General features: G+C 68.7%; 99 protein-coding genes and 1 pseudogene (2 of these 100 only partly in view). 52 read left to right on the top strand and 48 right to left on the bottom strand.

What is annotated here, in order from left to right; genetic code table 11:
* Both OV287_RS51710 and OV287_RS51705 read left to right on the top strand, forming a co-directional pair.
* A protein-coding gene (locus tag OV287_RS51710) for a protein kinase domain-containing protein (RefSeq protein WP_267541500.1) crosses the window boundary here: on the top strand, positions 1 to 1,749 show its end. The gene continues 2,346 nt to the left of window position 1, outside the view; the window shows 1,749 of its 4,095 coding nt (coding positions 2,347-4,095); its start codon lies off the left edge, out of view; it ends in the stop codon at positions 1,747 to 1,749.
* Positions 1,750 to 1,806: 57 nt separating this feature from the next.
* Positions 1,807 to 2,352 (top strand): WbuC family cupin fold metalloprotein, encoded by a 546-nt coding sequence (locus tag OV287_RS51705; protein ID WP_267541499.1) that lies wholly within the window; start codon positions 1,807 to 1,809, stop codon positions 2,350 to 2,352.
* A 695-nt stretch (positions 2,353 to 3,047) separates the two neighbouring features.
* Here the strand turns inward: OV287_RS51705 and OV287_RS51700 are convergent.
* From OV287_RS51700 to OV287_RS51680, 5 genes and pseudogenes are all read right to left on the bottom strand, one after another.
* Positions 3,048 to 3,517 (bottom strand): annotated as a pseudogene (locus tag OV287_RS51700) (NUDIX hydrolase).
* Between the two features lie 342 nt (positions 3,518 to 3,859).
* Positions 3,860 to 5,074 carry a cytochrome P450 gene (locus OV287_RS51695; RefSeq protein ID WP_267541498.1) on the bottom strand — a complete coding sequence of 405 codons (1,215 nt, stop codon included), beginning with the start codon at positions 5,072 to 5,074 and terminating at the stop codon, positions 3,860 to 3,862.
* Positions 5,071 to 6,600, bottom strand: coding sequence for a Dyp-type peroxidase (locus tag OV287_RS51690; protein ID WP_267541497.1), 1,530 nt, complete (start codon positions 6,598 to 6,600; stop codon positions 5,071 to 5,073). Before OV287_RS51690 ends, OV287_RS51695 begins: the two co-directional genes overlap by 4 nt.
* Positions 6,582 to 7,868 (bottom strand): hypothetical protein, encoded by a 1,287-nt coding sequence (locus OV287_RS51685; protein ID WP_267541496.1) that lies wholly within the window; start codon positions 7,866 to 7,868, stop codon positions 6,582 to 6,584. Before OV287_RS51685 ends, OV287_RS51690 begins: the two co-directional genes overlap by 19 nt.
* A 26-nt stretch (positions 7,869 to 7,894) precedes the next feature.
* Positions 7,895 to 8,776: a patatin-like phospholipase family protein gene (locus OV287_RS51680; RefSeq protein ID WP_267541495.1), complete on the bottom strand. Its 882-nt coding sequence runs from the start codon at positions 8,774 to 8,776 to the stop codon at positions 7,895 to 7,897.
* Positions 8,777 to 9,133: 357 nt separating this feature from the next.
* Here OV287_RS51680 and OV287_RS51675 point away from each other — a divergent pair, with 357 nt between their 5' ends.
* The 6 genes from OV287_RS51675 to OV287_RS51650 all read left to right on the top strand — a co-directional run bounded on the left by OV287_RS51675 (position 9,134) and on the right by OV287_RS51650 (position 17,694).
* Positions 9,134 to 13,180, top strand: coding sequence for a protein kinase domain-containing protein (locus OV287_RS51675; protein ID WP_267541494.1), 4,047 nt, complete (start codon positions 9,134 to 9,136; stop codon positions 13,178 to 13,180).
* A gap of 48 nt (positions 13,181 to 13,228) precedes the next feature.
* Positions 13,229 to 13,867 carry an RNA polymerase sigma factor gene (locus tag OV287_RS51670; protein WP_267541493.1) on the top strand — a complete coding sequence of 213 codons (639 nt, stop codon included), beginning with the start codon at positions 13,229 to 13,231 and terminating at the stop codon, positions 13,865 to 13,867.
* Complete coding sequence (locus tag OV287_RS51665; RefSeq protein ID WP_308809806.1) at positions 13,867 to 14,106, top strand: acyl-CoA dehydrogenase family protein; 240 nt, start codon at positions 13,867 to 13,869, stop codon at positions 14,104 to 14,106. The genes OV287_RS51670 and OV287_RS51665 overlap by 1 nt, the downstream gene beginning before the upstream one ends.
* An 86-nt stretch (positions 14,107 to 14,192) precedes the next feature.
* Entirely contained in the window at positions 14,193 to 14,621 is a 429-nt protein-coding gene (locus tag OV287_RS51660; RefSeq protein ID WP_267541492.1) for a hypothetical protein, read from the top strand.
* Between the two features lie 155 nt (positions 14,622 to 14,776).
* Positions 14,777 to 17,275 carry a PAS domain S-box protein gene (locus tag OV287_RS51655; protein ID WP_267541491.1) on the top strand — a complete coding sequence of 833 codons (2,499 nt, stop codon included), beginning with the start codon at positions 14,777 to 14,779 and terminating at the stop codon, positions 17,273 to 17,275.
* A gap of 23 nt (positions 17,276 to 17,298) precedes the next feature.
* Entirely contained in the window at positions 17,299 to 17,694 is a 396-nt protein-coding gene (locus tag OV287_RS51650) for a response regulator (RefSeq protein WP_267541490.1), read from the top strand.
* 157 nt (positions 17,695 to 17,851) lie between these two features.
* Here the strand turns inward: OV287_RS51650 and OV287_RS51645 are convergent, their stop codons facing one another.
* The 3 genes from OV287_RS51645 to OV287_RS51635 form a co-directional block, all read right to left on the bottom strand.
* A complete protein-coding gene (locus tag OV287_RS51645) occupies positions 17,852 to 18,034 on the bottom strand; it encodes a hypothetical protein (protein WP_267541489.1) in 183 nt (60 codons plus the stop codon).
* 90 nt (positions 18,035 to 18,124) lie between these two features.
* Positions 18,125 to 18,331, bottom strand: a complete 207-nt coding sequence (locus OV287_RS51640; protein WP_267541488.1) for a cold-shock protein — start codon at positions 18,329 to 18,331, stop codon at positions 18,125 to 18,127.
* A 278-nt stretch (positions 18,332 to 18,609) separates the two neighbouring features.
* Positions 18,610 to 19,047 (bottom strand): ribosomal maturation YjgA family protein, encoded by a 438-nt coding sequence (locus tag OV287_RS51635; protein WP_267541487.1) that lies wholly within the window; start codon positions 19,045 to 19,047, stop codon positions 18,610 to 18,612.
* Between the two features lie 111 nt (positions 19,048 to 19,158).
* Here OV287_RS51635 and OV287_RS51630 point away from each other — a divergent pair, with 111 nt between their 5' ends.
* From OV287_RS51630 to OV287_RS51620, 3 genes are read left to right on the top strand one after another with little or no spacing between them, the layout of a single operon-like run.
* Positions 19,159 to 20,433: an ABC transporter substrate-binding protein gene (locus tag OV287_RS51630; RefSeq protein WP_267541486.1), complete on the top strand. Its 1,275-nt coding sequence runs from the start codon at positions 19,159 to 19,161 to the stop codon at positions 20,431 to 20,433.
* Between the two features lie 29 nt (positions 20,434 to 20,462).
* On the top strand, positions 20,463 to 21,338 hold the full coding sequence (locus OV287_RS51625; protein ID WP_308809852.1) for a carbohydrate ABC transporter permease: 876 nt from the start codon (positions 20,463 to 20,465) through the stop codon (positions 21,336 to 21,338).
* Positions 21,335 to 22,138: a carbohydrate ABC transporter permease gene (locus OV287_RS51620; protein WP_267541484.1), complete on the top strand. Its 804-nt coding sequence runs from the start codon at positions 21,335 to 21,337 to the stop codon at positions 22,136 to 22,138. Before OV287_RS51625 ends, OV287_RS51620 begins: the two co-directional genes overlap by 4 nt.
* Before the next feature lie 21 nt (positions 22,139 to 22,159).
* Here OV287_RS51620 and OV287_RS51615 read toward each other — a convergent pair whose 3' ends face one another.
* On the bottom strand, positions 22,160 to 23,047 hold the full coding sequence (locus tag OV287_RS51615) for a tetratricopeptide repeat protein (protein ID WP_267541483.1): 888 nt from the start codon (positions 23,045 to 23,047) through the stop codon (positions 22,160 to 22,162).
* 380 nt (positions 23,048 to 23,427) lie between these two features.
* Here OV287_RS51615 and OV287_RS51610 point away from each other — a divergent pair, with 380 nt between their 5' ends.
* Both OV287_RS51610 and OV287_RS51605 read left to right on the top strand, forming a co-directional pair.
* A complete protein-coding gene (locus tag OV287_RS51610; RefSeq protein ID WP_267541482.1) occupies positions 23,428 to 24,117 on the top strand; it encodes a proline and serine-rich protein 1 family protein in 690 nt (229 codons plus the stop codon).
* Between the two features lie 87 nt (positions 24,118 to 24,204).
* Positions 24,205 to 25,362 (top strand): dienelactone hydrolase family protein, encoded by a 1,158-nt coding sequence (locus tag OV287_RS51605; protein ID WP_267541481.1) that lies wholly within the window; start codon positions 24,205 to 24,207, stop codon positions 25,360 to 25,362.
* 111 nt (positions 25,363 to 25,473) lie between these two features.
* On the opposite strand, the gene OV287_RS51600 is transcribed toward OV287_RS51605, so the two are convergent.
* The 3 genes from OV287_RS51600 to OV287_RS51590 form a co-directional block, all read right to left on the bottom strand.
* Entirely contained in the window at positions 25,474 to 25,806 is a 333-nt protein-coding gene (locus OV287_RS51600) for a tellurite resistance TerB family protein (RefSeq protein ID WP_267541480.1), read from the bottom strand.
* Between the two features lie 100 nt (positions 25,807 to 25,906).
* Entirely contained in the window at positions 25,907 to 26,578 is a 672-nt protein-coding gene (locus tag OV287_RS51595) for a hypothetical protein (RefSeq protein WP_267541479.1), read from the bottom strand.
* Between the two features lie 128 nt (positions 26,579 to 26,706).
* A complete protein-coding gene (locus tag OV287_RS51590) occupies positions 26,707 to 27,474 on the bottom strand; it encodes an endonuclease I family protein (protein WP_267541478.1) in 768 nt (255 codons plus the stop codon).
* Between the two features lie 109 nt (positions 27,475 to 27,583).
* Between OV287_RS51590 and OV287_RS51585 the strand changes: the two genes are divergently transcribed.
* The gene (locus OV287_RS51585) at positions 27,584 to 28,942 is read left to right on the top strand and encodes a sigma 54-interacting transcriptional regulator (protein ID WP_267541477.1); all 1,359 of its coding nucleotides are present in this window, start codon (positions 27,584 to 27,586) and stop codon (positions 28,940 to 28,942) included.
* Between the two features lie 17 nt (positions 28,943 to 28,959).
* Here OV287_RS51585 and OV287_RS51580 read toward each other — a convergent pair whose 3' ends face one another.
* The 5 genes from OV287_RS51580 to OV287_RS51560 form a co-directional block, all read right to left on the bottom strand.
* Positions 28,960 to 29,250: a hypothetical protein gene (locus OV287_RS51580; RefSeq protein WP_267541476.1), complete on the bottom strand. Its 291-nt coding sequence runs from the start codon at positions 29,248 to 29,250 to the stop codon at positions 28,960 to 28,962.
* A 149-nt stretch (positions 29,251 to 29,399) separates the two neighbouring features.
* Complete coding sequence (locus tag OV287_RS51575; RefSeq protein WP_267541475.1) at positions 29,400 to 30,842, bottom strand: serine/threonine-protein kinase; 1,443 nt, start codon at positions 30,840 to 30,842, stop codon at positions 29,400 to 29,402.
* Between the two features lie 15 nt (positions 30,843 to 30,857).
* Positions 30,858 to 32,351: a CBM20 domain-containing protein gene (locus OV287_RS51570; RefSeq protein ID WP_267541474.1), complete on the bottom strand. Its 1,494-nt coding sequence runs from the start codon at positions 32,349 to 32,351 to the stop codon at positions 30,858 to 30,860.
* Between the two features lie 94 nt (positions 32,352 to 32,445).
* Entirely contained in the window at positions 32,446 to 36,279 is a 3,834-nt protein-coding gene (locus tag OV287_RS51565; RefSeq protein WP_267541473.1) for a serine/threonine-protein kinase, read from the bottom strand.
* 138 nt (positions 36,280 to 36,417) lie between these two features.
* Positions 36,418 to 37,383 carry a type VI immunity family protein gene (locus OV287_RS51560; protein WP_267541472.1) on the bottom strand — a complete coding sequence of 322 codons (966 nt, stop codon included), beginning with the start codon at positions 37,381 to 37,383 and terminating at the stop codon, positions 36,418 to 36,420.
* A 135-nt stretch (positions 37,384 to 37,518) separates the two neighbouring features.
* Between OV287_RS51560 and OV287_RS51555 the strand changes: the two genes are divergently transcribed.
* A complete protein-coding gene (locus OV287_RS51555) occupies positions 37,519 to 38,532 on the top strand; it encodes an ABC transporter ATP-binding protein (protein ID WP_267541471.1) in 1,014 nt (337 codons plus the stop codon).
* Positions 38,533 to 38,535: 3 nt separating this feature from the next.
* Here the strand turns inward: OV287_RS51555 and OV287_RS51550 are convergent, their stop codons facing one another.
* From OV287_RS51550 to OV287_RS51530, 5 genes are all read right to left on the bottom strand, one after another.
* Complete coding sequence (locus OV287_RS51550; RefSeq protein ID WP_267541470.1) at positions 38,536 to 38,670, bottom strand: hypothetical protein; 135 nt, start codon at positions 38,668 to 38,670, stop codon at positions 38,536 to 38,538.
* A gap of 75 nt (positions 38,671 to 38,745) precedes the next feature.
* Complete coding sequence (locus tag OV287_RS51545) at positions 38,746 to 41,031, bottom strand: TonB-dependent receptor (RefSeq protein WP_267541469.1); 2,286 nt, start codon at positions 41,029 to 41,031, stop codon at positions 38,746 to 38,748.
* 187 nt (positions 41,032 to 41,218) lie between these two features.
* A complete protein-coding gene (locus tag OV287_RS51540; protein ID WP_267541468.1) occupies positions 41,219 to 42,541 on the bottom strand; it encodes a PepSY-associated TM helix domain-containing protein in 1,323 nt (440 codons plus the stop codon).
* A gap of 35 nt (positions 42,542 to 42,576) precedes the next feature.
* Positions 42,577 to 43,431, bottom strand: a complete 855-nt coding sequence (locus OV287_RS51535) for an energy transducer TonB (protein WP_267541467.1) — start codon at positions 43,429 to 43,431, stop codon at positions 42,577 to 42,579.
* A 148-nt stretch (positions 43,432 to 43,579) separates the two neighbouring features.
* Complete coding sequence (locus OV287_RS51530; protein ID WP_267541466.1) at positions 43,580 to 44,260, bottom strand: Fe2+-dependent dioxygenase; 681 nt, start codon at positions 44,258 to 44,260, stop codon at positions 43,580 to 43,582.
* 55 nt (positions 44,261 to 44,315) lie between these two features.
* Here OV287_RS51530 and OV287_RS51525 point away from each other — a divergent pair, with 55 nt between their 5' ends.
* Complete coding sequence (locus OV287_RS51525; protein ID WP_267541465.1) at positions 44,316 to 45,086, top strand: hypothetical protein; 771 nt, start codon at positions 44,316 to 44,318, stop codon at positions 45,084 to 45,086.
* A 96-nt stretch (positions 45,087 to 45,182) separates the two neighbouring features.
* Complete coding sequence (gene agmC, locus OV287_RS51520; RefSeq protein WP_267541464.1) at positions 45,183 to 46,958, top strand: adventurous gliding motility protein AgmC; 1,776 nt, start codon at positions 45,183 to 45,185, stop codon at positions 46,956 to 46,958.
* Positions 46,959 to 46,981: 23 nt separating this feature from the next.
* Here agmC and OV287_RS51515 read toward each other — a convergent pair whose 3' ends face one another.
* Both OV287_RS51515 and OV287_RS51510 read right to left on the bottom strand, forming a co-directional pair.
* Positions 46,982 to 47,761, bottom strand: coding sequence for a hypothetical protein (locus OV287_RS51515; protein ID WP_267541463.1), 780 nt, complete (start codon positions 47,759 to 47,761; stop codon positions 46,982 to 46,984).
* Entirely contained in the window at positions 47,758 to 48,366 is a 609-nt protein-coding gene (locus OV287_RS51510; RefSeq protein WP_267541462.1) for a hypothetical protein, read from the bottom strand. Before OV287_RS51510 ends, OV287_RS51515 begins: the two co-directional genes overlap by 4 nt.
* 219 nt (positions 48,367 to 48,585) lie before the next feature.
* On the opposite strand from OV287_RS51510, the gene OV287_RS51505 reads away from it, so the two are divergent.
* Genes OV287_RS51505 through OV287_RS51490 form a run of 4 tightly spaced genes read left to right on the top strand, consistent with a single transcriptional unit; the run spans position 48,586 to position 52,315 of the window.
* Positions 48,586 to 49,326 carry a hypothetical protein gene (locus tag OV287_RS51505; RefSeq protein ID WP_267541461.1) on the top strand — a complete coding sequence of 247 codons (741 nt, stop codon included), beginning with the start codon at positions 48,586 to 48,588 and terminating at the stop codon, positions 49,324 to 49,326.
* Entirely contained in the window at positions 49,221 to 49,919 is a 699-nt protein-coding gene (locus tag OV287_RS51500) for a toxin-antitoxin system YwqK family antitoxin (protein WP_267542584.1), read from the top strand. Before OV287_RS51505 ends, OV287_RS51500 begins: the two co-directional genes overlap by 106 nt.
* Positions 49,900 to 51,126: a S1 family peptidase gene (locus OV287_RS51495; RefSeq protein WP_267541460.1), complete on the top strand. Its 1,227-nt coding sequence runs from the start codon at positions 49,900 to 49,902 to the stop codon at positions 51,124 to 51,126. Before OV287_RS51500 ends, OV287_RS51495 begins: the two co-directional genes overlap by 20 nt.
* A gap of 10 nt (positions 51,127 to 51,136) precedes the next feature.
* The gene (locus OV287_RS51490; protein ID WP_267541459.1) at positions 51,137 to 52,315 is read left to right on the top strand and encodes a hypothetical protein; all 1,179 of its coding nucleotides are present in this window, start codon (positions 51,137 to 51,139) and stop codon (positions 52,313 to 52,315) included.
* Positions 52,316 to 52,349: 34 nt separating this feature from the next.
* Here the strand turns inward: OV287_RS51490 and OV287_RS51485 are convergent, their stop codons facing one another.
* Positions 52,350 to 52,985, bottom strand: coding sequence for a phytanoyl-CoA dioxygenase family protein (locus OV287_RS51485; protein WP_267541458.1), 636 nt, complete (start codon positions 52,983 to 52,985; stop codon positions 52,350 to 52,352).
* A 74-nt stretch (positions 52,986 to 53,059) separates the two neighbouring features.
* Here OV287_RS51485 and OV287_RS51480 point away from each other — a divergent pair, with 74 nt between their 5' ends.
* A complete protein-coding gene (locus OV287_RS51480) occupies positions 53,060 to 54,202 on the top strand; it encodes a hypothetical protein (protein WP_267541457.1) in 1,143 nt (380 codons plus the stop codon).
* A 14-nt stretch (positions 54,203 to 54,216) separates the two neighbouring features.
* On the top strand, positions 54,217 to 56,394 hold the full coding sequence (locus OV287_RS51475) for a carboxypeptidase-like regulatory domain-containing protein (protein ID WP_267541456.1): 2,178 nt from the start codon (positions 54,217 to 54,219) through the stop codon (positions 56,392 to 56,394).
* 20 nt (positions 56,395 to 56,414) lie between these two features.
* Here the strand turns inward: OV287_RS51475 and OV287_RS51470 are convergent, their stop codons facing one another.
* Positions 56,415 to 57,992 carry an ATP-binding protein gene (locus OV287_RS51470; RefSeq protein ID WP_267541455.1) on the bottom strand — a complete coding sequence of 526 codons (1,578 nt, stop codon included), beginning with the start codon at positions 57,990 to 57,992 and terminating at the stop codon, positions 56,415 to 56,417.
* 139 nt (positions 57,993 to 58,131) lie between these two features.
* On the opposite strand from OV287_RS51470, the gene OV287_RS51465 reads away from it, so the two are divergent.
* Positions 58,132 to 59,418 carry a type I restriction enzyme HsdR N-terminal domain-containing protein gene (locus OV287_RS51465; RefSeq protein ID WP_267541454.1) on the top strand — a complete coding sequence of 429 codons (1,287 nt, stop codon included), beginning with the start codon at positions 58,132 to 58,134 and terminating at the stop codon, positions 59,416 to 59,418.
* Positions 59,419 to 59,476: 58 nt separating this feature from the next.
* Here OV287_RS51465 and OV287_RS51460 read toward each other — a convergent pair whose 3' ends face one another.
* Both OV287_RS51460 and OV287_RS51455 read right to left on the bottom strand, forming a co-directional pair.
* Positions 59,477 to 61,663 (bottom strand): sensor histidine kinase, encoded by a 2,187-nt coding sequence (locus OV287_RS51460; RefSeq protein ID WP_267541453.1) that lies wholly within the window; start codon positions 61,661 to 61,663, stop codon positions 59,477 to 59,479.
* Between the two features lie 183 nt (positions 61,664 to 61,846).
* Positions 61,847 to 62,044, bottom strand: a complete 198-nt coding sequence (locus OV287_RS51455; protein ID WP_267541452.1) for a hypothetical protein — start codon at positions 62,042 to 62,044, stop codon at positions 61,847 to 61,849.
* A 200-nt stretch (positions 62,045 to 62,244) separates the two neighbouring features.
* Here OV287_RS51455 and OV287_RS51450 point away from each other — a divergent pair, with 200 nt between their 5' ends.
* The 4 genes from OV287_RS51450 (at position 62,245) to OV287_RS51435 (ending at position 67,383) form a co-directional block, all read left to right on the top strand.
* A complete protein-coding gene (locus OV287_RS51450; protein ID WP_267541451.1) occupies positions 62,245 to 62,583 on the top strand; it encodes a DUF2171 domain-containing protein in 339 nt (112 codons plus the stop codon).
* A 166-nt stretch (positions 62,584 to 62,749) separates the two neighbouring features.
* Positions 62,750 to 64,489, top strand: a complete 1,740-nt coding sequence (locus tag OV287_RS51445; protein WP_267541450.1) for a Kelch repeat-containing protein — start codon at positions 62,750 to 62,752, stop codon at positions 64,487 to 64,489.
* Positions 64,490 to 64,595: 106 nt separating this feature from the next.
* Complete coding sequence (locus OV287_RS51440) at positions 64,596 to 65,954, top strand: sensor histidine kinase (protein ID WP_267541449.1); 1,359 nt, start codon at positions 64,596 to 64,598, stop codon at positions 65,952 to 65,954.
* Positions 65,955 to 65,991: 37 nt separating this feature from the next.
* A complete protein-coding gene (locus tag OV287_RS51435; protein WP_267541448.1) occupies positions 65,992 to 67,383 on the top strand; it encodes a M24 family metallopeptidase in 1,392 nt (463 codons plus the stop codon).
* A gap of 15 nt (positions 67,384 to 67,398) precedes the next feature.
* Here OV287_RS51435 and OV287_RS51430 read toward each other — a convergent pair whose 3' ends face one another.
* The gene (locus OV287_RS51430; protein WP_267541447.1) at positions 67,399 to 68,445 is read right to left on the bottom strand and encodes a hypothetical protein; all 1,047 of its coding nucleotides are present in this window, start codon (positions 68,443 to 68,445) and stop codon (positions 67,399 to 67,401) included.
* Between the two features lie 199 nt (positions 68,446 to 68,644).
* Here OV287_RS51430 and OV287_RS51425 point away from each other — a divergent pair, with 199 nt between their 5' ends.
* From OV287_RS51425 to OV287_RS51410, 4 genes are all read left to right on the top strand, one after another.
* On the top strand, positions 68,645 to 70,003 hold the full coding sequence (locus tag OV287_RS51425) for an NAD(P)/FAD-dependent oxidoreductase (RefSeq protein WP_267541446.1): 1,359 nt from the start codon (positions 68,645 to 68,647) through the stop codon (positions 70,001 to 70,003).
* 185 nt (positions 70,004 to 70,188) lie between these two features.
* Positions 70,189 to 70,863: an energy-coupling factor ABC transporter ATP-binding protein gene (locus tag OV287_RS51420; RefSeq protein ID WP_267541445.1), complete on the top strand. Its 675-nt coding sequence runs from the start codon at positions 70,189 to 70,191 to the stop codon at positions 70,861 to 70,863.
* Positions 70,860 to 71,471, top strand: coding sequence for an energy-coupling factor transporter transmembrane component T family protein (locus OV287_RS51415; RefSeq protein WP_267541444.1), 612 nt, complete (start codon positions 70,860 to 70,862; stop codon positions 71,469 to 71,471). The genes OV287_RS51420 and OV287_RS51415 overlap by 4 nt, the downstream gene beginning before the upstream one ends.
* On the top strand, positions 71,468 to 72,052 hold the full coding sequence (locus OV287_RS51410) for a biotin transporter BioY (protein WP_267541443.1): 585 nt from the start codon (positions 71,468 to 71,470) through the stop codon (positions 72,050 to 72,052). The genes OV287_RS51415 and OV287_RS51410 overlap by 4 nt, the downstream gene beginning before the upstream one ends.
* Before the next feature lie 61 nt (positions 72,053 to 72,113).
* Here the strand turns inward: OV287_RS51410 and OV287_RS51405 are convergent, their stop codons facing one another.
* Positions 72,114 to 73,946 (bottom strand): S8 family serine peptidase, encoded by a 1,833-nt coding sequence (locus tag OV287_RS51405; RefSeq protein ID WP_267541442.1) that lies wholly within the window; start codon positions 73,944 to 73,946, stop codon positions 72,114 to 72,116.
* 214 nt (positions 73,947 to 74,160) lie between these two features.
* Between OV287_RS51405 and OV287_RS51400 the strand changes: the two genes are divergently transcribed.
* Positions 74,161 to 74,724 carry an SgcJ/EcaC family oxidoreductase gene (locus OV287_RS51400; RefSeq protein ID WP_267541441.1) on the top strand — a complete coding sequence of 188 codons (564 nt, stop codon included), beginning with the start codon at positions 74,161 to 74,163 and terminating at the stop codon, positions 74,722 to 74,724.
* Between the two features lie 96 nt (positions 74,725 to 74,820).
* On the opposite strand, the gene OV287_RS51395 is transcribed toward OV287_RS51400, so the two are convergent.
* The 3 genes from OV287_RS51395 to OV287_RS51385 all read right to left on the bottom strand — a co-directional run bounded on the left by OV287_RS51395 (position 74,821) and on the right by OV287_RS51385 (position 77,803).
* A complete protein-coding gene (locus OV287_RS51395) occupies positions 74,821 to 75,990 on the bottom strand; it encodes a cytochrome-c peroxidase (protein ID WP_267541440.1) in 1,170 nt (389 codons plus the stop codon).
* 120 nt (positions 75,991 to 76,110) lie between these two features.
* On the bottom strand, positions 76,111 to 76,845 hold the full coding sequence (locus tag OV287_RS51390; protein WP_267541439.1) for a BON domain-containing protein: 735 nt from the start codon (positions 76,843 to 76,845) through the stop codon (positions 76,111 to 76,113).
* Between the two features lie 46 nt (positions 76,846 to 76,891).
* Positions 76,892 to 77,803 (bottom strand): flagellar motor protein MotB, encoded by a 912-nt coding sequence (locus OV287_RS51385; protein WP_267541438.1) that lies wholly within the window; start codon positions 77,801 to 77,803, stop codon positions 76,892 to 76,894.
* A 236-nt stretch (positions 77,804 to 78,039) separates the two neighbouring features.
* Here OV287_RS51385 and OV287_RS51380 point away from each other — a divergent pair, with 236 nt between their 5' ends.
* The 5 genes from OV287_RS51380 (at position 78,040) to OV287_RS51360 (ending at position 83,550) form a co-directional block, all read left to right on the top strand.
* Complete coding sequence (locus OV287_RS51380; RefSeq protein ID WP_267541437.1) at positions 78,040 to 79,566, top strand: GspE/PulE family protein; 1,527 nt, start codon at positions 78,040 to 78,042, stop codon at positions 79,564 to 79,566.
* Between the two features lie 27 nt (positions 79,567 to 79,593).
* Positions 79,594 to 80,217: a PEGA domain-containing protein gene (locus OV287_RS51375; protein ID WP_267541436.1), complete on the top strand. Its 624-nt coding sequence runs from the start codon at positions 79,594 to 79,596 to the stop codon at positions 80,215 to 80,217.
* A 137-nt stretch (positions 80,218 to 80,354) separates the two neighbouring features.
* Positions 80,355 to 81,440, top strand: a complete 1,086-nt coding sequence (locus OV287_RS51370; protein WP_267541435.1) for a chemotaxis protein CheB — start codon at positions 80,355 to 80,357, stop codon at positions 81,438 to 81,440.
* 117 nt (positions 81,441 to 81,557) lie between these two features.
* Complete coding sequence (locus OV287_RS51365; protein WP_267541434.1) at positions 81,558 to 82,739, top strand: hypothetical protein; 1,182 nt, start codon at positions 81,558 to 81,560, stop codon at positions 82,737 to 82,739.
* Positions 82,732 to 83,550 carry an SEC-C domain-containing protein gene (locus OV287_RS51360; protein ID WP_267541433.1) on the top strand — a complete coding sequence of 273 codons (819 nt, stop codon included), beginning with the start codon at positions 82,732 to 82,734 and terminating at the stop codon, positions 83,548 to 83,550. The genes OV287_RS51365 and OV287_RS51360 overlap by 8 nt, the downstream gene beginning before the upstream one ends.
* A gap of 53 nt (positions 83,551 to 83,603) precedes the next feature.
* On the opposite strand, the gene OV287_RS51355 is transcribed toward OV287_RS51360, so the two are convergent.
* On the bottom strand, positions 83,604 to 84,062 hold the full coding sequence (locus tag OV287_RS51355) for a hypothetical protein (RefSeq protein WP_267541432.1): 459 nt from the start codon (positions 84,060 to 84,062) through the stop codon (positions 83,604 to 83,606).
* Between the two features lie 317 nt (positions 84,063 to 84,379).
* Between OV287_RS51355 and OV287_RS51350 the strand changes: the two genes are divergently transcribed.
* Positions 84,380 to 84,730: a hypothetical protein gene (locus OV287_RS51350; protein WP_267541431.1), complete on the top strand. Its 351-nt coding sequence runs from the start codon at positions 84,380 to 84,382 to the stop codon at positions 84,728 to 84,730.
* A 78-nt stretch (positions 84,731 to 84,808) separates the two neighbouring features.
* On the opposite strand, the gene OV287_RS51345 is transcribed toward OV287_RS51350, so the two are convergent.
* On the bottom strand, positions 84,809 to 85,465 hold the full coding sequence (locus OV287_RS51345; protein ID WP_267541430.1) for an outer membrane beta-barrel protein: 657 nt from the start codon (positions 85,463 to 85,465) through the stop codon (positions 84,809 to 84,811).
* A 130-nt stretch (positions 85,466 to 85,595) separates the two neighbouring features.
* On the opposite strand from OV287_RS51345, the gene OV287_RS51340 reads away from it, so the two are divergent.
* From OV287_RS51340 to OV287_RS51330, 3 genes are all read left to right on the top strand, one after another.
* Positions 85,596 to 86,561 (top strand): L,D-transpeptidase family protein, encoded by a 966-nt coding sequence (locus OV287_RS51340; protein WP_267541429.1) that lies wholly within the window; start codon positions 85,596 to 85,598, stop codon positions 86,559 to 86,561.
* A 69-nt stretch (positions 86,562 to 86,630) separates the two neighbouring features.
* Positions 86,631 to 86,822, top strand: a complete 192-nt coding sequence (locus OV287_RS51335; RefSeq protein ID WP_267541428.1) for a hypothetical protein — start codon at positions 86,631 to 86,633, stop codon at positions 86,820 to 86,822.
* A gap of 219 nt (positions 86,823 to 87,041) precedes the next feature.
* Positions 87,042 to 87,812, top strand: coding sequence for an SIR2 family NAD-dependent protein deacylase (locus OV287_RS51330; RefSeq protein ID WP_267541427.1), 771 nt, complete (start codon positions 87,042 to 87,044; stop codon positions 87,810 to 87,812).
* Positions 87,813 to 87,827: 15 nt separating this feature from the next.
* Here the strand turns inward: OV287_RS51330 and OV287_RS51325 are convergent, their stop codons facing one another.
* Positions 87,828 to 88,490, bottom strand: coding sequence for a potassium channel family protein (locus OV287_RS51325; RefSeq protein ID WP_267541426.1), 663 nt, complete (start codon positions 88,488 to 88,490; stop codon positions 87,828 to 87,830).
* A 9-nt stretch (positions 88,491 to 88,499) separates the two neighbouring features.
* Positions 88,500 to 90,269, bottom strand: a complete 1,770-nt coding sequence (locus OV287_RS51320; RefSeq protein WP_267541425.1) for a TrkH family potassium uptake protein — start codon at positions 90,267 to 90,269, stop codon at positions 88,500 to 88,502.
* A 221-nt stretch (positions 90,270 to 90,490) separates the two neighbouring features.
* On the opposite strand from OV287_RS51320, the gene OV287_RS51315 reads away from it, so the two are divergent.
* Positions 90,491 to 94,108, top strand: coding sequence for a two-component regulator propeller domain-containing protein (locus OV287_RS51315; RefSeq protein ID WP_267541424.1), 3,618 nt, complete (start codon positions 90,491 to 90,493; stop codon positions 94,106 to 94,108).
* A 10-nt stretch (positions 94,109 to 94,118) separates the two neighbouring features.
* On the opposite strand, the gene OV287_RS51310 is transcribed toward OV287_RS51315, so the two are convergent.
* The 3 genes from OV287_RS51310 to OV287_RS51300 form a co-directional block, all read right to left on the bottom strand.
* Positions 94,119 to 95,090: a PDR/VanB family oxidoreductase gene (locus OV287_RS51310; RefSeq protein ID WP_267541423.1), complete on the bottom strand. Its 972-nt coding sequence runs from the start codon at positions 95,088 to 95,090 to the stop codon at positions 94,119 to 94,121.
* Between the two features lie 161 nt (positions 95,091 to 95,251).
* Entirely contained in the window at positions 95,252 to 95,842 is a 591-nt protein-coding gene (locus tag OV287_RS51305; RefSeq protein ID WP_267541422.1) for a hypothetical protein, read from the bottom strand.
* 137 nt (positions 95,843 to 95,979) lie between these two features.
* A complete protein-coding gene (locus tag OV287_RS51300) occupies positions 95,980 to 97,731 on the bottom strand; it encodes a CocE/NonD family hydrolase (protein ID WP_267541421.1) in 1,752 nt (583 codons plus the stop codon).
* A 68-nt stretch (positions 97,732 to 97,799) separates the two neighbouring features.
* Here OV287_RS51300 and OV287_RS51295 point away from each other — a divergent pair, with 68 nt between their 5' ends.
* Positions 97,800 to 100,073, top strand: a complete 2,274-nt coding sequence (locus OV287_RS51295; protein ID WP_267541420.1) for a cell wall anchor protein — start codon at positions 97,800 to 97,802, stop codon at positions 100,071 to 100,073.
* Between the two features lie 190 nt (positions 100,074 to 100,263).
* Here the strand turns inward: OV287_RS51295 and OV287_RS51290 are convergent, their stop codons facing one another.
* The 4 genes from OV287_RS51290 to OV287_RS51275 all read right to left on the bottom strand — a co-directional run bounded on the left by OV287_RS51290 (position 100,264) and on the right by OV287_RS51275 (position 103,054).
* Entirely contained in the window at positions 100,264 to 100,734 is a 471-nt protein-coding gene (locus OV287_RS51290) for an SMI1/KNR4 family protein (RefSeq protein ID WP_267541419.1), read from the bottom strand.
* Between the two features lie 2 nt (positions 100,735 to 100,736).
* Positions 100,737 to 101,243 (bottom strand): hypothetical protein, encoded by a 507-nt coding sequence (locus OV287_RS51285; protein WP_267541418.1) that lies wholly within the window; start codon positions 101,241 to 101,243, stop codon positions 100,737 to 100,739.
* 371 nt (positions 101,244 to 101,614) lie between these two features.
* A complete protein-coding gene (locus OV287_RS51280) occupies positions 101,615 to 102,415 on the bottom strand; it encodes a hypothetical protein (RefSeq protein WP_267541417.1) in 801 nt (266 codons plus the stop codon).
* Positions 102,416 to 102,502: 87 nt separating this feature from the next.
* Positions 102,503 to 103,054, bottom strand: coding sequence for a hypothetical protein (locus OV287_RS51275; RefSeq protein ID WP_267541416.1), 552 nt, complete (start codon positions 103,052 to 103,054; stop codon positions 102,503 to 102,505).
* Between the two features lie 190 nt (positions 103,055 to 103,244).
* Between OV287_RS51275 and OV287_RS51270 the strand changes: the two genes are divergently transcribed.
* The gene (locus tag OV287_RS51270) at positions 103,245 to 103,367 is read left to right on the top strand and encodes a hypothetical protein (RefSeq protein WP_267541415.1); all 123 of its coding nucleotides are present in this window, start codon (positions 103,245 to 103,247) and stop codon (positions 103,365 to 103,367) included.
* 114 nt (positions 103,368 to 103,481) lie between these two features.
* Here the strand turns inward: OV287_RS51270 and OV287_RS51265 are convergent, their stop codons facing one another.
* A complete protein-coding gene (locus OV287_RS51265; RefSeq protein WP_267541414.1) occupies positions 103,482 to 104,795 on the bottom strand; it encodes a Vgb family protein in 1,314 nt (437 codons plus the stop codon).
* Between the two features lie 314 nt (positions 104,796 to 105,109).
* Here OV287_RS51265 and efp point away from each other — a divergent pair, with 314 nt between their 5' ends.
* From efp to OV287_RS51235, 6 genes are all read left to right on the top strand, one after another.
* Entirely contained in the window at positions 105,110 to 105,691 is a 582-nt protein-coding gene (gene efp / locus OV287_RS51260; RefSeq protein WP_267541413.1) for an elongation factor P, read from the top strand.
* Between the two features lie 321 nt (positions 105,692 to 106,012).
* Positions 106,013 to 106,279, top strand: coding sequence for a hypothetical protein (locus OV287_RS51255; protein ID WP_267541412.1), 267 nt, complete (start codon positions 106,013 to 106,015; stop codon positions 106,277 to 106,279).
* Entirely contained in the window at positions 106,269 to 107,186 is a 918-nt protein-coding gene (locus OV287_RS51250; protein ID WP_267541411.1) for an MbnB/TglH/ChrH family RiPP precursor modification enzyme, read from the top strand. The genes OV287_RS51255 and OV287_RS51250 overlap by 11 nt, the downstream gene beginning before the upstream one ends.
* Entirely contained in the window at positions 107,177 to 107,797 is a 621-nt protein-coding gene (locus OV287_RS51245) for a hypothetical protein (RefSeq protein WP_267541410.1), read from the top strand. The genes OV287_RS51250 and OV287_RS51245 overlap by 10 nt, the downstream gene beginning before the upstream one ends.
* A gap of 201 nt (positions 107,798 to 107,998) precedes the next feature.
* Positions 107,999 to 108,697, top strand: a complete 699-nt coding sequence (locus OV287_RS51240) for a glutathione S-transferase N-terminal domain-containing protein (RefSeq protein WP_267541409.1) — start codon at positions 107,999 to 108,001, stop codon at positions 108,695 to 108,697.
* A 254-nt stretch (positions 108,698 to 108,951) separates the two neighbouring features.
* Entirely contained in the window at positions 108,952 to 109,101 is a 150-nt protein-coding gene (locus OV287_RS51235) for a hypothetical protein (RefSeq protein WP_267541408.1), read from the top strand.
* A 315-nt stretch (positions 109,102 to 109,416) separates the two neighbouring features.
* Here OV287_RS51235 and OV287_RS51230 read toward each other — a convergent pair whose 3' ends face one another.
* Positions 109,417 to 110,058 carry a hypothetical protein gene (locus OV287_RS51230; RefSeq protein ID WP_267541407.1) on the bottom strand — a complete coding sequence of 214 codons (642 nt, stop codon included), beginning with the start codon at positions 110,056 to 110,058 and terminating at the stop codon, positions 109,417 to 109,419.
* 528 nt (positions 110,059 to 110,586) lie between these two features.
* Here OV287_RS51230 and OV287_RS51225 point away from each other — a divergent pair.
* Positions 110,587 to 111,120: a carboxymuconolactone decarboxylase family protein gene (locus OV287_RS51225; RefSeq protein WP_267541406.1), complete on the top strand. Its 534-nt coding sequence runs from the start codon at positions 110,587 to 110,589 to the stop codon at positions 111,118 to 111,120.
* A 160-nt stretch (positions 111,121 to 111,280) separates the two neighbouring features.
* On the opposite strand, the gene OV287_RS51220 is transcribed toward OV287_RS51225, so the two are convergent.
* Together OV287_RS51220 and OV287_RS51215 are read right to left on the bottom strand one after the other, a co-directional pair.
* Positions 111,281 to 112,078, bottom strand: a complete 798-nt coding sequence (locus OV287_RS51220; RefSeq protein WP_267534913.1) for an IS5 family transposase — start codon at positions 112,076 to 112,078, stop codon at positions 111,281 to 111,283.
* Positions 112,079 to 112,244: 166 nt separating this feature from the next.
* Positions 112,245 to 113,167, bottom strand: partial view of an alpha/beta hydrolase family protein gene (locus tag OV287_RS51215; protein ID WP_267541405.1) — the 3' portion only. The gene runs 70 nt beyond the window's last position; the window shows 923 of its 993 coding nt (coding positions 71-993); its start codon lies off the right edge, out of view; its stop codon occupies positions 112,245 to 112,247.

Here is a 113,167-nt window from a genome sequence, read left to right as displayed (position 1 = left end):
GCGGCCTTCACCGAGCAGTTGGTGAAGGAAGTGACGCGGGGCCAGGAGCTGCCGGAGGAGGTGGTGGCTCAGCTGGTGGCCCGGACGGATGGCATTCCCCTCTTCGTGGAGGAGATGACTCGCGTGATGCTGGAGGGCGGGGTGGGGGCCTCCATTCCCGTCACCCTGCAGGAGCTGCTGTTGGCCCGGCTGGACTCGCTGCCACGTCGGCAGAAGCAGCTCGCGCAGTTGTGCGCGGTGGTGGGGCGGAGCTTCTCGACTGCTCTGCTCGCCACCCTGACGGGACTTGGTGGCACCGTGCTGCGCAGGGACCTGGGTGGGCTGATGGCCGCGGGGCTGCTCCAGCCGCGAGACGATGAGGCCGAGCCCGGCTACCAGTTCCGCCACGCCCTCATCCAGGAGGCCGCCTACCAGTCGCTGCCCCGCAGCGCGCGGCGGCAGTACCACCAGCGTATCGCCCAGTCGCTGGTGGCTCACTTCCCCGAGGAGGTGGAGACGCGGCCCGAGCTGCTGGCCCACCACTACACGGAGGCCGGAGAGGTGAAGCCGGCCATCCATTACTGGAGGCTGGCCGGCATGCGCGCGAGCCTGCGCTCGGCCAACGAGGAGGCGGTGAGTCACCTCACCCAGGCGCTGAAGCTGCTGCGCAATCTCCCGGATGCCTCGGTGCTCACGAAGGACGAGCTGCAACTCCTCCTGGCCCTGGGAGTACCGCTGGTACAGGTGCAGGGCTACCGCTCGCCCGAGGTGGAGCGCACGTACACGCGGGCGCAGGCGCTCATCCGCGAGGTGGGGGAGGAGCTGCCACGCCTGGAGCTGAGCTTCTGGGGCTCCTTCGCCTACTACTTCGCACGCGGCAAGTCGCGCGACTCCCACGAGGTGGCCGAGCTGCTGGTGGACCTGGGCGAGCGCCAGCACAAGCCGGAGCTGCTCTCCATGGGGCACCGGATGATGGCCACGGACCTGTTCACCTGGGGGCAGCTGCGCAACTCGCTGCGGCACCTGGAGCAGGCGCTGGCGTTCCCGGAGTTGGAGCTCGCGCAGCATCGGGCGCTCGCCATCCGGCAGCTCGTCAACCCGCGCGTGGCCGCGCTGGCCTATGCGACGCTGCCGCTCTCGGTGGTTGGAGAGGAGGGGAAGGCCGAGCGCTTCACCCGCGAGGCCCTGGAGCTGGCCGGCCGCATCGGTCATCCGCACACGACGGTGCTCGCGTTGACCTACTGCGCCATTGCCAGCCAGTTGAGGTGGGATGCGCGGACGACGTTGGGGCTGGCCGAGCAGTGCATTCCGCTCGCGCGCGAGCACCGCTTCCTGCTGTGGTACCTGTGGCCCTCGGCGATGCGCGGGTGGGCCCTGTCCGAGCTGGGGCGCCCGCAGGAGGGCCTGGTGCAGATGCGCCAGGTGCTGGAGCAATGGCAGCGCTCGGGCATCATCGCGGGCATGCACCACAACCTGGGGTTGCTGGCGCACATCCACTTGCGGCTGGGACAGGCCCAGGAGGGACTGGCGGCGGTGGACGAGGCCCTGACGTGGCCGTCTGTGACGGAGGAGTACTCTTACTTGCCCGAGCTGCACCGCGTCCGGGGCGAGCTGCTGCGGTTGGCCGGCCGGGAGGACGAGGCGCGCGCGGAGTTCCTCGAGGCCATCCGCTTCGCCCGCGAGCACGAGATGCTCGCCTATGAGAAGCGGGCCCAGGCAAGCCTGCTCCGCCTGGGGCCTTCAGAGGAAGCTCACCTGCAGCACCCGTGAGGGGGGGCTGTGCCCGGGGCTGGCCGACGGCGCGCGCCTGTGCTCCGCTCGGGAGCCATGAGCTCTTCCTACCGACGTGCCCTGGACGCTCCCGAGGGGGAGCTGGTGGTCCTCTCGCGCTCCCTGGTGGAGGAGGTGGTGGAGGCCTCCCGGACGAGTCCCCGCCGGCGCATCATCCAACCCTTCCACAAGAGCGACGCGGACCTGCTGCACCGGATGCTCAACGTCATCCAGCCGGACAGCTACGTGCGGCCACACCGGCACCTGGAGCCGCCGAAAGCGGAGGCGTGGGTGTTGCTGCGCGGCGCGCTGGCGTTCTTCACCTTCGAGGAGGACGGACGCGTGCGCGACTGTCTGTCATTGGAGGCGGGGGGCGAGAATTTCGGGGTGGATCTGGCGCCGGGCATCTTCCACGGGCTGGTCGCCCTGGCTCCGGACACTGTCATCTTCGAGGTGAAGAACGGGCCGTATGCCCCGGCCAATGACAAGGCTTTCGCGGCCTGGGCGCCCGCCGAGGGCACGCCGGAGGCCGCGGGCTACCTCGCGTCCCTGCGTGAGGAGTTCCGGCGGAGGCATCCAGAGTGCGCGGGACGGCATCCATAGACGATGCCGTCGAACTTCTGGCCAGGAGCGTCAACTCCTGGCCGTGGCTACCTCAGCCTGATCGCTAGGTGGGCGCCACGCACGTCGTATACCTGTCCTCCCAATCACAGTAGCAGACACCATTGATAGTAAATTGTTGCTGGCCATTACTGCACCAAGTGCTAGTGCACTTGTCTAGCGTTTGGCAGACGACGTAACTATCACTTTTGCGTGTGCAGCAGCCACTGCCGTTGCAAGGGTTGCTACCGCAGGAGAGGGCGGACTCCTTCTTGCCCAGCTCGGAGTTGTCGAGCTCCGGCTCCAACTCGGTTCCACCACAGCCTACCGCGAACGCCAGGCCCGCCGCGAACACCAGGGACTTCAGACCACGCATCATTAGTACCCCTCCGTTTTGTTTCAGGGAAACGTCCGAACACACTGCCCGAGCAGCCGACGGCGGCGCGGGCGATGTCCGAGATGCAACAGTTACACCAGTTGCCCGGATACGTAATCCCCTGGAAACATTGACTCCCGCCTTCGGGAGCCTCGGGCTGGGTGACGTTTTTCGTCAGTGGAGTGACGAATCACGACAAGCTGGTTCAAGCCCGGGTCGAACTCCACCACCAGCCGGTCCGGAAAGGGGCCCTCGAACTTCATCCGTCCCTCGCTGCCGTGTGCTCGTCGCAGGTTGCGTAGGCGCTGCGCTCGAATGAAGTTCAGACTTCCTCGTCGGGCAGGAGCGTGAGGAGCAACTCGTCATCTGGGCCGAGCGGCGCCAGCCGGGCGGCGGTGGCGCAGCTAGGAGTGTTGTCCTGGCCTGCCTGGCACGCTCCTTATGGGTTTCTGGGGTGAAGGCAATCCACGCGCCGAGTGCATGGGCGACATCGAAGCGGTTTGCGTCGTCCAGCACAGCCGGCCAGCCGTTTGGGAGACACGCCCACAGTTCTCGCACGAGTTGTCCGCGCACAAGGCGTGTGACCTGATGGTTCCGCTCTGCTTCGGCCACCAGTCCTTTGAACACCTGCACTCCTGCGACGTCATCCGGACCAAGCTCCTTGGCCAGAGCCACCAGTGAGGCACTGGGGCGCGCCTCGGCGAAGGCCGTGAGTGAATCGTAACCGTGCTCGCGGACACGCTCATACAGGCGGGCCTTCCAGTTCCCCTGCCACGAACGCCCGTCGGTCATCGACCTCTTCCGGGAGTGAAGTTCATAGGAATAGGGTAGCTCCTCATGGCCTTTGCGACGAGCTTCAGTCTTGTGGCGTGTCTACGAAGTTTTTGGACATAGTTGTGCATTGGGGAGAGGCGGCTTCCGGGCGTGAGTTCGCGCAACTGGTCCGATGGTCGGACCAGTTCGAGCCATGTGCGACCGGAAGGTCCCTCGCATCCGAGTTTGTGGCTAGGGGGCGGAGTTCTCTAGGAAGCATTCCAGACGACTCTGGACAGCCTCAACAGCGCGGACGCGCGTGGGTCGACAGCTCCACGGCGTGGTTCATCAGCACCGTGCCCGAGATTGTTTCATCTCTTGTCAGCCTGGTTCGAACTCCACCACCAGTCGGTTCGGGAAGGGGCCCTCGAACTTCATCCGTCCTTCTCCTCCGTTCGCGCGCCGCAGGTTGCGCAGGCGCAGCAGGCACCCGAGCACCTCGGGCAGGACGAGGTGGTTGATGCGCTCCCCGTAGCAGGTGTGCAATCCCCGGCCGAAGTGCATGTAGCCCTGGGGCGGCCGGTCCACCCGGAACTCGTCCGGCTCCTGCAGCACCTCCGGGTCGAACATCGCCGAGAGCGTCGAGGCGATGACGAGCGTGCCCTTGGGAATCCTCATCTCCCGGTCCGTGCCTCGCGCGAGCACGTAATCCTCGTGGCACGTGCGCATGAGGAGCGGATTGTGCGGGTCGAAGCGCAGCGCCTCGAAGGCGTGGGCCGCGACGCGTGCCATGTCGCCCGCTCGGGCCGCGCTCTGGGCCTCTCCCAGTGCCTCGGGCCGCTCCAGGAGCTCGTTGATGAGCTGCGCCAGCGCCTTGGAGGTGGTGTCCACCGCGCCGACGATGATGCCTCCCACGTTGCGCCGTACGGCATCGTCGTCCAGGCGCGTGGCCTCGTTCTCCTGCATCCGCAACAGCCGGGTGAGGAAGTCGTCACGTCCCTCGGTGGCCAGCCCGGCCTTTCGCTGGGCGATGAGCCCCTCCATGTATGTCTTCAGCTCCGCGCTGGCTGTTCGCGCCCTCGCGGTGACGTCCGCGTCATTGCCCAGGTTGAGGAAGATGTCCCAGAAGATGATGCGCATCCACCGCGCCATCGTCTCCGGGTTCGGACCCGACACCCCGAAGAAGCGGTCCACCACCCCCAGGGCAACGGGACGCGTGAGTCCGTTCACCACGTCGAGTCGTCCAGTGGGACGCGCCACGGCGATGAGCTGCTCGGCGTGCTCGCGTGCCATGGCCCTGATCTGCTCCAGGTCCTCCCGGCGCACTGCCTGCCGGGAGATGGAGGACTCGCGCTGATACTGCGGCGTGTTCTCCATTCCCAGGAAGAAGGGCCCCGTGGTGCGCTCCATGCGCTCGGCGTAGATCTCCGTGACGCTGAAGACGGCGTCTGTCTTCAGCACTTCGTTCACGTCCTCGGCCCGAGTCACCAGGACCCGCTTGCCCAGATTCAGGTTGGGGTGGTGTTTGCGCAGAAACCCGAACACCGCCCTCTGCACGTCGGCACCCGTGAGCCATCGGACGAGTCGAGCGCTCATGGCGTGCGCTCCATGCTCAGGTACCGTAGGGCCTTGATGCCAGGCAGGAAGAAGTAGTCCCCTCCCCGCGTGTGTACGAAGCGGGGGAGCCCCGTCAGGCGCTGGCGCACCGGGAAGCCGGGCACGACGGCGGTGTAGTCCTTTGGCTCGTCCCCCGGGTATTCGGGGTCGTAGTTGTCGCCAGCGATGGGATCCTTGCTGTCATACAAATCACTGAACTTGGGGTTGTTCATCCACGTCTGCTGGATGAACTCGAATTGGCGCCCGATGTTGGTGTTGAGCGCCACGAACATGAGCCCCTGCTCTTCGGCTCCGTCGGCGAACTTGTCGTGATAGGGCCGGCCGCGGCGGATGATGAGGTGGCGGGAGCCCAGCTTGATGGACTCCTGGGGATCATCGACGAGCGTGTCCCGGGGATTGCTGCGGCGCACGTGCGAGCTGAGGGGACACTTCACCCCGTACGGGTCGTCCCTGAACTCGAAGTGGTTGTTGCGCGCGGAGTCCGCGCCCAGCGTCGGGTCGTCCTTCATGGGGCACAGCTCCACGGGCGCACCGCTCCTCCAACGTCCCACCAGCTTCGCGGCCAGCAGCTCCTTGTTCGCCTCGTTCTCCTCCGCGCTCTTGTCTGGGTCCCGGCTGTTCTCCTCGACGAACTTCCAGAAGCCCGCCACGTCCTGGCGCAGCTTGCGAATGACCAGGTAGGTGCCGTTGCGTCCCAGGTCCTTGGGCCTCGGCTCGCCGGACACCCTCTGCGACCGGGGCACGTCGGGCAGGAGGTTGCCGGGGTCCTGGCTCCGGGGCACCCGAGGTGAGAAGGGGTACTGACCGTAGGCGTTGTGATAGCCGAGGATGAACTCGCCCGCGTTGATCGGCAGGCCGAGGGCATCCGACCCACGCGTGGTGGGCACGCCCTTGATGTACGGGAACGAGATGCCGTCCCGGAAGCCGAAGGGCTCCGTGTCTCCCTGGCGCATGTCGGCGTCCTGGATGAACACCTCCTCCAGGGCCTCCTGGTAGCAATCGCGGTGCGAGGCGTGAAACACGTCCAGGTCCGCGTCGTCCTTGCCGAAGAGCACCAGCACCACGTGGGCCATCGTCGCGTCGCCGCCCACCTGCCACTTCTCCGGTGCGCTCCCGCCCGTGTCGCCCAGGATGCGCGCACGGCGCTCATCCCTCATTCCCTCGCGGAACTCCTGCAGGAAGGTCGTCATCACCTCGGGGGAAAGCCCGAGCGCCTTCAGCCCGGAGTACGTGAAGGCCACCTGGAGCGCGTGCTCTCCCTTGACGTCCTTGAGCCCGGGATGCTGCTTCCCGCTCGCGGTGGAGACCTCCTTGCGCTCCAGCAGCGTGCGCAGCCACGCCCTCGCCCTCGCCTGTTTGCCATCCTTCATCCGGAGGAAGACATACCGCGAGTACTTCAGGTGCCCGTGTCCGAAGAAGACGAGCCCCTGGATGTCGTCGAACTCGAGCGCCTCTCCTGGAACCGCCGCCGTGTTGGCTTCGGATGTCACAATTTGAGTAGCCATTGCTCCGCCTCCCGAGACTGGAGTTGGGTTTTCAGCTTCGCGCACACCCCCACGTTCTGGAGGATGTTGCGGACGCTCTCGTCGGCGTGGGCGCTGTACCAGACCTGGGTGAATACCTGGTGGTCGCGCGTCCACTGCTTGAAGTCTTCCTCGTTGGTCGCTCCCTTGAAGAAGAGCATCCGCGTCTTCGGATAGCCACGCGTGTTGCTCCACACGCCGGTGAGCCCCACAGCCGCCTGGTCGATGAAGTCACCCAGGTAGCGCTCCCAGCTCCCGTCATAGTTGCTGAAGAAGAGCAGGCGCTTGCCCCCATCGATGATGACCCAGCGCGCGAAGTGGATGGTGGGGATGCCGCCCAGGTCGCCGCGGTTGTAGTAGTGGCGCGCCAGGAAGTTGATGCCACCCAGCACCGTGCGCAGCGTGAGCTGGCGGAACCACCCCGGGCGGATCTCCACCAGGTGGGTGAGCTGGTTCTGGACCTTGTAGTCCTCCTGCCCCTCCACGCGTGGGTCCACCATGTCCTGGGTCTTCGGCTCGGCCTTGTCCCGGGACTCCTTCCACAGCAGCGCCAAGACCGTCGGTACGAGCACGGGCAGCAGGAGCACTCCCGCGGGAATGCCCACCGCCAGCTGGACAGGGCGCGACTCCATGAGGCTCTGGACGAAGCGGTCCAGGCGGGAGAGAGGGCGCTCGGGGTCGCGCTCCAGCTTCAGCCTGGGCACGGTGGCCAGGTATTTTTGAATCTCCTGGCAGAGTTGCTCCGGCTTCAGGCCGCGCAGGTCGGCCGCGCGCCCGGGGTCGTCGAGGAAGTCCTGGATGGTCCGCCGCACCTGGGTGTTGTCGAGGACGTCCTGGACGGTGTGGTTCGGGTAGGCCCGGTAGAAAGCGGCGCTGGGGAGCTGGTAGAGCCGCAGGAAGCGCTTGAAGGACTCGACGCTGCTGGCCACGTTCGCGGGACAGCCCGCGCAGTAGCTGTAGATGCGCGCCAGCGCCGGTCCGCCCACCCGGATGAGCTCCTCCAGGTGCGCGTCCAGGGGGCCGTCATAGTTGCTCTCGAAGGCGAGCTGCGGCTGGTAGTACTGCTTCCCCTCGTGGTCCTCGGGGAGGATGACCCAGCGCAGGAAGTGCACCGTGGTGAGCTGGGAGAAGGAGATGTGGCGCTCGGTCTTGTTGGTGATGTCCTCGCCGATCTCACTCAGCAGGGCATCCAGATCCTTCACCTTGTCGGGCTGGATGGGGGTGACGACTGTCAGGGCATTGCTGGACATGGACGCACTCCTTGGGAGCTGGAGCCTTACGCTGCGGAATGTGATGCCGTGTAGCGCTCCAGGAAGGTTCGCGTGGCCTGCTGGCCCTGCTGCATGAGGGCCAGCTTCTGCTCTCGGGTGATTCCGAACTCCGTCGGCTTCAGGCCCATGTCGTTGATGCGGACGCTCCGCGCCAGGTTGGCGGGGCTGTTCATCAAGTCGATCTCCTGGGAGGCGAGCAGCGAGGCGAAGAAGGCTCCGGCGAAGTCGTGCACGTTGTGGATGGGGTCCGGCTCCGGCTGGTCGAAGGTGTCCATGAAGAAGCCGAGCGTTCGGGAGTTGTAGCCCTCCGGGCCGTCGAACAGGTCGATGGGGTAGTTCCACATCACCCCGCCGTCGACGTAGACCTCGCCCTGGAACTCGCGGCTGGCGAAGAAGAAGGGAATGGACATGGAGATGCGGACCGCATCCGCGACGGCCATGTCCTGGCTGCGCTCGTCAGGGAAGACACGCACGTTGCGCGCCGACAGGCTGGTGCCCACCACGTACAGGGGCTTGAAGCCGCGCTGGCGCAGCTGGGCGAAGGTGATGCGTCCATCCCCCGTCTTGGTGGCGATGACCTTCTCAATGCTCGCGAGGAAGTAGTCCCCCGGGTTCCAGCCGTAGCGGTTGAACATCCGGGGCGGCCCGGTGACCCAGTTGCCATCGCGGATGGCGGCGAAGTCCAGGTCGAGCATCGCCTGGCGGACCTCGGCCGGGCTGTAGCCCACACTCACCAGGGTGGCGGCGATGGAGCCCGAAGACGTTCCCGCCACCTGCTCCACTTGTCGGAAGGCGCCGTACGCCTCCAACGCGAGCAGCGCGCCGGCGTAGGCGCAATTGCGGACGCCGGCCCCCTCGAAGACCAGATTCTTGAAAGGAAATGTCACGCCCACAGTCCCCCATGCCTCAGCAGATTCCAGCGGGTAGAGGGCCTGCGCGGGCTCTGTGACGTTCCGGAGCCCGGTGGGGAGCACGAAGGGTCCTCTGCCTGGATGCCCAGGGGGCGGAGAGGGGAGCCATGCACCTTGTCGCATCACGAACGGGACCGGTGCCTCTCCTCCTCGACAGGAGCTTCGAATGAACGATTCGCGAGGACAGTGTCTGTCTTTCCGGGAGGGCGGGTTGCCAGCCCTGGACAGAGCACCTGCCCTCCTGGCCCGTTGCGTTGCCCGGTGACCATGGGACCCGTAACTTCATCCAGCAAGGCCTTGCAGCGCGAAGGCCCGTCGACCGGGGAGCAGAGGATGCGTGAGAAGACCGGTCACACTCCCAGGGACGGACACTCGCCTCCGGCGAGTAGTGCCAGGTCCGATGACCAGGACTTCGGCGATTCATTCCTGAAGGAGGTGGCACAGGAGCCGCTCCCGTTCCGCAAGCCGGCTCCCGGGGAGCGGCTGGGCGGCTCGGATGGTCACCGCTTCGACATCATCTCCGAGCTGGGCGGCGGGGCCATGGGCCTGGTGTTCCGTGCCCGCGACGAGGAGCTGCAGCGCGAGGTGGCCCTCAAGTTCATCCTCCCCGGCGAGGGGCGGGGTGGGCAGTGGCTCATCAACATGCTGCACCAGGAGGCTCGCGCCATCGCGCAGCTCGACCACGAGAACATCGTCCGCATCTTCGACGTGGCCGAGTGGGTAGGCGCGCCCTGGGAGCCGCGTATTCCCTTCCTCGTCATGGAGTGTCTGGAGGGAGAGTCGCTCGGCGCGCTGCTCCAGCGCGAGCAGCGGTTGGGCGTGCGGCGCGCGGTGGAGATCATGTTCGCGGTGGCCTCGGGGCTGGCGCACGCGCACAGCCGCCACATCGTCCACCGCGACCTCAAGCCCAGCAATGTCTTCCTCACCCGGCAGGGCACGGTGAAGCTGCTGGACTTCGGCCTCGCCTGGCTGACGTCGTCCTCCAGCAGCTCGCCCTTGCCCTACCTGCCCACCGCGGGCACGCCACCCTATATGTCCCCGGAGCAGTGGCGCGGCGGCGCGCAGGATGAGCGCACGGACATCTGGTCCGCTGGCGTCATGCTCTACGAGATGCTCACCGGGGAGCTGCCCTACCCGAGCGCCACGCTCGAGGAGCTGCGTGCCCAGGTGGTGTCTCCGGACCCCGTGCCTCGCATCCGCGCCCGCCATTCGGAGGTGCCCGAGGAGGTGGATGCGCTGGTCGCCGCCGCCCTGGCGAAGGAGCCCCAGGAGCGTCTGCCCGCGGCCGCCGAGCTGCGCGACGGGCTGCGCCGGCTGGAGGAGCGGCTGGGGCCCTGGCGCGAGGAGCCTCGCACGGTGGCGCCCCAGCGCCGACAGGTGACGCTGGTGTCCTGCCGGCTCGTGGGCCTGAGGGGGCTTGCCGGGGAGCTGGACCCGGAGGACTTCAGCGAGCTGGAGGCCAGCTTCCAGAAGCGCTGCTCGGAGGTCATCCAGCGGCACGGTGGCTCCATCACCACCTGCGTAGGAGACGAGGTACTCGCCTGCTTCGGCTACCCGGTGGCCCGAGAGGAGGACTCGGAGCGGGCGGTGCGAGCGGGGATGTACCTGGTCGGCGCGCTGCCCGGTGAGTTGCGCGAGCGCTTCTCCTCGCTCGCGCTGGGCTCGCTGGCGGTGCAGGTGGGCATCCACACCGAGACGGTGGTGTTCGACGACATCCTTCCGGAGCTGCGGGGGCGTACGCCCACCATCCAGGGAGAGGCCCCTCGCATCGCCTCGTGGTTGGCGCGCCAGGCCGGGTCCGGCACGGTGCTGCTCAGCCACGCCACGCACACCCTGGTGCACCCAGTCTTCGACTCCGAGGTGCTCGGCACACGCACCTTCGAGGGGCTGTCCGGCGCGCGGCAGGTGGAGGCCTGGCGCGTGACGCGCGAGCGCAAGACGGTGTTCCGCTTCGATCGGGCGCTGGCCGCCGGTGCGCTCTCCCCCTTGGTGGGCCGCCAGGGAGAGCTGCGCCAGCTCCTCGACGCCTGGACGCGGGCCCGGGAAGGCCAGGGCTCCTTCGTGCTCGTCACGGGAGAGGCCGGAATCGGCAAGTCGCGCCTCATCCAGGAGGTGCGCCTCCAGGTGACGCCCTCCACCAGCATCCGCCTGCGCTGCCAGTGCTGGAGCCAGTTCGCCAACAGCGCCTTCCACCCCATCATCGAGATGTTGCAGCACCTCTTCCGCCTGGAGGCAGAGGGCTCGCCGGGGGAGAACCTGGCCCGGCTGGAGGAGCACCTGGGGGCGTTGGGCCTGGAGCCGGAGCACATGGCCCTCATCGCCGCGTTCCTCTCGCTGCCGGTGAAGGAGAACCTGCCCATCCTCCAGCTCTCGCCGGACCGACAGAAGGAGCGCACCTTCGAGGCCCTGACGGAGCTGCTGTTGCGCATGGCCCGGGTGCGCCCGGTGCTCGCGGTGATGGAGGACCTGCACTGGGCGGACCCCTCCACGTTGGAGCTGCTCGGCTACATGCTGAGCCGGGTGGAGCGGGCGCGCGTCCTGCTCCTGCTGAGCGCTCGCCCGCGCTTCCAGCATGTCTGGCCCACCACGGGTCCGCTGCTCCGGGTGGGCCTGGAGCGGCTGCCGGCGCAGCTCACCGCCACCCTGGTGCAGGAGTCGGCCGGGGGACGCGAGCTGCCGCGCGAGACGGTGCAGCAGCTCGTGGCGAAGACGGACGGCATTCCTCTCTTCGTGGAGGAGATGACGCGCATGGTGGCCGGAGGTGGCTCCCTGCCCACCATCCCCGTCACCCTGCATGAGCTGCTGCTGGCGCGCCTGGACATGCTGCCAGCGGGGCAGAAGGCGCTGGCCCAGCTGTGCTCGGTGGTGGGGCGCACCTTCTCGCATGCGCTGATGGCCACGCTGACGCGGCGCGGCTCCTCCGCGTTGCGCAAGGACCTGGAGTCGTTGGTGTCCTCGGGCCTCCTCCAGCGCGACTCGGAGGAGGACGGGCTTGGCTACCAGTTCCGCCATGCCCTCATCCAGGACGCGGCCTACCAGTCGCTGCTGCGCAGCACCCGGCGCCAGCACCACCGGCGAATCGCCCAGGCACTGCTGGAGCAATTCCCCGAGGTGGTGGAGACGCAGCCCGAAGTGCTGGCCCACCACTACACCGAGGCGGGCGAGTACGAGCCCGCCATCCACCACTGGATGCGGGCTGGCATCCGCGCCAGCCTGCACTCGGCCAACCAGGAAGCAGTGAGTCACCTCCAGTACGCGCTGAAGCTGCTGCGCTCCATGCCCGACGCCGCCCAGCGGATTCAGCAGGAGCTCCAGCTTCTCATCGCCCTGGGCATTCCCCTGTCGCAGGTGCAGGGCTACCGCTCGCCCGAGGTGAAGCAGACGTACGTCCGGGCCCGCGAGCTCTTCCATCAGGTGGGCGATGAGCTGCCGGACCTGGAGCTGCCGTATTGGGGCCCCTTCGCCTACTACTTCGCCCGTGCCGAGTACCGCCTCTCCCACGAGCTGGCCGAGCAGCTGGTGGACCTGGGCTCACGCAAGCACAACCAGGAGCTGCTCTCCCTGGGTTACCGGATGATGGCCGCTGACTTCTTCGCCTGGGGTCAGCAGCACGCGGCGCGCGAGTACGTGGAGCGGGCCCTGGCATGCTCCGACTTCTCCCCGGAGCAGCACCGGGTGCTGGCGGAGAAGCACTGGGTGGACCCCACGGCGGTGGCGCTCATCCACGCCTCCCTCATCCACGCGGTGCTCGGCCAGCCGGAGAGAGCACGTGAGTACCGGCGCGAGGCCCTGGCGCTGGCCGGACGCATCGGTCACCCGAACACCCAGGCCTATACGCTGCTCTACGCCGCCGTGTCCCGACAGGTGCGCGGTGACGCACGCGGCACGCTCGTGCTGGCCGAGGAGTGCCATGCCCTCGCTCGCGAGCACTGGTTGCGGTTGTTCATCGAGTGGTCCGGCCTGTTGCGGGGCTGGGCCCTGGCCCGGCTGGGACAGCCCCAGCAGGGGCTGGAGCAGATGCGCGAGTTTCTCGGGCGCTGGCGGATGACGGGCCTGCGCGCGGGCATGCCCCACAATCTCGGATTGTTGGCGGAAGTGCACCTGCGCTTGTCCGAGCCTCGCGAGGCGCTGCTCGCGGTGCAGGAGGGCATGCGCTGGGTGGAGGCGGTGGGCGAGCGCTCCTACGAGGCAGAGCTTCACCGCATCGGGGCCGAGGCGCAGCGGGTCTTGGGCAACGAGGAGGAGGCCCACGCGCGCCTGCTCGAGGCAGTGCGCATCGCGCGAGTACAGGGAGCCGGCGAGTTCGAGCGGCATGCCGTGCTGGCCCTGGAACGGCCAGACGAGCCGTGGCCGGAGGTGGAGATTTCGGGGCCGGTGTGAGGATGGCGGGGAGTGATGGACAACGAGAGGCAGCGAGGGAGAGCCACCATGCAGTTGGAAGAGCGCGAGAAGCTGGAGCAGGAGATCCGGGCGTTGAGCAAGCAGGGCGACCTGGCTGGGGCCGTGGAGCGGGCGCTGGAAGGGTATGGGCAGGAGATCATGCGGCTGATGGCGTCGGTGCTGCATGACTATGAACGGAGCCGAGATGCTTTCAGCCTCTTTAGCGAGAACCTCCTGAGAGGGCTTTCGGGCTTCCGTTGGGAGAGCTCCTTCCGGACGTGGGCCTATCGGTTGGCTCGCAACGCGTGCTACCAGGTGATGCACGCGCCGGCCGGAAGGGAACAGCCGATGACCACGTCCCGGCTACCGGACGAGGCCATCAAGATGCGCTCGGAGACACGGCCCTGGCAGCGCACCTCGGTGAAGGAGCGTTTCCGCGCCCTGCGCGAGAGCTTGGATCCCCAGGAGCGCATGTTGCTGTTGCTGCGGGTGGATCAGCGGCTGTCTTGGGATGAGGTGGCGCGGGTGATGTCGGAAGGAGAGGAGGAGCTGACGGACGCGGCGCTCAAGCGCAAGGCGGCGGCGTTGCGCCAGCAGTTCCAGCGCATCAAGTCCCACCTGCGCTCGTTGGCCGAGGAAGAGGGGCTCATCTCCCCGGATGCAGATGACTCTCCCACGCACGCATAGTGCAGCTCCCTCCGGGTGGCTCCCGCTGGGTTGATTTCGGAGTCAATCCCGGGAGAGCATCCGCGTCCCAGCGCGGGCACAGCAAGGTCGTCGACGAGTGTCTGCAGTTCTTCGGCGGCTACGGCTACATGCTGGAGTACCCCATCAGCCGCGCCTTCATGGACGCCCGCGTGCAGCGCATCTACGCCGGCACCAACGAAATCATGAACGTCATCATCGCGAAGCAGCTGGGGTTGTAGGCCCGCGCTCGCGAACGTTGAGCAGCGCACATCCGTGGTGGAACGCGCGCTTCGTCCGTGGCCCGGCCCGAGCTATCAGGCCGGACATGGCTGAGCAGCGCGAATGGAAGGTCGGAGACAGCACGCTTCGTTTCGAGCCCCCTGACCTCGTCCTGGTCCACACCCGGGGCCAGGCCACCCTGGAAGACGCTGTCAGCATGGTGGACATCTACCGGGAGCTGGGCCAGCAGCGGCCCTTCTTCCTCGTGGCGGACCTGAGCGAGGCCACCACCCTGGATGTCGAGGGCGGGCACCATCTCAGTCTGCACGTGCGGCCGGAGTGGATCCTCGGCACCTTCTACATCGGCGCGCGGTTGCTCCACCGGGCCCTGACCAAGGGGATTGCCCTCGCGGCGCACCTGTCCGGACGGGCGGATGCGAGCGTGCTGAACAAGGTCCACTTCGTGGCCTCGGAGGCCGAGGCGCGCGAGCTCATCGCCCGGATGCGTGCGAAGCGGCTCGGGAAGGTGGCCTGAGCGGGGCTGGGAGGGCTTGCGACCGCCCGCTCCCGTGCGGTGTGAACCAGATGGCAGGCGCTGGCCTCCGAGGGTGATGGCCGGTGGGCAGTGGGGGGCACACGTGTTCCCCAAGAGAATGTCCTTCCCACGCGCCGTGGTCGGTCCCTGCCACCATGAAGCTGCCCTTCAAGTCTCTCGTGTCCATCCTCCTGCTCCTCGGGGTTGTCTTTACCGGGGGGCTGGTGGCCTTCTATTCGATGACCCGCCAGCGGCTGGAGGCCGAGGCCCTATTGCGGCAGATGCTCCGGGCCAAGGAGGTCGCCTACCTGCTCAAGCCCGGCATCGTCTACACCGGGCATGTCGCTGAATCGACAGCCGCCGTCGTGGCGCCCGTGAGGGACTCGGCCGAGCTGGAGCGATTCCTTCAGGCGCTGCTCTCCTCGGCTCCCTCGGAGGCCATCCATGGGCTGGGGGTCTGGTTCGAGCCCTCGGCCCATCCTGGGGAGAGGCCTGCCCTGGCGCTCTATGCCCAACGTGTCGAGCCCGGTCAGGCTTCCGTCGTCGTCACCGACGCCCGGGAATCCCAGCCCGGGGAGATTCGCGAGCAGCGCTGGTATCAACAGGCGATGGAAGGCCAGGGCGCGCCCGTATTCCCAGAGCCCCACCACGTGCGGGACTCCATCTACCGCGTCCATGCGCGAGCCCTTCGCGAGGCCTCCGGGACGCTGGTGGGGGTGATCGCCGTGGACATCTTCATCCCCGAGCTGCACGGCATCCTCCAGCAGGCGAATGCTCCGGGTGGGGAGGAGCTCCTCTATGTCACCACGCCCAGGGGGCGGATCTTCGCTTACCCCGGCAAGGTGCCCCTACTGGAGTGGGCTCGGTCGCAGGGATTGACGGTGGCGTCTCTGGGGGAGCTCACGCTCGGGGATGCACTCCAGTACGAGGCCAGGCAGATGCCCGGGCCCCGGCGCACCACCAAGGTGGAGGTTGGCGAGTCGGGGTGGACTGTCCACGTCTCCAGCGCGGAGTCTTCCCTGTTCTCCAGTATCCGTCGCTTCCGGCTGGCCATCCTCCTGCTCGGTGTAGCGGTCTGGACCGTGCTGCTGGCTGTGCCATTCCTGGTGCATCGCACCCTGCGCGTGCGTCAGCTGTCCTTCGCGCTCGAGGAGCGCCGTCGGCTCCACGGGGTGCTGGAGCGCAGCGAGCGCAGGCTGCGCGAGGTGCTGGAGACCTCGCTCGACGCGGTCGTTGCCGTGGACTGCTACCAGCGCATCACCGAGTGGAATGTGCAGGCAGAGCGCCTCTTGGGCTGGACGAAGGAAGAGGCGGTGGGCCGTCCAGCCTTCGAGGTGCTGCTCGGCCCGGAGCTGCAGCAGTTGTTGGCGCGGTGGGAGGTGGTGGCCCCCCGCCAGCGCAGCTGCGCGACGGTGCAGCGGCGCGACGGGGAGCTGCTCCCGGTGGAGCTCTCCACCACCATCGTCCAGAGCGGGGGCATGCTCGTGCGCTACCTCTTCCTGGCCGACATCACCGAGCGCCAGCGCTCCGAGGAGGAGCGGACCCGGTTGCTCTCGCAGCTGCAGCAGCGGAGCGCGGAGTTGCAGGCCACCATCGACAACATGGTGGACAGCGTGGTGGTGAGCGACACCTCGGGCCGCATCACCTTCGTGAACAAGGCCGGGCGCCAGTTCTTCGGGGAGGTGGGGTCCGCGGGCCTCCAGCTCTCCAACAGTTACCTCGAGCTGTTTGGTGTGCGGCTGGGGGCGGACCGGGTGCCTCGGGTGGAGGAGATGCCCCTGCAGCGAGCGTTGCGCGGCAACGTCGTGGTGGATGCGGACCTGAGCTTCCCCTCGCCCGAGCGGCGCCGCACCCTACACCTGCGCGCCAATGCCGCGCCCATCCGCGATGAGCATGGCCGCATCACTGGCGCCGTGTCCGTGGCCCGCGACGTCACCGACATGATTGAGCTGGACCACCTCAAGGACGAGTTCGTCCGCGTGGCCGCGCACGAGCTGAAGACGCCCGTGGCCATCATGAAGTCCTACGCCCAGCTCGCGCTCAAGTCCGAGCCCAAGCCGACCACGTACCGCAAGATGCTCGATGCCATCAACCGTGGCGCCGACCGCATCGACCGCATCGTGCGCGAGCTGCTGGATGTCTCGCAGCTGCACCTGGGCCGGCTCGAACTGACAGAGGAGCCGTTGGACCTGCGCGAGCTGGCCGAAGAGACGGTGGCGAACATGGCCGCCCAGAGCACCCAGCACCACCTCTGGGTAAAGCCGGGGGAGCCCATCATCATCCGTGGAGACCGGACGCGGCTGCGGCAAGTGCTCGTGGTGCTGCTGGACAACGCTGTGCGCTACTCCCCGTCCGGCGGGCGCGTGGAGGTTCGGCTGGAGCGGCATGCGCACGAGGTGGAGGTGGGCGTGAGCGACGAGGGCATCGGCATCCCCGTCGAGCGCCAGGCCCGCCTCTTCGAGCGCTTCTACCGGGCCCACTCGGGCACCTCGCATGACCGAGGAGGCATGGGCGTGGGCCTCTACATCTCACGGGAGATCATCTTCCACCACGGCGGCTCCATGCGGGTGTCGAGCGAGGAGGGCAAGGGAAGCACCTTCTGCTTCTCCGTCCCCTACGCACCCCAGCGGGAGCGGGAGGACCTTCATTCCTAGTTTGCGGAGAGGAGGTGATCGGGATGACCGGTGCACACATCCTCGTCGTGGACGATGACCCGGACATGCAGGACGTGATGGCCCTGGCGCTGGAGTCCGGGAGCTACCAGGTGTGCAGGGCCTCGAATGGTCAGGAGGCCCTGGAGCGGGTGGCGGAGCGTGCGCCGGACCTCATCCTGCTCGACATGCGGATGCCGGTCATGGACGGCTGGGCCTTCGCGGCGGAGCTGCGCCGACGCTACGGCGACCGGACGCCCATCGTGGTGTGCACCGCCGCCGAGGACGTGCAGCGGCGCGCACGAGAGATCGACGCGGTGGGGTGTCTGAGCAAGCCCTTCGAGCTGGACGAGCTGCTCCGCCTTGTCGAGTCCGTCCTGCCTCGACGCTGGGAGCGCGCGGGACAGGGCCAGTGCCCGTGAGGGCGGGCAGGCGGGCGAGCGCTCCCGTGCCGGGGTGGTGGGAAGCCAGGCTCGACTCCCAACGGGGCCCTGAAAGCACGAAGGGCCCGGAGTCCGCGTGGGAATCCGAGCCCTGGCCGCCCGACGGGCGTCTGGCTGCCTTCACGTTCGGCCTGCCTCACATCTCGAGCGGCGGCTGGGGGCCGGGGACGATGCCGGCGATATCCGGATCCTCCTCGCCCGGCTGCCGGGGCGGACGCGTCTCCTTCTCACGCTGGCGCTCGGCCTTCTTGCTCTCCTTGTCCCGCTGTTTCTGCTGGCGGGCCATCTCCTTCTGTCGCTTCGTGGACCTTCCCTGCATGGATGCTCCTGGGAAAGAGTAAAAAAGAAGCCCAGCCTCTCGGGAGGCCGGGCCTCGTAGACTTAAAGGTAAGTAGCCGCGTCCGCGCGATCAGCCGATCGGACGAACGTTCTCGGCCTGCAGGCCCTTGGGGCCCTTCTTGACCTCGAACTCCACCTTCTGGCCCTCGGCCAGGGTCCGGAATCCATCAGTCATGATCGCGGTGTGGTGGCAGAACACGTCCGGGCCCCCGTTGTCCTGGGTGATGAAGCCAAAGCCCTTCGCGTCGTTGAACCACTTCACGGTGCCACTTGCCATTGCTCTGATTCCTTCTCCTACACAGCCCGGCGTCCATCGCAGAACTGTGCGCTCACTGGAGCGCATGCCGGGCGTACACCCGGTTGCTCGTGAAGTCGAGCCGGTAACCTCACCGGGATTCGTTTTCACGACGTCAAGCGCACGGCGGCGATCCACCAGATAACACTCTGCGGCGGCTTCGCTGTTCCTAGAAGGTGCCCCCCAGAAACTTTCTCGTGGGACGGAAGACGGGCGTTCAGGGGGTGGATGGACTCGTCCCAGCCGGGGAATACGGGTCTTCAGGAGTGAAGGCCGTGCGTCTCCACGGAGGAAGGCGGGGCCTGGCGGCGGGAGCACAACAGGTCCGTGCCTGCGGCAAGTCCCGTGCCTACCGCGTAGCAGACGAGATCGGACAGGAGGAAGCCCCGGCCCAGGACGAGGGCGGCCAGGCGGTGGGCCCGGAGCGCATCCAGCCAGGGAGTGTGGATGAGCTGGCTGAGCTCGACGAGCACGGAGATGCCCAGGGCCGCTGCCGCGGCGAGTCGCACGGGGAGGCGGGGGAGGGCGAAGACGAGGCACAGGTAGACCATGACGGTCCACAGCGTGTCGCCCGCGTAGTCGGTGACGAGGTGCGGCAGATGCACTCTTGCCGCCGCGGAGCGCGAGCCCAGGCCCAGCGCGACGACGAGCACCATCAGGGGCAGCAGCCACGCGCGAGAGCGAGGTCCGGGGCGCATTGCTGGCAGTCTACGCCACCGGCGCGTATCCGGGGACGGGGTGACACTTTGAGAGCGTACGGTACGAACGTGCTTGCCCTGTGAGTAGGGAGATGGGGTCATCGGACCCCTATGCGCCGTCCGCTCATCCTCGTGCTCGTGCTGGGGCTCGTTCTCGCGGCCCTTCCGGGTTGCCGCCGCAAGAAGGTGGAGTCCGTCGGGGGGAAGATACCGCTCGTCTTCAAGTACCAGCCACTGGGGGACCCAACGGCCTTTCGCGAGCTGCTCGCGGACTTCGAGCGGAAGAACCCGGATGTGGCCCTGACCACGGAGGCGCTGCCGAACTCCTCGGACGTGGCGCACCAGTTCTTCCTCACCTCGCTGGAGGGCGGGGCGGACGACTTCGACGTGCTGGTGGTGGACGTTGTCTGGGTGCCCGAGTTCGCGCGCGCCGGGTGGATCGCCGACATCTCCGTGGACTTCCCGCCCGAGACGTTGCGCAAGGACTTCCTGTCCGGCCCGGTCGAGGCGGTGGTGGTGGACGGCAAGACGTACGCGGTGCCCTGGTACGTGGACGTGGGGGTGCTCTTCTACCGCAAGGACCTGGTGCCCCGGGCGCCGCGCACCTACGCGGAGTTGCAGCAGTTCGCACGCGAAGCGAAGGAGAAGAACCCGCTGCTGCAGGGCTACGTGTGGCAGGGCCGGCAGTACGAGGGGCTCAACTGCAACGTCTTCGAGGCCATCTGGGGCCACGGGGGCCAGGTGCTGGACGCGCAGGGGCGGCTGACGCTGGACTCGGAGCAGGCGCGGGCGGGGCTTGCTTACCTGCGGGGACTCATCTCGAGCGGCATCTCCCCACCGGGCGTCACCTCCGCCGCCGAGGAGGAGGCGCGGCGCGTCTTCCAGTCCGGCCAGGCGGTCTTCATGCGCAACTGGCCGTATGCGTGGGAGGAGGCGCAGAAGCCGGACTCGCCCATTCGGGGCAAGGTGGGCATCACCACGCTGCCCACGGTGAGCGGTGAGCCCGGCTGGGGAACGCTGGGCGGGTGGCAGCTCGCGGTGAACGCGAACGTGTCCGAGGCGCGCAAGGGCGCGGCCCGGCGTCTCATCAAGCATCTCACCTCCGAGGAGGCCAACGTGATGATGGCGCTCGAGTACGGTCGCAACCCGCCGAGGCCGAAGGTGTACAAGGACCCGAGGTTGGTGGAGCAGGTGCCCTTCATCGCGAGCCTGCTGACCATGGTGGAGAACGCCCGGCCGAGGCCGGTGACGCCGTACTACAACCTGCTCTCGGACGTGCTGCAGAGCGAGTTCTCCGCGGCCGTCGCGGGCATCCGCTCGCCGGAGAAAGCGCTGAAGCAAGCGCAGCAGCAGGTGGACATCCTCACCGGGCAGGTCGAGCGATGAAGGCCTCGGAAGGCTCGATGAATGGCACGGTGAAGGCCACGGGCTCGCTGGGACGCGAGCGGCGGCAGGCGTACCTGTTGGTGGCCCCGGCGGTGGCGGTGCTGGTGGGGGTGGCGCTGTATCCCATCCTGGCCGCCATCTGGCTGAGCCTGCACCGGCTCATCCTCGTCTTCGGGGAGCGGCGGTGGCTGGGGCTGGAGAACTACGCCTTCATGCTGGGAGACGCGCGTTTCTGGAGCGCGCTGTGGAATACGGCGTACTTCACGCTGGTGGCGGTGTCGGTGGAGCTGCTGCTGGCGGTGCCGCTGGCCCTGCTGCTCAACACCGCCTTCCCGGGACGGGGCGTGCTCCGCGCCTCGGTGCTGGTGCCCTGGGCCATTCCCACCGTGGTGAGCGCGAAGCTGTGGGCGTGGCTCTTCAACCCGGACTACGGGCTCATCAACCGGCTGCTGCCGGGGCCAGACATCAACTGGCTGGGCGTACCGGGGTACGCGCTGCACGCGGCCATCCTGGTGGACGTGTGGAAGACGACGCCCTTCATGGCGCTGCTGGTGCTCGCGGGCGTGCAGGGCATCTCCGAGGACATCTACAAGGCGGCGCGCGTGGACGGTGCATCGCGCTGGCGCTCGTTCGTGTCGATTACGCTGCCGCTGCTCAAGCCCGCCATCCTGCTGGCCCTGCTGTTCCGCACGCTGGACGCCTTCCGCGTCTTCGACGCCATCTTCGTCCTGACGGAGGGCGGCCCCGCCAACACCACGGAGACGCTGAGCATCTACGCCTACAAGACGCTCATGCGCGCGGGTAACTTCGGGTATGGCTCGATGCTGTCGGTGATGACCTTCCTGTGCGTGGTGGGGTTGAGCCTCATCTACATCCGGTTGCTCGGGCGGGAGGGGCAGCGATGAAGCGGCCTGGACTGTGGTTGGCGACGGTGGCCTTCCTTACCTTCTTCCTCGGGCCGTTCTTCTGGCAGGTGCTGACGTCGCTGTGGCCGGACGGACAGCTCACCCAACCGCTGCCCAGCTCGCTCACCTTCAACAACTACGCGAGCGTGCTGTGGGGCCGTCCCTTCCTCCAGGTGATGTTGAACTCGCTGCTGGCGGCCTCGCTCACCACGGTCTTCTGCATGGCGGTGGGCGCGTCGGCGGCGTTCGCGCTGGCGAAGCTGGAGTTCCGCGGGCGCAACCTGCTGCTGGCCGCGGCGCTCGCCGTGTCCATGTTCCCGCCCATCGCCACGGTGAGCCCGCTCTACCTCATCCTGCGCGCGGTGGGCCTGCGCAACACGCTGGTGGGCCTAGTGCCGCCCTACGCCACCTTCGCGCTGCCACTCACGCTCTGGATTCTCACGTCCTTCTTCCGGCAACTCCCCGATGAGCTGTACCGGGCCGCGCGGGTGGACGGGTGCACACCGCTCGGCGCCTTCTGGCGGGTGCTGCTGCCCCTGGCCGCTCCAGGTCTGGCCACCACCGCCATCCTCGTCTTCATCTTCGCGTGGAACGAGTTCCTCTACGCGCTCACCTTCCTGTCCTCGCCGGAGAAGCGCACGGTGCCCGTGGCCATCAGTCTCTTCGCCAGCGAGCACAAGGAGCCATGGGGGGAGATCGCCGCAGCGTCCGTCATCGCCACGCTGCCCCTGGTGGTCATGACGGTCCTCTTCCAGCGGCGAATCGTCAGCGGGCTCACCGCGGGCGCAGTGAAGGAGTAGCTCGCCCCTCGGCTGCCTCCCTCACGCGCCGCATGCTGGGGACTCCTCACCCCGGAGGAAGGCAGCGAGCTCGGGCCACTCCCGGGCGAGGTACTCGTACCCCGAGGCCCGCGCGGGCCTCCGCGGCATGACGCACCCTGGCTTGAGCGGCACCTGTTGCCCTCCCAGACGGCTGCGCGCGAAGGCGTGGATGACCGCCACCGCCCCCTCGTCCATTCTGGGCACGTCCTCCCGTGCGGTGCGCTGGATGCGCTTCACCGCCTCCAGGTGCTTCCCCTCGCGGCAGAGCATCACGGCCTGTGCCAGGAGCGCATGGTCCGTCTTGTCGAACATGGGGCGCTGGATACGCTCCACCCACTTGCTGGCGTCGTCCTGTTCTCCGTAGAGCGCCAGGATGGTCGCCATCAGAGCCGGGGCCTGCGTGTTGCGGATGGTGGCCGTCCCCTTTCCCCAGGCATAGGTGGTCGCCTCGCACAAGGAGAGGGCGCGCTCGTAGTCTCCCTTGCGGAGCCACGCGAGGGTAAGTCCGTGCAGGCTCCTGGCCCGCTGGTCGTCGCTGCCGCCGTACCTCGCCACCTGCAGGGCGCGGATGGCCTCTTCGGGCCTGTCTGTCAGGAGCAGCTCCCAGCCCCGCCGCGCCAGTTGCTTCACCTGCCAGTGCCTCCATTGGTCGAGGGCCATGCCCACGCAGAAGAGCCCCGCGAGTGCGATGGAGCCGGGGACGCGGGTCACTCCGAGGTCCATCTCCGGCCAGGCGGAGACCGGTTGTGCGGCGAGCAGCGCAGCGAGGCCTCCGAATCCGGTGAACATCATCACGGCCGACAGGAGCCTCATCCCTCCAAGCCAGGTCTTGAGGGTGAGGTCATTCGAGAACGGAGCACGAGGGACAGGTGTGGTGAGCGTCGTCATGCCCGGCCCCCTGTGCAAGGCCAGGCCCGGGCAGGCCCCGAGTCACTTCCGGTACTTGAGCGCTCCTCTCGTCCATGCGCGGGATGCCCCGTCCGGACGGGACGACGGCGGGACGCTCCTGGCTCGCGGACGCCCGAGTCCTACGGAGGGCCCTCCGGGCGCGCGCGGTGCGAACTGGTCCGACCATCGGACCAGTTGAGCGAGCTCGCGCCCGACACCCGCTCCCCTGACAGGCTCGTTGCTGGACCAACGAGCAACCCATGAGTGCGGTCGCGGGTGGGGCCTGGTTGGGGAGGGGGCGGATCCGTTTGAATGCGGACGCCTGCGGCCCGTCTGAGTGGGCAGATGCAGCAAGGATACACACCAGAAGGATGACTCCCATGAAGGCCCTCTTCGCCGCCCTGACGCTCCTGACCGCCGTTGCCGCTTCCGCCCAGACAGCCCCGACCATCGCCCCGCCTCCGGGCCAGGCCACTGGCATCGCCCCTCCCGCCTCGTCCACCGAGTTCCGGGGCGGCGATGACAACGAGTTCCGCCGCGGCCGCCGCGGCACGATGGTGGTGGTCGAGCGCGAGGACATGGAGCGGCGCCTCGCCGACCTGGAGAAGTTGCTGGGAGAGGCCTTCAACAGGCGCGGCAACGTCAGCAAGTCCAAGCTCCGCGAGGCCTACGATGAGCTGAACGACCTCCGCGAGCTGGTCTCCGAGGCCCCCGAGATGCGTGGTGGCCACGGCCATGGCGGCAACCACAACCCCACGCCCATCCCGCCCCCGGCCCCGGCCTATCAGCCCATCGCCGATGGCAAGCTGCAGAAGCTCATGAGCTCCATGTCCCGCGAGCCCTTCGCCGAGGACAAGATGCACGTCCTGGAGGAGGTCGTCGGCAGCCACTACTTCCTCGTCGGCCAGGTGCAGCAGGTGCTCAACCAGTTCCAGTTCTCCCAGGATCGGCTCAATGCGGTGCGGATGCTGTGGTCCCGGGTGCTCGACCGGCAGAACAGCTTCGAGCTCTACAACTCCTTCCAGTTCTCCCAGGACAAGGCTGAGCTGAAGCGCATCCTCGCCAACTGACGTCAGGTGGCAGGGTCCTCCCAGGGGCCAGGCTCGCGGGGCACGACAGCCCCAGCGGGTCTGGCCCTTTGTGTTTGAATGGCCCCGATGCGCCCACGCACCCGCAGAGCGACGCTCCTGGCCCTCCTCGGAGGGCTGCTGCTCGTGGCGCTGTTCGCCGTCCCGCATTACCTGCGCGGCCTGTCCCTGGTGGCCCGCGCCGCTGGCATGCACGACGGTCTGGCCGGGCGCCTCTCTCGCTGGGACACCGGCCCCGTCACCGAGGAGGAGGTGCGGATTCCCACCCGCCATGGCCCCATGCGGGCCCGCCTCTTCCGGCCCGAGCGCCCCCGCGGCCGCACGGTGCTCCTCACCACCGGCGTGCACGGTGATGGCATCGACGAGCCCCGGTTGGTGAAGCTCGCGAGGGACCTCTCCGCCGGGGGACTCACCGTTCTCACTCCCGAGCTGCCCGACCTGCTGCGCTATCAGATCACCCCGCGTGAGCCGGACATGCTCGAGGACGCCGCTCTCTGGGCCTCCGCTCAGCCGGAGCTCGCGCCCGATGGGCGGGTGGGTCTCATGGGCATCAGCTTCTCCGGCGGGCTCTCCCTCGTCGCCGCTGGACGGCCTTCGCTCGCCGGCAAGGTCGCCTTTACGTTCTCCCTTGGAGGACATGGCGACCTTTCGCGTGTGCTCGCCTTCCTTTGTACGGGCATCGAGCCCGGTGGCCAGCACCGCAAGCCCCATGACTATGGTGTGGCGGTCATCCTGCTCAACGTGGCCGCGCAGGTGGTTCCCCCCGAGCAGGTGGAGACGCTGCGCGCGGGCATCCTCACCTTCCTGCGTGCCTCGCACCTCGCTTTGAGGGACTTGCGCAAGGCCGAGGAGACCTTCGCCGAGGCTCGGCGGATGCAGTCGGAGATGCCCGAGCCCGCCGCCACCCTCATGAAGTACGTGAACGAGCGGGATGTTGCCGCGCTCGGGCCGCTGCTGCTGCCGCACGCGAAGGTCTTCGCCAGTGATCCGTCGCTCTCGCCCGAGCTCTCACCGGCCCCGTCCTCGCCTGTTTTCTTGCTGCATGGCACGGATGACTCCGTCATCCCCGCCATCGAGTCCGTGCTCCTCGCGCGCTGGCTGGAGCCCCGGACCCAGGTGCGGCTGTTGCTCTCTCCCCTCATCTCGCATGCCGAGTTCGATCGAAAGAAGGAGCTGGACGATGTCTGGTGGCTCGTCTCCTTCTGGGCGCAGTTGCTCGATGAGTAGCGAGGGCCCGTGGAGGTCCCCTCTCCCTTTGGGAGAGGGTTAGGGTGAGGGTGTACACGCTGCGGACTACCCTCACCCCCCGCCCTCTCCCAGAGGGAGAGGGAGCATGCGTTACGAACTCAGGCCCAGTAGCTCGCGAATCTGCGCGAGCATTTCCTCCTCGGAGAAGTGCACCTCGGAGTCACTCGCGATGAGCGTGCGCACCGTTGCGAGCACCTCGTCCGCTCGCTGGCGCAGCAGTCCCAGGTTCGGTGCCGGCAGGGGCTCGCCCGTCTCCAGGCACCGCTCCAGTCGCTGTAGCTCCGGCAGCGGGACCTTCCACCGCTGTGCCGCGCCGATCAGCGCTTGCGCCTCGCTCGACTTGAGCTCGTCGTCACTCCAGGCCACGTGCAGCAACAGCTTGAGCAGCTCGATGTAGAAGCGGTCGTCGGTCGGTGTCGTCATCCGGGTGTCGTCTCCACCCCGAGCGTCGCCCGTTCCCGCATCCTCGTCCACGGACAAGACGCTCGGCCCGATGCTGGGCGAGCAGGGGAGCGGCGTCCCTCTATGCGCCCTGCCAGGTGAAGCGGAAGGGCGTGCCGCACTCGCCCCTCCGGCATCGGAAGAGGTAGCCCCGGCCGTTGTCCCCGAAGGCCAACCCGAAGGGCATCGCCGCGAGCTGCGCCACGAAGCGCATGGGCTCGCCGCAGCACTCCGGCGTGGCATCCCCGTTCACCCAGCCGGCCACTCCGCCCACCTTGCTTTCCGGTGCCTCCTCCAGCGCCCGGTCCAGCGCGGCGAGCTGCTCGTCCGTGGCCTCGTTCACGTCCACCGAGAGCGCCTCGGTGTCCTCTTCGGCCAGGGCGAGGCCCAGGTTCCACTCCGCGTAGGGCACACCCGTGGGCCGCGTCCCCTCCAGCGAGGCCGCGCCCGACTCCACCGCCACCACCGCGTTGGCCCCCGCGTGCGGGTCCCATCGCTCACAGGCAGTGTCCGGGTTTTCGCACTGGAAGACGTACACCGCGGCGTACGGCGCCAGGTCCAACCTCCCGGGCACGTGCGGAAGCTGGAAGAGGAAGCGCATGGGCTCGCCGCATGCGGCACATACCGGCCAGCGCAGCACGCCTACGGGCTCCGGCACGCCGCCCACCTTCGCGAGCGGCACACCCGAGCCTGTTTCCGAGCGCCCGGACGAGATACCGGGCACCAGTGCCCACAGCGGGGAGAGGTCGGCCATCACCTGCGCAGCCTAATCCTTTCAGGGCAGTACCCATGGGGAAGAACGCTTCCCTCTCCCCTCGGGAGAGGGGAAATGGTCGCAGTGGTTTAGCAGGGGCGTACCTTCGCGGACCTGCCTCGAGGGGATTAGAAGTCCGAGATGCGCTGCGCCAGCGAGGCGTCGTCCACGAAGGGGTTGCGGTTGCCCTGGTACTTCTCGATGGCGCTGTTGCGCGTCAGCTCCGCCGCGTCCACCTTGTCCTGCACGTTCCACTTCTTCAGCACCGCCTCCTCGGCCGCCGGAATCTGCTTGCCGTACGTCGTGGAGAAGTAGAAGAGCGCCCGCGCCACGTTGCCCTTGTGCTCGGGCGGCGGCTCGAACACCGTGCGCCCCTCGGCGTCCGTGCCCAGCTTCGCCCCGCTCGGGCTGCTCCACTTCACCTTCTGCACCTCGCCGAACGGATAGCTGCTGCGCTGGCTGTTGGCCTTGCTGTCCGTGGGGAAGAGGTGGTGCAAGTCACTCTTCGCCGCCCCCGTCGCGCCCTTCGACTGCGGCCAGGTGTGCTCCGTGTTCATGTCGGAGCTGTTGGGAATCTTGTTCGTCTTCAGCTCGCGGCCCGTGTACACGCACTTCACCTTGCCCTCGTGGTTGTCCAGGGCGGTGAAGATGATCTTGCGGGCCTGGTTGTAGCCGAGGTCCTTGTGCTTCGCCGTCGCGTCATGCAGCGCCTGGATGAGCGCCTTGTCCGACAGCCCCTCGAAGCGCGGCGGCTGGCCCGAGGGCTCGAAGACGTCCCTCCCTCCCACCGGGCGCGGCGTCGGGCTCGCGGCACGGCGGGCCTCGGCGGGGGCTGCCGGGGTGGTCTGGGTGGCCGGCAGGGGGCGGACGGTGGCGGCGTTCGAGCGGACGAGCATGGGTCGGTCCCAGCAAAAGGGCCTACATCGGCCCAGGTACGCTCCTATTGTCGTCAATGTACGCCAGGAGTTGCGTGCGGGGGGGGGATGGGCTGCTAACCTCGGGCGCATGCCCTCCTTTGATCGCCCTGAGACCCCCCCTGGAGCCGAGGACGTGAGCGTGACCCGGCCCTACGCGCACGTCACGGGGGCCTCGGAAGTGACGGCCGTCCGGCGCTTCCTCCTCACCGTGGTGGAGGGTCCCGGAATGGGGACCGTCTGGGACTCCGTGTCCGATGCGTGCTCCATTGGCTCGCACCCCAGCAACGACTTCAACCTCGACGACCCCACGGTGTCGCGCTTCCACTGTGAAATCCGCGTGGGCCCCAAGGGCGCGCGGGTGAAGGACCTCGACAGCACCAACGGCGTCATCCTCGACGGGGTGCAGGTGGCCGAGGGGTACCTGCGCGGCGGCAGTCTGTTGCGCCTGGGCCGCGCGGTGGTGCGCTTCGATTACAGCTCCGACAGCAACCGGCTGCCCGTGTCCGAGCGCACGCGCTTCGGCTCGCTGGTGGGCACCTCGGTGCCGATGCGCATGTGCTTCGCCCTGCTGGAGCGCGCGGCCGCCCGAGACGTGACGGTGCTGCTGGAGGGCGAGACGGGCACCGGCAAGAGTCAGGCGGCCCAGGCCATCCACCAGGAGAGCGCCCGCCGCGACAAGCCCTTCCTCACCGTGGATTGCGGCGCCATCCCCGCGGAACTGCTGGAGAGCGAGCTGTTCGGCCACGAGAAGGGTGCCTTCACCGGTGCGGCCGCCCGGCGCATCGGCGCCTTCGAGGAGGCCCACGGTGGCACTGTCTTCCTCGATGAGATTGGCGAGCTGCCCGCGGAGCTCCAGCCCAAGCTGCTGCGCGTGCTGGAGGCGCGGGAGTTCCGCCGCGTGGGCACCAACGCCTATGTGCCGGTGGACGTGCGCATCATCGCCGCCACCAACCGGGACCTGCGCGCCGAGGTGAACGCGGGCCGGTTCCGCTCGGACCTCTTCTTCCGGCTGGCCGTGCTGCGCATCCCCCTGCCGCCGGTGCGCCAGCGGCCCGAGGATTTGCAGTTCCTCGTGGAGCAGATTCTGGAGTCACTGGGCGCGGATCCGGAGCGAACGAAGGCGCTGCGTGCGCCCGGCTTCATCTCGCGGCTGGAGCAGGCCGCGTGGCCGGGCAACGTGCGCGAGCTGCGCAACTATCTGGAGCGGTGCCTCGTGTTCGAGGACACCCTGGCGCTGTCGGACATGGCGCCGCCGGGCAGCCGCTTCGAGGTGGACCCCAAGGTGCCCTACGCCGAGGCGAGGCGGCTCGCCCTGGACGACTTCGAGCGGCGCTACCTGCGCGCACTGCTGGAGCTGCACCAGGGCAAGGTGTCCCAGGCCGCCAGCGGCGCGGACATGGACCGCGTGTACCTCTACCGCCTGCTGCGGCGGCACGGCATCAAGTGAGCCCCCGCCCGAGCCGCTCAGTCCGGCGGCTCCAGGTAGTGGCCGTCGACGTCCGTGATGGTGTCCAGCGCGTGCCCCGCGCACTCCTTCTCGCGCGCCCGGGCGAGGTCTCCCCAGGTGGGGGCGGCCTCCGTCCCCCGTGCTTCTCCCCCGGCCTGCGACCTTAGGACCTCGAGCGAGCTCGCCTCGTCGGGGGTCGGTCCTATCAGGGCCTTGCGGGCGCTCGTCTCTCTCGTCGAGCCAACCAGCGCCCCCGTGGCGTCCCAACCTGCCTCCAGGTCGTCCCATTCGTTGTCCGGGTCCGTCATGGCCGTGCTCCTCTCCGCCTGCTCAACCCTTGTAGGCTGCGCACGTCCGGAAGGGCTCACAGGACGCCGATGGCGGCTGGCCACGGGCACGGAGGGAGGGGCAGCGCTGGCCCGCTTCCTTGCTCTGCTGAAGGGCTCGACTGGGGGACTCAGGCTTCGTTTCGGGTGACGTGGCGCAGGCCCTCGCGGCCTGGGAGCACTTCCACTTGGAAGGTGTCCTCCAGCCCCTCCAGCGCCGTCTCCGTCACCACCACTCCCCGGCCTGGGTGGTCTCCCGTCCAGGCCGATAGCCGCAGCAGCCGGCCCCCCCCCAGGGCCGGTCTGCCGCTCGCGTCCGGGCGCAGCGTTGCCGTGTCTACGTGCAGCGTGGGCGACAGCGACACTCTCGCCGTCCCCTCTCCCCGGGCGGGCTCCTCCGCCAGCGCGAGTGCCAGTTCCAGCACCCGCCGCCTTGCCTCCCGCTCGGCGTCTGCCTCGTCCGGCAGCGCCGTCACCCCCAGCAGGAAGCTGCTCCCTTCCACCATCACCCTGAGCCCCACCGCGTCCGCCCGCTCGCGGACGTGCTCCATCAGCGCGTCCACCGCGTCCAGCGTGGCGTCGTCCACCAACACCCCCATCCTCGCCTCCACGTACAACCCCAGCGCCCGTACCTGCGTCGCGCGGCCTTGCTTCTCCCCCCGCACCGCGCGCCGCAAGTCCTCCAGTACCGCGTCCACATCCGGGTACCGGTCCTCCCTCTTCTTCTCCAGGCAGCGTCCCACCACCGCGTCCAGCGCCGCGGGCACCGGGGCCCGCTCACTCGCCCTCGGCACTGGTGCGTGCAGGTGCTGCTCCTCCAGCTCTATCTGCGTCGTCCCCTGGAAGGGCGGCTGGCCCGTGACGAGCTGGTACAGCAGCACCCCCAGCCCGTACAGGTCCGTCCGTGCGTCTGGAGTCTCCCCCCGAATCTGCTCCGGTGCCATGGACAGCGGCGTGCCCAGCACCATCCCCGTGCTCGTCATCATCGCCGAGCCCGGCTCCTCCGGCGCCAGCAGCTTCGCCACCCCGAAGTCCACCAGCTTCACCCTCGGCCCCGCCTCCCCGGCCAGCACCACCACGTTCTGCGCCTTCAAATCCCGGTGCACCACTCCCGCCCCGTGCGCCGCCCTCAGCGCCGAGCCCACCTGCTCCAGCAACTCCAGCGCCTCCCGCGCGGAGAAGGGTCCTCGCGCCGCCAGCTCCGCCGCCAGGTCCCTGCCCTCCAGCCACTCCATGGCGATGAAGGGCCGGCCGTCCGCCAGCGTCCCGTGCTCCAGCACGTCGACAATGTGCCGGTGCCGCAGCCGCTTCAGCGTCTCCGCCTCCTGCTGGAAACGGCGCAGCGCACTGCGCGCGGCGGCGAACTGCGGGTGCATCACCTTCAGGGCCGCCGGCGTTCCGCTCCGGGCGTCCTTCGCACGGTAGAGCGTCGAGACACTCCCCCGGTACCGCGTGCCCTCGACGACGTAGCCGCCCACCTGCGCCCCGGGCGACAGCTCCTCGCCATACAGCGACCAGGCCCGGGTCTCGGAATTCCGGGGCCCGCCGGGGGCATCGTTCTGACGGTCCGTCATGCCTCGGGCGCTCCCCTACTTCTTGGAGGTGCTGCTGCCACGCCAGACGCAGGAATCGGCCGGGGCTCCCGGCATCAGCCCACACGGCTCGTTCAGGAACACGGTGATGGGCTCATTCCACAGCGTTCCGCTCGGATCGTAGCACTCCTCGAAGTCTCCATCCCCCCACACCACCGCCCCGTCATCCTTCTTGCACTTCGAGGCCAGGGGGTTCGAGTAGTTGAAGCAGTCGCCCACCGGCTTGGCCGCGCAGTTGGCCCCAGAGCCCGGCAGTGCACAGACGCGGTGCGAGGCATACGCCGCCTCGTTGGTCCACTCCGGCGCCTGGCAGGAGAACATCTTCTTGTACACCGAGCCCTGGATGATCTGGTCTTTGCCCACGAGGTGGCCGGTGTCATCGACGAACACCTTCGTCGCCAGCGCCGTGGAGTCGAAGATGTTGCCGTAGTAGGCGCCCTCGCGAACCCGGTACACCGCCTTCTCCGAGAGCCGGTAGCTGGTGGCTGCGGACGTGCTCGTCTCCACCGCCACGTTGACAGCCCCCGTCAGCGAGCTGTCGTAGGGCGCGCTCATCACGTTGAAGAAGCCCGAGCCGCAGGTAAACGTCACCGCGGCATTCGTGGTGGCGCACGTCCCCTGGCTCTGGCCGAGGTTGCGATCGCTGCCCTGATCACAGCCGATGATGCCGTCACATACGCGCAGCATCATGCGCGCGCCGCTCGACGAGCCCAGCGCCGAGCCCGTGGTGCACTGGTCCGGCGCCTTGCCTCCCGTCCCCAGCCGCACCGTCTGCCCCGGCGTGCACCGGCCGATGAAGTCCGCCGTCCAGCCGCAGTCTCGGCTCACCCCAAGCTGCGTCGAGGTACAGGTCTCGTAGCTCGGCACCCGGGCGTTCCCGAGGTCCGGGTCGTACTCCACCGGTCGCGTCTCGGTCTCCAGCGAGAAGAGCGTGGGCTGCAGTGGATCCTCCCCTCGCATGGACAGCTCTACCCGGCGGCCCAGGGCGTTGTTTCGCGCCAGCAGACATGACGACACCCGCCGCTTGCACACGTCGGTGGGCGCGCCGAGCTCCCACTGGGGGCACAGGCCCGCCTTGCCCTCCCAGGTGCGCACCGTCGACGTGAGCGGATCCTTCCAGGCGACGGTATTGCCCGCGGGCAGCGCGCAGCTCACCAGGTAGGACATGAAGCGCTGCGCGTCCACGTCCCGAAGCTGGAGCCGGAGGTAGGTGTTGCCCGTGACGGGGTGGAACAGCGGCGCCAGTCCCCCGGCGGCCACCAGGTCGTTCGCCCAGGGGTTGGTGGAGATGGCGTTGAGCACCAGCGCCTGAGTGGTGAGCGAGTTGGCCACCCGCAGCCCCCCCTCCACCGTGCCGGTCGACGTGTCGAGCCCCTCATCCGACGTGTCGGGCTGGCAACCCGGGGCACCGAGCAGCAGCACCCCTAGTGCGAGGGCGTGGAACCGGAAGTGCTGGAAACCACAGGTGTTCGTGAGGCGCTGGGATTTCATGCTCGTCCTCGTGTGCATGGTGCGGGCCAGGGAGAGGGTGGATCATCCATCGTCGGAGGTTGGAAGGTGGCCGGAGACCCTGTTGCTTCCGGGGCTACGGGCTCCGGGCCTCCGGTGTGGACTCCCAGGCAACGCGCAGCCCCTCCAGGCGCGAGCGCCAGAGAGGAGAGGCCGCCGCGGTGCTCTCGGCCTGGGCGAGCCACTCGCGGGCCTCGTCGCGACACCCGGCCCGGAGCGCGGAGAGGGTGGCCTGGTAGAGCACCTCCGTCAGCTCATCGCCCGAGGTGTTCGGCTGGGACTCCTCGGCGAGCACCTTCCAGGCCCCGGCGTCCCGGGTGCTGGACTCCGCCTCGCGCACCCGCAGCTCCACCAGCCGCCACAGGGCCAGGGTGTTGGGCGGGGTGTGCTCGGGCCGGCAGTGGGTGGAGAGCCAGTCCAGCAGCCGGCGTGCCTCCGGTATGTCCTCGAGGGCCGCGCACACCCGCGCCAGCAGCACCGCGTCCACCGCCACCGGGTGCTCGCCGAAGAAGCGCACTCCCAACTCATGCGCGCGCCGCGCCAGCCCCAGCGCTTCCCGCGAGCGCCCCATCCAGTGCAGGCACTCGGCGAGCTGGCCCACCGACCAGCGCTCCACCTGCGCGTGGCCCAGCTCTCGCGCTACGGCGATGGCCTCGCGCAAGTCGCGCTCGTTGCCCTCCAGGTCTCCGCGCAGGCGCCAGAGGAAGGTGCGGTTGATGAGGGTGGCGGCCAGGTGCAGCGCGTCCCCCTCCTTGCGGCATAGGGCCAGTCCCTCGTCGAAGGCGCGCGCCGAGGCGTCCACCTCCCCGGCCAGCGCCAGCCCCGTGCCCTGCATCATCAGAGCGATGACGCGCGTCTCCGTGTCCCGTGCGAGCGTGGCCGACTCCACCGTGGCGGTGAGCAGCCGGGTCGCGCGTGCCCAGTCTCCCTGGCGCCACGCCTGCCGCGCCCGGGCCAGCGAGCAGCGTACGGACAAGCGCGGGTCGTCGAGCGACTCGGCCTTCTCTAGTGCTTCCTGGGTGCGCGCCGCCGTGCCCTCCGCGTCCTCCAGCCAGTCCAGGACGGTGGCCTCCTCCAACAGCAGGTCCACCTCCAGCGCGGTGTTACCCAGGGCTCCGGCCAGCGCTCGCGCCGCACTCAGGTCCACCAGCGCCTCGCGGAAGCGGTGCGTGCGGTAGCGCACCCGGCCTCGCCCCGCCAGCACCCGTGCGCGCCGGGCCGTGTCTCCCTCGGGGAGCTGTGCCAGGGCGTGAGTGTAGTTCTGCTCGGCCTCCACGTGGCGGTGGGCCTGCCGCGCGGCTTCGCCCAGGGAGAACCAGGCGGCGAAGGACTCCTCGTGCGCCCCACAGGCCGCGGCATGGCGCGCCCGTCGTCGCTGCTCCGCCTCTCCCTGTCCCGAGAGTCCTCGTAGTGCCGCCGCGTGCAGCGCTCGGCGCCACGGGGTGGGCAGGGCGCGCTCGAGGGCCTCACGAAGCTGGGGCTGGCGGAAGGTGTAGCGCTCCGGGCCCGTCGCCCTCAGCAGTCCCGCCCGCTCCAGCCGGGCGAGCCCCGCGCCCGCGTCCAGCCCGGCCACGCGCGCCGTGTCCTCCTTTATATCGAGGTGCCGCTGCGCGGCGTCCACCTGGGCCACCGTCAGCTCCTGGCCCAGCACCGCGCACAGCTGCGCCAGGCCCTGGTGCGCCGCGGGCAGTACGGAGAGGGCGCGCCCGGCGAGCCGCTCGAAGAGGGGAGTCACCGAGACGTGCAGCAGCTCGTCCGCGGCCACGTACCACTCTCCGCCCGGCGTGGCGCGCAGGGCCCCCGAGGTGCGCAGCGCTCCGGCCACCTCCACCAGGGAGAGCGGCACGCCCTGGGTGAGTTGCTCCAGGCGGGCGAGCACGGGCTCGGGGATGAACTCGGCGGGGCGCAGCAGGTGCAGCAGCAGCGCGCGGCTGGCCTCGGGCGCGAGCGGCGGCAGCACGTACTGGGCGGGGAGGCCGGCGCGCTCGCCAAGGAGGGGACGCAGGCCGAGCAGCTCGGGCCGTCCGGCGACGCACACCCAGAGGGGCACTTCGGGCGTGGCGAGCGTGGCCACCTCGAGGGCATCCAGGGTGGTGGGGTCCGCCTGGTGCGCATCGTCCAGGAGGAGCGCCAGCGGCTGCCGGGAGGCGAGGCGGCGCAGGGTGTCGGCCACGGCGCGGGCGAGCGCGTGGCGGCGGGCTCCGGAGGGAGCGGAGGGAATGGGCGTGTCCGGGTTGCAGCGGGCCCACAGCGCGTGGAGCAGGGCGTCGGCGCCGGCCGCGTCGGGGTGGGGCGCGGCGAGGCGAATCACCCGGGCCCGTCTCTCCGCCTCCAGCCGCGTGGCGAGGGAGTCGAGCAGGCGCGTCTTGCCGTGGCCGGGCTCGCCGGTGAGGACGGAGAGGCCGGGGCCATGGCCGGAGAAGGAGCGGGCCGCGTCGGTGAGGAGCGTGTCGAGCAGCGCGTCGCGGCCCAGGAGGGGCGGGGGCTCGGCGGCGGTGGGTGCGCGGGTGATGGAGGAGTCGCCGGTGAGGAGCAGGGCTCCCGCGGGGCCGGGGGTTGTCGCGCCCTCGCCGAGACGGGCCGCGGCCTCGGGCGTGGCCAGCAGGGCGGTGTCTGCACCGGGGCTCTCGGAGGGCCACCAGGACTCGGGCTGTTCGAGGGCCGAGCCCGCCATGCGCGTGAGGGTGGCTCCGGGGCGCACGCGCAGCTCCGCGAGGTGGAGGATGGCGATGGTGCCGGGTTCGGCGGGGAGCTGACGGGCGGCGCGGGCAGCGGCGCGGAGTCCGGCCTCGGCCGAGGGGTGCTCGGGGAAGGCGATGAGGTAGAGGCCCGGGTGGACGCGAGCGAGCAAGCCGCCCTCGGGGGCCACGGACGCGGTGAGCTGCTCCACGTCCAGCGCACCGCGCACCCCGAGGAGGGCCACCTGGCGCACACCGCGGGGACGTGCGGGGGCGAGGGCCTCTTCGGCGGCAGCGGGCGCAGCGGGGCTGGAGCGGCAGGCGGCGTCGAAGGCGGCGAGGAGCTCGGCGGCGGAGCCGAAGCGCGCGGCCCGGTCCTTGGCGAGGCAGCGCAGGAGGACGTCGTCGAGGGCCGGCGGCACGGGAGCGCGCTCGGAGGCGCGAGGGGGGCGGAGGTTGACGTGGCCGTGCAGCACCTCGTCCGGCCCGCCGATGAAGGGAGGCGCTCCGGTGAGCAGCTCGAAGAGGAGAACGCCGAGCGCGTAGAGGTCGGTGCGCGCGTCCACGTCACGGGATTCGAGGCACTGCTCGGGGGCCATGTAGACGGCGGTGCCGAGCCGTTGGCCGGTGCGCGTGATGCTGACGGACTCCTCGGGCTCGCCGGGGTCGGAGGCGTCGAGGAACCGCGCGAGGCCGAAGTCGAGGAGGCTGAGCGCGCCGCCCTCGCGGAGGAAGACGTTCTCCGGCTTGAGGTCGCGGTGGACGAGCCCGGCGCCGTGGACGCGCTCCAAGGCTCCGCACAGGCCGGCGAGCAGATCGCGCACGTGCGAGAGGGGCGCGGCACCGGAGCCGGGGAGCGCGGCCATCCAGGCGGCGAGCGACTGGCCGCGCAGGCGTTCGAGGGCGAGGAAGGAGCGGCCCTCAGCGGAGCCGGCGAGGAGGAGCTCGGGGACGGTGGGAGGGCCGATGCGGCGGAGGGCGGCGGCCTCGCGGGCGAAACGAGCGGAGAAGGGGCCCAGCGCCACCTTCAGTGCGACCTCCTGGCCGTCCTCCTCGCGCCGGGCGGAGAAGACGCGGGAGAAGCCCCCGGCGCCAATGAGGGCCTGGAGTTGGAAGCCGGGCACCTGCGGGAGAGGCAGTGGCTCGGCCTCGGGCGACGGCCGAGGCCGCTCCGCGTGCAGAGGACAGGCGGCGCCGGGGACGAGGCGGCGGTGACAGACCGGGCAGCGCATGGGAGGGCGGCGGGGGGACGCCGTACCGGAAGGTTAGCAGACGCGGAGCCCCCCCGCTGGACCGCATCAATCCAGGAAGCGGCGCCACCAGCGGCGGAGCTCCTCCTCCACGGAGGGGCTCTTGCGAGCCAAGAATCCCTAGGGGAAGGGCTCCAGATGGGGCTCCAGCACCCGGGCGAGCTCACGGTAGGCGGGAAGCGTCTGGCCCTGCTCCAGGTCTCCCGCCTCGGGTGCCTCGCCCAACGTCACGACGGCGCGCCCACCCTCCAGCTCCTGCACGGTGGTGGTGGGCGAATGGAGCCGGGCGCGTAGGCCCGTAGCGCCATCCAGCTCGGAGAGCACGGGCGGCCCGAGGACGTTCATCCAGTGGATGCCATCCACCCGAGTGCCCATGCCGTCGAAGTGGGAGGCCTCGCGGACATCGAAGCCTGGGTGGCGGAATATCTCGGTGCGCAGGCGGTCAAGCTGGGCGTAGATGGGCCGCCAGAGGTCGAGGGCGAGCCCGGCATGCCCGGTGGCGAAGGGCAGGCGGGAAGCCATGGCCATCGCCAACTCCCTCACGTGCTGGGCGCCGTTCTCCTCGAGGTATTCGGTTGGCAGAGTGGCGGAGAGGACGCTCACACTCTGGGGAGGCGGCTCTCGCCAGGGAAGTCGAGCGTGGTAGCTGAAGGCGTAGCCATTTCCCTGCTCGCCGAAGAGGGTGAAGTATGGATCAGCGCCGTCCTTGTGGGCGAAGCGAGCATCGTCGGGCTCGTAGTCCTCGAAGAACCGGGGCTCTTTCGGCCCCAGGGTCTCTCGGATGCGGTCCCAGCCCATCTCCGTCAGCTTGAAAGGCTCCCACCAGCAACAGGTGTACTCGGAGAGAGCGCCAGGGTGCCCTTCGATGGCACGAAGGTAGCTATCGAGAGCGTGGGTCACCCCGGCGATGAGGTGTTGGTGATCGTGGGGAAGGAAGAAGATGATGCGGACCACGTCCCTCGCGAGGACCCGCTCGTACACGTGTTCTCGTACCTTCTTGACGAGCTCCCCGTCGACTTTCTCGAAGCCGTACGACTCGTTGCGAACGGTGCCTTGGATTCGGATGCGTGGGTTGCTGGTGGGCATGGGGTCTACTGCCGGCTGACTTCGAGGGCTGTGACGATGCCGGTCGCGTACCAGACACCATCCTGCGAATAGAAGACCCCGAGACGCCTCAGCGCCGATAGGCTGCAGGGTGGACCTCAGTCAGGAGCGCTCGGCGTGGCAACGGTCTCTCTGGAAGGCGTACGCAAGGTGTACCGGGGCGGAGTGGTGGCGGCGAAGGACGTGACGCTGGAGATTGGTGATGGCGAGTTCGTCTCGCTGGTGGGCCCGTCCGGGTGCGGCAAGTCGACGACGCTCAACCTCATCGCCGGCCTGGAGGAGATCTCCGGTGGGGTGCTGCGCATCGACGGCGTGGCGGTCAACGACATGTCTCCGCGCGAGCGAGACATCGCCATGGTGTTCCAGAGCTACGCGCTGTACCCGCACATGGACGTACGGGGGAACATGGCCTTCCCGCTGAAGGTGGCGGGAGTGGACAAGGCGACCATTGATCAGCGCGTGGTGGAAACAGCGGAGCTGCTCGGGCTGGAGAAGCTGCTGACGCGGCGGCCCAAGGAGCTCAGTGGTGGTCAGCGTCAGCGCGTGGCACTGGGCCGAGCGCTGGTGCGGCGGCCCAAGGTATTCCTGTTCGACGAGCCGCTGTCGAACCTGGACGCGGCGCTGCGCACGCAGATGCGCGGCGAAATCAAGAAGCTGCACGAGCGGCTGAAGGCGACGTTCATCTACGTCACGCATGACCAGGCCGAGGCGATGACGCTTTCGGACCGGGTGGTGGTGATGAGCCAGGGCGAGGTGCAGCAGGTGGCACCGCCGCGCGAGCTGTACGAGTCCCCGGCGAACCTCTTCGTGGCGGGGTTCTTCGGCTCGCCGCGCATCAACCTGGTGAAGCCGGAGACGCTAGGGCTGCGCGAGGAGGGCGTGACGCTGGGGCTGCGGCCCGAGCACCTCGAAGTAGGCACTGGCGCGGCGCCCGAGGGGGCCCTGCGCGGCCAGGTGTACCTGGTGGAGCTGATGGGCTCGGAGAGCTGGGTGACGGTGGACGTGGGCGGCGAGCGCCTCATCGCGAGGGCCGCGCAGGACTTCGCGGCCCATACGGGAGAGCCGGTGTGGCTGCGCTACGACGCGCGGCGGCTGCACCGGTTCGACACGGCGAGCGGGCGCAGGCGGTGACGGCTACGCCCGTGCCCCGATACGCAGCACGTCACGCTCGGAGCTGGAGGTGAAGGTCCGCAGCAGCAGGATGAAACACGCGCTGCACACCAGCACCGCCGCCGCGATCCAGGGCCAGGAGTGCTCGAGGCTCCACACCGTGAAGTACGCCAGGTTCCTCCGAGCGGGCAGTCTACGCGATTCCGCGCCGCTCGGAGGAGAAGGGGGGCCAGGCTAGAAGCGCACGCGGGCGGTCAGGTTGGCCGAGCGCCCCTCACCGGGAACCGCCTGTCCGGCGTAGTACTGCTCGTAGAAGAGCTCGTCGCTGATGTTGTTCAGGTTGAGCTGGAGGTCGACCCGGTTGAACAGCTGGTAGCTGGCGAAGGCATCGAAGCGCCAGAAGTTGGGCACCTTGACGTACGCCGCGGTCGCCGAGGCCGGGTTGTTCGCCGTCGTCACGTCCTGGTACACGGCGCCGGCGCCAATCGTGAGGTGCTCCAGCGGGGCGACGGTCGTCCACAGCGACAGGCTGCGAGGCGGGGTGCTCGGCAGCGGCTGGCCCACCAGATACTCGTTGGTGTGCTTGACGATCTCCGACTGCAGCTGGGTGTAGTTGGCAATCACCCGCCACTTGCTCGTGATGGCGCCCGTCACGCCCACGCTAAAGCCCTGCACGCGCTGCGCGCCGTCGAGAATCGTCGGAGGCCCCTCGGGGTCGGTGTTCGGCACGCGCGCGTTCGTCTTGTCCACGCGGAAGACCGCCGCGTTCAGGCCCAGCCGATCCTCGAACAGGTCGGCCTTGGCGCCGAACTCGATGGTGGCGTTGCGCTCCGGCTCCAGGTTCACCGTACCGGTGGTGAGCGTGCCGATCTCGGCCGACGGGTTGGCGGACGTGCCATACGTCGCGTAGATGCTCGTCTTCTCCAGCGGGTGCGCGATCAGACCCACGCGCCAGTTGAAGATGTTGTCCTGGCGCTCCAGCTCGGTGCGCGTGCGCGTGGCATCCTCGGCGACGTAGTTCGTGTCGAAGACGTCGAAGCGCACGGAGCCGAGCACATCGACGTAGCGGGTAATCGAAATCTGATCCGCCGCGTAGACCCCCACCGTCCACTGGCGGCTCTGGTTGGCGCTGGCGAAGACGGGGTTGACCGCCGAGAGGTCGGGCTCGGGATTCGGCTCGAACAGATCCGCGGTGATGTTGGGCCCGGTGGGCAGCCCCACCGCGTTCAGGTTGTTGCGGTTCTGCTCGCGCGTCTCATAGGACAGCTCGAGCCCCGCGTTCGCGGTGTGCTTCAGGAAGCCCGTCTGCAGCTCGCCGCGCACGTTGAGCTGGTTGGCGAGGTAGACGTTGTCCGTGTTGATCTCGAAGCGCTGCCGGCCGATCGTCGTCGGGCTGCCGGTGGTGGGCGTGAGGCCGCGGGGCGCCGTGGGCAGGGCGTAGCGGTCCACCCCGCCGAAGCGCAGCGAGTTGGTGAGCTGGAAGTTGTCAGCGAACCGGTGCTGGAGCTGCGCGGTACCGACGTGGGCATTCACCCGCTCGGTGTCCAGGCCCTTCACGCCATAGAAGGTCGAGCGCGAGACGCCCATGCTCGTCGAGACCGGGTACCCGTTGAAGTACGGCTGGCCGTAGTCCGGGGTGCTGTCCTCGCGCTGGTAGAGGTAGTCGAGCTCGAGCGCGGTGCTCTCGCCCAGCGAGATGCGCGCCGAGGGGGCAATACCCGCGCGGTTCTCCGTGACGTGGTCACGGCCCGCCACGCCGGAGAGCTGTCCCAGCGCGTTGAGGCGCACCTGGATGCGATCATTGATCGCCTCGTTGATGTCGGCCTCGACGCGGCCGGTGGGAGCGGTGCCGCCCGACAGGCTCACGTTGCGGAAGGAGCGCCGGCCCGGCTTCTTCGTCACGAGGTTGAGCGCGCCACCCGTCGAGCCACGGCCGAAGAGCACGGCGGACGGACCGAAGAAGACCTCGACGCCCTGGAGGTTGAAGGTGTCGCGGGTGAACCAGCCCAGGTCGCGCACGCCGTCACGGAACGTGTCCGTCTGCGCCGAGAAACCACGGAGGTTGAAGGAGTCACCCTGGCGGCCACCCTCGCCCGCGGCGACCGTGATGCCGGACACGTTGCGCAGCGCATCGCGCACCGACGTCGCCTGCTGCTCCTGGATGACCTCGCGGGAGACCACGGTGACACTCTGCGGCGTGTTCACCAGCGGTGCCGGCAGCCGCGTGAGGTTGCTCTCCGGGGCGTGGTAGCTCTCCGCCTCCGCCGCCTCCTGCACCTGGACGGTGGGCAGCACGAACGTGTCCTGGGCACCCTCGGGCTTCGTCTGCTGGGCCGGAGCCGGCTGCTCCGTGCGCGGCGCATCCGCGGCAGGCGTCGTCTCCTGAGCGAGCGCTCCGCCCGCGGCCAGGGCCGACGCGAGGCCTACCGCGGCCTGTCCCAGCGGCCACAGCGCACCACGCACGCCTCCGGAAGTGCCCTTCGACGAGCGGATGCCCGTCTTGTTGTTCTTGGTAGACATTCGTTTCCTCAATCCTTCTGGAGTTGCGTGGTGGCCCGACCGGCGGGGGTTCAGCTCGGCTCTGACCTGAAATCGAGAAACATCCTCATGTTCATGGTTTTGCCGAAGGTCAACAATGTTCGTATGGCTTTGCACGTGCGGGGAGCGTGGCGCCGCGCGTTGCAAGCAATTGATTGGAGCGGTGTTGCTAGAGCGCTGTCTCGGGCTCGGCCGGCGCTGCCTCGGGTTCAGCGGGAGCGTTGGCGGGGCGGCGGCGCGGGAAGAAGCGCCTCCAGGACAGGGCGAAGCCAGTCCACACGAGCACCACTCCGCCCAGCGAAGCGATGGCGGCGAGCAGCTGGCCCATCCACCCGAGAGCCTCGCCCGTGTGCAGGAAGCGCATCCACGTGCGGACCTTCCGGCCGAGGTTGTAGTCCGCGAAGGTCTCGGTGCGGAGCACGTTGCCAGTGAAGGGATCGAACGACACCTGCGCGGAGGCGAAGAGCGGCCAGCCGCCCTGCTCGCGGATGGCGAAGGTGAGGGCCTGCGGGCCGCCACCTCGCGGCTCGTTCGCGCCGGGGCCGTTGCCAGGCCGAGGCCCCTGCGGGCCCTGCGCCTGCGGACCTGGAGCCTGCGCCTGTGGGCCCTGCGCCTGCTGTCCCTGGGGTGCATTCGGGCGCGAGCCACCGCCCAGGCGCACGGTGATGGTTTCCCAGGCGGGCACCTGCTTGCGGGCCTCAGCGAAGAGCGGCTCGAGGCCAATAGGCTTCGCGCCTTCCGGCGGGGTGGGGACCTTGACCGGGGGAGCAGCAGCCGGGCCCTGGGCGGCGGGGGGCTGGTTGCCTGTGAGCTTGAAGACGAGGTCCGAGGCCCACTTGTAGGAGATGACCATGCCCGACGTCGTCAGGACGATGAGCACGGGCAGGGACCAGAAGCCGATGGTGTTGTGCCAGTTGAAGTCCCGCGCCTTGCCCTTCAGCCCGCGCCGGAACCAGAGGGTGGGCCGCATCGCCCGGAGCGTCCACTTGCGCGGCCACCACAGGTACAGGCCGGAGATGGCGAGGAACAGGAAGGCGGCGTTGGAGACCCCGGTGATGGCCTTGCCCACGGGGCGGTTGTCACCGTGCGCGCCGAGCCACCGGTGCCACTCCTCCATGACGTGGAAGAACGAGCGCCAGCCCTGAGCACCCTGCTCGCGCACCTCGCCCGTGTAGGGATTCACATAGACGCCCTCGGAGCGGCCAGTGAGCACCAGCACGACCGAGTCCGGCTCGGGGTACACCGTCACTCCCGAGGGCTGTGCCTTCGGCCGCTCGGCGCGCACGCGGGCCACCAGCTCGTCGACGGTGAGGCGCGGCGCATCCGGGGAGGGCACCTGCACCCGCCGGGCGTCGCTGTCGGCCCAGGCGAGAATCTGCGGCTCGAAGGCGATCGCCACCCCCGTGAGGGACATGATCCCGATGACGATTCCAGCGATGATTCCGGACACCAGATGGGGCCAGAAGATGATCTTGCGCAACGTGATGCTCATCGGGTGCCTCTAGGTGCGGAGCCCCTCTCCGCGCTTCACTTCAGGGAGAATTGGACAGGAATCTCGACGATGACGCGCACCGGCCGCCCCTGGCGTCCGAGTGCCGGCGAAAAGCGCCACTGACTGACGGCGGAGATGGCCGCGGCGTCGAGCTCGGGGACCGAGCGGATGATGCGCGCGCTCTCAGGCTCCACGCGCCCATCTGTACCGATGATGATGCGCACCAGGACGAGCCCCTCGATGCCATCGATCTTGGCCCGCCGGGGATAACGCGGCTTGAGCTGCTCGAGGACTTCCGGAGCGCGCGCCACCTGCTTCAGCTCGAGCGCCTCGCCGCCCGTGGCGCCCAGCAGCCCGCCCTCTCGACCGCCGAGCACGCCGCCCACGATTCCCGCGACGACTCCCCCCACTTCCGGGGGGCCCGCCACGTCGGAGGCCACCTCCTCGGGCGGCGGGGTGTCCTGCACCGTCTCGGGGTTGGCCGTCTCGACTGGCGTCTCCTGGGGCAGCTCGGGCGCCTTCGTCGGCAGCGGCATCTGGAGGGTGCGCGGGGGACGGGTCCTCGCCTGGCGCTTCACCTGCTCGGGCACTGCCGCACGGGGAGTCGTCGCACCGGAAGCGGCGGGGGGCGGAGGCGGGAAGGAGAAGAACACCACCTCCGGCTCCGAGGGGGGCGTGGCGGGCAGTGGGGTGCTCTGCGGCATCATCAGCCCCACGGTCAGCGCCCCGGCGTGGACGAGTGCGGCGATCAGCAGGGCCCAGCCCCACCGCTCCTTGTCGCCTCCACTTGAGGTGGCCTCGCCCATGCGGAAGAGGCCCACGGAGGGCCGTGCATCCTGCCGGGTTGCGGGGGTCACGTCTCGCAACCCGATGTAGAAATTGAGAATCATTCTCAGTTGCACCCTGGGCAGAGATATCCCACGTTGGTTGTAACGTCAATGTGAGGGGGGCTGAGAGTTTCCCAGGGCCTGGGAAAGTGGCCTGCGGTGAACGCGAGGCTCGTGATTTTCGAGAGTTAGGCGACGGGAGGGCGTGCTCTCAGGGCTCGGCCCATTGCCTGAGGAGGTTGTGGTAGACGCCCGTCAGCATGATGAGGGAGGGGCTCTTGGGCACCTCCTTGTTGAGCTGCATGATCGCCATGTCGAGGTCGAAGAGCAGCGAGCGCTGCGAGACGTCGCGGATCATGCTCTGCACCCAGAAGAAGGAAGCGAGCCGGACGCCGCGGGTGATCGGGGTGACGTGGTGGAGGCTGGAGGCCGGGTAGATGATGAGATCTCCGGCGGGCAGCTTCACCGAGTGGCTGCCATAGGTGTCCTCCACGACGAGCTCGCCGCCGTCATAGGAGTCCGGAGCAGAGAGGAAGAGGGTGGCGGAGACGTCGGTGCGCAGGCGCATCGGCGTGCCGGTGATGGGGCGGATGGCGTTGTCCACGTGCGAACCGAAGGTCATGCCCGCGTCGTAGCGGTTGAAGAGGGGCGGGAAGACGCGCTGGGGCAGCACGGCCGAGATGAAGAGCGGGCTGCCCTCGAGTCCCCGCAGGACCATGTCGCCGAGCTCGCGGGCCTGGGGGCTGTTCTCCGGGAGCTGGAGGTTCTTCTTGGCCTGGGCGGACTGGTGCCCGGCGGTGCTGCGGCCATCCTCCCAGGAGGCCTGGTCGAAGACCTCGCGGCAGCGGGCCACCTGCTCGGCGGTGAGGACGTTGGGAATGTGAAGCATCATGCTGGAAACCCTAACCAGAAGCTGGTGGCGTTCCCAGCGGGGCATACTCCTGTCCATGCTCGCGACCCTGCTCGTCCTCTCCGTCCTCCAGTTCTCCCCGGCGGATGCGCCCCGGCTCGATGCGGAGCCGCCTCGTGCGTTGAGTCTGCTCGCTCCGTCCCTCGCCGCGCCTCCCAGCTATGGGCTCCTCTCGCACGAGCACGAGCCCGGCAGGCCCGCGCGCTCCTCTCCTTTCTCCTTCCTGCGCGCCTTCGGTGAGCTCTTCACTGGCTTTGGCTCTCAACTCCTCGTCGGTTCCGGCATGTGGGCCGTGGAGGTGATCTCCCTCTTTGGCGCCACCGTCTTGACCTCCGCCTTCACCGGGGGCGAGGGCACCGGCTTCGTCCTGGACGCGGGCACCCACGCGATGATTCTCCTCAACGGCGCCGTTCTCCCGCTCCTCAGCACCCTTCCCGTCTGGCTCATCGCCAGCACCGACCTGGGCTACTCCCACAGCTTCATGTGGACGTGGTTCTCCGGGGTCGCCACCTACGCCGCCTACTGGGCCTTCCAGTACAGCCTGCCCTCGCGCTACGGCGGCCTCGAGCTCATCCTCTGGCCCACCCACGTGGGGAGCTGGTTGCTCGTGGCCCTGGTACAGACGGTCGTCGTCAACCTCACCAAGGAGCGCCACGGCTCCTATCGGGCCATGGCTCCCACGCCCGCGCTGCTCAACGTCGATGGCTCACGCGTCTCGGTGGGCGCTCCGCTTCCCGTGCTCACCCCGGATGTCTCGCGGCCCGGCCGCGTGGTGCCCGTGTTCTCGCTCGCGCAGGGCCGCTTCTGAGCCAGTTTGTCGCAGGCCGGAGAACACAGGGGCTTCGGGAGTTGCCGTTCTCCCCTGTTTTCTCATATGACGAGAGGTGGACACCGGAGGTGTACCGTGCCGCCCTCTGTCTCGCGTCGCTTCGTCCCCGGCCTCGTGCGGGGGTTTTCGATCGGGCTGGTGGCCCTGGTGCTCGGGTTGATGCCGGCGGCGGTGCGCGCGGAGGCGGATACCTTCGGTCTGGGCAATGGGCAGCATGGCAGCCTGCAGGTGAAGGACTCGGGGGTCATCATCAATGACTCCACGGCGCTCACCGCTGAAGTTCCGGAGGGGGCCACCGAGCTGCCCGTGGCGGACGCCTCGGCCTTCGCCGCGGGTGAGCTGGTGCTGGTGCTGCAGGTGGGGGACGAGCAGCCACTCGATGCGTTCCGCGCGGCGGTGGATGAGCTCGATGCGAGAGATTCAGGGGCAGGCCGGTGGGAGTTGGCGCGCCTGACGGAGGTGGTGCCTGGGGTGCTGAGCCTGAGTGCGCCGCTGGTGAATCGCTATGCCGCTGTCTCCCAGGTGGTGCGCGTGCCCGAGTACACGGACGTGCGCGTTTTGAGCTCGGGCTCGTTGCGGACCCGGCCCTGGGACGGGCGCAGCGGTGGCGTGCTGGCGTTCCTGGCCACTGGCACTGTCTTCAACCAAGGCACGATGGAGGTGGAGGGCGCGGGCTTCCGGGGCGGTGCGGCCGAGGTGGGCGAGGCCGCGGCGCTCTACGACTGCATGGCGCAGGATGGGTCGGCTTCAAATGGAGGAGGCGCGCGCAAGGGAGAGGGACTCGCCGGCCGGCGCGAGGGAATGCCTCGGCACGGGTATGGCCGGCTCTCCAATGGAGGAGGAGGGGGCAACTGCCACGACGCGGGCGGTGGGGGCGGCGGCCATGTCGGCCAGGGGGGGCAAGGCGCCCGGTCCTCGCAGGAGGTGATGGAGCGCGACGTGGGGGGCCGTGGCGGCTCGGCGCTGAGCTACGAGCGGACGCAGGAGCGGCTGTTGCTCGGTGGCGGTGGTGGCGCGGGCATCGAAGGCACGGATGGAGGCGCGGGCGGCGGCATCCTCTTCGTGCGCGCCCGTGAAATCCAGAGCCCCCGTCCCCGCGGCATCATCACCGCGAATGGCTTGGGCGCTGCCTCGGCCAGTTCCATTCACGGAGGAGGCGGCGGAGGAGGCGCGGGCGGCACGGTGCACGTGCGCGTCGCGGAGCAGTTCGGCTGCACGGTGCTCTCAGCCAACGGTGGGGTGGGCGCGGACAGTGATGTCTCTCCGGGTGGAGGCGGCGGAGGCGGGCTGCTGTTCATCCAGGCAGTGGGGGGCGTGCCCTCGGAGTGTACGGCCTCTGTGAGTGCGGGGCTCTCGGGTTACTCGTTCGCTGGTGCTCGGGGCGCCGAGCCGGTGGCGGCGGGAGCTCCTCTCTACGAGGGTCGATTGGACGTCCTCGCCCTGGCCTTCGCCGCGCCCACCGTGCCCACCTGGGTGTCTCCTGGCGCCGGGGAGGAGCACGTTGCTGCAATGCCTCGCATCGAGGGCAGGACGGCGCCCGGGGCCACCGTGCAGGTGTTTCTGGATGGCGAGCCGCTGGGGGAGCCCGTGGTGGCGGATGAGTCCGGTACCTTTGCGCTGGTGCCGCCTACAGCGCTCGGGGATGGGCCCCATGAGGCGTCCGCCTGGGCCGAGCAGTTTGGTTTGAGGAGCGCCTCATCGGAGCCACTTGGGTTCACGGTGGGCGGGGCCCTCGTGCTGCTGGTGGGGTGTGGTTGTGGCTCATCCCCAGGGAGCGGCGCGTGGGGGCTCGGGCTCGCCGTGCTCGCGCTGGTGCTGCGTGGTGCACGGAGGGGAACGGAGAGGGGCTGAGCGGGGCGATGCCCTTTGGACGACTACGCGTCGTCCCGATACCCGTCGGCCATGGATAGAGGGTAGAGGGCGCGGTGGTTGAATTTGGGATGGTACGCAGCCAGGTAGAGCTCGGAGCCAATCGTCACCCACGCATGTCTCGCGGGGTTGGGTTGTGCCCTCAGCCAGGCTTCCGCCTCCTCGTGAGTGGCGAAAGAGGCAGTGGCGACGGGGGGGCCTTCTTCCTCGAGGTCGACGAGGTAGCAGCTGATGCTGCTGTTTGCTTTTGGCAGCCGGCGAAAGTTCGTTTCGCGATCATACATCACGGCGTGATAGTCATTCCCGATCAGGATGCTGGCGAAACACGGTGGAGCGGGGTGCTGGTCGAGCCAGGATTGCGCCTCCTGCTTCGTGTTGAAGGCAGCCACGATATAGGGTGGTGCGCCAGCTTCGAGATGCTCCAGATACTGGCTGAAACCCTCGTACTGGCCGGTCGCTGAGATGAACCGGAGCGTATCGAGGATGACCTGGATCAATTCTTCCTCTCCAGCTGAGTCGGGTTCATCGAGGAGATTCGTGAAGAACTCCACCGTCTTGCCCAGACGCTCCGTGAGCGCCGGGAAGTCCTCTCGATATTTGACAGGGGGGGCGGGTTGAAGGCCCTTGCGGAAGTCCTCGAAGGGGTAGTGTTGGCCGGTGGCGAGAATGAAGCGGAGCGCGTCTCTCGCGAGGCCGAGAATCCGGGCCTGCTCGGGCGACTGATCTTCCCTCCATCGTTTCCCAATCACCTCTTGAGGGTGCTGGAGAATGGTTTGAACCTTCATGGTTGCGACACCGCGAACTGGGGAGTGGAGGGGACATCGCTTGACGCGAAGAGCAGGGCCGGTGCGAGGAGCAGCCCCCCGCTTCCCGTGACAACAACGACGAACGTCACCCCAGCGATGACGATGACAGTTCCCACCAGGAGCTTCTCACGATTTTGCTTCAACCAATCCACAGCCCCGTCAATCGCTGTGAACTCGGCGGCTTCGGCTGCGACCCGGTCACGAAGATCGCAGCAGTCCCGGTAGGCGGGATAGCACCTGGTGCGGCATATTTCGTCCTTTGAGTACTTGGTCGCGTGCTTCCAGTTGGTGCCCCTGAGTGAGCCCAAGCACATCTCCTGACACTGCTTGAACTCTTCGTCACAGTCGCGCGTCCAGGCGGCATGGACGACCTGCCCTCCGGTGATGTTGCTGCCTGGTTGGTAGGGATATTTCGACAAGTCGAAGCCGCTGCTGGGCTTCCACGAGTGCTTCACCTGTCCGTCTGGCGTCTCTTCGATGACGAGCACGTAGCGGGAGAGGTCCTCTGCTCCTGTGGGGCCGGTTGGTGCCGGGTAGCGGACCGCGCTACAGGAGACGAGCAGGAGTCCAAGGCTCGCGGCCATGAGCCGTTGTGGAGTTGAAGCCGGTTCCATTTGTGGCGTGGCGCCGTACCACGACCCCCGAGTGCGTTCTACCGCTCTGACGCAACGCTTCAAACCGTCCCCTGCTGCTGGTTGGATGCAGGATTTCTCGATTTCCAATTTTTTGTGGACATGCGGGAGATTCATTTCCTACCATCCCTTCTCCCTTCCCCTGCGCCAACTCGCGGAATCGAGACTGAGATGAAGAAGCTCTTCGTGGCTGCCATCACGATGGTGATGGCGATGGGCTGTTCGGACGGACCTACGCAACTGGCTGATGAGGCGGAGGGCTTCGCGCTGCTCAAACGCGACGCGACCACGCTCGAGGCCACCTATCGCTCGGGCGGTGCGTCTGTTCGCATGCTGGCGGTCGAGACCTCCGCCAACGTCGTCGAGGTCACCTACGACTTCGGGGACCCGGTCATCGGCTTCCACATCGACTACAACCAGGGCGTCGGTAAGTTCATGCCCGAGGGCAGCCCTCTCGATGCGGCGCAGGCCCAGCTCGTCACCCCCCTGCTCGAGGGCATCTCGAACGCCGTGGCGGAAGAGGGTCAGCGCACCCGCACCGAGGACGCCGCCATGCGCCAGACGAGCTTCATGCAGATCGTTCCGGTGGGCGAGCTCCTCTCTCCGTATCAGTACGTCTCGGCGCGCGGCTGGACGCACATCTCCTGCACCTGCGGCAGTCAGAACATCGGCGGCTACACCCGCCAGGCCGGTAGGGGTTGCGGCTGCACTGGCGGCTCGGGCCAGGGCTGCAAGGGCCGCTGCGGCCAGGGTTGCGGCATCACCAGCACCCCCGCCTGCGTGGGCACCACGGCGTACACCCAGGACTGCGCCAAGCACGACTACGGCCTCGGGAGCTTCTCGGCCGCTTCCGACGACTACACGTTCGCGAGCAACAACTGCAGCTGCAGCGGAGTCGGCACCTGCTACTAGCCTCCTCTCGTCAGCGCCTCGTCGCGCTGGCTGTCTCCGCGGGCCTGGCCCTCGGATGCAGCAAGGCCTCCGACCCCTGTCCCGAGGGTGCACGGCTGCATGGCCGTGCGCCCCCGGAGGGGACCCTGCAATGGTGCGCGAAGCCCGACGGCAAGAAGCACGGCCGCTGGGTGGAGTGGCACTCCAACGGGAAGATCAAGACCGAGGGGCCCTACGTCGACGGCAAGATGGAAGGCCGTTGGGTGAGCTACTTCGACACCGGCGTGAAGCAGCTCGAGGGCGAGTATCGCGGTGGCCTCAAGCAGGGCGTGTGGACCCTCTATTACGAAGAGGGGCAGAAGAACCGCGAGGAGCTCCACTCCGCCGGCTCGCAAGAGGTGAAGTGGACCGCGTGGCGCTCCGACGGGCAGAAGTGGGCCGAGGGGACGCTGGTCTCGCAACAGTCGCAGGGCCCCTACTCGGAATGGCACCCGAACGGAGCGCTGGCCGCGCAGGGTCACTACGCGAATGGTGAGAAGGCCGGGGAGTGGAAGTACTGGGACCTCGACGGCAAGTCGTCGGTCGAGGCGCAGGGTGACTTCTCGCGCGATTGAGTCCCAGAAGGTGTGGAGGCTCCAGCACCCGCTGGGGCCCGCCTTCGTGCTGCTCCTGGTGGTGACGGGGGCGTGTGGTGTGCCTCCCGCGCCCGCACGCTCACCCGCTGTGCAGCGGCAAGCAGTGACGGGTGGCGTGCTCGAGCCCGGTTACCCAGCCGTAGGTGCGATTGTTCCGGTGTCGCCCCTCTGCGGTGAGCCGGACGAGGCCTCTCCTGTCATGTGCACGGGCACGCTGGTTGCGCCCCGGGTCGTCCTGACCGCGGCGCATTGTGTGGAGAGCCCGGACGTCTCGCAGGTGCTCTCGGTGGTGTTTGCTCCCGAGGCGGCGCGAGCGCTCTCCTCCGAGCGCGTGCGTGTCGTCGAGGGTCGGTTGCACCCCGCCTTCAACGCCGTGGAGAACGACATCGGGGTGCTGATCCTCGCCGAGGATGCGCCCGTTGCGCCGGTGTCGCTGGCCGGGTGGGCACTGCCGGCGGACGTGGTGGGGCAGAGCACTCGAGTGGTGGGCTTCGGCCTCGATGACGAGGGCAGGAGCGGCAGCCGGCGCAGCGGCTCTGCTCGGGTGACAGCGGTCGAGGCGGGGACCTTCTCCATCGAGGCCTCGCCTGGGATGTCGTGCGGCGGTGACAGCGGCGGTCCGTTGTTTCTCGAGGTGAGTGGTGCTGAGCGCATCATCGGCGTCACCTCGTACGGAGATCCCTCCTGCACGCGAGGCACCAACACGCGCGTGGATGCGCATGCGGCCTTCGTTCAGGAGATTCTCGACGAGGTCGCGCGGACGCCGCCCTCGCGGCCACTGTTTGACTCAGCGGTGGATGCGTGCACGGCTCGGTGCGAGAGCCACGACGACTGCCCACTTGGGATGGCTTGTGTCACCCAGGGTGGAGGGGAGAAGAGCTGTGCGGTTGCGGGCCTCGAGGCCGGCCGCTTCGGCGCGGACTGCACCGGGCCCGAAGGAGACCGGCTGTGCGTGAAGGCGGGCATGGCGTGTCGGCTGTGGTTGCCTTGTGCCGAGCCCGCGCCTGAGCCCGAGGAGCGCGGGGGCGGCTGTGCGGCCTCGAGTAGCAGCGGTAGCGCGGGGGGCATCTCTGCTGCGCTGCTTGCGCTGGCGGCTTCTCTGCGCGGCCGTCGAGGCAGCTCACTCCGACGCCAGGCCTCCGGACTCGGGTCTTGTCCATGGGCTTACGGACAAGACGGGTGCTAGAGGGGCGGTCATGCGCTGGAAGTTTCCCGACCCGAAAGAAGCAGCGGCGCGCGAGCAGCTCCTTGCCCGCATCGACGCATGGTGGCAGGCGTTCGCTGCTCAGACGCCGCGCCTGAACGCTCTCTTCCTCAACCAAGAGCAGTGGGACCTGCCCGCCTGGATGCGCGAGCACCTGGAGTCCATCCACCCTGGGCTCATGTGGGAGTACGGGGCGGGGCTGAAGGGCGGGCACCGGCTTATCATCACTCCCGAGAGCTCGCATTACCTCTGTCCGCTCGTGGAGGTCATCCTTGCCCGCGCGCCCGTCCTGCCCGGCTGGGAGTTCTACCCCTGGCGGCTTCCCGAGGCCGCGTCCATGGCGCTGCAGGTGGTCCAGGCGCGCACGGGCGTGGACGTCTCCGGGTACCAGGCGCGGGCGGCCGCCAACGAGGATGGCACCGTCGATATCACCTACACCCCGCGCTCCCTTCTCTCGCGGCTCAACCCCTTCCGCCAGCGGGACGAGGCGCTGAACGGAGCCCTCATCGTCGCGACCGAGGCACTTCTCGGCGAGGAGTTGCTCAACACTCGCATTGGCGCCATCAGCGTGGAGTCGCGTGGCGATGGCGTACCGCTCGAGGCGCTCGCCTCGGAGGTGCGGGCGCGGATACTCGCGCTCGACGAGAAACTCCCCTCCAGCCCCTTTCACACCCAGCTCGACGAGGCCAGTTGGACGCTGTACGAGCTCAAACCCACCCAGCACGAGGACTACCCGGGCAGGCTCGACCTGTTCGTCGCCAACACCATGGCCCCAGCGCTTTGGGCCAGTGCGCACTCCGTGCGTCCCTTCTCCTCCCGCCGCTTCTCCCGTCATGGCGAGACGTTCTGCTATCTGAAGCTGGACGGCTCTGAAGGACTCGGAGAAGGCGGCTTCAAGGATCGCGCCGAGGTGGAGGACGCCTTGAACGAGGCGCTCGTCCCGGCGGGCCTCGGCTGCGTCATCGGTGGCGGGACGGGGGTTCGCTACTCGTATGTGGACCTTGCCTTGATGAACGTGGAGCGGGCCATGTCCGTCATGCGGGACGTGCTCCAGCGCGGCAAGGTGCCTCGGAGGACCTGGCTCCTCTTCTTCGACAGCGCGCTCGGTGCGGAGTGGTTGCCCATCTGGGAGGACGCTCCGCCTCCGTTTCTGCCGGCGGACGCTGACTGAAGACGCGAGCGCCAGGGGCGAGCCCGGCTCCCGCTCAGCGATACTCTTCGTGCACGGACGCGAGCTCGCGGCGGCCGAACTGCGCGAGGACGACCCGGCGGCGGCGGCCCGAGTCGTTGCACGAGCCGGCATGCCAGAGGTGGGAACTGAAGACGATGACGTCTCCCGCATGGGCCTCGAGCACGCGCTCCTCGGGGTGAACTCCCTGGGGTTGGGCGTAATGGCCGCGCGGGACTCGGGCCCACCGGTGACTGCCGGGCACGATGCGCGTGGCTCCATTGTCCCGCGTCAAGTCGTCGAGCACCCAGAACGCATTGGCGAGGATCTGTCGACCAGGAGGTGCCGGGCTGCTCCAGTCGACATGGAGTCCCTGGCGCCCGTGACCACGGGGAGGCGAGCGGCCGTGCAACCGGCGCACGTGGACGTCGTTGTCGAGCAGCACGCCCAGCGCGGCGAGGACGCTGGGATGGGTCCGGCAGACCGCGAAGGTGGGCTCCGTGTCGAGGTCGGGTCCCCAGTTGGTGCTCGCGCCCTCGTTCGGCAAGGCGGCGGCGAGTCGCTCCCAGGCCGCGTGCATCGTCGCGAGCTCCGCCGCCGAGAGCACGCCTGGAAGCACCAGCCAGCCCTGGAGCTCGAGCTGCTGCCGTTCCGTGGGGGAGAAGGAGTCCATGCCACGCAGGATGCACCCTCACGCCACGTGAGGGTCAAGCCCGGGAGCGGGCCGGCGGCGGTAGAGTAGCGCTCGTGGCGAATCTCTTTCGAGTCCAGGTGGCGGCCTCCAGCTCTTCAGGGGCTGCACTGGTCGTGGCGCGGGCGCTCCAGGTTTCCCTGGAGGCGGCTCGCCAGCTCCTGAGTGAGTCTCGCGTCCTGCCCAGGAACCTGGAGGAGTCCGAAGCACGGCGGCTGGTGGCTTCTCTCCAGCAGCACGGAGTGGTCTGCGAGCCGGTGGCGGTGGCCGGGCTCGGGGGCTCCCTATGCGCCGCCCATCCCAGCCTGGCCTCGGATTCGCCGTGCGAGGACTGCCGCGAGCTGGTGTGCGTGCTGTGCAAGGGCCCCGAGGGCCAGCCGCTCTGCACTCGGTGCGCCGCCCGGCGCTCCCGTCGCACCCGGGCGAAGTGGTTGCGCGTGTCCGTGCTGCTCACGGTTCTGGTGTTCATCGTGTACTGGGGCACTTCGCGTCAGAACATCCGCGAGAGACGTCTGACGTGGGAGCGGCCCTTGAATGTGGCGGTGGTGCTGCTCGCTCGTGGCGAGGTGAAGCCCGAGGTGCACGAGGCCTGGCGCGAGGGCGTGGGGCAGTTGGAGGAGTGGCTCGAGCGCGAGGCGGGCCGCTACCGCGCCGACCTGGGGCGCCCGGTGCGTTTTGTCCTGGCCGGTCCTCAGCCCGCGGCCGGGTTGGAGCTGTCACCTCTCGAGGACTCGCTGGTGGCGCGGGCCCGCCATGCGTGGTCGTTGTCTCGCGCCCTGTCCGTCGTGGATGAGGCCGCCGGGCTGTCCTCGCAGCGGATGGATGCCCGCATCTACGTGTTGTTGGAACCGGCGAGCGAGGGCGGCGGGCGCTTCGTGGAAGGTATGGCCGAGGCGGGTGGCTCGGTGGGCCTGGTGCGCGGGGTGCTGGAGGACACGGGGCTCGCCCTGGAGCTGACGGCGGTGGCGCACGAGCTCTTCCACTGTCTGGGGGCCGCGGATGCCTATGATGAGCAGGGCCATGCGCGCATGCCCGAGGGGCTGGTGGAGCCCGGCCGTCAGCCTCTCTATCCCCAGCCCGCCGCCGAGGTCATGGTGGGCGAGGTGCCACTGGGAGAAGCCCAGGGGCGTTTGCCCGCGTCGCTGGAGGAGGTCGGCGTCGGCCCCGCCACGGCGGCGGCCCTGCGCTGGGTCCTCTGAAAGAGCGGGTGGTCATGAACCGACGCGGGTGGAAGTGGGGCGCCGTGGTGGGGGTATTGGGCCTCGTGTTGTGGTTCGCCCTGCTGAGTGCACCGGAGGCGACCTCTCCTGATGGCCAGGGCTCCTTCCGGGATTCCCGCGTAGGTACGGGCCTGCATCTCCCGGCCTTGTCTCAGTCCGTGCCCACTGCCTCCGGGGACATGTCGCTGAGCATTCGCGGCCGCGTGACGGGCGCCCGAGGGCCGGTGGCGGGTGCTCGGGTCCTCGCCTCGGCGGTGGTGGCGGGAGAGTCCCTCTCGGAACTGCCCTGCGGACAGGACGTCGAAGAGTCCGTGCTCGAGTGTTCCCGAGCGGGCCGGTTGGCTGGGTTCGTGGCGCGGCGCGAGGGTGAGGCACCCGTACTCGCTCGGGCCACCTCCGAGGCGGATGGCTCCTTCTCTTTGGAGGGACTGAAGGCGGGCCGCTACGCGCTCTGGGCGGAGAGCTCCGAGGGCACGGGCATGCTGCACGACGTGTCGGCTGGAAGCGAAGGGGTGGAGCTGGTGCTCGGCGAGGGTGTGCGGGTGTCGGGTCTTGTCAACGATGAGGACCGCGCTCCCGTGGCAGGGGCGCTCATCACCGCCGTCTTCATCACCCATAGCCGCTACTTCGAGACGGTCACCGACGTCACGGGCCGCTTCCACCTGGGCCCTCTGCCTCGGGGAGAGTACGTGTTGCTCGCCTCCAAGGAGGGTCTGCTCTCCGCGCACCTGCGGTTCACGGGCTATGCCCGAGAGGTGGAGCGGAAGTTCCTTTTGTACCGCCCGCGCCGGGTGTCCGGGCAGGTGATGCTCGAGGGTGCTCCGGTGGCGGGGGCGAGCGTGAAGACCTGGTCCCATGAGGAGGGCTCCGAGCTCGAGGTCCTCACGGATGCGGCGGGACGTTTCTCTTTCGAGGGGCTGTCTCCCTTTGAGAGCTATGAGCTCATCGCCACGCGTGACGGGCTATGGGCCAACACCCGCGTGGACTTCGAAACACAGGGCGGCCCGCCCCGTTTCCTGGCGGATCGTACGGAGCTCACGTTGGAGCTGTTGCCCATGGTCGAGGTGACGGGGGTCGTGCGTGACGAGGCGGGGCGGCCCATCGAGAGGGCGGTTGTCGACTTGAGGGTGAAGGAGGGGGAGGACTTCCTCTCCGTGTCGGGAGGGTGGACGGACGCGGAGGGGCGGTATCTCCTGGGGCCGGTGCGGCCGGGAACGCTGCGGCTCGACGTCTCCCTCGGCGGGCTTGGTTCGTCCAAGTCCCACGAGGCGGTCTTTCCGGCGGGGACGAGCACCGTGGACTTCGTCCTTCAGCTCGAGGACTCCGAGATTGAGGAGGAAGCCGAGCCCGAGGACACGGGCGGACCCTTGCCCACCGTGGTGGGCGAGGTGGTGGATGAGCTGGGCGTGCCTGTCCCTGGTGCCACGGTGCTCCTCGGGAGAGAAAAATCTTACCGGTGGGGAGAGCCGTTCGACGCCGTGCTGACGGACACGAGCGGGCACTTCTCGCTCGAGGCTCCCACCGAGGGACGCTACCGGGTGATGGCTGCGCTCATTCAGGACGACGTGTCGCATACCGTCTCGCGGGTGGTGGAGCTGGGCTCGGAGGGGGCGCGCGTCCAGCTTCGCTTCGAGCAGGGGCAGGTGCTCTCCGGTGTCGTCGTGGATACGCGGGGCAAGCCCCTCGAGGGAGCCTGGGTCGAGGTTCATTCTGTCCTGGGCGGGGAACCTTCGCGTCGGCCGGCGGGAGTACAGACGGGGCTCGACGGTCGCTTCACCTTCCAGAGCGTCTCGGGTGGGCAGCTCGAGCTGGTGGTGACGAGGCCCGGGTACGGGCCCTCTTGTGCGGAGCGGGAAGCCGCACGCAGCACGCTTCTCGTGAAGCCTGGGGACCGGGAGCTGCGCGCCGTCCTCGTGCGCAAGGCTTTCGTGCGCGGGCGGCTCGTCCAGAAGGATGGTTCCCCCATTACTGCCTTCGCTCTGTCTGGTAGGGGGACGTACGACGAGGAGGGACGCTTCTCCGTACCTATCCGTTGTTCGGGCACGCTCGAGCTGGAGTGGCGCCTCCCGAAAGGCGTCAAAGTGCCCGGCTCCCGTCGCATGCAGCGCTCCGTGGCCGTCCAGGAGGAGGTGGACGTGGACCTGGGCGCGCTCGTCTTCGACGCGGAGTGAGGGAACGCTGTCCTCGCTCTCTACGCCCGGAGCACAGTCACCTTACGGTCGGAGGAGGTCTGGGCTTGCTCGAAGCCCGTGCGCGACCGGGCCGCCTCCGCCTTCTCTCGGCGGTCGAAGATCACAAGCACGCCTTCGTCCAAGCCCAGGCGTTCCAGATAGGCGTCGAGCTGGGTCAGGCCCTTGCTCAACGGGTCTGTTTCTCCCTCGCGCCACACCTTCAGCTCCAGGGCGTGGCGCTGCCAGTGCCGCTGGCCTCCCTCCTGGTAGGGCCAGCGCACCAGGAGATCAATCCTCCCACGGCCTACGCCGTACTCGCGCGCCACGAATCCCCCACCGTTGATGACGCGCTGGAGGAAGGCCATGAGCACCAGTTGTGGCGCTACCTCATGGTAGGAGACGCCCGCAGTCAGCACCTCGCCGTGCTCCTGCCAGAAGTCGGTGAACTCGCGCAGCAGCCGGTCAAAGTCGAGCCGTCCGTTGGGCAGCACAAAGCTCTTCGGCTCGGCCACGATCTGGGACTCTGGACCTCCGGCCAGGACCCGGGCGATCACCTCATGGTAGATGGGGTTGGCCACCCGCACCGGATTGTTCGGCGCGCACAGCCCCAGGTCCCGGGCGTACAGCAGATCATCCTGGTACGTGTCATCCGGAGTGCCGAGCGAGCCAGCGAGCAGGGGCTCGAGCACCCTGCGGATGCGTGGCTCGTGGAGCTTGGATACCAGCGAGTCCAGATGCGTGGCCCGGGCGAGGATCAGCCGCTCCTTCGCCGTCTCCACGTGCTCGGCCGTAATGGGCTCGCTCATGGGCACGGCCATCTTCTCGATGATCTCCCGGGCCAGGGCATTGACGAGCCAGGGCTGGCCCTGGGTCAGCTCGAAGGCGCGGGCAAGGGCTTCCTCAGTGAAGGGCTGGCCGGTCTCCGCGGTGTGCTGGAGGTACAGCTCGCGGAGCTCGTCCTGGTCGAAGTCGCCCAACCGGAGCGACTCCAGCTTGACGTTGAAGGGGCTGGCGGTGCCAAGGCGTTGGGTGTCGCCACCGCTGGCGGCCTTGTAATCCCGCACGTCGCGCAGGCCGCACAGGACGACGGAGGCGGGAAAGAAGTCGGGCCGGTTGGGGAAACCAGAGCGGAGCTGACGCAGCACGCTGATGAGACTCTGTCCGCGCAGGGCGTCGATCTCATCGAAGAAGAGCACCAGGGGTCGGGGGCAGGCGCGGGCCCAGGCGGTCAGGGCAGTGCCCAGGAGCGTGCTGTCGGGAGCATCGGGGAAGGGGGGCGGGCGAAGCTCGGCGGGCAGGAAGAACTCGGAGTTCTGGCGGAGCTGCGAGAGGATGGCCCGTTGCGCCTCACCGAAGTCGTCGCCAGCGGCCTCGCCGGTCTCGCAGGAGACATGGAGCGCGGCGAAGTGGCCTGAAGCAGTGAGCCGCTCGGCAAGGGCTCGCAGTGCCGTCGTCTTGCCTGTCTGGCGCGGGGCGTGGACGACGAAGTAACCCATCTGGTTGACCAGGCTAGGGGCCTCGGGGAGCCGGCGCTCAGCCGGAATCATGTAGTGCCAGTCAGGCCGGCAGGGCCCGGCGGTATTGAAGCGGCGCGGCATGAGACAACCTGTACCCACTGGTGGACCTGGGGCAAGAGCATTTCGGAGGGCCTACTTCCCGTGACGCGAAACCTGTAAGCTTGGCGAGCCCTGTGCTGGCCGGTCTTGCCGGGGGGGGATGAAACCGGAGGCGTACGCAATGGATGCCAATCAGCTTCTCGAGCTGGTCAAGCGGTATCAGGAGAATCGAGAGTTCATCACCAACGAGGAGACCGCCAAGATGGCGCTGGTGGTGCCGTTCATCCGGCTCCTCGGCTACGACCCCAATATCCCGCGAGAGGTGCGTCTGGAGTACGCGGCGGAGTTCACTCAGGGGGACGGCAAGCGGCTGCCGGATCGGATGGACTTCGCCATCTTCGATCAGACAGGTACCAAGCCCTTGATGGTCATCGAGACCAAGCCACTCGGCACGGACCTCCAGGCCAAGGCCCAGCAGTTGGCTCGCTACATCGCCCAGATGGCGGAACTCCACTTCGGCATCATCACCGATGGCTGCCACTACCTGTTCTTCGGAGATCTGGAGAACCCGAACCAGATGGATCGCGAGCCGTTCTTCAGCTTCTCGCTAGAGGACACGAAGACCGACTGGACCAAGGTCGCCAAGTTCCTCACCAAGTTCAGTCGGGAGGCCTTCAACGCGGATACTCTCATCACCGATGCCGAGAACAGTCGCTATCGGCAATCGATGATCAACCGGCTCGCGACCGCCTTGAAGTCCCCCGCCGAGGACGAGGGGTTCATGCGGTGGCTCACGGAAGAGGTCTACAAGGGGAAACGGACTGTTGCGGTGATGAACCGTTTGGGCGAGGTGGCCAGGGAAGCCATCGAGCCGGCTCTACTTCGGGTGATGGGAGATGACTTCCTCGACAAGCTCAAGGCGCGCATCCATCGCCTCCGCGAGGCTGGTGATGAGCCTGTCGAGGGCACGCAGAATGTCATCAAAACGGACGCGGCTAAGCCGCCCGAGGAGAAGAAAGAGCCCCAGTCCGAAGAGAAGCCGCGAGCCGCCATCGAGACGACTCAAGAGGAACTGGACCTCTACGGCCTCGTTCGGGACATCTGCGGCAAGAATGGCATCAACCCGGAGGAAATCCTCCACCGGGACACGGCGAACTACTTCAATATCTCTTACCGGAAGCCCACCAAGTGGTTCCTGCGGCTGTTCTCCAGCGGGAAGCGCAAGAGCGTGGTGACCTGGGTGCCTGCGGAGGATGCGAAGCGGCTCGTGTCTGGTTTCGTGGTCGAGGAGGCCCCGGCCGCCTTTGGCGCTTCCCGTGTCTACATCGACAACGTGGCGCAGATGTGGGCGCTGACCTCCCTCATTCTGCGAAGCCTCGAACTGTCGAAGACGAGCAAGGACGAGCCGACGGCGCCCGAGACCGCGGCACCCAATGCGGAGCCGCCCCCCGCCGCTACAGTCTCCTGACGGTTGGGATAGGTCCCAGCAGCAAAATCTCTGGAGAGGATGTTGGCAACCCAGGCCCTCACTCCGTTCCTTTCCCAGAGGGTGAGGAGAGGGCGGCCGGGAGGATGACCGTCAGCGTCGTTCCCACGCCCTCACGGCTCTCCGCGCGCAGTGTGCCTCCCAGGCTCGTCACGATGGCGTGGCTCACCGACAGCCCCAGGCCCGTGCTCGCTGGCTTCGTGGAGAAGAAGGGCTCGAAGAGCCGCGCCAACACCTCCGGCGGCATCCCCATGCCCGTGTCCTGCACCTCCACCACCACCTCCCCCGCCGGCCCCGTGTACGTCGCCACCCGCAGCACGTTGCGCGGCGCGTCCAGCTCGCTCATCGCCTGCACCGCGTTGCGCAGCAGCTTCACGAACACCTGTCCCACCCGCGCATCATCTCCCGCCACCGGTGGCACCGGCCGGAAGTCCTTCTCCAGCCTCGCCCGGTGGCGCAGCTCGCCCTGCACCAGGCTCAGCGCGTGCTCCAGCAGCGGCACCACCTCCACCGTCTCGTGGTGCTCCAGCGGCGCGCGCGACAGCATCCTCAGGTCCTGGACGATTCCCTTGAGTCGGTCCGCTCCTTCGAGTGACTCGGACAGCGCCTCCTCCACGTCGTCCACATCCCCGGCCAGCGCATGCCCCTCCTTCCGCAGCGCCGCCTTCAGCCGCGCCAGCTCCTCGCGCGCGAAGCCGAGATTGGCCAGCATGTACGCCAGCGGGTTGTTCATCTCGTGGCCCACCGCCGCCGCCAGCGAGCCCAGCGCCGCCGTTCGGTCCGCCTTGAAGAGCTGCGCCTCCACCTGCTTGCGCGCCGTCACGTTCTTGGCGAAGACACGCAGGCCCTCCGGCTCCACCAGGGGCGACACCGACAGCTCCCAGTGCCGGCCTCCCAGTTGCACCATGGGAGGCGACTCGCCCACCGCCGCCCCGCGCCGCGCCCACGCCTGTGCTGCCTCCACCAGTGGGTGCCTCGCCCCGCGCACCAGTAAGTCCGGAAACGCCAGGTGCGCCGCCGGGTTGGCGTAGTGCAGCCCGCCGCCCGGGCCTACCTCGATGAGCGGCTCCGGATGCAGCAGCGGAAAGGAGGCCAGCCGGTACAACTCCTCCTCCAGCACGCGCAGCTCGGTGACGTCTCTCACCAGCAGCGCCGTGGTGGGGCTCCCTGTTTCCGTGGTCGGCGCGCGCACGGTCGCCTCCGCCGCGTACCAGCGCGTCTCGTCCTCCACCTCCAGGCGGTACTCCACCCGCCCTCCCACTCCGCTGTGCCGCGCCGCGCGCGCGAGCGCCACCAGCGCATCCCCCGCCTCCGGCCCCAACACCTCCTCCAGCGGCCTCCCCTCTGCCTGGCGCAGGTCCCGCCCGAAGGCCGTTCCCGTGGGCGTCCATAGCCGCATGCACCGCTCCCGCGCGTCCAGGTCCGCCGCCAGGTACTCCACCCGCCGGGCCGTCCGGGGCGGCGGTCGCGGCTTGGACGAGAGGACAAAGCCCTCGCTGTCGAAGAGGCCCAGCAGCGGCTCCAGCCCCGCCCCGTTGCCCGCCAGCGTGGTGAGCACGGACACCAGCGCGGCCACCTCTGCCTCCGCCATGCGCATGGTGAAGATGAGCCCGTCGGCGGGCGTGGGCTCGGTGAAATCGAAGGGGATGAGCTTGCGCTCTTCGGCGCCCACGTGCTCGGCCAGGTAGGCGCGTACGGTGTTCTCCTCCGGGTGGCTCGAGTAGATGGAGGCCACGTCCGCCTTCCCCTCGAGCACCGCCAACAGGGCCTTGCGGTAGGTGCCGTGGAAGCGCTGCTCGGAGAAGGTGTCCGCCGGGGGCAGCCCCCGGGCCATCAGGTGGCGCGCGGGCAGCAGGTGGCCGCCGGTGGAGCGCGGGGCCACCCATGCGGCGCGCGTGCCCTTCAACGTCTGCAGCGTGAGCGGTGCATCCGCCCGGCACACCAGGGCCGCGTGGTAGTACCAGAGCCCGGAGCGTACGGCGCGCAGCACCGCGCGGGCTTGCGGCTCGAAGGCCGTGCACTGCTCGGCCGTGGCCCACGCCAGGTCTACCCGGCCCTCCACCAGCTCGCGCTCCAGGGCCTCGAACGAGGGGGCAAGCTCCACCACCACCGGGCGGCCTAGCTTCTGGGTGAGTGCCCGGCTGAAGAGCTCGGCACGCACGTGCTCCTTCACCTCTCCGAGCGGCGGGGTGAGCAGGAAGCGAATGGGGGCGGCCGGTGTCGTCACGTGCGTGTCTCCGCGGGTCTCTGGGGTTCCCGGCACGCCTTCCAGCATGCCGGACGTCCCGGACGTGCGCACGTTTCACGCGAGGCGGGTGGACCGCCTCGTCCATTCCATGGGGCTCGTGTTTTCTCGCCTCATGGGAGCGGTTCCCGGCCCAGAGGATTCAGCGCCCGGGCCAGAGCGGGCTCAGGCGTAGATCTGTTCGCTCTCGACGGACGAGCCCAGCCGGTGGGTGAGCTGCTCGAGTTGGCTGTAGCGGGCTTGCAGCATCTCGCGGTAGGCGCGGTGGTCGGCGTGGGCAATCTCGTCGAGCAGCTTGCGCAGGGTCGAGTCGAGGACTTCCTTGAGCTCGCGGGCCTCGACGGCAGTCAGTTCCAGGAGCATGGCGGCCTCCTCCTCTCTCTCGGGGGAACGTTAGGCACCGTGCGCGGCGGGAGCCCCACGGGCCTGACCTTCGCACGTGCGCCGGGGAGAGGAGCCAGCCCCTGGCCCCAGGGCCGCCCCACCTGCGAGCCGCCAGCGGTTGCCGTTGCGCCGGGTGTTCCCCACACAGAAGGGATGCGCTCCGGGGCGGGAGGGCCCGGGTGCTCACCAAGGAGGACGCCATGGTGGTGCAGGACGACGTACGCGAGGGCATGGTGGTGCGCGACATGGACGGGCGGAAGGTGGGCCGCGTGGGCGCGGTGGGGGAGACACACTTCGAGCTGGAGCCGCGCCGGCTGTCGCGCGACGAGTTCCTCGTCGAGTTCTCGGATGTGCGCTACGCGCGCGATGGCGAGCTGTACCTGGAGCGCACCCCGCACCTGTTGAAGCTGGAGGACGATGAAGGTGGGGCGCTGCCGCCGCGGCACCACGAGGGCATGGACGCGGAGCCGGTGAACCTCGTGGAGGTGGAGGCGGAGGCCTCCCACGCCGGCTCATGACGCGGCCATGACAGGCCCATGACGTGGTGCGGCACGCGCCGCGCACCACCTGACGGGTCTGTCATACAGCGGACGATAACCCCTGGGAATCATGGAGGAATCCGGCGCCGGGGATGTCAGACCCGGAGTGTAGACCCGTCCTTCTCGGAACGGAGTGGGAAGGGTCATGAAAAGGGTTTCGACGTCCTGCGCCATGATGGCGCTCTTTACGCTGGTGTTCTCCTGCAGCTCGGCGCCGCCGCCGGACGACGGGCTGTCGCAGGGGCTGATGGACAGGGAGTTGAGCACGCCGCGCAAGCTGCTGCCGTTGGTGGCGCTGGCGGACGGGCGAGTGCTGGCGGCGGGCGGGCACGATGGCAGCCGCACGCTGATGAGCAGCGAGGTGTACGAGCCGGAGACGGGCGAGTGGCGCGTCACGGGGGCCATGCGCACGGCGCGGCGCAACCACGCGGCGGTGCGGCTGGCGGACGGGCGCGTGCTGGTGGTGGGCGGCACGTACTCGGCCTCCTTCGGCGCGCTGGCGAGCGCGGAGGTGTACGACCCGAGCACCGGCCGGTGGACGGCGGTGCAGGACATGGCCGAGGCGCGCAACGACCCCGCGGCGGTGTTGCTGCCGGACGGGCGCGTGCTGGTGGCGGGCGGCTTCGACGTGGATCGGCACCCGGTGCGCTCGGCGGAGCTGTTCGAGCCGATGAGCGGCCGGTGGACGCGCACGGGGGCTCCGACGTCCTCGCGTGCGGGAGCGCAGACGGGGGTGGTGCTGGGCAACGGCCAGGTGCTCTTCGTGAGCGGGCTGCAGGCGGAGCTGTACGACATCGCGAGCGGCACTTGGACGAAGGCGGGCGCGGTGGGCGGTGCGGCGGGTACGCATCGCTCGGGGCACACGGTGACGCTGCTGCCGGACGGGCGGGTGCTGGTGGTGGGCGGCACCACGTCGCGCGCGGCGGCCACGGCGGAGCTGTACGAGCCGGTGCGGGGCGAGTGGAAGCTGGCGGCGGCACCGGGCACTCCGCGCGAGGCGCACGGGGCACTGGTGACGCACGAGGGGCGGGTGCTGGTGGCGGGAGGCTTCCACGTGACGACGGGCGCGCTCGCGTCGGTGGAGAGCTACGACCCGGCGGCGGACACGTGGAGCGCGGAGCCCGCGCTGGGGGCGGCGCGGCGGGGCGCGGGGCTGGTGCGGCTGGAGGATGGCGCGGTGCTGGTGGTGGGTGGCACCAATGACCTGGTGGGCACGCTGGCCACGAGCGAGCGGTACGACCCGGGCGTGTGCATGCCGCTGACGTGCGAGGCGGCGGGCCAGGTGTGCGGCGTGGTGCCAGACGGGTGCGGCGGGACGCTGGAGTGCGGCCCGTGCGCGGCGGAGCCGCCGTGTGTCGAGGAGGGCTGCGGCGTGGTGCGGGCGGAGTATGACGCGCAGCTGCGGGCGCCCCGGTGCGACGAGGCCGGGGCGGAGTGTGGCTCGGGCACGCTGCTGGTGGGGCGTGGGCTGCTCGGCCCGGAGCCGAACCTGCCCAACGCGCTGTGGGGCTCGTGCGAGGACGGCGCAGGGGGCACGCGCGAGCGCGACGAGGCGCTCGACGCGCTGCGGGTGGTGACGGTGGAGGGCGGACACCTGGCGCCGGGGAAGACGGTGCGGGTGGAGGCCACGGTGTGGGCGTACGAGGAGTCGGAGTCGAACCGGTTGGACCTGTACTACGCGGCGGACGCGCGCAACCCGGCGTGGACGTACCTGGCGACGCTCACGCCAGGCAAGGCGGGGGCACAGGTGCTGACGGCCACGTACGTCCTGCCGGTGGGACGGTTGCAGGCGGTGCGGGGAGTGTTCCGCTTCGCGGGCAGCGCCGAGCCCTGCCCCGGTGGCGTGTTCGACGACGTGGATGACCTTGTCTTCACCACGCGGTGAGACACGGAAGCGGGGCTGATGCTCCGCTTCCGTGGCCTGACGCCCGGACCGCGAGGCTGGAACCGGCTACCATGGAGGGTGTTGTCTCCCCTCCGAAGAGCCGCCCATGAGCCCGCCTCCCGTCCCGCCCTCCACTGTTCGGCAGGCCAGGCCGTTGCCCGCGCGGCCTCGGGCAGTGCCGTTCGGCAGGTGGGGCCCCCGCCGGAAGATGCTGCTCGTGCTGGCCCCGGCGCTCCTGTCCCAGTACGGGTTGGACGTCCTCGCCGTGGGACCTGGCGTCTGGACGTTCGTCATCCGACTCGTCTGGGCCCTGTCCGTGGCCCTCTCCGCGCTGTGGATGGACGAGCACTCCGCGCCGTCGGTGCGCCTGCACACGGCCTTTCAGTGCACGGCCGGCAGCCTCTGCTTCATCGCGCTGGTGTTCGTGACGGGGGGCAGCGGGAGCGTGTACTTCAACCTCTTTCCCTGCATTCCCCTCGTCCTCTGTCTGCTCTACCCGCAGGACTCGCTGTCGGCCACGCTCTCGGGTGCTCTGTGTAGCGCGGGCGCCGCGGGCCTGCTGTGGGGGGCGGGCCATCCGGTGACCCAGTCCCTGCTGTGGGCCGGCATGGTGGTGACGGTGACGGTCGTCGGCGCGTACGGGGCCAGCGAGTTTCGCAAGGCCCAGCGGGCGGAGAACGAGGGCCGGCTGGAGCGCGCGCGCCGCGAGGCCCTCGAGACGCTCGCCATCAGCGAGCGCCGCCGGGCGCACTCCGAGAAGCTGGCCACCATCGGCCAGCTCGCGGCGAGTGTGATGCATGAGATCAACAACCCGGTGGCCTTCATCGGCGCCAACCTCGACTTCCTGGAGCGCGAGGTGCTGTCGGAGCAGCGCGCGGCCTCCCGAGAGGAGTTGGCGGAGGTGTTCCGCGAGACGCGCACCGGAGTCGAGCGCGTGCGGCAGATCATCGGAGACTTGAGGGGCTTCTCGCGCATGGACGCGGAGGTGCCCACCGAGTGCGCGCTGGCGGACGTGGTGAGCGATGCGGTCCGGATTGCCCGGCTGCGGCTCCAGCACGTGGCGCGGCTGGAGGTGGACATTCCGGCGGAGCTGCCCCCGGTGCTCGCTGTCCGCCGGAGGCTGGCGCAAGTGCTGCTCAACTTGTTGGTGAACGCAGGGGATGCGCTGGAGGCTCGAGGCCGCGAGGGCTCCGAGGTGCGCATCCTCGGTGGGTTGGAGGGCTCACGGGTTGTCCTGCGGGTGGAGGACAACGGCCCGGGTTTTCCCCCACACGTCCTGTCCCGGCTCTTCGAGACCTTCTTCACGACCAAGGGCCCGGAGAAGGGAACGGGGCTGGGACTGGCGCTGTCGCGAGAGATGGTGGAGCAGTTCGGGGGCACTCTGCGGGCCGAGAACCGGGAGGAGGGGGGCGCGCGCCTGCGCCTGGAGTTCCCGGTGGGCGACTCCACCCGGAGCCCGTCTTGAGCCCAGGCCAGGCCCGTCCGTGCGATGCTGCGCGGCCATGAAGAACACCTGGAGTCGTCTCCTCGTCCCCCTGTTCCTCTTCACGTCCGCCTGTGCCACCACCGCTCCGGTTGCCCGCGCGCCGGAGGCCGCTGTCCCCGAGCGCCCCTTCGGCACGCTGCGCGAGCAGGCCACACGGCAGCAGGCCTGGCTGCGCGAGCGCATGGACAAGGCGCTCCCGGCGTTGATGCGCCAGTACGGCATCGAGATGTGGGTGGTGCCGATGCGCGAGTACAACGAGGACCCCGTGTTCCCGGCGCTGGTGGCGCCCACCACGTTCGCGGCGCGGCGGCGCACCATCTACGTCTTCCACGACCGGGGCCCGGAGAAGGGTGTGGAGCGGCTCGCGCTGGGCGGAGGGACGCAGGGCGGCGTGTACGAGGCGCGGCGGGCGCAGATTCAGGTGGACGGTGGTGGCGTCACCCGGCAGGCCGAGCTGTGGGGCCCGGACCAGTGGAAGGTGCTGAAGACGGTGCTGGAGGAGCGCCAGCCGAAGGCCATCGGCATCAACGTGTCGCGCACGTTCGCCTTCGCGGACGGGCTGACGCATGGCGAGTACGAGGGGATGACGGAGGCGCTCGGGCCCGAGTGGACGGCGCGGTTGAGGCCGTCCGGGGGCCTGCCGGTGGACGTCATCGCCTGGCGTGGCGCGGACGAGGAGCGCTTCTACGAGGACCTGACGAAGCTGGCGTGGAACATCATCGAGACGGGGTTCTCCAGCCAGGTGATTACGCCGGGCAAGACGCGCACCAGCGACGTGGTGTGGTGGATGCGCCAGCGGGTGAACGACCTGGGGCTGGGGACGTGGTTCCAGCCGTCGGTGAGCGTGCAGCGGCAGGGGAAGACGGAGGCGGAGGTGGGCGAGGAGCCCATCATCGAGCGCGGAGACGTGCTGCACTGCGACTTCGGGGTGACGGCGCTGCGGTTGAACACGGACACGCAGCACATGGGCTACGTGCTGCGCGAGGGCGAGACGGACGTGCCCGCGGGGTTGAAGGCGGCGCTGGCGAACTCCAACCGGCTGCAGGACATCGTCTTCGAGGAGCTGCGTCCGGGACGCTCGGGCAATGAGATTCTCAAGGCCTCGCGGGAGCGGATGAAGGCCGCGGGGATTGATGGGACGGTGTACTCGCACCCCATCGGGCTGAACGGGCACGGGGCGGGGCCGATGATCGGCCTGTGGGATCGGCAGGAGGGCGTGCCGGGCAACGGCGACCACAAGGTGATTCCGAACCAGTGGTTCTCCATCGAGCTGCAGGCGACGAGCCCGGTGGCGGAGTGGGGCGGGCAGCGGGTGCGCTCGGCGCAGGAGGAGGACGTCATCGTCGACGCGAGCGGCAAGGTGCGCTGGGCCTTCCAGCGGCAGACGGCGTTCCACCTGGTCCGGTAGGGCGTCCGCGGGCGGCTACCCGGTCGGGCCGAGAATCAGGCCAGAGAAGCTCGCGAGCAGGGGCGTCAGGACGGAGAGCGCTTGCTGGAAGTCCTGGAGCGCGGAGCCTCGCAGACCGAGCCAGGTTTGGGCCGCCTCCTGCTCCTCGTTTCGCTGCTTCCAGGTGACGTGGGCCTCGAGGGGTTGCCGGACGAGCCGCTCCGCGATCGTCTGGCCCGCGTCCTTCAGGGCTTTCGAGGCCGGCAGGTACATGCTGGCGATCAGCCCCGTATAATACAGGCCATAGCCGAGGATGGGTGCCGTCGGGAGCGTCAGGGATGATGTGGAGAGGGCCTCGTTGAGCAGGTGGCGGATGGCGCTCACGCTCAGGATGGAGGTTCCCATGAGGAGGCCTGAGAGGGTCAGGAACCCGCTCAACCGAGCCCGGTGCTGTTGATACCACCGCACGTCTTCGTCGAGCCCGTCTGCCTCGTGTTGCTCTGCGCGGCGGCGGAGCTGCGGCAGGCGCTCGAGAAGCTGGATGTGGACGCCCAGGATGCCAGAGGCCACGAGGGCTCCGCTCGTCACCCCGGCCAGGTTGAGGATGAAGGACTTCGCGGGGGAGGCAGCTGGCAGCGCGCTCGAGAAGGCCGCACGCACGAGCGGCTCCTCCTTCCAGACGATGTACTGGGCCAGGATGGGCAGCAGGACGAAGGGAAGGCCGAGGACGACGCAGAGCGCGACCGTCATCCTCCCTTTCCGCGTGTGGGGCCAGGCTGAGCGGTTCCTCTGCCAATCACTGAGCACGATGACGAGGATGGTTACCCAGGTGGTGGGCGCGAATGCGGTGAGCACACGCCAGAGGTTGGCCTTGCGTGCGTGCAGATAGGCCAGGGCCTGGAGCTCGGTACCGTGCATGAGGATGAACGAGCTCACGAAGGCCAGGCCATAGAAGATGAAGATGGCGAGTGGCGAGCGGAAGGCGAGCGCGAACGCCGTACCGGCATCCCGCCAGAAGGAGGCGGGCGTACCTGCTCGCGAGGGTGTCGAAGCTAGAGGAGACCCGTCTCGTGGCTCCGGCATGAAAGCCCCCCTTGCCGCGAGGGACCTCTGGGGTCCGTCTCGCGGGTAAAGACGAGGAGAGGATGCCGTGAGGGCAGGCTTCCGTGCACGGGGTTGGCCCCTGGTCCTGTTGGCGAGCGAGCAGGCGGCCGCACCCGGCAGAAGGACTGTTCTCCGGGGATGGTGGCCGACTTCCCCCGGGCTCCTCACCTTTTCCGCCATGGAAAACCACCGGGGAAGGCATCACGTGGTCATCGTGGGGGGTGGCTTCGCGGGGCTCCAGGCCGCGCGCAAGCTCAAGCGCGCGCCCGTGGATGTGACGGTGCTCGACCGCTACAACCACCACCTGTTCCAGCCGCTGCTGTACCAGGTGGCCACCGCCGTGCTCAGCCCGGGCGACATCTCCGCGCCCATCCGCCGGATATTGCGTAGCCGGAACACCACCGTGCTGCTCGCCGAGGTCCAATCCGTCGACCTGGCGCGCAACGTGGTCGTCTCCGATGGCGGGGAGATTCCCTATGACACGCTGGTGCTCGCCATGGGCGCCACGCACTCGTACTTCGGCCACCCGGAGTGGGCCGGGTTCGCCCCCGGGCTCAAGACGATCGACGACGCGAGGGACATCCGCGAGCGCGTGCTGCTGGCCTTCGAGGCCGCCGAACGCGAGACGGACCCCGAGCGCCAGCGCGACTGGCTCACCTTCGTCATCATCGGCGCGGGGCCCACGGGCGTGGAGCTGGCGGGGGCGCTCGCGTACATGACCCGGCACGTGCTGCCCCGGGACTTCCGCCGTGCCGACACTTCGCGGGCCCGCATCCTCCTCCTGGAGGGACTCCCCCGGGTGCTCAATACCTATCCCGAGGAGCTCTCGGAGAAGGCGCGCAGGGATTTGGAGACGCTCGGCGTGGAGGTGTGCACCGGCACCCTGGTGACCGGCGTGGACGACTCGGGCGTCACGGTGGGCGACACCCGCATCCAGGCGCGCACGGTGCTCTGGAGCGCCGGAGTGGCCGCTTCCCCCGTGGCCCGGACGCTCGGGGTGCCGCTCGACAAGGCGGGCCGGGTGAAGGTGACGCCCAGGTTGAACGTCCCCGGCCATGAGGACGTCTTCGTGATTGGAGACCTCGCCTCGGTGGTGCAGGACGGCAAGCCGGTGCCGGGCATCGCCCCGGCGGCCATGCAGATGGGCCGGTACGTGGCGAAGAGCATCCGCCAGCGGCTCGCGGGCCGTCTGGTGGCGCCGTTCCGCTACCACGACAAGGGCTCCTTCGCCGTCATCGGCCGCGGCTCGGCGATCGGCGTGCTCTACGACAAGGTCCGCCTGAGTGGTAAGCCCGCCTGGCTGATGTGGCTCGGCATCCACATCACCTTCCTCATTGGCTTCCGCAACAAGGTGGCGGTGATGTTCGACTGGGCCTACACCTACCTCACCAAGCGGCAGGACGTGCGCCTCATTACTGGCCTGCATGCGAACCGGCTCCCGCCCCTCCAACCCGAGACCCTACCGGGGGGCTCCGAGGCGCGCGCCGGAGAGCCCGGCACGGGTCTGGAGCGGCACGAGCCCTCCCTCGTTCACTGATGTTTGACCCTCTCCCTCTGGGAGAGGGCCGGGGTGAGGGTCTACAGGGGGGCCCGGGTTGCTCTCTGTGTGACGCAGATGCACGCAGAGGATGGAACACCCTCACCCTAACCCTCTCCCAGAGGGAGAGGGGACATGCACGGAGCCAGAAAGGCGCTACATTCGCCCGCTCGTAGCGGTCGCGAATGATTCAACTCCACGCCGTCAGTCACCACTTCGGAGAGCGCCCCGTCCTCGCGGGGCTCGAGCTCACCCTCACCGAGCGCCGCATCGCCGTGGTGGGCGGTAATGGCTCCGGGAAGAGCACCTTCGCGCGCCTGCTCAATGGTCTGCTCGTGCCCGAGCGAGGCCAGGTGCTGGTGGAGGGGCTCGACACCCGGAAGGACGCCCGCGCCATCCGCCGCAAGGTGGGCTTCGTCTTCCAGAACCCCGACAACCAGATTGTCCTCCCCACCGTCGAGGAGGACCTCGCCTTCGGGCTGAAGAACCTCAAGCTCCCGTCGGCCGACATCGCCGCGCGTGTCACGGCCGTCCTGCGCCGCTATGGCCTGGAGGACTTCCGCCACCACCCGGCCCACCTGCTCAGCGGCGGCCAGAAGCAGCTGCTCGCGCTCTCCTCCGTGCTCGTCATGGAGCCGCGCTACATCGTCTTCGACGAGCCCACCACGCTGCTGGATCTGCGCAACAAGCGCCGGTTCGCCCAGGCCATCCACGAACTGCCCCAGACGGCCATCGTCGTCTCCCACGACCTGGACCTGCTGCGCGACTTCGACCGCGTGCTCGTCTTCGAGGCTGGCCGAGTCGTCGTCGATGACGTCCCCGCCGTCGCCCTCGACGCCTACGTCCGGATGATGGCGTGAGCCTCGGCCTCTACCTTCACCGCGACTCGCCCGTCCACGCCGTCCCCGCGGGCACCAAGATGCTGGCGCTGCTCGCCGCTGGCACTGGGCTGCTGCTCTTCCCCTCGTTGCCCGTGCTCTCATGCGTGCTGGGGGCCACGCTTGGCCTCTACGGACTCGCTCGCCTGCGCCCGCGCGAGGTGGCGCCCGTCTTCCGTCTCTCCGCCTTCGTGCTCGTCCCGCTGTTCGTCCTGCACGCGTTGCTGTCCGGCTGGGAGCCCGCGCTGGTGGTTGTGCTTCGGCTCGCCGTCCTGATGCTGCTCGCCACGCTCGTCTCCCTGACGACGCGGGCCTCGGACATGCTCGACGTGCTGGAGCGGACCCTGCGCCCCCTGGCTCGCTTCGGACTCAATCCCGTGCGGCTGGGCCTGCTGCTCTCCCTCACCTTGCGCTTCATCCCCCTGATGGCCACGTGGCTGCGGGAAATCCAGGAGGCCCAGCGCGTGCGCGGCCTCGACCGCGACCCGCTCGCCGTGCTCGTCCCGCTGCTCGTCAAGACACTCCGCACCGCCGACTCGCTCGCCGATGCCATCGACGCGCGCTGCTTCGACCCCGAGGAACCCTCGTGAAGACCCGCGACCTCGTCCACGTTGCCCTGTTCGCCGCCATCATGGCCGTGCTCGGGCTGCTGCCGCCCCTCACGCTGCCCTTCATCCCCGTGCCCATCACCGCGCAGACGCTCGGGGTGATGCTCGCTGGCTCCACGCTCGGGGCGCGCAAGGCGGGCTTGTCCCTGCTGCTCTTCCACCTGCTCGTGGCCGCGGGACTGCCCCTGCTCGCCGGCGGCAACGGAGGGCTCGGCGTGTACGTGGGGCCCACCGGGGGCTTCTTCGTGGGCTTCCTTCCCGGGGCCTTCCTCATCGGCTGGCTCACCGAGCGCGCCTGGACGCGGCTCTCGGTGCCGCTCGCCTTCGCCATCAACGTGCTCGGGGGCATTGGCGTCCTCTATGCCGTGGGCATCCCGTGGCTCGCCGTGGTCGCGAAGCTGTCGTTGGCGAAGGCCGCGCTGGGCTCGCTCGCCTTCCTCCCCGGAGACTGCGTGAAGGCCGCCATCGCCGCCTCCGCCGCCGTCACCCTCAAGCGTGCCTGGCCGCTCATCCAGCCGCCTCGGTCCGCCCAGCCCGCTACGCCGCCCCCGTCCTCGACGTGAGCGGCGCCAGCGGAGCCTGGATGCCGCCCCTGGACGTGAGGGGCGGCACCGGTGCTTCCACTCAGTTCATGCAGGCACAGGCGAGCTGCGCCGCGCTGCCGTAGCTCTTACTCGCGGGGTCGAACACCGGGCTGGTCTGCCAATACAGGGCCCCAGTGCTCCACCGGTGGCAGCCCAGGGCAAGGCTGTCGGAGCGGGTCACCGCCGTCACTGCTCCGGGGTATCCCAGCGCGGTGAGCACCTGCTGGCAGTTGGAGACGCTTCCTCCCTGCGAAGGCGCTCCCACGTACGAGGCGGTCAGCGAGGAGTAGCCGCCCCGGCTGGCGCAGACGTCCTGGCAGCTCTGGTCGAACCCGCCCAGGTACCAGCAGCCGCCCGCGATGCTCACGCCTCCCGCGGTGCACGCGCCGGGCGCGCTGAGCGAGTTGAACGCCGCCCGCAGGTTGGGCAGCGGCCCGATGTTCTTCGTCCCGCCGTACGGGGTGCCGGTGTTGCGCAGCACCGCCTTGAGCTGGGCCGGGGTGAGGCTGTAGCCGAGCAGGGCCTTGTGCCGTCCCTGGAGGCTGGCGGCCGCGCCCGTCACGATGGGGCCCGCGCCCGACGTTCCGCCGAAGGAGCCGGTGTACCAGCCATTCACCCCGTCGGCCGAGAAGAGGTCGCCGTAGCCGGAGGTCACGATGCTGTCTCCCCAGCCCTGCAGGTCCAGGGTGGAGCCGTGGTTGGAGTAGGTATGCGCATAGCGTGCGGTGGTGCCCCAGCCGGAGGACAGCCCCGCGCCGACCAGGATGGCGCCCGAGTCGTTCTGCGCCAGGAACGGGTAGTGCCCGCTGTTGCCCGTGCTGTAGACGGCATCGTCCAGGTTCTGCGAGCCGTTGCCCGCCGTCTCGACGACAATCTTGTTCGCGGCGACGGCCGTCTTGATGGCGTCGTAGTAGGGCTTGTACCACTCCACCGGTACGCAGCCGTAGCAGTCGCTGCTGCCCGTGCTCTGGGGGCCCCACGTCTGCTGCTCGATGAGGATGATGTCCCCCGCGCTGATGTTGGCCGCGCAGCTGGTGATGGCCGCTCCGACGTTGAAGCCCGCCGTCGTCTGGGCCGCGGCGAAGTACTTCTGCGCGCCGGGCGCGATTCCCGTGACGCCCTGCCCATTCGCCGCGCCGCCGTAGACGCCCATGACGGCCGTCCCGTGGTTGGTGTTGGAGAAGGGGTCTGCCGGAGTGGTCCCCACCACCGTGACGCCCGCGAGGTCCACGTGGCTGCTGTTGAAGCTGTACTCCACGTCGCAGATGCGAACGTTGGTGCCCTGTCCACCCGGCAGCGTGGCGGCATAGCGGCTGTCGATGCCGCCGGGAGCCGCGTCCTGGTAGCGCTGATACGAGCCGCTGCTCGGCGTGTAGTAGTCCGGAGCCACCGGCGCGGGCGCGGGCGTGGGCACGTGATAGACGGCCTCCACCTCCGGCAGGGTGCGCAGCTGCTCGGCGATGCTCTCCGCATCCAGGCCCCGAGGCAGGCGCAGGCGGAAGTAGAGGTTGAGGTCCGGTAACTCTTCTCCCGCCGCGAGCCGGCCCTGGGCGCGCATGGCCTCCAGCTTCTCCTCGCTCACGTCGTGCGAGCGGAACCACTCACCCCGCGCCACCAGCTCGAACACCCGGCTCGTGGCCGCACCCGTCAGCGCCCGGCCGCGCAGGTCCACGGGGCGCCCGTCGCGCAGACGGATCTCCTGGCCCTCCGCGAACTTGATCTCCAACAGGTCCGAGGCCATGGGCAGGACCTGCGCCACCGCGGCGGACGTGTCCGCGGGAGTGCTCGCTCCTCCGAGCAACGGCAGACAGACAAGACCCAGGGCGGCGATGCGGCCCGACGCCCGGCGGACATCCAAGGCAGACACCTTCATGCGTTATCCCTTTCTCATTGTCTTGAAGGCCGGGACTCGCCGCGGGCACAGTGGGTGCCTCGGGGACTCTTTCCGGATTCAAGGGAAATCGCGCTTAGTGCCGTGGGGGCGGGGAAGTCAAGCCAAGGTCATGCAACGGTCGCCAGAATCAGCGACAGGAATTGGGCTCCTCGTGAGAAGGTCCCGCTCATTCCGCACCTCAGAGGAACTCTGCATGAACACGTTCGCGAGAAGCTCGGCCGTCATGGCCGTGGTCCTGTCGTTCTGTTTTGCCACTCCCGTCCAGGCCCAGGCGGCCCGGGGCCAGTCCCGTGACGAGGCGAGCCTGCGCAAGCTCGTGGCCGAGCAGACCGAGGCCTGGAACCGTCACGACGCGACGGCGTGGAGCAAGGACTTCGCGCCGGATTCCGAGTTCATCAACATCGTGGGTACGGTCTTCAGCGGCCGTGAGGAGATCGCGAAGCGGCACGCCTCCATCTTCGCCAGCATCTTCAAGGACACCCGGGCCGAGGTGACGGTGCGGAAGATCCTCTTCGTCGCCCCTTCCGTGGCGGTGGTGGACACCGAGCACGTGGTGACGGGGTATGCGGGGCTGCCCCCTGGCGTGCAGGCCACCGAGCCGGGCGTGCTGCGCACCCGCATGCGGTACGTGCTGAAGCAGACGGGGGGCAAGTGGTCCATCGTCGCGGGCCAGAACACGGACGTGAAGCCGGCACCGGCCGCGCCGTCGCAGCCGGCGCCGTCCTCGCAGCAGGCCCCTGCTCCCACGGGCCGCTGAGCCCTCCGAGGCAACTCCAGACAGCCTCCCGGGCGCGCTTTTCACCAACTGGTCCGATGGTCGGACCAGTTGCTCGCGGTCGCGCCCGGCGGGTGGCTACTGGGCCGCTCCCGTCATCGACTCGAGCAGCTCGAGCAGTGCCTTCTTCTCCTCGGCGGTGAGCTCCAGGGGCTTGATGGTCACCGAGACCACGCCCGCGAAGTTTCCCGCCGGCTCGCCGCCCTTGTCGTATAGGTCGATGACCTCCTCGAGCGTCTTCAGCTCGCCGGTGTGCATGTACGGCGCCGTGAGCGTCACGTTGCGCAGCGTGGGCGTCTTGTAGGCGCCCTCCAGCTCGGAGGCCTTCTCGCTCAGGTCGTTGCCCAGCCGCTGTAGCCGCACCGACTCGATGCCACCGGGCGCGTCGCTGTACGGCCCCCTCGAGTTGAAGGGCCACTCGAGCATCGCGGGGGCCGCCTCCGCCACGCCGCGCGCACCGGCGCTCTGGTCCTTCACGCCGATGTTGTGGAACTGGTCATCGCTCAGCATGGGGCCCTTGTGGCACGCGCTGCACTGGCCCTTGCGCACGAAGGTCTTCAGTCCCAGGTACGCGGGGTCCTTCTCCGCCGTGCCGGCCGCCACCGCGTCGAGGAAGCGGCGGACGTCCTGGTCGAAGGGGGCGTCGTTGCGGTTGAGGGTGCGCTCGTACGCGGCGATGACCTTGCCGAAGTGGGCCAGCAGCAGGTTGTCGTCCGTCTCCTCCGAGGGCAGCTTGCCGAAGAGGGCGCGGTAGTCCTCCGCGTACTCCGCGGACAGCCGGGCGCGCAGGAGGGCGGGGCTGGAGTTCATCTCGACGGGGCTCAGCAGCGGCAGCAGCGCCTGGTTCCACAGCCGGTCCGCGCGCCCGTCCCACATGAACCAGGTGCTGTAGCCCGCGTTCAGCACCGTGGGAGGGTTGCGCCCGGTGAGCTTGCCGTCACAGCCTTGCGCCACCGCGGTGTCCACCGAGCGGCCCTGGCCGTCATGGCAGCTCTTGCACGAGACGGTGCCGCAGCTCGACAGGCTCTCGTCATTGAAGAGCCGCAGGCCCAGCGCGGCCGCCGCCGGGTCATCCCCATACTTGTTCGTCGGATCCTTCGGAGGCAGGCGCGAGGGGGTGTGCAGGCTCTGGAGCAACTCGAGCTCGTCCTGATTGGGGAAGGGCTCCTCGGGCGGCGTACAGGACAGGCCCAGGGAGCCCAGGAGGGCGCTCGCCAGCATCCAGGTGCGCGGGGAGTGACGGCTCATCGGCGTGTCTTCCTTTTCGGGTCCAGTGCTTCCGGGACCCGCCCTGGGTCCACTCGAGCGAAGACTGTAACCCTGGAATATTCCGCGAGACCATCGGCCTTCGGTGAGGGTGCGGCGCTCTCAAGGTGTGAGAACGGCGAGCTGGTTCTCCACCTTGTCTACGCCGAAGACGAACCAGGCATCGTTCTCGGCCATGCGGCGCTGGGTCTCGGCATGCACCACGCCGCGCAGGGTGACGGTGCGGTCGTGGGTGTCCACGGAGATGTCCGCGGCGTCGATGAAGGGATCCTTCTCCAGCACGACGTGCACGGCCTCGGAGATTTCCGCGTCGCTGTCGCGCTCGGGGGGCTCCACGCCCAGCCCGTTCACCACGTCGCACACGCCGGGCACCCACCAGGCGAGCACACCGGCCAGGCGCTTGGCCGCGAGGCTGTTGATGTCCCCGTCCAGCGTCACCACGCCGTCCTCCACCCGAAGCTCGATGGCGCCGCGCACGCCCGGAGCGGCTGGCCGCAACACCCGCGCCCCGCCGTCCTCGCGCAGGCGCACGCCACAGTCGCGCAGGGCGGGCTCGTCCAACAGGGCGTCCACCACGTGCTGGCACACTTCTGTGTCGCTCATGGGCCTGGCCGGCGCCACGTGCAGCCGGTCCACGATGCCGGAGAGGCCTTTCTGGGTGGCGGCCAGCTCCAGCAGGAGCTTCTTCGAGGCCACGTCCTCGACCTCTCCCTCCAGGATGAGGACGTCTCCGTCGTCAGCGAGCGACAGCTTCACCGGTCGCTGGGTGCGGTGGATGTTCGGGTGGTGCTCCAGCGCCTCGCGGAGGGTGTCGAGGACGGACTCGGACGGGGTCATCTCCTGCTCCCGGACAGGGCTCCAGGAGAAGGTAGTGATGGTCGCGTCAGTCGGCCTCGCCGGTGACGAAGGAGGCCCCCACGAGCAGCCGGACGGACGGCATGTCGACGGCGGTGCCCAGGCCGGGGCCTCCCAGGAAGTACAGGTCCAACCCCTTCACGGTGTGCCTGCGCACGCCCACCAGCACCTCGCCACTGGGCCGGCCGCCCTGCAGCGGCACGTTGAGCAGCACGCTCAGCTCGGACCGGGTGGATGAGCTCGTCTTCCCGCGCGAGGTGATGGTGGTGCCCAGGCGCAGCTCGCTGCCCACCACGTCCTGCTGGCGCCCCGTCAGGGGGGACAGGTCGTACCGGGGACGCAGCAGCGCGCCCAGCTCGAGGCCCGCCTGGTAGCCCTCGCCCTGAACGCCCAGCTGCAGCCGGGGGCTCACCGCGTACGTGTCCCGCGCGAGAATCTCTGGCCGGCCCACGGGCAGTGCGGCCGCGAGCTCCACGGCGAGGTTGAACCCGGCCCCGTTCTTCACCTGCAGCGGTGCCGCGCGCACCGACACCCACGGCTCGTCCAGGCCCTGGCCATTGGGAGGAAGGGTCCTCACGAAGGACCTCCCGCGCTGGGCGATGATGTAGGGCAGCTGCGCTCCGAGGTGGAGCCAGGGCAGCACGCCGACGGCGGCGGTGACGTGCCCGGTGAGCTTGTGCTCCACCAGGCCAAACACGCTGAGGCTCGGGTCCCACTTGCGCGCGAAGTTGAGCGGCAGGTGCTCGTAGTGAGCCTGCACCGAAACCCGGACGACGCCCGGATCCAGCGTCCGGCCCGTGCCCACCACCAGCGAGCCCAACCCGGAGGGCTCGAACTGCAGGCGTTGGAGGTCGAAGGTCGGCAGCGCGTCAGAGGTCTGCGCCACGGCCAGGCCGGGCGTCAACAACGCACAGAGAAGGACGAGTAGTCGATGAACCAAGGAGGCGTGCTCCGAAGGCGAACGGTGGGACTCGAGCAATCAGGCCCGATGAACGTCCCCACGCCCGGGACATATCGGGGAAGTCCGTCCGGTCCGCAAGATTCATCTCCGGCGTTGCGGCGGGGGTAGGGATTTCCACTACTACTTGAGGAGTGCCAGTGGGGGGGGTCCACCTGCACGCCGGGTGTCTGTTGATTGAGGAGGGAGGAACCGCCTGTTACCGTGCGGGGTTCCGAATGAGTTCGCCTGTCCGAAAAGCCGCCCAGGCCACCTGGGTGCTGGCGGTGTTGGTGCTCCTCGGGAGCATCGGTGCGTGGCTGTACCAGAATCCCATCCAGGACGCGGGGGCCGCGCAGCGGCTCGGCACTCGCTTCCTCGGGCTCGCCGTCACGCCGGCCTTCCTTGGCTGCGTGGGGCTGTGCCTGGCGCTGGGCGCCGCGGGCTCCGTCATGGAGGCCCGGGTTCGCCGCTCGCGCCAGTCGCTCGCGCGCCGGCCATCCCTGTCCCCGCTGGCGGTGGTGGACGCGGACGTGGCGTTCGCCGTGCGCGAGATGCTCGTCGAGCTGCAGCAGGCGCTGCGTGGCTACATCTCCCGCCCCGAGCCGGACATGATCGCCTTCGTGGACGTGCTGCTGGATGGGGCTGTGCGCGTCGGTGCCAGCGACGTGCACATGCACCCGCTGGAGACGGGCACGCGCCTGGCCTTCCGCGTCCACGGCGTGCTCGAGGAGGTGATGATGATGCCGCGCGAGCACCACCCGCGCCTCATCAACCGCCTCAAGGTGCTGGCCAAGGTGGTCCTCTTCCGCTCGGACCGGCCCCAGGACGGCCACTTCTCCTTCGCCACCCCCGAGGGCCCCGCGGACATCCGTCTGTCGCTGCTGCCCACCAACCATGGCGAGTCCGTGGCACTGCGCATCGCCCGCAGCACCGTGCGGCTGCCGGAGCTGCCCAGGCTGGGCTTTGCTCAAGAGACGCTCACGGCCTACCAGCGCCTGCTGGATGCTCCCCAGGGCATCATCTTCGTGGCGGGCGCCACGGGCAGCGGCAAGACGACGTCGCTGTATGCCTCGCTCGGCTACATCAAGCAGACGCGTGGAGACCTGACGCGCATCGCCACCATCGAGGATCCGGTGGAGTACGACGTGCCGCTCTTCTCCCAGACGCAGGTGAACTCCGAGCAGGGCTTCACCTTCGCCCAGGGCCTGCGCTCGGTGCTGCGGCAGGATCCCAACGTCATCATGGTGGGCGAGATTCGCGACGCGGAGACGGCGCGCACCGCCATCCAGGCCGGCCTCAGCGGACACCTGCTGCTGACCACGGTGCACGCGAGCTCCTCGGCGGGCGTCTTCAACCGGCTCATCGAGATGGGGGTGGAGCCCTTCCTGCTCGCCTCCGCCTCGGTGGCCAGCATCTCTCAGCGCCTGGTGCGCGCGCTGTGTCCGCATTGCCGCATGGCCGCTCCGCCGGAGATTGACGAGCTGGCTCGGCTGGAGGCGGCGGGCCTGCCCACCGCCGGCCCCTTCTACGTGCCGGTGGGCTGCGAGCGGTGCGGGGGCTCCGGCTACCTGGGGCGCGCCGCGCTCTACGAGGTGCTGAAGGTGACTCCGGCCATCCGCGAGTGCGTCAACACCAAGTCGCCCACGTCGCGCGCGCACGACATCGCCGTGTCCGAGGGCATGGTGCCGCTGCTCGCCGCGGGCCTGGCGAAGGTGACTGCCGGAACCACGACGCTGAAGGAGGTCTTCCGTGTGGTGGGTTGATGCCGGGGAGTCGTGGGAGGTGGAGTCATGAGCGGCACTGCACCCAAGCCGGCGGCGTCGTCCCCCCCCGAGGCCGGAGGGGCCGGTGGCGGTGCGGCTCCTGCGCCGCCCGTGCGTCCGGTGGCGCCCGTGGCCGCTCCGGCGGGCAACAACCTCTCCCGGGACGAGGGGCTGGCCGCGGGACTGAAGCTGGCCTCGGCCCTGTGCGCGCTGGTGGCGGTGGGGCTGTTCGTCCGCCCGCTGCTCCAGGGCGAGCTGTCCATGCAGCCGAGGATGATCACCCTCCAGCCCACCTTCACCGCGACGCCAGTGGAGGCTCCCTCCGAGGGCAAGGGAGACTCGCCCACCCCCGCGCCGCGGGAGCTGCCGCGGGACACGGTGACGCGCGAGGAGCGCGCCGACTTCGATGGGGCCATTCTGATGGTGGAGTCGGAGCCGTCCGGTGCCACCATCCTGGTGGACGGGAAGGACCAGGGCGAGACGCCCGTCTCGGTGGGGCTCGAGTGCCTCCCGGGGACGCCGGTCCTCGTGGAGCTCTCCCTGCGCGGCTACGAGAAGGCGAAGCATCGCACGCTCTGCCCGCACGACGCGCTGGTGAAGGTGACGGCCCGGTTGCGCAAGGGCTCCGGGAAGTCCTCGGGCAAGAAGTAAGCGGCGGCGGCCTCCGTCCTGCTAACGTCGAGGGACCGGGAGGCGGGAAGTGGACGTGGACGGGCTCGAAGGTGGGCTCGGCCGAGCTGCCTTGCCGGAACTCGTCCGGGAGCTGACGGACAGGGGAGGCCGCTCCGTTGAAGCTGTTGCTGGTGGAGGACTCGCGTTCCGTCATTGCCTTCCTCGAGCAGCTCCTGCGCCGGGAGCCGGACATCGAGCTGCTGCCGCCCGTGGCCAATGGTCGCGACGCGGTGGTGGCGGTTCAGCGCTGGAGCCCCCAGCTCGTGCTGATGGACCTGGTCCTGCCCGGGAAGATGGATGGGGTGGAGGCCATTACGGAGATCATGGCCACGGCGCCGTGTCCCATCGTGGTGCTCAGCGGGCAGCTGGACACGCCGGGGAGGGACAGGACCTTCGAGTCCCTGCGCGCGGGAGCCGTGGACGTGCTGGCGAAGCCCACGGCGGGGGGCCTGGAGGCGGTGAAGGAGTTCCGGGAGCGGCTGCTGCGCACGGTGCGGGTGATGGCGCATGCGCGGGTGGTGGGCCGGAGGAGGATGTCGCTGCGCACGCCGACGGTGCTGCCCGCGGTGCAGACGCCGCTTTCGGTTCCGGTGGCAGCAGTCGAGACGAAGCCGTGCTCGCTGCTGGCGATTGGCGGCTCCACGGGAGCGCCGCCGCTGGTGTACGAGCTGCTGCGCGCGTTGCCGTCGCCGGCGCCCTTTCCGGTGGTGGTGGCGCAGCACATCGTGCGGGGTTTCGAGCCGGGCTTCGCTCGGTGGCTGGGAGGGACGGGGCACCGGACGATGGCGGCGCAGGGAGGAGAGTGGCTGGAGCCGGGAGCGGTGTACGTGTCGCCGGCGGACAGGGATTTGGTGGTGCGAGGGGGCCGGTTGCAGACGCAGCCCTCGAGGGGCGTGGCGGTGCCCTCGGTGGACGTGCTCTTCGAGAGCGTGGCGGGTTTCTACGGAGCGAAGGCGGTGGGGCTGTTGCTGACGGGGATGGGGGAGGACGGGGCGAGGGGGCTGTTGGCGATGCGCCAGGCGGGAGCGCTGACGGTGGCGCAGGACGGGGCGAGCTGCGTGGTGGACGGGATGCCGGGAGCGGCGAGAGCGATGGGGGCGGCGAGCCAGACGCTCACGCCGGGGGAGATGGCCTCGCTGTTGGTGTCGCTCGGGAGGCCCCTCCCTCCTTCGCCCTCCGGGAGAGGATCCCCCCAATCGTAGAAGGGGGGGCAAGCCCCCGGGGTGAGGGTACCGGGGTTCCCGGGTTGAGCTGCCCACCCAACATTCGAAGTCATATTCTCGTGCCAACTTCTCCGGTCATGTCTAAAGTGACCAAGCATGGGGAACGAACGGCCTGACGAAGAGGCCCCGCGGGAGCAGCAGCTCCGGGGTGGGGCAGAGGAGCGCATCAAAGAGGGGGACGGGGGGCTTCCGCTGTCCTTCTACGAGCGGCTGCGGTCAGCCTCCGTGGACGAGAAGCTGGTGCTGGCACGCGAGGCAGCCGGCCATCCGGAGTTCGACGAGGAGGATGCCTTCGAGGTGGGCAGCTACGTCGAGGAGGCCCTGAATCATGCGGGCCGCTACGCCGAGCTCGAGGGACTGCTGGATGACTGGAGGCAGCGGGCTCCGCGCGTGTACGAGGCGGAGCCGGCGGTGAGCACCTGGCGCGTGGAGTTGGCGCTGCGGTTGCCGGGGCGGGATGTGAAAGAGGCGCTCGTGTCGCTGGCGAGGCGGACGGGGGATGCCGCGCTGGTGGCGCGTCTGGCCGAGTGGTGCCTCTACCGCGGCCAATTCCATGAGGCGCATGCGGGCCTGCTGGAGGCGTGGCCGCGGGTGCGCGAGGACGATACGCTCGCCGAGTGGACGCGCGTGGACTACGTGACGCGCGTGGTGCTCACCTGCATGGACGCGGAGTTGAGGGATGCGCCGGACCTGTCGCCGGAGCGGTTGAAGGAGGAGTTGTCGCGCTTTGGCCGGGCGGTGCCGCACTGGGTGGCGGAGGGGCTGGAGCAGCGCACGGGCCGGCGGCCCTGGGAACGCCGCGAGGGGAAGGCACTGCTCGACCTGCCGACGGAGGCGTTCTTCGACGAGCAGCGCGCACTGGTGCTGACCTTCGAGCCGGAGCTGCGCGTACGCCAGGGGTGGCCGTGGGGGCGCACGCAGCTGCTCTTCCCGGAGCTCTTCCATCTGCTGCCCGGGCCTTCCGGGCATGGCGGGGTGGTGAATCGGGCCATGCACCTGCTGCTGCCGAGACTCTCTGACCTGGAGAACTGGGTGCGTAGCATGGGGGAGGAGCGCCTCCTGCACCCGCATGTGCACGCCGCCACGGCGCTCGCGCTGCGCCCGTGGGGCGAGTACCTGCACCGGCTCGGGTTGGTGGAGGACGCGGAGCTGGCGGAGTGGTGGGAGCAGGCCTGGGAGTTGCTCTCGGTCCTGCCTGAGCAGCTCGCGGTGTCGAATGATCCATTGCTTGTCGAGGAGGCCCACCGCTTCCTCCGGGGAGGTTGGCCCCATGGCTGACGGTGGTTCCCGGACCCTGGTGCGCGGGATTCTGGAGCATGGGGAGAAGCTCCCCGAGTCCCTGCACTCGGACATTCTCTCTCTCGGCACCGAGGCGGTGGCGCCACTGGTGGAGCTGCTGCTCGACGAGTCGCTGGCCGGAACCGAGGCACAGGGAGCGGGCCATGCGCCCATCCACGCGGTGGAGCTGCTGACGCAGCTGAAGGCCCCCGAAGCCATCGCGCCCATGGTGCGGCGGCTGATGGACACCGAGCCGGGGGAGGTGCTCTACGACGAGCTCCTCTACGCCCTGGAGGAGCTCGGGCCCGCGGTGGCTCCCGCGGCGCTGGAGGCCCTGGCCAGCGCGCGCGACGAGGCGGAGCGCTTCGGGTTGCTCTCCGTGCTGTCCCACAGTGGCGTCAAGGACGAGCGCATCTACGCGGCGCTCCTCGAACAGCTCCAGGAGGACTCCGTCGCGGCGGCGATGAACCTGGCGCTCTACGGTGACTCGCGCGCCATCGAGCCTTTGGGGGCGGCCCTCACGGCCCATGAGGTGGACGAGGATGCAGAGGACTTGTTCGCCAACCAGACGGTCATCGAGCTGCAGCTCGCTATCGAGAAGCTTGGTGGGACGCTCGATGCGGCGCAACTCGAGAAGGTCGCCCGGGCTCGAGGCTCCCGCCACCGGCTGAGTACGTTGTTCCAGCGCATGCTCGACACGTTGCCTCCACCCCCCGCGGGGCGGGCCCCGCGTCCCGGGCGCAACGAGCCGTGCTGGTGCGGCAGCGGGGTGAAGTACAAGAAGTGCCACCAGGGCTCGGAGCCCCGGTAGCGGAAGGGCCCCGGCGCGCGACGCGGACCGGGGCCCGATGGGGGCGGGTTATCTCACGGCGTGGTGGTGGACGCCTCGCCCGTGGGCTCCGTGCAGCTCACGCGGAAGTCGCGAGTCTCCGCCTGGTAGTCCTTGAGCTGGAGCGGCTGTGCGTCCGGGGTGATGGTGGGCGTGGCGCCGTTGGCGCACTGCCAGGCCGGCGACGGGCTCACGGAGAGAGCCAGCTGCTCGCCGCCACTGGGCAGGTTGTTGACATGGTAGCTGCAACGGCCGCGGCTGACTCGCACCGTGCGGTTGCCCAGCACATCCTCGGGCGTGCCCGCCGGAGTCACCTTGAGGCCCAGGTTCGCGCAGAAGTCTCCCGTCTTCGGGCCTACCTCGTCGGCCAGCGTGATGATGCCCGTCACGGTGCCGTTGCCCTCACGCGCCCCCCCGGTAGCGTTACGGCTCGTGCCGCACCCGGCGGCGGTGGTGAGCAGCAGGATGGCGATGGCGATGGCGATGCGATTCATGACTCTCGGACTCCTCGATGGATGGATGAACGCCTGACGTGCAGACGGCCTGGGAGGCGCCACTCCGACAAACACGCCGGGCCTTCATTCCAGCCCTCTCCGTGTGCGGGTTCCGCGAAGTCTTCCTGGCTATTCCAGGTACTGGACGCCTGAATCCATACGCGCAGTACGGGCTATCAGGCGCGGTTTATGGACAGAAAATGCGGGGGCTTTGGGGAGGGGATTGCCGGTGGGCTCACGGGTGGTGGGGGACGGGCGGTTGCCGTGGAGGCCCTGGGTGGAGGAGGGTGGAGCCCCAGCGGGAGGAACAAGAGGCGATGAGCGACGAGCAGAGCTGGAGGCCGGTGGAGGAGGGGCGCACGCTGGGGTTGGGGGGAGCGGAAGGCGGCACCATTGTCCGGGACGAGGAGCACCCGGCGGGGTTGCGCCTCACCCTGGAGGAGGAGCCCTCTCGCTCGTTCTACGCGGTGACCTGTGGGGTGGCGGGCTGGCTGGTGCACAGCCGCTTCTTTGGGAGCGAGGCCGAGGCCCACGCGGCGTGGGATGAGATGAAGCCTGCGCTGTTGGAGCTGGTGGTGCAGCTGCCCGCGGGGGGGGCGAAGCCGCTGGAGCCGGCAACGCGTGAGGCAGGGGCGAAGCTGGGGGCCTTCGTGGCACGCTTCCCCTGAGCCTGGAGGCACAAGCGGGGAGGCCCGAGGTCCGCGAGGTCCTCAGGTCTCCCCGGTCAGAGGGCGGCTCATGTTCGCTTAGTAGGTACCGCCGAGCTGCAGCAGCGCCTGGTAGCGCCCGGTCCAGATGTCGTTGTCGACAGGGGCGAATTCCTGCTCGAACGGGATGTTGTAGCTCACGCGGGCGTCCGCGGTGAGCAGCGAGCCGATGTTGTAGCGCAGGCCCACGCCGGCCGGCACGTACCCGCTGGTGTCGTCCTGGTAGTCGGCGAGTGGAGCGAGGCCGCGCACGTTGTGGTTCTCGATGCCGATGCCGCCCATCAAGTAGGGCTGGAGCTTCGTCGGGCTCAGGCCGATGGTGACGGCCGCCTGGCCGCCGTTGCGGATGATGTCCCCGCCGTCCGCCGCGCCGCCCGGCCCGAACGTGTCGATGTCGGTCATACCACCGCTGTAGGCCAGCTCGAGGCCCAGGCCCCTGGTGGGCTTGAAGCCAACGGTGGCGCCGTACGAGAAGCCAACATTGAGATCGGGAGCGAGCTCACCGGTGTAGCCCTCGGTGCCGGCGCCCAGGAGGACGTAGAGTCCCTTGTCGGAGCCCTGCTCTTTGGTCTGGTAGACGCTCTCGCTGTCAACACCGGAGCCGCCGTAGGCTGGATCCTTCCAGTCCTCTCCTGCCAGGGCCGCGCCGCCCCACAGCGCCGCCACGCACAAACCCAAACGGATGACGGACTTCATGTCCTGGACTCCTTTCAAGTGTCCGCTGGCAAGCTGGAGTCGCGTGTAGAGGGACTGCAACGGTGTGTGAAGTGCCGGCCCGCTTCCCTGGTTGGTGGAACGTCAGGCGGGGCAGGGGTGTCCAGCCCGCGTGCATCGTCCCTGGTGGCTGTGGTGTGTCGTGGTGGCGTGTCTGCTCGTGGTGTCTCCGGACCGGGCCGTCGCCGCGGATGTCTTCGAGTCCTGGCTGCGTCCCGCCCAACCTCCCGCGGACGGCTTCGAGTCGTTCCCCGTCTCTCCGCACGCGTCGGCCGGGAGTGAGGTGCGCGCATTGGCGCGGGGGCAGGTGGTGGCGGTGGGGCAGGGGGGACGCTCGGTGACGCTCGAGCACTTGTTTCACGAGAACCACGAGCTGCGGCGTGTGCGCTCCGAGTACACGGGGTTGGAGGGCGTGACGTGGCGCCCGGGGCAGAGCGTGGAGCGCGGGCAGGGGGTGGGCCGGGTGGGAGCGGGGGGAAAGCGGGAGGTGCGGCTGCTCGAGGGGAGCCGGGTGCTGCCGGACGCCGAGGCGAGGCGCTTCACGGAGGCGCGCGGGCGGCTGCCTCTGCCGGCGGAGGAGTCGGTGCTGCTGCTCATCTCGCACGCGGCGAACGAGCTGAGGATGTACGAGCGAGGCCGGGAGGTGCGGCGCGTGGAGGTGGGCTTCGGCCAGGGCGAGGGCCGCAAGCGGCTGCGCGGGGACAACCGGACGCCGATGGGGATGTACTTCGTGGTGGACAAGCACCGGGGCGACTTCCCCGGTGCTTACGGGGCCTACTACGGAGGCCATTGGATACGCCTGAACTACCCGAACCCGTGGGACGCGGACTGGGGCGTGTCGCAAGGCGTCATTTCGCGCAACGTGCGCGACGGCATCGCCCGGGCGTGGCGGGAGCGCAAGCTGACGACGGCGTCCACGAAGCTGGGCAGCGGCATTGGCCTGCACGGGTGGGCGGGGGAGTGGTCGCTGGCGGAGAGCGGAGGACGGCTCTCCTGGGGTTGCGTCGTGCTGCACAACCCGGACATCACCGCGCTGTATGGCCGCGTGCCGCCGGGGAGCATGGTCGTGATTTTTTGAGCCAACCGGACATGTCAGACCCAGGAGGGATACTGCGTCAGTGCGGCGTTCCTTCGAGGGGGGTTCACCATGATCCGCCAGACCAGACAGCATTCGATGACCGAGCAGGACTCGGTGTGCCTGGGCTTCCCGCGAGTGGGGAGCGAGGCGCAAGCGGCCCGGTCCGAGAGCCGGGGACTGCCGACGTTCGTGTCGGCGGCGCCGCCGCGCTCGGAGGGAGAGGCGCTGTTGAGGCGCATCTTCTCGCGGGGCGAGCGGTAACCCGTTTCCCTACACCCCGTTCGTCAACGAGCCCCGTCCCCAGGTCCCCGAGAAACCCCGCTCCCAAGAAACCCCGCCCCCAAGGAACCCCGCTCCCAAGAGTGACAGATAACCCCTCTCCCCCCGGGAGAGGGACGGGGTGAGGGTATCTCGGGCCACGGGTTGTGCGCGCCGGTCGGAGGCTTGCGAGGGGTCCACCGAGGCTGCGACGTTCTCCCCATGGAAAGAGCACTCGAGCGAGTCATCGAGCACCTGTCCCGAGCCCGGAGTGTGCTGTTCGTCACGGGGGCGGGGATCTCCGCGGAGTCGGGCGTGCCCACGTACCGGGGAATCGGGGGGCTCTACAACGGGAAGACGACGGAGGGGGGAGTGCCCATCGAGGTGGCGCTCTCGGGGAGCATGTTCCGGCGGAAGCCCGAGCTGACGTGGAAGCACCTGCATGAAATCGAGCAGGCGTGCCGGGGGGCAACGTTCAACCGGGCCCACGAGGTTCTGGCGCTCATGGAGGGCTGCTTCGAGCGCTGCTGGGTGCTCACGCAGAACGTGGATGGCTTCCACAAGGCGGCGGGCTCGAAGAACGTCATCGACATTCACGGGGACATCCACGACCTGCGCTGCACGCGGTGCGAGTTCACGGAGCGGGTGAAGGACTACGCGCATCTCGCGCCGTGTCCGTCCTGTCCCCAATGTGGCTCGGTCGTGCGCCCCGAGGTGGTGCTCTTCGAGGAGCTGCTGCCGCCGGAGAAGGTGGCGGTGATGGAGCGGGAGCTCACCCGGGGCTTCGATCTGGTGTTCTCCATCGGGACCTCGAGCCTGTTCCCATACATCACGGGGCCGGTGCTGGAGGCTGCGGGGCGCCAGCGGCCCACCGTGGAGATCAACCCGGGGCGGACTGAACTCTCGGACGTGGTGGACGTCCAGTTGCAGATGGGCGCGGTGGCCGCGTGCGAGGCGTTGTGGGCCGCACGTGACAAGTGGAAGCGCGGGTGAGCTCCCGTTCCTGCCCTACTGCTCCGAGTCCCACAGGCGCGCGAGCGCAGCCACGCGCTCGCCCCGGCCGGCGACGAGGAGCACATCCCCCGCTTGCAGCATGGCCTCGGGGATGGGCTCGTTGACCACGCCCCGGTGCTGGATGGCAACGACGTTGAGCCCATGCGTCTGCCGCAGCCTCAGCTCCTGGAGGCTCTTGCCCTCGGCGCGCTCGGGCACGCGCAGCTCGGCCAGTGCGTAGCCGTTGGGCAGCTCGGTGCTCGACTGCATGCTCGTGTGCAGCAGCAGGCGCGCGAGCTGATCTCCCATCTCCGCCTCCGGGTACACCACGCGCGTGGCCCCCGCGAGCGCCAGAATCTTCCCTCGCTGCCGGTTGGAGGAGCGCGCCACCACCGTCTTCACCCCCAGCCCCTTCAGCACCGAGGTGCCCAGCACGGCCGCCTCGAAGTCCTCCTCGCCCAGGGCGATGACGGCCGTCTCCGCCTTGCCCACCCCGAGCGCCCGCATGGCCTCCTCCGAGGTGCAGTCCGCCTTCACCGCTTGCACCACCACATCCTTGATGGCCTCCACTCGCTCCATCGAGAGGTCCACCGCGAGCACCTCGCCACCGGCCTCGGTGAGACGCCGGGCCACGTGCTCGCCGAACTGTCCCAGGCCCACCACCACGTACGTGCGCATCGTCGTTCCTCAGCCCACGACAATCTTCGTCGAGGGGTAGCTGTAGCTCGCCCGCGCCTTGGACAGGCCCACCGCGAGTGCCAGGGTGAAGGGGCCCAATCGCCCCACGAACATCAGCGCGCACACCACCAGGCGGCCCACCGCCGATAGCTGCGGCGTCACCCCGGTGGTCATCCCCGCGGAGCCGAAGGCGCTCACCGCCTCGAAGAGCAGATCCCGGAAGGGCAGATGAGGCTCGGCGGTGAAGAGGAGGAAGGCCAGTGCGAAGAGCAGGCCGAAGGAGATGAGCGTCACCGCACACGCCCGGTACACGGTGGCCGGGGGCACGCTGCGCCCCATGATGTCCACCTCGGAGCGGTTGCGCAGCAGGGCTCGGAAGGTGAAGGCGAGCACCGCCACCGTCGTCGTCTTCACCCCGCCCGCGGTGCCTCCTGGCGAGCCGCCGATGAACATCAGCATCAGGCTGAGCAGCATCATGGGCGTGCCCAGCTTCGCCAGGTCCACCGAGTTGAAGCCCGCGGTGCGCAGCGAGACGCTCTGGAAGATGCTGGCCCAGAGCCGCTGGCTCCAGGAGAGCCCCGCGAGTGAGTGGTTCCACTCCAGCACGAACCAGGCGAGCGCCCCGCCCAAGCCGAGCGCGGCGCTGGTGAGCAGCACCACGCGCGAGTGCACGGGGAGGTAGCGCCAGACGCGCCGCGGGCCGCGCTCCCTCCACAGCCCCCAGTCCAGCAGCGAGGTGACGACGGGGAAGCCCAGGCCGCCCAGGGTGATGAGGGCCATGACGGTGAGGTTGGCGCCGGGGCTGCCCACGAAGCGCATGAAGTTGTCCGGGTACAGGCTGAAGCCCGCGTTGCAGAAGGCGCTCACCGAGTGGAACAGCGCGGAGAAGACGCGCTCGGAGGTGGGCAGCACCCTCCCGTCCGGGGCCAGCTCCAGCGAGGGGTAGAGGGCCACCGCGCCCAGCACCTCCAGCGTCACGGTGATGAGGGACATGGAGTAGAGCAGCCCCTGGAAGCCCTGGACCGTGTCCTCCTCGAGAATCTCCTGCATGGCACCACGGGTGCGCGCGGACAGCTGGCTGCGGAAGGCCAGGGCCAGCGTGGTGGTGAGCGTCATCAGGCCCAGGCCGCCCACCTGGACGAGGCCCAGAATCACCCAGTGGCCAAAGGAGCTGAAGTAGCTGCCGGTGTCCACCACGGACAGCCCCGATACGCACGAGGCGCTGGTGGCGGTGAAGAGCGCCACCTGGAAGGGCGCGCCCAGGCCGTCGCGCGTGGCCGCGGGGAACATCAGCGCCAGCGTGCCCAGGAGAATGGTGAGCAGGAAGGAGAGACACAAGAGCGGCAGCGGGCGCCGCAGCAGGGCTTGGAGTACGGGCCGGGCAGGACGCCAGGCCACCAGATCAATCAGCTCCCGGGCCAGCAGGCGGAGGGCGAGCAGGGTCGCCGCTCCCTGGGGACCGCTCGTTCCAAGCGACAGCACCGCCGGCACCGCGAAGAGCAGGTCCGGCCACCGGTGGCGCCACAGGCGCAGGCGGAAGGCCCAGGCGTCGCGCAGCACCTCACCGCCGAAGGCGGCCACCACCGCCCCGGCCAGCAGGGCCGCCACGGCCTCGCGCCAGGGCGCGTCCGTCCGACTCACGGTGAACTCGAAGACGACCAGCGCCACCACCGTGGCCCGGCTCAGCCGGCGCAGCCTATCGGTCCGATTCCGGGGGCGGCGGCGCGGCTCCTCGGGCAAAGGCGGGGGAGGAGGCGGCTCGGGGAGGGGGTCGGGCATCGCCCGTGGGCTCGGGGAGTTCATCACGGCGGAGGGCCGACCCTATCGCACCTCCCCGGGAAGCAGGGCCCATCGAGATGGCCCCCCGCCTGGCCCCCCGCCCTCCCTTCCCCGGATGCTGAGGGGCCGGCCGGCCTGTCCTGCCCCGGTTCCGAGGAGGGGGTTTGCTCCAGGGCTGTCGGACATGGCACAAGTTACCTGGAATGTTGTGGCGAGACGGCATGCATGGCCTGCGGGCGCTGACCCTGGCGGTGGTGATGAGCCTGGGGGCGTCCGCGCTCGCGCTCGATCCGTCGCGCCGCGTCACGCAATACAGCCACGACTCCTGGAAGGACGTGGACGGGCTGCCGCAGAACTCCGTCTACGCACTCGCGCAGACGCGGGACGGCTACCTGTGGGTGGCCACGTGGGAGGGCCTGGTCCGCTTCGACGGCGTGCACTTCACCGTCTACGACAAGCGCAACACGCCCGAGCTGCGCGAGGAGCTCATCGGAGCCCTCGCCGAGGACCTGGCCGGCACCCTGTGGGTGGGCACGGCGCGGGGGCTGCTCTCCTTCCGCGAGGGCCGCTTCCAGAGCCTGGAGCTGGCGCCAGGGCCAAGCGAGGTGGAGGTGCTCGCGCTCGCGCCCGGTGGGGACGGGAGCGTGTGGGTGGGTACCTCGCAGGGCCTCTTCCAGGTGCGGGACGGGCGAAGGCAGCTGCGCTACGGCACCTCGGAGGGGCTGCCCTCCGCGAAGGTGTATGCGCTGCTGAAGGACCAACGCGGTGTCCTGTGGGTGGGGACGGAGAAGGGACTGGCGCGTCTGTCCGAGGGCCGGTTGGAGCCAGTGCGCCTGCCCGGGGGCACGGGCCGAGGGGTGGTGCGGTCGCTGCTGGAGGACCATGAGGGCGCGCTGTGGGTGGGGACGGAGTCGGGCCTGGTCCGCTTCCAAGAGGACCGTGTCCGCCTCTTCACCACGCGCGACGGGCTGCCGGGTGACAAGGTGCGGGCCCTCACGGAGGACCGGGACGGCAACCTGTGGGTGGGCACCGAGGAGGCCGGACTGGCGCGCCTGGCCGACGACACCTTCGCGGTGCTCGGGCCTCAGCAGGGGCTGGCCGGCGCGGGCGTGTTCTCCCTGTTGGAGGACCACGAGGGCTCGCTCTGGGTGGGGACGGCGTCGGGAGGACTCCACCGGCTGCGCGACGCGGCCTTCGTCGCCTTCGGCCAGCCCGAGGGCCTGCGCGACGAGCTCGTCTCCGTGGTGCTGGAGGACAAGCAGGGGGCGCTGTGGGTGGGCTCCTATTCGGGTGGGCTGACGCGCATGAAGGACGGCGAGCTCACCCACTTTGGCCAGGAGTCGGGGCTGCCCCCGGGCAACCTGCGCGCGCTCGCCGAGGACCGGGACGGCAACCTGTGGGTGGGCACCTCCGCGGGCGCCTTCCGCTATGACGGGCGGAGCTTCACCCGGCTGGGCCGCGAGCAGGGCCTGGTGGATGAGGTGCTCTTCTCCCTCTTCGCCGACTCGCGCGGTGACGTGTGGTTCGGCACGCTCGGAGGCCTGAGCCGGCTGCACGAGGGCACCTTCACGCACTACGGCCCGGCGCAGGGCGGCCCGGAGGAGCCTGTTGTCTCCATCGCCGAGGACTCCACGGGGACCCTCTGGTTCGGCTCCTTCGGAGGGCTCTACCGGCTGACGGCCGACGGCACCTTCACCCACTACACGACGGCGGACGGGCTGGCGGGCAACCGCGTGGTGGACGTGTATGCGGACCCTCGGGGCAGCTTGTGGGTGGGCTCGAGCACGGGCCTCACGCTGATGCGCGGCGGGCGCTTCACCCGCTTCACCACCGCGCAGGGCCTGGTGGATGACGCCGTCTTCCGCATCCTCGAGGACGCCGAGGGCCACCTGTGGATGAGCAGCAACCGGGGCATCTCCCGGGTGTCGCGGCGCGAGCTGGAGGAAATCGCCGACGGCCATCGCGACGCGGTACGGCCGCTGCTCTTCGATCGGCGCGACGGCATGCGCAGCGCCGAGTGCAATGGCGGCATGTTCCCCTCGGGCTGGCGCACGCGCGACGGGCAGCTGTGGTTCCCCACGCTGCGGGGCCTGGTGGCGGTGGAGCCGTCGAAGGTGGTGGTGCAGCGGCCGCTGGCCCAGCCGCGCCTGGAGGAGGTGCGGGTGCAGGGCCGGCCGGTGCCGATTGCCGGCACGCTGGTGCTGGAGCCGGGGCGGCGGGACGTGGAGTTCCGCTTCACCGCGCTGTCGCTGGAGGACTCCACGCGGCCGCCGATGCGCTACCGGCTGATAGGCCACGACGAGGACTGGGTGGATGGCGAGGACCGGCGCTCCGTCTCGTACACGAACCTGTCCCCGGGCAACTACCGCTTCATGGTGACGGCCGCCAACCGGGACGCGGTGTGGACGGACCCGGGGCCCGTGGTGGAGCTGACCGTCCTTCCGCACTACTACGAGACGCCGTGGTTCTTCGTGCTGTGCACGCTGGGCGTGGGGGCGCTCGCCGTGGGCCTCTATGCGCTGCGGGTGGGCCGGCTCAAGCGCCGCGAGCGCTGGCTGGAGGCCCGCGTGGACGAGCGCACGCGCGAGCTGGCCCGGGCCAACCGCGAGCTGGACGAGAACCTGCGCGCCCTGCGTCAGGCCCAGGCCCAGTTGGTGCAGGCGGGGAAGATGGTGGCGGTGGGCACGCTGGCCGCTGGTGTGGGCCACGAAATCAACAACCCGCTGGCCTACATCGTCTCGAACCTGGACCACGTCAGCGCGGAGACGGCGGCGCTCAAGCGCGAGCTGCCCGAGGGCGTCCCCGGTCGCAAGCGGCTGGAGGAGATGGAGCGGGCGTTGAGCGAGGCCCGGCATGGCGCGGACCGGGTGCGGCGCATCGTCCAGGACCTGAAGACGTTCTCCCGAGGCGACGAGGAGCAGCGGGGGCCGGTGGACCTGCACGCGGTGCTGGACTCGGCGGCGAAGCTGGCCAGCAACGAGCTGACGCCCCGGGCCCGGCTGGTGAAGGAGTACGGCGACTCCGGCTGGGTGGACGGCAACGAGTCGCGCCTGGCCCAGGTCTTCCTCAACCTCATCATCAACTCGGCCCAGGCGCTGCCGGAGGGACAGGCGGCCAGCAACGAGGTCCGGCTGGTGACTCGGCTCGAGGGCGAGCGGCTGGTGGCCGAGGTGCGCGACACCGGATGTGGGATACCCCCGGATGTCATAGGTCGCATCTTCGACCCCTTTTTCACTACAAAGCCGGTGGGTGTAGGCACAGGGCTGGGACTGGCCCTATGTCATCGATTCATCACGGCGATGGGGGGGGAGATCGCCGTGGAGAGCGAGCCGGGCAAGGGGACAGTGGTTCGTGTGACACTACGGGTCGCGGCGGCGCCCGTGAGCCAGCTTCAGGGAGTGCGTTCAATGCAACAAGAGCAGGAAGGAGCGCGCGTGCGCGGCCGGGTAATGATTGTCGATGACGATGTGATGGTGAGCTCGGCGTTGAGGCGGACGCTGGCGCGCGAGCACGACGTCGAGGTGGTGACGAGCTCGCGTCAGGCCCTGGAGCTGCTCAAGGGGCCGAAGGGCGCGGAGGTGGACGTCATCCTGTGCGACCTGATGATGCCGGACCTGACGGGCATGGAGCTGCACGCGGACCTGGTGGAGTCGGCACCGGCGGTGGCGAAGCGGATGGTGTTCGTCACCGGAGGGGCCTTCACGCCGGCGGCGCGCACCTTCATGGACACGGTGAAGAACGCGCGGGTGGACAAGCCCTTTGATCCGCAGGTGCTGCGCGAGCAGGTGCGCGAGTGGGTGATCCGCTCGCGCAATGGAGGCCCGGGCCAGGCGGCCTGAGGCGCCGGGCCTACAGGTCCAGGACGAGCTTGCGGGAGCGGGCGCGCGACACGCAGACGAGCATGTTGCGGCACGTGTTTCGCTGGGGCTCGGCCAGGAAGGTATCGCGGTGATCCGGGTCGCCGTCGAGGACGCGGGTGAGGCAGGTGCCGCAGGTGCCGGCTTCGCAGTCGCTCTGGACGCGCAGGCCATTCTTGCGCAGTACGTTGAGCACCGTCTGCCCGGGAGGCACGGGGTAGGTGGCGCCGGTGCTGCGGATGACCACGTTGAACTCGGTGTCGGCCCGGTTGCTGATGGCGCCGGTGGCCTCGGCGGTGAAGGCCTCGAAGTGGACCTTCTCGTTCGGCCACTGGTGGTGGACGGAGGCCTCGCGCACGGCGCGCATGAGGGGAGCGGGGCCGCAGCAGTAGAGGCGGGTGCCACCGGTGCGCGTGGCGAGCAGGGCCCGCACGTCGAGCCCGCGGGACGGGTCTCCCCCGTCATGGTGGAAGGTGACGTGAGCGGCGAAGGCGGGAGAGGCGAGCAGCTCGCGGAAGGCGGTGCGCTCGGGCGAGCGAGTGCAGTAGTGCAGGTGCCAGTTCGCGCCCTGACGCTCGAGCTGCCAGGCCATGGAGAGCATCGGGGTGATGCCGATGCCACCGGCCACGAGCACGTAGCTCCGCGCGTACAGCAGGGGGAAGTCGCAGCGGGGGAGGCTGGTGGTGAGCACCTCGCCCACGCGCACCCGCTCGTGCATGGCCCGGGAGCCGCCGCGCCCCTTGGCATCGCGCTGCACGGCGATGAGGTAGCGGTGCGTCTCGGCGGAGTCGTTGCAGAGTGAATACTGGCGCAGGAAGCCGCCGGGGACGTGGACATCCAGGTGGGAGCCGGCCTCGAAGGGAGGCAGCGAGCCACCCTCCGCGGGAACGAGCTCGTAGGAGAGGATGCCTTCGGCTTCGGGAGTAATACGCTGGACGCGCAGACTTAGGCTGTCTTGGGCCACGGTGATGTTCCCCCCTCGGACTGCATCAAGGCCTCGCCGGTTCCCTCAGGAAGTGCTCCTGTCCGGCAGTCGAGAGAATGGGCAGCGAGCCCCCCGGGAGCAACGGACCGGGGGACACTCCGTCCGATGGAAGGTGGACAGGGGCGCCTGCTCGGTGGGGCTCAGCCCTGGTTTTCATCCGGGGAGAAGGAAATCTCCCGTCGTCCCAACAACAGATGGGAGGCCGCGAGCAGCTCCTCGCGCTGCTGGAGGAGCCTCTGGCGGAGGCTGGGATCATGCCCCGCGAGCTGCGAGGGGTCCTTCTCGGCGAGCTGGGCCTGGAGGGCGGCCTCGATGACTCCGCGAGGGGCATCAGGGCGGACGCCGAGGAGCGCCGCGGCGCGGTTGCGATCCAGCTGACGGGCACCCCCGCTCTCGGTGGGAGGCGCGTACGGATCCTCCTCCTGCTGCGAGTCCTTGCGGCGCCCGCTCACAATCGTCAGGACGAGTGCGCTCAAGAGGGAGAGCCCGGCCACGCCGCCGGCCACTTGCAGCTTGAAGGGGCGTCCACGCTCTTCGCGCAGGAGCATGAGGGAGATGAGGTGTTGATCTCGCTCGTCGCCGGAGGTCTTGTTGACGAGCCGGGACTGCTCCGCCTCGATCTGATCGAGCTGGGCGGGCGAGTACGACGCGTAGGAAGTCTTGGCGGCGGTGGCCAGGTAGCCCGCGTACCCGCCCGAGAGCAGCGCGACGAGGAACAACAGTATTCGCATGGGAGAGCGAGGATACCCCTCCGCGTGCTGGGAGGGAGGGGTTCCATGCGCAAGAGAGGATTACACCTTGGCCCACCATCCCTCTCCCCTCGGGAGAGGGGCGGGGTGAGGGTCTCTCGGACCCCGGGTTGGGCCCGCTACCCGTGGCGGCGGCGACGGCGCAGCGCGAAGATGCCGCCGCCGGCCACCCACATGCTGACAGCCTGGCCAGGGCCTGAGCCGCAGTTGCAGCCTGTGGGAGCGCCCGCGTCGACGTCGTCTTCGTCTGCTCCCGAGCCTTCGCCCTCACCGGGTGGTGGTGGTGGTGGCAGTGGGGGTGTTCCGCTCGCCACGGGCAAGGTGACCGTGCTTGGGTGTGCCGGGTCCGTGTAGATGGAGAGCGTCGTCATCACGGGGGTCGGCGACGAGGACAACGGCTCGGCGACGTTTGGATTCACTTCGTAGTGCGGGGAGTTCGTCCCGCTGATCGCCACGCGGAGGCGGTGACCCGCCTTCACCCGCACGGCAACCGGACCCAGGTCGAGCTCGAACGGGACGGGAACTCCCGGCGTGAGCGGCGTGAGCACGGACGGATCGGCGACGAAGCGCCCGCGGCGCACGCCGTCGGTGAGCAGGAGCGACTTGCCATTCGGCGCGACCTGCGTCAGGCGCACGACGACGTCGACATCCGTCGTGGCGCCCGCCGCGTAGATCCGGGCCTTGGGGTTGCCGATGAGCTCATAGTCAGAAGTCCCCGGCGCGGTGGTGAACGTCAGCACGTCGCCGCGCGCATCGAGCGCCGACTGCTCTCGAGGACCGTCCGCCACGGAGAGGTTCGCCCCGCCCACGGTCGGAACCGGGTTCGAAGGATCGACGGTCAACGTCGTGACGTCTTGCGCGGCGGTGAGATACCAAGGCGTCAGGATGCTCTCCGGAGGCGGCCAGAGCGTGCCCTGTCGCCACTCTCCGGTCGCGGCCTTACCGTCGTCGCCTATCTGCGTGACGAAGTAGCGCAGCGACGGCCAGTTGGGAGTTCCCTTCCCTTTGAGGCAATGGTTGAAGAAGGCGAGGTTGTCGTCCGTCGGTGCGGCCACGTTGGCGTAGGAGAGCTCACCGATGGGAGTCGTCGCGTCGCCGTGCGTCCAGGGGCCGAGCACCAACGTGTGCCCGGAGCCCGGCGCCGAGTCCGTCACGTAGTGCGAAAATGCCGCTGTTTGCTGCAGCGCGAAGATGTCGAAGAAACCCGAGGTCATGTACACGCGAGCGCGAATCCGGCTGCGCTCGGCCGCATCGACGATCACCGGGTCCCAGTAGGTGCTCTTTGCTTCGTGGGCGCGCCAGGCGGCGAGCGTCGTCGGCGTCGGAAAGCCGTTGAGCCAAGACGTCGTCAGCTCGGCGCGCCAGGCGCCGCCAGGCATGAGCGAGTCGTACAGGTTGTCGGAGGCGTTCTGTACGTGGGCACAGCGCAGCGAGTCCGGAGCATCGGGGAGCGCCAGGAGCTGCACGATGCCCTCGGCGGAGGCCCCGAAGGAGCCGATGTTGCCGTCGCACCAGGCTTGTTGCTCGATCCAGCGCATCGTCGCCGGACCATCCACGGCATCGGTGAAGAAGGGCAGGAACGTCCCCTCGGAGCCTCCCCGCCCGCGCACGTCTTGGGAGACGACGATGTAGCCGTTCAGATCCGCCAGGTTCCACACGAGGAGGGACTGGGGGAACGGAAACCCGCGGCCGTAGGGCGTGCGACGCAGGATGACCGGGCGCGGCCCGGGAAATTGCGCCGGATCCGGACGCCAGACATCCGTCATCAGTCTCGTGCCATCGGGCATCGGGACCATCACTTCGGTCTTCGTTGCAGCGAGCGCGCTCTGCGCACACATGACAAAGAGGAGGCCAGGCACGATGGTGCGCATGGCACACCCTACCATGGGGTATTGCTCCCACCCCATGATGTGCCATTCACCGGAGGGAGGAGTCGTCGATGCGTCGTCGTTTGTCGGCAGCGTTTGCGTGCGTGGTCGCCGTGGCCACCGCTTGTGCGCCCATGGAGGAGGGAGGCCCGGGCGCCTGGGAACAGCACCTGGGAACCCGTCAGCAGGCACTCACCACCGTCAGCTTCCGGGGGATGAGCAGCGCGGGCGGAAAGGGCATCACCTCGCTCAGCATCCCCGCACCGGCCGGAGTGCAGGGCGGTGACGTCGTCCTGGCGCGCCTGACCAACCGCAACAACGTGAACGCGGTCCTCACGCCCCCGGCGGGATGGACGCAGTTGCGCTCGGACCAGAGCGCCTCGGCCATCAAGACCTGGGTCCTCTACAAGGTCGCCACCGCGTCGGAGCCCTCCAGCTACACGTTCACGCTCGACCTCGCGAGCTACGTGGCCGGCTCCCTCGTCGCCTACAGCGGCGTGGATCCGCTGAACCCCATCGACACCCACAGTGGCCAGAAGAACGGGGACAGCGCGGCCTTCACCACGCCGGCTCTTACGACATCCAGCGCGGAGGGGTTCGCGGTGTGGTTCGGCTCGCAGGTGTGGACGGGCGCGGCATGCCCGGCACCCGGCATCACGCCTCCCACCGGCTTCACGGTGAAGGAGGACACCTGCCTCACCTCTTCGTCCACGGGTATCCTCTTCCACGTCGCGGAGCGCGCGCTGGGGGCTGCTGGAACCCAGACGCCGTTCAACGGCAGCTCCGCGTTCGCTCACACCAACACCGCGGAAGTGGTGGCCCTGCGTGGACTGCCCCCTTCGCCTGGCCCCGGGGTGGCGTTCCGCGGTACAGCACAGGCCACGGCGCTCTCCGCGACGAGTCTCACCCTCCCCGCTCCGGCGGGGGTTGCCGCGGATGACGTCCTGCTCGCGCGCCTGACCAACCGCAACCAGGTGGGAGCGGCCATCACCCCGCCCGCCGGCTGGACCTTCCTGCGCTCGGATCAGAGCTCCTCGCAGCTCAAGAGCTGGGTCTTCTACAAGGTCGCCACCGCGTCCGAGCCGTCGTCGTACGCGTTCGCCATCGACCTCGCGAGCAACATCGCGGGCAGCATCGATGCCTTCACGGGGGCGGACCCCGTGAGTCCCATCGACACCCAGAGCGGTCAGAAGAACGGGACGACGTCGGCGTTCGACTCGCCGGCCCTCTCCACCTCGAGCGCGGGAGGGCTCGCGGTGTGGTTCGGGTCGCAGATTTGGGGTGGAAGCAGCTGCCCCGCGAGCCCCATCGTTCCGCCCACGGACTTCACCGAGGCCTTCGAGACCTGCCTTGTCTCCGCGTCCACGGGCGTCATCTTCAACTCCGCCTGGAAGGTGCTCGGGGACCCCGGCCTGCAGCCAGCGTTCAACGGGAGCTCTCCGTACCCCAACACCAACACCACGCAGGTGGTGGCGCTGAGGGCCGCGAGGGCACCGGCCTGCACGGTGGGGAACACCTACGTGGGCACCTGGGTGCAGCAGGGCACGGTCACGGCGACGGAGATTGTGGAGCCCTCGGGCCTGGCCGCGAGTCGGGTGGTGCCGGACGTCCTCTACGTGCACAACGAGGACACCACGGCCATCGTGGCCATCAGCACCCTGAACGCGTCGACGGTGGGTGTGTACAACGTGGGCAACGTGACGCCGGCGGACTGGGAGGATGTGGCCAGTGGGCCCTGCCCCGCGGGCTCCTGCATCTTCATGGCTGACATCGGGCGGGCGAGCGCGAACTTCCCCACGCCGCCGAACTCGTTCGCGGTGTACCGGATTCCGGAGCCGGACCTCGCGAGTGGCCAGACGACGGGGACGCTGACGGCCGAGGCCTTCCCGTTCGTGTACCCGGACACCGCGAAGGACGCGGAGGCGTTGATGGTCCACCCGGTGACGGGGGACATCTACGTCATCACCAAGTCGAGCTCGGGAGCGAGCAAGGTCTACAAGTACCCCACGCCGCTGCCGGCGCCGGGGACCCAGTCCACGCTGGTCTGGGTGGCGGACCTGCAGCTCCCCGTGGACCCCAACGATGTGGAGGCGGCGAAGGCGACGGCCGCGGCCATCCACCCCTGCGCGGACCGGTTCCTGGTGCGCACCTACCGGAGGGTCTACGAGTTCCGCGCTGCCGCGGGACAGGGCTTCGAGTCGGCGTTCGCCGCGGCGCCGGTGACGCTCACGGACACGGCGGAGGGCCAGGGCGAGTCCATCGAGTACGACGCCAATGGCGCCAGCTACTACACGATGAGCGAGGCCCCGTCCCCGTTCCGGCTGAAGCGCGTGAGCCGTCTGTAGCCAGGAATGGTGTCCGGGAATGGTGTCAGACGACTCGTAGGGACGACTCGGATACCTCGAGGTGTCGAAACGAGTTCTTTGACACCTCCCGCCGGACACCTCCCGCCGGCCTCGCTCTCGCGGCCATCCGTATGCACCTGGGATTCACACAGACTGCGGGAGAGCCACAAAACCGGGTCAAGCCCAGGGCTCATTCCCCCAACCAGTAGAGGCTGCGCCGGGTGCGCAGAACCTGCTCCAAGAACTCCGAGAACGAGCTGGCGATCTGCGTACAGTATTCCGGGTTGGGCCATGTCTCACGGTCCCCATCGATGAGTGGATACCGCCCGTCCACCTGTCTGCTCACATCCAAGACGACATAGTTGCCATCGCGCACGTTACAGAATGCGTACATCGAGGCCGGGCCCCACTTGTCGTCATCCTCACCGTAGATGGCCACTCGTGCCCGGGCGATCTTCGACAAGGGCAGGATTTCATAGGGCGAGTCCGGCCATCGAAGTAGAGCGGCCCCATTACAATGCAGATAGAAAGCGCGGAGGTCGGGGTCCAGTTTCCAGCCCATCCGCTGCTCGAACTCCTCGATCTCCTCGGGCGTTGCGGGGGGATGCGGGAAGGGCTCGCGGGATACCTCTTCGAGCAGGTCGCTCATGGGCGTGGCCATCGTCAGTTGTCCGTGTAGGGCAGGTCGGGTCCCACTGTGTTCCAGGGCGCTTGCCCAGCGTAGCAAGCAGGGTAGGCCCTGTTGAATTCGTCATGAATGCTTGGCTGCACGGGAATGATGTTGTTGGGCTCAACCGGGTTGCCGCCGTGCCAGAGGTCCCGGATGTGATGGCCCGGCCAGGAGATACCTCCGTCGACAGGCCACTCTCCAAACTTCTTGCTCCAGTCATCTCGGAATGAGTCTCGGATCTTCTCCCACCTCTTGCGCTCGACCTCCTTTGCCGCCTTCGGCAGAGTGGGGTAGTTGCAGCAGCAGTGATGGATGCCGTAGCGGCTCCCGGCCTTCACGGTAACGGGGAGGAGGACGAGGCTTCCCTCCCAATCGAATTTGAAGTCGGCCAGCCACATGCATCCCTTGAGTGTGTGGCCCTCACTGGCGCACCCCCTCTGGCATCCGTTCATGAACTCCCGGCGGCACTGCCAGGGGCCGTAGAAGAGGGTTGTCTTCATCTGCCCACCCGACATGTTCAACCAGGGCAGTTCCTTCTTCCTCGCGGGTTGAACTCCTGGAGGGGACGAAGGTCCAGACCCGCCTGTGCCCTGAGTTGTCGCGCATCCGGTGAGGAACACCAACAACACCACCGCTCTGGCCAGTTTCAAGGGAACTCCCCGTGGTGATGGCGCTCCCCTGCTGGGTAGCCAATCCGCAGGGATACCCGATGGGACTGACAACTTCCGGGGCTCGCCGCCGCTGGGTGTCCCGCTGGGTGTCAGAGGATTCGTACAGCGCGTCGCAACCGCAGCGCGCCTTCCTGTACTGGAGGACGGCCTACTCGTTGCGGAATCGAATCCTCTGACACCTTACCCGCGGCGGAGCGCTGCTACCGTCCCACCGCCCTGTCCCAGGCTGCCAGTTGCGAGGCCACCGTGTATTTTTCGGCGCTGGAGAGCGCCCCGAACTTCTCCGGGGGAAGCGCGGAGAGGTGCTCGCGCAGGAAGCCTGGATCGCTGAGCATCTCGGGGTGCTTCAAGTCGTTGTCCCCCTCCACGAGGAGAGGAATCATTCGGAGCACGGCCTCCAGGCACTCCTCCCGGGTGGCGCGAGCCATGCGCTCCACCGTCAGCGCCAGGTGCTCGCGGACTGAGGCAGGGCCTTCAGGGCACCAGGCCTCCAGGGTCTTGCGCCAGATGTCCTCCATGAGCGCTTCCAGCGTGTAATCATCATCGAACGACCAGAACGCATAGCGAGGGCCCTGGAGCACGTTCCAGAAGCGAAGCAAGGAAGCGAGCCGGTCCGCCATGCGCTCAGCGCTTCGCGGCGGCGGCGGAGACACGGCATTGTAGAGAGCCCCCCAAGGCGTGTTCAGGCAGAAGGACTCGAAGGCGGCCCTCGCCTGGGGGCGCTCCTCTTTCTGGAAGCCTTCATTCAGATCCATGAAAACGCCGACGAACATGTGCATCCGCCAGCAGGCCTGGGGTGCGCCGAATTCGGCCCCCGAGTGCATCACCAGCACGTCGCCGGGCTGCACCTGGCGCAGCTGCCGGGGCTGGGGGAAGGCACCGGTCTCGAGGTACTCCCTGGCCCACCACTTGCCCTCGGCTCTCACCTTGCGGCGGATGGTGGCAATGGTGCCGTGGAGCCACGCTGGAAACTCGAGCACCGGGAACTGTTCCATGGCCATGGTCTCTCGACCTACCATCGCGGTCAGGTACTCCTCAAGCGCCAGTCACGTCGCCGGCTCCGAGGGCGGACGACGCCTCCCGTCCGCTCAACGGCAGTCGCCTGGCAGGTAGACTTGGCCCTGGAATCCCTTGGGGCGTTCACCCCCTTCATAGGCAGCCCGGATGGCCTGCTCGGCCAACTCACCGTGCTGTTCTATTTCTTCCCTGGGCAATGCCTCTGCCTTCTGGGCCGCCCGCTCATTCCAGGAAGCCTTGGGGTTCTTGCGGCGGTAGCTCCAGCGATACAGCGTCACTCCGGGCTCGGGAGTGCGCCAGGACAACTGCCAGAGCGATCCCCCGTTCTCGAATTCGAGGAAGAGGGACCCCTCGAAGCCAGTGCCTCCCACGAGCTTCTTGTCAGGGTCGACGGCCTTGTTGAGGGCCGCCAGATAGCGTCCTGCCTGTTGTCGCCCTTCCTCACGTGACTCCTCATTGTCCGGCTTCACCTCGAACAGCACGAGGAGGCGGGTATCGGTGATGTCCGGGCGCAAGCGCCTCACGAGTTCCGGAAGATGCTCGGTGTTCCCCAACTCGCCTTCCTCCACGATGGTGTAGAGGTCAGCGGGGTCGAGGAAGACGCGGTTGGAGGGATGCTGCACGAGGTACGCTCTGCCGATGGCTGTATGTGCGGCCTTGCCAAGAAAAGCGCCCCAGGGCTCCCGGGAGTCCGGTTTGCGGCTTGGAAGAGTGAAGGAGGGCGGCTCCGCATGCGCGCCGAGGGCCGCCACGAGCACCAGGAGAAAAACCGCCGGCTTCCAGGTACTCCGCGTTCTGGTTGCACGTTCTCTCATGGCCAACATGCTCTTCCTGGTGCGTCGCTGGGTGTCAGAGGATTCGTACAGCGCGTCGCAACTGCAGCGCGCCTTCCTGTACTGGAGGACGGCCTACTCGTTGCGGAATCGAATCCTCTGACACCTTCGAGAGACACCTTCGAGAGCACTTCGTGTGGTTCAGCGGCAGCAAGCAGGCGAGCCTCATTCGAGCAGCCCCTCCACGCCATCTCTGGTCCGTTCTTGAAACGAGCTCTTACGGGAGCCGGTGGTACAGAGGGAGTCCAGCAGGGGCGGGATAGAAGGAGAACCAGCCGGTATAGGCGACATCGGGGCTGGTGATGATGACCTCGGGCGTCTTGCTGCCGGAGCTGGTGAGCTGGCTCGGGCCCAGACGCCCGAACTGCCCCGCGCTGAGGGCGAGCCAGAGGTTCCCCGACTCGTCGAACACGAGCCCGTCCGGAAGCGCGGTGACGGAGAGACCCACCTGCACCGTGGGCGTCACGGTGATGGAGCCGGAGCCCGCCTGTTCTCCTGGGGTGAGGCGGGTGAGCGTCCCACTGAAGTTCACCCACAGGTTCCCCGAGACATCAAACGCCAGCCCCGAGGGCGCGCTCAGGGTGCCGATGACGGGCGGCGGAGTCCTCGCCTCGATAACGAGGTCTGGCGAGGCCGTGGAGGAGGCCCCGAGGCGGCTCGCGTTGTAGCGGGCCACGCGGTCCGCACCCATGAAGGCGACCCACAGGTTGCCCGCCGAGTCGAACGCGAGTCCCGAGGGGCCGTCGAGCCCGCTGAACTGGACGGAGGGAGTCGGGCTACCGCTGGTGGCGAGCTGCTCCGGCGTGTAGCGGACGAGCTGGTTGTTGAAGACCACGGACACCCAGAGGTTCCCGCTCGCATCGAAGGCGAGCGCCCGGGCTCGGGGGAAGCCGCCCTCCAGGGGGCCACCCGTGAGGGAGATGTCCGCCGTCTTCTTGCCCGAGGTTCCCAGCGCGGAGGCGGGGAGCCGGAGCACCGGCGGATCCGCCGTCGTTGCTCCCACCACCCACAGGTTGCCCTCGCGATCGAACGCGGAGCCCTCCGCGCCACCCGTGGTGGCAGCCACCGTGGCGGCCGGGCTCCCACTGGTGCCCAGCACGTCCGCGGAGAACCCGAGCAGCGGCGCGCTCCCGCCCGAGCCATTGCTCGTCCACAGCTTCCCGCTGCTGCCAATGGGGGCATAGGCCACGGCCACCGTGGTGCTCTGCCCCTCGTGCACGCAGACGGGGTTGGGCATGGCATCCGCCCGGTAGGCCGTCCTCACGAGGGGGTGGCTGGCGGCGACAATTCCCGCGGTGAGGGTGTAGCTCCCGCTCGTCACGGTCAGCGTCCGCGAGCTGGTGAGCTCCTGGGGGCCTCCCGGTCCGGTGACCGTCACTTTCCCAGGCGTAGAGGCAGGCAGTCCCGTCACATTCACCTGGAGTGTGCCCGAGCCTCCCGTGAGGCACTCGGTGCTCTCACCTCCGGAGCCGCAGGCGCTGAACAGCACGGCGGAGGCAAGCACGGCAAGAACGCGCAACCTGTGCATCATCTCTCCTGGTGGGGATGGAGGCACAATCCACGTCACAAACCGCCTCACCGTCAATGATGGAGGAGTCCCACCAGTGCTCAGGGCGTTGGCACCAGGGACGCCACATGCCGTAAAAGTTCCAGCCCGTTGAAAAAGAGGTGCGTGGTGCCATCCGGCAGCGGGCGTCGCGCGGAACTCGAGTCCCTGGCGCGAGGGCTGCTTGTCAGCCCCCGGGCGACACTGCGCGGCACCGGATTCCCCTTCTCATGGGAAGGAGGCATCGGCTAGACACACCGGACTTTTCGAGCTGTCCGAGTGGCAAGGAGTCGGTCCCCATGGCCGGTGTGATTGATACGTCCGAGTTTCGTAACGGTTTGAAGATCGAGCTCGACGGCGAGCCTTTCGTCATCGAGTACTTCCAGCACGTCAAGCCGGGCAAGGGCTCCTCGTTCACGCGTACCAAGATTCGCAGCCTGATCTCCGGGCGCGTTTTGGAGCCCACGCTGAAGTCCGGTGAGAAGGTGGGCGTGCCGGACATCGAAGAGAAGGACATGGAGTACCTGTATCTGCAGGGCGACGAGTTCCACTTCATGGACAAGCACAACTACGAGCAGACCTTCCTCACGGAGAACGTTCTCGGGGACGCGAAGGACTTCTTGAAGGAGAACATCAACGTCTCGGTGCTCTTCTTCAACGGGAAGGCCATTGGCGTGACGCTGCCCAACTCGGTGGACCTGAAGGTCACCAAGTGCGACCCGGGCGTGCGTGGCGACACGGTGTCCGGCGCGCTGAAGCCGGCCACGATGGAGACGGGCCTCGTGGTCAACGTGCCCCTGTTCATCAACGAGGGCGACGTGCTGAAGATCGACACGCGTGAGGGTGGCAAGTACCTGACCCGCGTGGCCGTGGGCGGATAGCTGGAGGCAGGCGCCGGGAATGGTGTCAGACGACTCGTAGGGACGACTCGGATACCTCGAGGTGTCGAAACGAGTTCTTTGACACCTCCCGCTGGCGGTTGTGACGTGTTTCGCGGACCTTCCAGGGCACACGTCCGCGCTGGCCGCTCGCCCGCGACGCGCGACGTTGGGAGTCAAGATCCGGGGGCTGGTCCTGAAGCCGGGGCTGTGGGGGTTACTCGACTATTCACCATCCCTGGGGCCACGTTGACCCCGGCAGGTGCGCTGGCCTTATTCCATGCCGGGGGGCTTCCACCTCTCATCGCGCAGAAGGAGGAATACATGGCGCAGAAGAAGACTCTCGCGACGGCCAACATCCAGCTGACGAAGGCTGGCCCGAACGGTCGTCCGGTGGCGGAGATCCTCATCGATGACAACACCTCACTCGAGAAGATCGTCGACCTGCAGAAGCACATCTTCGAAAGCAGAGACCTGCTGAAGAAGGTCGGGCTCCGGGGCTGCCTGAGCTGCATGTCCGGTCTGGACATCATCATCCGCCGCCGGTTCGATCACGTCATCCAGGTGGACCTGGAGTCCCTTGGCCCCTGACAGATCAACGCCGTCGAGAGCCGGGGTTGGCCTGCTGTTCAACCCCGCGCTCACCTCCTTCGTCCCAGCCCATCTCCAGGCGCTCGATCATCTCGCCGTCATCCCAGATCGCGCCTGGACGGACCGAGGCGCGGGGGCACAGCCGCGCTTTCAGGAGCTGAGCGCTCCCATCGCGCTGCTCGAGCATGCGGCCGAGTCGGTTCCCCTGGTGCTCCACAGCATCGGGCTTTCGGTCTGCAGCGCGGACATCTTCGACCTGGAGTACGTGGCCCAGCTCGCTGCGTGGCGCGAGCGGTTCCAATGCCCGTGGGCGAGTGAGCATCTCTCCTTCTCGCGCGTGGGCGGAGAGCACGAGCGGAACGCCTCCGTCGCGCTGCCCATCACGTATGACCGGGAGATGATGGAGCTGCTCGTGCCTCGGCTGCGAGAGGTGTCGCAGCGACTGGGCTGCCCGTTCCTGGTGGAGAACCCCGTCTACTACGTGAAGTTCCGAGACCCCGAGCTGACCGAGCCCGAGTTCTTCAATACGCTCGCGGAGGCCACCGGGTGCGGCCTCCTGTTGGATCTCCACAACCTGTACACCAACGCCCGGAACCACGGCTTCGATGCTCACGCATACCTGCGGGAGCTTGAGCTGCAGCATGTGCTCGAGGCCCACGTTGCCGGCGGAGATGAGATGATGGGGTTCCATACGGACTCCCATGTCGGCGCGGTGATCGAGCCCGTGTGGGAGCTGCTGGAGGATCTCGTCGGTCAGGCGCCTCGGCTCCGTGGGGTGACGTTCGAGTTCCACGAGTCCTCCTGGCCCCTGCTGCGTGAGGAGGGCGTGCTGGCCCAGCTCGAGCGCGCCCGAGCCGTCGTGCGCCGCGCCAGCGTGCCGCTCCAGCGGGGAGACCCATGTCCCTGAGCCACTTCCAGCGCGCGCTGGCGGAGCTAACCCTTGATGCGGAGCGGGCGGCGGCGCTGCGGCGCGGCCACCTGGAGGTGCTCCGGGGCTTCGAACTCACCGAGCGGGAGCTGGCGCGGCTGGAGGACGTCGTGCGCCAGCCGGGCATGTCCCTGAACTGCACGCTGGCTCGCGCCAACCGCCTGGGGCCCATCTTCGACATCTACCCCATGCTCTGCCTGCTGCTGGAGCCTCGGCTCAGGGAAGTCCTCGATGCCTTCTGGCGCGAGCGGCGGCCCGACAACTACCAGCTCGAGAATGAAGCGGCGCGCTTCGCCGAGTTCGTGCGCTCGCAACTGAGCGCGGGAGAGGACTTCAGCCCGTATCTGGCGGATGTGCTCGCCTACGAGAGCGCGTGCTGGGAGCTGGTCTCGAGCGCCCGGCACGGCGGCCCCGAGCTGGAGACCGCCGAGACCCGGACCGTGGTCTTCCATCACGATCCCCGCCCGCTCCTCGCCTCGCTGGCGGAGCTGCAGCCGCCGCCGGAGGAACTCGCCGCCGGCCTCTTTCCCGTCTCCATCTCCCTGCGGGATGGAGAGCTGCGGCTCGAGCTCGTGCCGCCCCTGGTGTGAGCGGGGGGCGCCTGGAATGGTGTCAGACGATTCGTAAGAGGCGAGGTGTCGAATCGAATCCTTTGACACCTATCCCGGCGTGTGCCCGGAGGGGAGCGTCCCCGCCGGGTTCGGCTCGGTCGAACTGGGCTCGAACGACCGTGCGTTGATGAGCTATTGATCCCTCGCGCCCACCTCACCTCTCGTCGGACAAATTTCTCCATGACCAATCTGTCTGCTTTCCCGATCACCCAGAAATGGCCCGCGCAGCACCCCGAGTGGATTCAGCTCTACTCGCTCCCCACGCCCAATGGCGTCAAGGTTTCCATCCTGCTCGAAGAAATCGGCTTGCCCTACGAAGCGCACAAGGTCAGTTTCGAGACCAACGACCAGCTCTCGGCGGAGTTCCTCTCCCTCAACCCGAACAACAAGATTCCGGCGATCATCGACCCCGACGGCCCGGGCGGCCAGCCATTGGCGCTGTTCGAGTCCGGGGCGATCCTGCTCTACCTCGCCGAGAAGAGCGGCCGCTTCATCCCGCAGGATGCCGCCGCGCGCTACGAGACCATCCAATGGCTGATGTTCCAAATGGGCGGAATCGGCCCCATGTTCGGCCAGCTCGGTTTCTTCCATAAGTTCGCCGGCAAGGACTACGAGGACAAGCGCCCACGTGATCGCTACGTCGCCGAATCCAAACGCCTGCTCGGCGTGCTCGACCGCCGCCTGCAGGGCCGCGACTGGATCATGGGCGAGGAGTACAGCATCGCCGACATCGCCACCTTCCCCTGGGTTCGCAACCTGATCGGCTTCTACGGAGCGGGCGAGTTGGTCGGTTTCGACGACTTCACCAACGTCAGACGCAGCCTGGAGCGCTTCGTCGAACGTCCGGCGGTGAAGAAAGGCCTGACCATTCCGGGTTGAACGCAGCATCGGCGAACCACCACGGGCCGATCGAACTCAAGCATCCGGGCTCGTTGTGCCGGGAATGGTGTCAGACGACTCGTAGGGACGACTCGGATACCTCGAGGTGTCGAAACGAGTTCTTTGACACCTCCTGCGGCCCTCCTCGGCCCCTCCGCTCCAGCCCTCACCCTCAACAGGGCCTCTATCCCGCCTATACATACGAGCGGTTCCACGTCATCTTCAACGGGAAGATCTATTGCAACACCGAGTGGGTGGACTCGGGGCAACGTCCCGGGGACATCAACGAGACCGAAGCCAACCCGTGGAAGTACGAGCGCGATGCCACCGAGCAGGAGATGGCCCGGCTCGGCAACCCAACGAGCGACGGTCACCTCCACCACCACCATCCCCTGAAGAGCTGACACAGCCTGCCGGTGAGCCCTCTTCAGCGGGCCCGGGACGGCGAGCCAGGCTCAAGCAGGTGTGGAGCCGGGGTGGAAGGAGTGAGCCCTCGCCGCCTTGGGCGGCGAGGGTGGAGGAGCCGACAACGGGGCGCAAGCCGGGGGATCCACTCAGAGGCGGCGGGAATCGAAGCCGCTCGTTCACGAGCTCCGCCTGCAGCGCGAGCGTCCCCTGCCCTCCCTCCTGGAGCATCGTCGTGTCCCGGCGGGGGCTACCGCCTGCTGGACGGTCTCCTCCACCAGGCCGGAGCGCAGATCCTCGGCCCTCCTGCCTTCCTACAGCTTTTCGCAGAGGGCCTCGTTGGGCGTGCTGCCATCGCAAGGCCCACACGCCGTGTTGCACTGAGCGTAGTTGTAGTACCAACCGCTCGGGCAGCTCAGGCCGCACTTGTAGAAGTTGCCCGAGGTGGGAACCTGCTGGCACTGGGCCTCGTTGGGCGTGCTGCCATCGCAGCTGCCACAGCTCGTGTTGCACTGAGCATAGTCGTAGTACCAACCGCTCGGGCAGCTCAGGCCGCACTTGTAGAAGCTGCCCGAGGTGGGGACCTGCTGGCACTGGGCCTCGTTGGGCGTGCTGCCATCGCAGCTGCCACAGCTCGTGTTGCACTGAGCATAGTCGTAGTACCAACCGCTCGGGCAGCTCAGGCCGCACTTGTAGAAGCTGCCCGAGGTGGGGACCTGCTGGCACTGGGCCTCGTTGGGCGTGCTGCCGTCACAGGGCCCGCACGTCGTGTTGCACTGGGCGTAGTCATGGTACCAGCCGCTCGGACAGCTCAGGCCACACTGGTTGAAGCTGCCCGAGGTGGGGTTGGCATCGCACTGGGTCTGGTTGGGCGTGCCGCTGGCACAGGAGCCGCAACTGGTGTTGCATTGATAGGAGATAGGGTGATAGCCGCTCGGACAGCTCAGACCGCACACATACAGAGCGGACTCCTGGGTGGCGAGCGAGACAGGATTCAGTCCAGCTCCTTCTTCGACAGCCGCACTGCAAGCAATTGTGAGCAACACCAGACCTAGAAACCCTGACGCCTTCATGAGCGATAATCCTTGCACGTGGTGAGGCGCCTGCCAATACTGGAGGACTCCTGGCGCGTCAAGGGTTGAGGGATCACGTGGGGCGATTCGCATCGTCCTGGCAGCCCCGACACGAAGCCGCCTCTCCGGTGCGCGGTTTATCGTCCGTTTAAAGACGGGGCGTAGGGTCCTGAGCATGGACCTTCGCCACCCTCGAATGATGAACCGGCCCGCGCCCCAAGGGACCGCGAGCCTCAAGAGCTTCCTGAGCCTGACTTCCTCGACGAAGCCGCCGCTGCCCCTGCTCGTCACGGCCCTGGTGCTGAGCGTCGGATCGACCCTGGTGAGCCCCTGGAATGGTGTCAGACGATTCGTAAGAGGCGAGGTGTCGAATCGAATCCTTTGACACCTATCCCGGCCGGAACCGGGCGCGTGCAACAGTGGGGCGGACTGGTCGACGAGATCCGGCAGGGGGACGTCGTCCGCATTCCGCCGAACGTGAAGCACTGGCATGGAGCGGCGCCGACAACGTCGATGGCGCATATCGCCATCGTGGAACAGCTCGATGGCAAGAGCACCGATTGGATGGAGAAGGTCACCGAGGAGCAATACCGAATGCCTGTACGGGGACCATCCGCTCCCCAGGCATCAACGCAAACCGCGCAACTGACGCCCGCCCAGAAAGTGATCGGCAACCTCTCGCCGAAGCTGGTCGAGCTGACTGACGAGGTGCTCTTCGGCGATGTGTGGACGCGTCCGGAACTCTCGCCTCGCGACCGCAGCCTCGTGACCGTCAGCGCGCTCATCGCCATGAACCAGGAATGGTGTCAGACGACTCGTAGGGACGACTCGGATACCTTGAGGTGTCGAAACGAGTTCTTTGACACCTCCCGCGGGCCCGAGAGGAACTTCCCGCGCCGCTCTGTATGGCCACGCCAGAGCGAAGGGAAGGCCTGTGGAGGGTGAGGGCCGGTACGCAAGCTCGCTAGCGCTTGTACCCAGCGCCTTGTGCGTCCGTGGGGAGGGCTTTCTCGTCCTGGGATACAACCCCGGTACCGGATGACGGGAGCGGATGGCGGCCGAGGAACGCGAGCATCTTCTCTAAGAGGGTGTTGAACAGGGGCGGTCAGGCAAGCCGGCGTAGCATGAGCTTTATCATGCCCAGGTGGATGAAAGCTTCGGAAGACTCCTCCTTGCGCTCGTAGTCCTTGGACAGACGTCTCTCGCGATTGAGCCAGCCGAAGGTGCGCTCGCCAATCCAGCGCTTGGCCTGCACGACGAAGCCTCTGTCCTTGTCCGAGCGTTTCACCACCTCGAGGTTGATGCCACTCTCCTTGGCCACCTTCTCCACCTGTTCCCCCTGGTAGGCTCCGTCTGCCCACGTCTTCTGGAGCATGGGGTACTCCTGCGCAGCCATGGGGAGCACGGCTTGGACCGCATCCCTGTCCTGCACATCCGCCGTCGATATCCACGCCACCAGCACCAGGCCCAACGTGTCCACAAGCAGGTGGCGCTTGCGCCCCTTTACCTTCTTGCCTGCGTCGTAGCCCTTCGTTTCCGCCTCTTCCGTTGTCTTCACGCTCTGGCTGTCGAGGATGCTCGCGGTGGGTTGTGCCTTTCGGCCGGCCTTCTTGCGCACCTTGACTCTCAGCGCGTCGTGTATCCGTTTGAGGGTTCCGTTCTTCTTCCACAGGTCGAAGTAGTGGTAGACGAGCTGCCAGTCCGGCAGGTCGTGCGGCATGTAGCGCCACTGCGCCCCCGTGTGGGTGATGTAGAGGATGGCGTTCACCACCTCCCGACGCGGATGCAGCACCTCCTGGGGTCCGCACTCGCTGGCCCGGACAAAGGGCTCCACCAACGCCCACTGCTCGTCGTTGAGGTCGGTGGGGTACGGCTTCCTGGCGGGCATGGGAAGGTCGCTCATGCCTCTTGAGGTAAGGACGCCTCCCCGAGGGCACAACTTGCCCGGTCATATCCACGACCCTACCTTTCTGGACGGTAACCAGGAGGTGGTGCGGCAGCGGACGTGGCGGCAGCGGCAGAGCAGGAGTCGTCCACCAGCGTGGTGGTCGGTACGGGTGCGTGCGGCATCAGGCGCATGCACTTCGTGCCCCGACCGCGAACAGTTGGCCATTGTTCGGAGCGATCAGTCCGCCCAGTTCAACAGCCTCTAAGGCGGCCTGATCCGGCCAGCGGATGTGCTCATAGAGGCCGCGGAGCTTGCCGCCGCGACGGGGAGGGGAAGCCCCGGGGGCGGTCGCGGCTCCGTGGAAATCGAGGCTCTGATATTCAAAGGGCCAATCCCGTGCCTGGAGGGTCTCGATCCACTCCTGCGTGGCTGAATAGGGGACCAGCGCGTCACAGAGATTGCGCATCAAGGCAATGGGCACCTTGCGGGTCCAGGTCATCGGCACGGGACACGGAAGCCGCGTCCAGGGATTGGCGCCAGCATACTGGGCGATGGCGGCGATCCGCTTCGCCCGCCACATGCCGTAGAGCGCCGACATGTAGGCGCCATTGCTCCAGCCGAACACGTAGATGCGCCGGGTGTCCACCAGGCCCCGGGCCACCACCTCGTCGAGGAAATGATCGATGGCGAGCGCGTCGAGGTTGGCAGTGGGGTTGCGATACCACTCGTCCCAATGGAAGCCAGTGCCACTGAGAGCGCCAGCGGGACGGGCGCGCCGACCCATGGGGGAGAGAACCAGGAAGCCGCGGACCGCTGGATCGCTCGACAGCGCGGCGGTGTCATGGAGCGCGAACAACGCCTTGCCAAGCGAATAGAGGCTCGCGGGTGTCGCGCGAGAGCCATGCAGGTGGATGAGGAGCGGCCACTTCCGTCCGGCGCTGCCCGGCTGGGCGGCCTGCGCGGGCAGGTTGAGGCACGCATAGCGGGTCACGCCCTCCTGGACGAAGGAGAGCACCTCGCCGCCATCGGCGCGGGGATGAAGGGTCACCGGCTCCACGGTCCGCATCGGCGGTGCCCCATCGACGGAACAGGTGACCGAGGCAT

Source organism: Archangium lansingense (assembly GCF_026626635.1).
GTDB lineage: Bacteria > Myxococcota > Myxococcia > Myxococcales > Myxococcaceae > Archangium > Archangium lansingense.
The sequence above is the reverse complement of the archived record's forward strand: the minus strand, read 5'-3'. Positions and strand labels throughout refer to the sequence as shown.

Coding starts and splice junctions, on each gene's coding strand:
- OV287_RS51475 (WP_267541456.1), top strand. CDS start 54,217: ATGAACCGACGCGGGTGGAAGTGGGGCGCCGTGGTGGGGGTATTGGGC.
- OV287_RS51570 (WP_267541474.1), bottom strand. CDS start 32,351: ATGAAATCCCAGCGCCTCACGAACACCTGTGGTTTCCAGCACTTCCGG.
- OV287_RS51430 (WP_267541447.1), bottom strand. CDS start 68,445: ATGCCGGAGCCACGAGACGGGTCTCCTCTAGCTTCGACACCCTCGCGA.
- OV287_RS51400 (WP_267541441.1), top strand. CDS start 74,161: ATGAACACGTTCGCGAGAAGCTCGGCCGTCATGGCCGTGGTCCTGTCG.
- OV287_RS51645 (WP_267541489.1), bottom strand. CDS start 18,034: ATGCAGGGAAGGTCCACGAAGCGACAGAAGGAGATGGCCCGCCAGCAG.
- OV287_RS51445 (WP_267541450.1), top strand. CDS start 62,750: ATGAAAAGGGTTTCGACGTCCTGCGCCATGATGGCGCTCTTTACGCTG.
- OV287_RS51490 (WP_267541459.1), top strand. CDS start 51,137: ATGCGCTGGAAGTTTCCCGACCCGAAAGAAGCAGCGGCGCGCGAGCAG.
- OV287_RS51690 (WP_267541497.1), bottom strand. CDS start 6,600: ATGGCTACTCAAATTGTGACATCCGAAGCCAACACGGCGGCGGTTCCA.
- OV287_RS51220 (WP_267534913.1), bottom strand. CDS start 112,078: ATGAGCGACCTTCCCATGCCCGCCAGGAAGCCGTACCCCACCGACCTC.
- OV287_RS51540 (WP_267541468.1), bottom strand. CDS start 42,541: ATGAGCATCACGTTGCGCAAGATCATCTTCTGGCCCCATCTGGTGTCC.
- OV287_RS51315 (WP_267541424.1), top strand. CDS start 90,491: ATGCATGGCCTGCGGGCGCTGACCCTGGCGGTGGTGATGAGCCTGGGG.
- OV287_RS51515 (WP_267541463.1), bottom strand. CDS start 47,761: ATGAAGGTTCAAACCATTCTCCAGCACCCTCAAGAGGTGATTGGGAAA.
- OV287_RS51630 (WP_267541486.1), top strand. CDS start 19,159: ATGCGCCGTCCGCTCATCCTCGTGCTCGTGCTGGGGCTCGTTCTCGCG.
- OV287_RS51465 (WP_267541454.1), top strand. CDS start 58,132: ATGGATGCCAATCAGCTTCTCGAGCTGGTCAAGCGGTATCAGGAGAAT.
- OV287_RS51270 (WP_267541415.1), top strand. CDS start 103,245: ATGGCCAACATGCTCTTCCTGGTGCGTCGCTGGGTGTCAGAGGATTCG.
- OV287_RS51605 (WP_267541481.1), top strand. CDS start 24,205: ATGCGCCCACGCACCCGCAGAGCGACGCTCCTGGCCCTCCTCGGAGGG.
- OV287_RS51620 (WP_267541484.1), top strand. CDS start 21,335: ATGAAGCGGCCTGGACTGTGGTTGGCGACGGTGGCCTTCCTTACCTTC.
- OV287_RS51640 (WP_267541488.1), bottom strand. CDS start 18,331: ATGGCAAGTGGCACCGTGAAGTGGTTCAACGACGCGAAGGGCTTTGGC.
- OV287_RS51280 (WP_267541417.1), bottom strand. CDS start 102,415: ATGGCCATGGAACAGTTCCCGGTGCTCGAGTTTCCAGCGTGGCTCCAC.
- OV287_RS51395 (WP_267541440.1), bottom strand. CDS start 75,990: ATGAGCCGTCACTCCCCGCGCACCTGGATGCTGGCGAGCGCCCTCCTG.
- OV287_RS51510 (WP_267541462.1), bottom strand. CDS start 48,366: ATGGCCGCGAGCCTTGGACTCCTGCTCGTCTCCTGTAGCGCGGTCCGC.
- OV287_RS51355 (WP_267541432.1), bottom strand. CDS start 84,062: ATGAATCGCATCGCCATCGCCATCGCCATCCTGCTGCTCACCACCGCC.
- OV287_RS51580 (WP_267541476.1), bottom strand. CDS start 29,250: ATGACGGACCCGGACAACGAATGGGACGACCTGGAGGCAGGTTGGGAC.
- OV287_RS51525 (WP_267541465.1), top strand. CDS start 44,316: ATGCTCGCGACCCTGCTCGTCCTCTCCGTCCTCCAGTTCTCCCCGGCG.
- OV287_RS51245 (WP_267541410.1), top strand. CDS start 107,177: ATGTCCCTGAGCCACTTCCAGCGCGCGCTGGCGGAGCTAACCCTTGAT.
- OV287_RS51675 (WP_267541494.1), top strand. CDS start 9,134: ATGCGTGAGAAGACCGGTCACACTCCCAGGGACGGACACTCGCCTCCG.
- OV287_RS51405 (WP_267541442.1), bottom strand. CDS start 73,946: ATGAAGGTGTCTGCCTTGGATGTCCGCCGGGCGTCGGGCCGCATCGCC.
- OV287_RS51240 (WP_267541409.1), top strand. CDS start 107,999: ATGACCAATCTGTCTGCTTTCCCGATCACCCAGAAATGGCCCGCGCAG.
- OV287_RS51305 (WP_267541422.1), bottom strand. CDS start 95,842: ATGCGAATACTGTTGTTCCTCGTCGCGCTGCTCTCGGGCGGGTACGCG.
- OV287_RS51455 (WP_267541452.1), bottom strand. CDS start 62,044: ATGCTCCTGGAACTGACTGCCGTCGAGGCCCGCGAGCTCAAGGAAGTC.
- OV287_RS51365 (WP_267541434.1), top strand. CDS start 81,558: ATGGGGAACGAACGGCCTGACGAAGAGGCCCCGCGGGAGCAGCAGCTC.
- OV287_RS51255 (WP_267541412.1), top strand. CDS start 106,013: ATGGCGCAGAAGAAGACTCTCGCGACGGCCAACATCCAGCTGACGAAG.
- OV287_RS51345 (WP_267541430.1), bottom strand. CDS start 85,465: ATGAAGTCCGTCATCCGTTTGGGTTTGTGCGTGGCGGCGCTGTGGGGC.
- OV287_RS51320 (WP_267541425.1), bottom strand. CDS start 90,269: ATGCCCGACCCCCTCCCCGAGCCGCCTCCTCCCCCGCCTTTGCCCGAG.
- OV287_RS51435 (WP_267541448.1), top strand. CDS start 65,992: ATGAAGAACACCTGGAGTCGTCTCCTCGTCCCCCTGTTCCTCTTCACG.
- OV287_RS51595 (WP_267541479.1), bottom strand. CDS start 26,578: ATGGCCGACCTCTCCCCGCTGTGGGCACTGGTGCCCGGTATCTCGTCC.
- OV287_RS51335 (WP_267541428.1), top strand. CDS start 86,631: ATGATCCGCCAGACCAGACAGCATTCGATGACCGAGCAGGACTCGGTG.
- OV287_RS51635 (WP_267541487.1), bottom strand. CDS start 19,047: ATGCGCCCCGGACCTCGCTCTCGCGCGTGGCTGCTGCCCCTGATGGTG.
- OV287_RS51585 (WP_267541477.1), top strand. CDS start 27,584: ATGCCCTCCTTTGATCGCCCTGAGACCCCCCCTGGAGCCGAGGACGTG.
- OV287_RS51295 (WP_267541420.1), top strand. CDS start 97,800: ATGCGTCGTCGTTTGTCGGCAGCGTTTGCGTGCGTGGTCGCCGTGGCC.
- OV287_RS51705 (WP_267541499.1), top strand. CDS start 1,807: ATGAGCTCTTCCTACCGACGTGCCCTGGACGCTCCCGAGGGGGAGCTG.
- OV287_RS51265 (WP_267541414.1), bottom strand. CDS start 104,795: ATGATGCACAGGTTGCGCGTTCTTGCCGTGCTTGCCTCCGCCGTGCTG.
- OV287_RS51695 (WP_267541498.1), bottom strand. CDS start 5,074: ATGAGCGCTCGACTCGTCCGATGGCTCACGGGTGCCGACGTGCAGAGG.
- OV287_RS51330 (WP_267541427.1), top strand. CDS start 87,042: ATGGAAAGAGCACTCGAGCGAGTCATCGAGCACCTGTCCCGAGCCCGG.
- OV287_RS51655 (WP_267541491.1), top strand. CDS start 14,777: ATGAAGCTGCCCTTCAAGTCTCTCGTGTCCATCCTCCTGCTCCTCGGG.
- OV287_RS51285 (WP_267541418.1), bottom strand. CDS start 101,243: ATGAAGACAACCCTCTTCTACGGCCCCTGGCAGTGCCGCCGGGAGTTC.
- OV287_RS51420 (WP_267541445.1), top strand. CDS start 70,189: ATGATTCAACTCCACGCCGTCAGTCACCACTTCGGAGAGCGCCCCGTC.
- OV287_RS51575 (WP_267541475.1), bottom strand. CDS start 30,842: ATGACGGACCGTCAGAACGATGCCCCCGGCGGGCCCCGGAATTCCGAG.
- OV287_RS51610 (WP_267541482.1), top strand. CDS start 23,428: ATGAAGGCCCTCTTCGCCGCCCTGACGCTCCTGACCGCCGTTGCCGCT.
- OV287_RS51600 (WP_267541480.1), bottom strand. CDS start 25,806: ATGACGACACCGACCGACGACCGCTTCTACATCGAGCTGCTCAAGCTG.
- OV287_RS51325 (WP_267541426.1), bottom strand. CDS start 88,490: ATGCGCACGTACGTGGTGGTGGGCCTGGGACAGTTCGGCGAGCACGTG.
- efp (WP_267541413.1), top strand. CDS start 105,110: ATGGCCGGTGTGATTGATACGTCCGAGTTTCGTAACGGTTTGAAGATC.
- OV287_RS51535 (WP_267541467.1), bottom strand. CDS start 43,431: ATGATTCTCAATTTCTACATCGGGTTGCGAGACGTGACCCCCGCAACC.
- OV287_RS51350 (WP_267541431.1), top strand. CDS start 84,380: ATGAGCGACGAGCAGAGCTGGAGGCCGGTGGAGGAGGGGCGCACGCTG.
- OV287_RS51660 (WP_267541492.1), top strand. CDS start 14,193: ATGGCTGAGCAGCGCGAATGGAAGGTCGGAGACAGCACGCTTCGTTTC.
- OV287_RS51545 (WP_267541469.1), bottom strand. CDS start 41,031: ATGTCTACCAAGAACAACAAGACGGGCATCCGCTCGTCGAAGGGCACT.
- OV287_RS51300 (WP_267541421.1), bottom strand. CDS start 97,731: ATGCGCACCATCGTGCCTGGCCTCCTCTTTGTCATGTGTGCGCAGAGC.
- OV287_RS51650 (WP_267541490.1), top strand. CDS start 17,299: ATGACCGGTGCACACATCCTCGTCGTGGACGATGACCCGGACATGCAG.
- OV287_RS51375 (WP_267541436.1), top strand. CDS start 79,594: ATGAGCGGCACTGCACCCAAGCCGGCGGCGTCGTCCCCCCCCGAGGCC.
- OV287_RS51380 (WP_267541437.1), top strand. CDS start 78,040: ATGAGTTCGCCTGTCCGAAAAGCCGCCCAGGCCACCTGGGTGCTGGCG.
- OV287_RS51390 (WP_267541439.1), bottom strand. CDS start 76,845: ATGACCCCGTCCGAGTCCGTCCTCGACACCCTCCGCGAGGCGCTGGAG.
- OV287_RS51290 (WP_267541419.1), bottom strand. CDS start 100,734: ATGGCCACGCCCATGAGCGACCTGCTCGAAGAGGTATCCCGCGAGCCC.
- OV287_RS51530 (WP_267541466.1), bottom strand. CDS start 44,260: ATGATGCTTCACATTCCCAACGTCCTCACCGCCGAGCAGGTGGCCCGC.
- OV287_RS51425 (WP_267541446.1), top strand. CDS start 68,645: ATGGAAAACCACCGGGGAAGGCATCACGTGGTCATCGTGGGGGGTGGC.
- OV287_RS51360 (WP_267541433.1), top strand. CDS start 82,732: ATGGCTGACGGTGGTTCCCGGACCCTGGTGCGCGGGATTCTGGAGCAT.
- OV287_RS51505 (WP_267541461.1), top strand. CDS start 48,586: ATGAAGAAGCTCTTCGTGGCTGCCATCACGATGGTGATGGCGATGGGC.
- OV287_RS51440 (WP_267541449.1), top strand. CDS start 64,596: ATGAGCCCGCCTCCCGTCCCGCCCTCCACTGTTCGGCAGGCCAGGCCG.
- OV287_RS51470 (WP_267541455.1), bottom strand. CDS start 57,992: ATGCCGCGCCGCTTCAATACCGCCGGGCCCTGCCGGCCTGACTGGCAC.
- OV287_RS51670 (WP_267541493.1), top strand. CDS start 13,229: ATGCAGTTGGAAGAGCGCGAGAAGCTGGAGCAGGAGATCCGGGCGTTG.
- OV287_RS51485 (WP_267541458.1), bottom strand. CDS start 52,985: ATGGACTCCTTCTCCCCCACGGAACGGCAGCAGCTCGAGCTCCAGGGC.
- OV287_RS51560 (WP_267541472.1), bottom strand. CDS start 37,383: ATGCCCACCAGCAACCCACGCATCCGAATCCAAGGCACCGTTCGCAAC.
- OV287_RS51685 (WP_267541496.1), bottom strand. CDS start 7,868: ATGTCCAGCAATGCCCTGACAGTCGTCACCCCCATCCAGCCCGACAAG.
- OV287_RS51565 (WP_267541473.1), bottom strand. CDS start 36,279: ATGCGCTGCCCGGTCTGTCACCGCCGCCTCGTCCCCGGCGCCGCCTGT.
- OV287_RS51590 (WP_267541478.1), bottom strand. CDS start 27,474: ATGCTCGTCCGCTCGAACGCCGCCACCGTCCGCCCCCTGCCGGCCACC.
- OV287_RS51615 (WP_267541483.1), bottom strand. CDS start 23,047: ATGACGACGCTCACCACACCTGTCCCTCGTGCTCCGTTCTCGAATGAC.